The sequence below is a fragment of the Actinacidiphila sp. bgisy160 genome, from assembly GCF_965342435.1.
Taxonomy (GTDB): Bacteria; Actinomycetota; Actinomycetes; order Streptomycetales; family Streptomycetaceae; genus Actinacidiphila.
In genome coordinates, this window is sequence record NZ_CBDRCM010000014.1 from 57,672 (window position 1) to 139,326 (window position 81,655).

Genomic DNA, 81,655 nt, shown 5'->3' on the forward strand with positions numbered 1-81,655 from the left:
TGGCGGGGCGGAGGGTACGGCAGAGACCGGGCACGAGGGCTCCGCCACGGACGGCCCCGCCGGTCGGCGCACACTGTGAACGGAATATTCACGCCATACGACAGCGCTGGTCAGGGATGCCCCACCAGCGCGGGCCTCCACTGAGTCCGCGAACCCTGTTCAGCCCTGGAAGAAGAGAAAAGGTATCCATGTACCAGCGCATCCTGGTTGCCGTCGACTCGAGCCCCTCCCGCCAGACCGTCCTGCGCACGGCCGGGGACATGGCCCGGCTTACCGGCGCCGCGGTGCACGTCGTGCACGTGCTCGCCTCGACGGTCGCCTTCGACACCGTCATGGACCTGGAGGAGGACTCGGCCGCCGGCGCGGTGGTCGACGAGGCCGTCGCCACGCTGCGCGGCATGGGCGTCGAGGAGGCCGACGGTGAGCTCGTCCGCGACGTGACCACGCAGGAGGTCGCCCGTGCGATCTCCGCCGCGGCGGAGCAGTTCAAGGCAGACCTCCTGGTCCTCAGCCCCCACCACCGGGGTTCGTTCGCGGCCCTCTTCAACCCCCGTGTCAGCGACGCCGTCGCCCACACCAGCCGCATCGCGGTGCTGCTCGTCCCCGAGGAGCGGGCCGAGGGCGACGGCTCAGCCGCCTGACCAGCCGGGTCGCCCCGTCCGGCTCCGGCGGGCCGGACGGGTGGGCCCGGGTCAGCGGCGGCCGCGCCGCCGGGTGCCGCGGATGAGCCGCCGCGCGGCGAGGTGTCCCGAGCCGCCGAGGCCGGGGCCGGGTGGGCGGAGGCGCGGATGTGCCACAGCCGGGGGACGGGTGTGGCGTGCCGGGAGGCGCCGGGCAGCGGGCGCCGCAGGAGGCTCTGGTCGATTTCAGCGGAGCCTCCGCAGGGGTCGCCTGACACCGCGTCGGGGTTGTGGCCCACAAGGTCGGCGGGAGTGACGGTGTCCCAGGCGAGCACCTTCCCGGGCAGGTCGGAGGCGTGGCGGGCGACCCGGGCCAGGACCCGGTCCGCGTAACCCTCGGTCAGCGCCTTGGTCCAGCCGCCGGGGTGCGCGCGGGCCTGGACAGCCGCGATGTCGAACACGCCGCGGCGCGGGGTGGCCGGCGCGCGCCGTCGGGGCTCACAACCAGCCGCGCCGGGCCGCCGCGAGTCCGGTCTGGAAGCGGGTGGCCGCGCCGAGTTCGGTCGTGAGCCGGTGAATGCGGCGCTGGGTGGTGCGTGTGCTCCAGCCCCGGGTACGGGCTATCGCCGTGTCCGTGAGCCCCGAGGCCGGCAGGGTCAGCAGGGTCCGTTCGGCGGGCACGGCGACGAGTTGGTCCACGGAAGGCTGATGAACTCCGTCCAGCTGGACCCGGCGACCCGCTGAGCGGGGGTCCGGGGCGGGAGGCGACGGGTACCGCCTCCCGCCCCGGCCACGGCGCCCGCGCCGGTCCTCAGGCCGGCGCGGGCTCCGGGCCCGCGGCGCGGCACCTGCGGGCCGGGCCGCGGGCCGCCCACTCGTGGACCGGCCCTACGACCGGCCAGGCGAACGTCCAGGCAAACGTCCGGACGACCGTCCAGGGCGCGCGCACGCAGGCCAGGAGCCCGCTCGGGCGCGCCCGGCGGCGAGGGTGGGCGCGCCGGTGCGTGTGGTGTGCGCCGTACGGCAGTGCGGGGTCGGGGTTCATGGGGATCACCTCGTCGTGGCCGGGCCGTCGTCTCGGGTGTTGCCTGGCCCCAGCACACAGGGGACGGACGGTGCTGTCATGCCCCGCGATCGCGTGGCTTGATGGGCCTCCGCCGGCCTGGTAAGCCCTGTCGTCCTGGCCCCGCCTCACGGGGAGGTGCCCGCCCCCGTCCGCGGAGCGTCGCACGTTCGACAACTCTCCCGGTGAGGACCGGTAGGGTGCGTGCCCCGGCGCACCTCACGGATGGCTCAGTGCGGCCAGCGGGCGGCGCCGCCACCGCTCACCCCGGGTCACTCCGGTGCGGCGTCAGGCCTTGCGCATGTCCCGGTAGGTCTCCAGCACACGCAGCCAGACCTCGCTGATCGTCGGGAACGCCGGGACGGCGTGCCACAGCCGGTCCACCGGGATCTCCCCGGCGACGGCGACGGTCGCCGAGTAGAGCAACTCCTGCACTCCCGGGCCGACGAAGGTGACGCCGACCACCGTGCCGCGGTCCGGGTCGATGAGGACGCGGGCCTTGCCCCGGTAGTCCTCGGCGTACTGGACGGCCCCGGCGAGCCGGCCGATGTCGTAGTCCACGACGTCCACGCGGCGTCCCGCCGCCTGTGCCTCGCGGGTCGTCAGGCCGACGGAGGCGATCTCGGGGTCGGTGAAGACGACCTGCGGCACGGCATCGGTGTCGGCGGTCGCGACGTGCGCGCCCCACCTGCGGTCGTCGACGGGCTCACCCTTGGCCCGCGCGCCGATCACCGCACCCGCGATGCGCGCCTGGTATTTCCCCTGGTGCGTCATCAGGGCGCGGTGGTTGACGTCGCCCGCCGCGTACAGCCAGCCCTCGGCGACGGCCGTCACCTGGAACGTGTCGTCCACGGTCAGCCAGTCGCCGGGGGTCAGGCCGACCGTCTCCAGGCCGAGGTCCGTGGTGCGCGGGGCGCGGCCGGTCGCGAGGAGTATCTCGTCGGCGAGCACCGTCCCGCCGTCCGCCAGCGTGACGCGCACCGGGCCGTCCGGGCCGTCCTCGCGCGCCACGGAGGCCACGGAGGCACCGAGGCGTACGTCCACACCGGCCTCGCGCAGGGCGTCGGCGACCATCTCCCCGGCGAACGGCTCCATCCGGGCCAGCAGTCCGCCGCTCCCCCGGACCAGCATGGTCACCTCGGAGCCCAGCGCCCGCCACGCGGTGGCCATCTCGACGGCGACGACGCCTCCCCCGACCACGACCAGCCGGCCCGGCACCGCGTGGGCGCTCGTCGCCTCGCGGTTGGTCCACGGACGGACGTCGGCGAGCCCCGGCAGATCCGGGAGCAGCGTCGTCGTCCCGGTGGCGACGACGACGGCGTGCCGCGCGGTCAGCCGGACCGCACCGCCGTCCGGCGTGTCCACCACCACCTGCCGGGGGCCGTCCAGGCGGCCGTGACCGCGCACCAGGTCGACGGATACGGAGTCCAGCCACTCGACCTGGTCGTCGTCCTTCCAGTTCGCGGAGAGCCGGTCGCGGTGGGCGAGGACCTCGGCCACGTCCAGCGGTCCGGCGACCGCGTTCCTCAGGCCGGGTATGCGGCGGGCGTCGGCCCGTGCCACCACGGGCCGCAGCAGTGCCTTGCTGGGCTCGCACGCCCAGAACGAGCACTCGCCGCCGAGCAGTTCGCCCTCCACGAGCACCGTGGCCAGTCCGGCGGCACTCGTCCGGTCGGCGACGTTCTCGCCGACCGGGCCGCCGCCGATGACGACGACGTCGTATTCCCGGGAAGTGCCGCTCATCGCTTGACCCGTCATTTCGTCGGACTTCATGGCCTGCTTCCAAAGGGGCGGGAGGAGACCCGGTCACGGCCCGCGGTGCCGCGTAGGGGGATCCGCGGCACCGCGGGGGACCGGGGGGAGGGTCGGTCGTCGGGGGGAGGCGGGGAGGGCGGGCGGGGTCAGCGACCCGGCAGGCGCTCCGTGACCTCCTGGAGCGCCCAGCCGTTGCCGTCCGGGTCCGTGAAGGTCGCGAAGGAGCCGTAGCTGGCGCGCTTCGGGTGCGGGCCGGCGACCCGGGCGGTCTCACCGGCGTGGTGGAAGACGCCGCCCGCGTCGTGGAAGACCTCGCTGATGTCGACGCCGCGGGCGGCCAGCTCCGCGCGGGCCGCCACGATGTCCTCGACGATCAGGTGGAGGCCCTGCACGGAGCCAGGGGCGGCCGTGGTCACGCCGTCACCGAAGAGGATCGAGGCCCCGGATCCCTCCGGCGTGAAGTGGACGACGCGGTAGCCGTCGTCGCCGACGTAGTCGACGTCCAGCCGGAAGCCCAGCGCCGCGTAGAAGTCCTTCGCCCGGTCCACGTCGGACACGGGCAGCACCACAACCTCAAGCTTCAGATCCATCGAGTTCTCCCAGTTCTGCATAACGTCACCGCTTTGACTGGTGACGAGCATGGCCTAGCGATTCGTAACCTGTCAAGGCGGTGACGCCTCCCGGGCGTGCCGCCGCGTGCCCAGGTCCGAGGCGCGGGCGGCCGCGTGGCCGCACAGGCGGGTCCGGGTATCCTCCGGGGCGTGACCGAGATGATCAGCAGTGCCGCGGTGGACGCCCTGGACGGGGCCATGGAGCGGCTGACGGACTTCCTGCCCGGCGCGTTCACGCGGCAGGGCCCCAAGGGCGGGCGACTGGTGTGCACCGGCCTCCCGGTGGCCCTTCTCAACACGGTCCGCACCGGTCCGGGACAGGACCCCCGGGAGACCGGGTCCCTCGCCGAGGAGCTGTCCGCGACAGGGCTGCCCTGGAGCATGCAGGTCCGCGGCGAGGCCGACCCGGAGCTGACGACGCTGGCGGCCCGGTTCGGCCTCACGTCCACCACCAGGCTCCCCCTGCTGGCGTGGGACGCGGCATCGCTTCCCGGGCTGCCCGCCGCGCTGCCCGCGGACGGCACGGTGCGCAAGCTCAGCGGGGAGGACTCCGGACGGTACTCCGCCGCGCTCGCGGCGGGATTCGGCATGCCCGGGGAGATCGCGGACGCGTTCGCCCTGCCCGCGCTCCTCGACGCCCCCGGCATGACCGCGTTCACCCTCGACGTGGCCGGCGAAGCCGTCGCGACCGGGTTCAACGTCCTGGTCGGCGGCCACGTGGGGATGTTCAACGGCTCCGTGCCGCCCCGTCACCGGGGCAACGGTTACTACCGCGCGCTCGTCACGGCCCGGCTCCGGGACGCCGTCGCGTCCGGGGCCCGCCACGCGGTCACGCAGAACTCCCCCATGTCCCGCCCCCTCTACGAGTCCCTGGGCTTCCGGCTCGTGGAGACGTGGACGTACCTCACCCCCGCGGGCTGACCCCGCGCCCGGTGGCCCGGCGGGCGTCGCCGCCGCTCACAGGGGTCACGGTGACGGATCTTCACATGGCGCATCCACGACGACGGCGACAGCAACGGCGCATCAACCGAACGGCGGCCACGGGCACCGGGACGGGGCGCCCCCGCGCTCCCGGGCGCTTGCTGGTACGGGGGTACCCGGGAGGGCTGAGCCGATCGGCGGAGCTGTCGCGCGGGCGGGCCTGCCGCCGGTACGGCGCGGGCAGGCATGGAGCCGGAGGTGCGTGGTCCATGCCCAGCGGTGACGTGCTGGTTCTCGTCGGCGAGGACGGCCGGGTGGTCGAGTGGGGACGTCCGGCCGAGCGGCTGTTCGGGTGCTCCGCCGAGGAGGCCGTCGGCCGGCCCCTGGGCACGCTGCTGCACAGGATCGCCGCGGGCGCCGGAACCCACCGCGCGGAGTTTCCCGGCGAGGTCGCGGTACGGATCGAGCCGGTGCTGCGCGGCTCCTCGGTGCAGTGGCGCGTCCTCACGGCGGGGGACCCGGCCCTGTCGGAGCAGGACGTGGCGATCCTGAGGACCGTCTTCGCCCACACCCCCATGGAACTGCTCGTGCTCGACCGCGCATTGCGCGTGGTCCGCGCGAGCGCCGCCTTCGGCACGGCACGCGGCGCGCGGGCCGGGAGCCCGCTGGGGCGGCACTTCACCGAGGTGTACGACCTCCACGGCCCCGAGGAGGAGGCCGACGTGGCACGGCGGGTCCTGGAGAGTGGGGAACCGGTCCTGAACCGGCTCGTGCACGGCGCCGGGTCGCCGGACCGGCGCGCGTGCCGTGTCCGCTCCGTCTGCTATTTCCGCCTGGAGGACTCCCGGGGTGAGGTGCTCGGCCTGGTGGCGTCCGCGGTCGACGTGACCGACCGGGAGAAGGCGCAGGGCCGGCTGGACCTCATCGAGCGGGTCCGTACGCGGATGGGCCACGTACCCAACGTGGGCCTGGTCTGCCAGGAGCTGGTGGACGCGGTCGTGCCGGCCCTCGCCGACACGGCCGTGGTCGAGTTGGTCGACGACGTCGTCCGCGGGGAGGAACCGCCGAAGGTGCCCGTCCACCCCGACGTCCCCCTGCGGCGGGCCGCGTTCCGGGGCCGTCTGCCGGCGTACCCCGTGGGCGAGGTGCGCCCCCTGCCGCCCGGCACGCCGTTCTCGGCCGTCCTGTCCGAACCCAGGGCCCGCCTGGTGCCCATCGACGAGCACGCCCCGTGGCTGGCCGCCGACCCGGCCCGGGCGGACGCCATCCGGGGAAGCGGCGCCCACTCCCTGATCGTGGCCCCGCTGGCCCTGCGCGACCAGGCCCTCGGCGTGGTCCACTTCTACCGCCACCAGAACCGGGAGCCCTTCGACCAGGACGACGTCACGGCGGCCTCCGCCGTGTGCGCGCACGCCGCCCTCTGCATCGAGAACGCCCGGCGGTACATGCGCGAGTGGATCATCGCCTCGACCCTCCAGCGCAGGCTGCTCCCCGGGCAGCCGGGGGGACGGCCCACCGTGGAGGTCTCCCGGCTGCACCATCCCGGGCCGGAGGGCGGCGGGGCGTGGTCCGACGCGATCCCGCTGCCCGGCGCGCGGACCGCGCTGGTCGTGGGCGACGTGGCCGGGCAGGGGATCGTCGCGGCCATCACGATGGGGCTGGTACGCACGGCCCTCCACACCCTCGCCGCCCTGGACCTGCCCCCGGACGAATTGCTGGCCCGGCTGAGCGAGACGGCCGCCCGCCTCGCCGCCGCGTCCGCCGCGCTGCCGCAACTGGGCCGCGAGCCGCTCGACATCGGGTGCGCCATCGCGGTGTACGACCCGGTGGAACTCACCTGCACCGTCGCCCGGGCCGGTCTGCCGGAGCCGGTCGCGGTCCTCCCGGACGGCACCTCGGCCACCCTGTCCGTCCCCGCGGGTCCGCTGCTCAGCGGACAGGATGACGCCCCCTTCCCCACGACCACCGTCGAACTCCCCCCGGGGAGCACCCTGGCCATGGCGACGACCTCGTTCGCCGAGCGGTTCCTGGCACCGTCCGCTCCTCTGCGCCCGCTCCTGGACGGCGCGGGCACCCGGCCCCTGGCGGACGTGTCCGGCGCCATCGGGTCCGCGTTCGCCGGCCCGGAAGAAGGCGACGAATCGGCGATGCTCCTGGCCCGTACGAAGGCGCTGCCCTCGGACCAGGTGCTGACCTGCGCGCTTCCGCCCGGCGCCGAGGCCGCGCCGATCGCCCGCGCGGCGGCCCGACGGCAACTGGCGGCCTGGGGCGTGGCCGAGGAGACGGCGTTCACCACCGAGGTCATCGTCAGCGAGTTCGTCGGCAACGCGGTGCGTTACGGCGCTCCGCCCCTGCAACTGCGCCTGGTCCTGGAGCAGATGCTGACCTGCGAGGTCAGCGACACCGCGGCCGGCGCCCCGCACGTGAGACACGCGCGCACCGTCGACGAGAGCGGGCGGGGCCTGTTCATCGTCGCCCGCCTCGCGGACCAGTGGGGCGTCCGCTACCGGGCCCAGGGCAAGACGGTGTGGGCCCAGCAGCCCATCGAGCCCAGGGGCGGGCCCTGACCGGTCCCAGCGTCACCTCTGCCCGCGCTGCCCTTCCCCCGGGGGCGAGGGAGCCGTGGAGCGAGGAGGGGCGGGCCACTGCCCGGCCGCGGCGCACGTACCTCATGGGCCCCCGCCGGGTCCGAGGGTCTCGCGGATCCTGGGCTGCGACGCCTTCCACCTGGCCGAGGACCTTCTCACCCAGCCGGTACTGATGGGGGCAGGCGACGCGGCCGCGCGGTGGGCGACCACCGGGCTGCACACCCGGGGAGCTCGCGAGACCCGGGAACGGAGCAGGCCCGAGACCTCCCAGGACACCGAGATCGACGGCGTCGAGGTGCGCCGCCTGCGGCGGAAACCACTGGGGTCCACCTCGCCCGCCCCTGCGCCTGACGCACACGGGTGCCGACGGGGACGGGTCGGTGGCGCCTCCGGCACGACGGAAGGAGGCGCCGCCGAGTGGGCGAACGGCGCACCCGCGACGTACCGTCCGAGCGGGTGCGCCGTCAGCGTGGGATCAGCCCGCGAGGCCGCGGTTCAGCGCGGCGGTGAGCTTGATGACGCGCTCGGTCTGGATGCGGGCGGCGGTGCGGGTGGTCTCGTTGACCGGGTTGTTGCCCTGGGCGTCCACGTGGGAGGTGCCGTAGGGGTTGCCGTCGACGAACTTGGCGGGGTCGGTGTAACCGGGGGTCACGACGATGCCGCCGAAGTGGTGGATGGAGTTGTAGAGGGCGAGGAGGGTCGACTCCTGACCGCCGTGGTTGGTGGCGGTGGAGACGAAGCCGCTGTACACCTTGTCGGCCAGCCTGCCCTGCGCCCACAGGCCACCGAGGGTGTCGATGAACTGCTTGAGCTGCGAGGACATGTTGCCGAAGCGGGTGGGGGTGCCGAAGATGACCGCGTCCGCCCACTCGACGTCGCCCGGGGTGGCCACGGGGATGTCGGCGGTGGCGGCGTGGTTGGCGGCCCAGGCCGGGTTGGAGTCGATCGCGGCCTGCGGGGCGAGCTCCGCGGCCTTGAGCAGCCGCACCTCGGCGCCGGCCTTCTCCGCGGTCTCGGCCATCTCCTTCGCGATCTCGGTGATGGTGCCGGTGGAGGAGTAGTAGACGATCGCAAGCTTGATCGACAAGGTGGTTCCTTTCGAGGAGGACCTTCCCCACGCATCGAGGGTGCACGGTCCAGGGATCCCGCGGCCCGTGGGGCGGGCCGCGCTTCACTGGTTGAAGAATAAACAACATTGGGGCACCCCTGTCCACCGGCCGCGGTGCGAGGAATGTCACGCCGCCCACCCAGGGGACCCGTGAGCCCGAGGCCAGTGACCCCGAAGCTGTCCGCGGCGGCACGGCGAGCCGGACGGCCGTGGGATGCCCCGGAGGGCGGGACGCCCCGGGGCCGCGTCATCGCTCGCACGGTCGGCAGGCGACACGGAATCGCGCCGCGCCGGCCGCCGCCTCCGGCCAGGAACGGCGGGTTGTGCGGGTGCGTCGCCCTCGCCTGCCCGCGGGGCCCCGGCCCGGGGCGGCCGGCCGGCGCTTTGAAGTTGTCGCCCGTTCTTGGTTCGATCTCGTCGGCGGCGTGGTGGACGGCAGGAATGGATGCTCTCGTGGAGAATGACGCACCGCTCGCGTGGGTCGGGGTGGACGCGGTGGCGGAGCGGGCCTACCGCCTCCTGCTGGCCCGCGACAGCACGACCGTCGACGACGTGGTGGCCGCCCTCGGCGTGACGGCGGACGAAGGGCTGGCGGTGCTGGAACGGCTCCACCACGCGGGGCTGATGAGCCGTCGCTCCTCCGGGGAGTTCTTCACGGTCGACCCCCGGCACGCGCTGCGCGCCCTGGTCGAGTCGCGCGAGCGCCAGTTGGCCGCGGTGCGCAATGCGGCCGGCCCGCTCGGGGCACTCTTCGACGCGGCCAGGAGGGCACGGGACGGCGGCCCCGGCACCGGCGTGATCAGCGGCCTGGAGGCCGTCGGGGATCGCTACTACCGGCTGAAGCAGACCGCGCGGACCGAACTCTGCGCCCTCGACCGCCCGCCCTTTCTGCTTGCCCCGAACGAGCCGCTCGACGAGGCGGCGGTACGCCGCGGCGTACGGGTGCGCGCGGTCTACGCCGCCGCCAGCTTCGAGGCCGACGGCGGGTGGCAGGAACTGGGCAACCTGGTGTCGCGCGGGGAGGAGGCCAGGGTCGTGCCGGCCTTGCCGATCAAGCTGGCGATGGCCGACCGGTCGGCCGCGATGGTGTCGCTGAGCCTGTCGGTCGGGAGCGCCGAGTACCTCTACACCGAATCGCCGCCCCTGCTGGAGGCCCTGGGTGAATTCTTCGAGAACTACTGGTCGGTGGCCTCTCCCTTGACCGAGGGCACCGACTGCCGCACGCTGCCCGGTGAGACGGCGGCCGGCACCGACCGGGCACGTCAACCCACCGACGAAGAACGGACGTTGCTGGCACTCTTCGCCGCGGGAGTCAAGGACGAGGCGATCGCCCGTCAACTCGGCATCTCACCGCGGACGCTGCGCCGCAGGATCCAGGACCTGTTCGCCGAACTCGGCGCCACCAACCGCTTCGGAGCGGGGCTCGCCGCGGCCCGCCGCAACTGGATCTGAACGGCGTCACTGGCCCCTTCCGGCCACTGGCCGGTATCGGCAGCGCAAGTCCTTGGTCACCAAGGAATCACCCGGCTAGAACTGGTGTGCGCCCGCACGGCGTCCCCCTCGGCCGGGATGCCCGGCCACCCCGCACGAAGGAGCCTTGGTGGCACCACCTGCCCATCATCCCCCGCGCCGTCCGGCGATACCGCGGTCCCTGACGGCGCTCATCGCAGGCGTCGGCGTGACCCTTTCCACCGCCGCCGGCCTGACCCCGGCCGCCGCCGCGCCGCTTCCCACCCCGCCCGCCCTCGTGGCCCAGCACACGGGACAGGCACCGAAGTCCGGCGAAGCGCCCGCTGCCGGACGGTACATCGTCACCCTGCGCGAGCCGTCCGCGGCGACGTACACCGGAGGCGTGGTCGGCAAGGCCCGCACCGCGCCTCGCGACGGTGAGGGCCTGAAGGCCGGCTCGCCCGCCGTGAAGGCCTACCGCGGCTATCTGCGGGAGCGCCAGGCCGACACGGCCGGCGCGGTCGGCGCCCGGGTGATCTCGTCCTACTCCGCCGCTCTCAACGGCTTCACGGCCGAGCTGCGGCCGCGGCAGGTGGAGGAACTCCGCGCCGACCCCACGGTGGTGTCGGTGGTCAAGGACGACCTGCGCAAGCCGCTGGCCGCCGTCAACTCCACGGACTATCTGGGCCTCAGCGGCGAGAACGGGGTGTGGGCCGGCAACGGCGGCGTCGCCGGCGCCGGCAAGGGCGTGGTGGTCGGCGTCATCGACACCGGCATCGCCCCCGAGAACCCCTCGTTCGCCGGAGCCCGGCTCGGCACCGAGCCGGGTCCGGAACCATACCTGGACGGCTCCGCCATCACCTTCCGCAAGGCGGACGGCGGCACCTTCACCGGCACCTGCACCGCGGGTGTCCAGTTCACCGCCGCGGACTGCTCCACCAAAATCGTCTCCGCGCGCTACTTCGTCGACAACTTCGGCGCCACCCACATCGGCGGCGCCGAGATCGGCGAGTACCTGTCGCCTCGTGACGGCGAGTCGCACGGATCGCACACCGCCAGCACGGCGGCGGGCGCCAACGGCGTCGAGGCCGAGGTCGCCGGGAAGCCGCAGGGCACGATTTCCGGTGTCGCGCCGGCCGCCAAGGTCGCGGCCTACAAGGCTTGCTGGAACGGTCCCGACCCGAGCGAGACCAGCGACGACGGTTGCGCCACCGGTGACCTGCTGGCCGCGATCGACGCGGCCGTCGCCGACAACGTCGACGTCATCAACTACTCGATCGGCGTCGCCGACGGCGCCGGCAGCACCGACTCCGTCGTGGACGAGGCGTTCCGCAACGCCGCCGTGAGCGGCATCTTCGTCGCGACGGCCGGCGGCAACTCCGGCCCTTCGGAGAGCACCGTCGACAACGCCTCGCCGTGGATCACCACCGCGGCGGCGAGCACCACCCCGACCCGCGAGGCCACGGTGGAGCTCGGCGACGGGCAGAACGTGCTCGGCGCGTCCATCTCGCTCCCGGCGAACGGCGCCAAGGTGACCGGCCCGCTGGTGGCCGCCTCGGCCGCCGGGACCGCGATCGCCACCCGTCCGCGGTTGTGCGGTCCCGGCAACCTGGACGGCGCCAAGGTCAAGGGCGCCATCGTGTTGTGCGAGCGCGGCACCTACGACCGGATGGCCAAGTCGGCTGAGGTCAAGCGCGCGGGCGGCATCGGGATGATCCTGGTGAACCCCTCGCCGGATTCGACGGACCTCGACGCCCACGCCGTCCCGACCATCGCCGTCGACGCGGACGGCTACGACGCGCTGCTCTCGTACGCCGGCACCGAGGCGCCCAAGGCGACCCTGGTGGACGGCAACCCGCACCACCTGACGTCGGCCGCGGTGCCGCAGATCGCCGGCTTCTCCTCCCGCGGCCCGCTCCGCGCCGACGGCGGCGACCTGATCAAGCCCGACCTCGCGGCGCCGGGCGTGGGCGTCCTCGCCGACGGCGCCAACGCCGCCGGCCAGAAACCCACCTTCACCTTCATGTCGGGCACCTCGATGGCGTCCCCGCACGTGGCCGGTCTCGGCGCGCTCTACCTGGGCCTGCACCCGCGGGCGACGCCGGCCGAGATCAAGTCCGCCCTGATGACCACCACCCGGCCCACCCTGACCGGGACGGGCGAGGCGTCCGGCGACGTCTTCGCGCAGGGCAACGGCCAGGTGGACGCCACCCGTTATCTGCACCCCGGGCTGCTGTACCTCAACGGCCCCGAGGACTGGACGCGGTACGTCGCCGCGATCAAGGGTGACACCACGGCACCGGCTCCCACCGACCTCAACCTGGCGTCGATCGGCGTCGGCACGCTCGCCGGCCGGCAGACCGTGACCCGCACCGTGACCTCCACCGGGCCCGGCACCTACACCGCCGACCCGGTACGGATCCCCGGCGTGGACACCGTCGTCGAGCCGAAGTCGCTGACGTTCACCAAGGCGGGCCAGTCCGCGACCTTCAAGGTGAGCTTCACCCGCACCACCGCCCCGCTGGGCGAGTACGCCACGGGGTACCTGACCTGGCGCGACGGTGCGCAGAGCGTGCGCAGCGCGGTCGCGGTGCGACCGGTGGCGCTGGCCGTGCCGACGACCGCCGCCGCTTCCGGCAGCACGGGCCGGACGACCGTGAACATCAGCGGCGGTGAGGACCGCGACGTGCCGCTGAAGCTCACCGGGCTCGCCCGGGGCCTGCGGGAGCAGGGCTCGGGCACGGTCGGCGGACCCGCGCGGACGCACGTCGTCGAGGTTCCGGCGGGAGCGGATTATGCCCGGTTCACCCTCGACTCCGCCGACGACACGGCCGACTTGGACCTGTCGGTGTACAAGCTGAACGAGTACGGCGACACGGCCCTGGTCGGGCGGTCCGCCACCGACTCCGCCGACGAGCAGGTCGAACTGGGGAGCCCCGAACCCGGCTTGTACGAGGTCGAGGTGACCTTCTTCGGCGGGTCGGGACCGCTCGACTTCACCGTGTCCAGCTTCACGCTGGGCGGCAAGGGCGCCGAAGGCTCGTTCACCGCGCAGCCCACCACGGCGCACCTGAAGGCCGGAAGCACCACCCCGGTCGCCCTGTCCTGGAAGGGCCTGCGGGACGGGTCCGTCTACCTCGGGCGCGTCGCGTACGGGGACACCGGGCGCACCACGTACCTGACCGTGACCGCCGACCCGCGCACCGGGCCGCCCCGCGCTCCGGGGGGCCGTGCCACGGTCACCGTCAAGCCCGCCTACGCGGTGCCGGGTCAGTCCGCCGTCGTCTGGGCGACGGGTCTGACCCCGGCCGTGGACTTCCAGATCCGGGTGAAGGGCTCCGGCAAGGTCCTGGCGAGCGGCCGCACCACCGACGACGGCGGAGTGGGCCGTCTGGTGACCCTGCCGTCCGACATCGCCACCGGGAGGCAGACGCTGGAGGTGAGGTACGGCAGCCGCCGCACCGGCGGCTCCTTCACCGTCAGCAAGCTGGTCGTGGGTGACGTCGGTCACGGCGACGCCCACGCGTTCGACGGCAACCCGCTCGCCTCGATGACCGGCGCCATCAGGGGCAAGGGCACAGTGCGCGTCACGGTCCGCGGGACCTCCGGCACCTACCTGGACCGGACCCTGCCCATCGACGCGAGCGCGCTGAACTGGTACGGCTGGGCGTCCGACCCGGTGGAGACCAGGGCGGAGAAGCTCACCGCCACGCTCACCGTGGTCGCTGACCACGGCCGCCCCGGGCAGAGCACGTCGGTGACCTGGACGCCCGCGGCGATCAAGGCGAGCACCGCGTCGATCACCGAGGACCGCGCGGCGAAGCACACCGCGAAGGTGACCTACACCAACAACTCCGAGGTGGTGGTCTTCCCGACCCTGCGCTACAAGCTGACCAACGGCGACCTGGTCTTCGCCACCCTGCCGACCGATCCGCAGGACACGCTCACCCGCTCCTATGACACGACCGGGGTCGACCGCCTCGACCTCGTGCTCGACGGGGCGACCGTGGCGACGTACCTCAACAAGGACAGCGCCCGGAAGAGCGGCAAGCCCGCGATGGCGGAGCCGTTCTACGCGACCTTCCCGCACGGCGGCACGGGCAGGCACCACGGCGGGCCCGCGCAGCTGGAGATGACGGTGACCAACCGCCCGGCCGCGTACAGCGCCGGCTTCGGCCTGACGGTGGGTGAGGGCCCGGAGGTCTACGCGGGCACGTCGCTCCTGCTCAACGAGCCCATCCCCACGCCGGTCAGCGACAAGGAAGGGGCGCCGGTCTCCCGGACCGTCACGGTGCCCGCCGGGCAGCCGCTGTGGGCCACCGCCTACTTCGAGATCAACGGCCCGATCTTCCAGGCCCTGGTCGAGCGGCGGCTCCTCGTGCCGGCGGTCGACGCGGACGACCTCGAACCGGTGCGCGGCTCCGGGTCGCGACCGGCCTTCGTCGTCGACGCGATGCCGAGGGAGGCCACCGTCCGTTCCACCGTCTCGGTCACCGCGGCGGGCCTGTCACCGCGGGAACGCTTCACGGTGCGGCTCGACGGACGGGTCGTCGGCTCCGGCCGGGCGACGGAGGAGGGCTTCGCCCACGCGTTCGTCACCGTCCCGAACGGCCACGCGAAGAGCCTGACGGTCCGGGTGACCGGCACCGGCGAGGGCCGTACGGGCGAGACCGTGCTCGGAGTCTCGCACTAGCCGGAAGACGGCTGAGACTCTTGTTGTGGGGCCGCCCCGGCCGGAGGCCGGGGCGGCCCTTACGAGCTGTTCCGCCGCCGGCAGCGGGACGGCACCTGGCATCGGATCCTCACCGCCCTGCGGGCGGCGACGGCCCCGCTCCCGGCCGGCCCGTGCTCTTCTTCCCCGCTCATCTGACGGCCCGGCACCCGGGCGCTCAGCGCCCGTGTTCGGACACCTCCTGCTCCGGCGGCCGCAGAGCGCCCCGGTTGGCGAGCCGGAAGAGGAGCGCGAGGGAGGGGAAGATCAGGAGTCCGGCCACGACCGCGACGCCGATCGTCACCGCCAGCGTGGCCTCGGGGGCCGCCGCCGCGCCGATCTCGACGTGGGTGCCGAGCAGGTACGGGTACTGGGCGACGCCCCAGCCGAGCACGACCAGGGCGACGGCGGCCGCGGCGAGCCCGCGCAGGAACCTGGTCCGCTCACGCCACATCATGACCATGGTCGCGACCCCGCAGAGGGCGGCCAGCAGCACCAGCGGCAGGGCGCCGTGGCTGAGCCGGCGGAACAGGTGCGGGGAGTCCTGGCGCAGGACGAACACGCCTGCGATGCTGACGACTCCGGTCAGCGCGGCGGCGAGCAGGGCCCTGCCGCGGAAGTACCTCTGCAGGGTGTGGTCCCGCTGCTGACGGGCCGCCACGTACAGGTAGGCGGCGGCGAGGTAGGCGCAGACCAGGACGGCCAGCACGCCGCCGAGCACGGATGTGGGGTTCAGCCAGCTGGTGACGGGGTCCCCGTTGCCCGCGGTGGGCACGCGTCCGGAGGCGATGCCTCCGGCGATCGACCCGAAGCAGTACGGGGTCAGGACCGATGACGCGGCGAACGCCACACCGTACAGGCGCTGCTCGGGGGTGCGCAGCGAGGCCTTGCGGAAGGCGAAACCTGCGCCGCGCAGCACGATGCCGAGCACGGCGATGCCCAGCGGGATGTAGAGGGTCGTGGTGATGGCGGTGAACGCGCTCGGGAAGCCCGTCCAGAGGAAGACCAGGCAGTAGATGAGCCAGGTGTGGTTGGCCTCCCACACCGGGCTGAGCGAGGTGTCGATCAGGTGCCGGGGGCGCCTGCCCCGCTCGGCCCCGCCCGCCGTCAGGTCCCAGAACCCGGCGCCGAAGTCCGCCCCGCCGAACAGGCAGTACGCGATGACCCCGAGGAAGAGGAAGGCGGCGACGGCCTGCGGCATCATTCCTCCGTCCCGGCGCGCGCGCCGACGGGTTCCGGTCCGGTGCGGGGTCCGTAGGGGACGTCCACGCTGTCGTCGCCCTCGGCCTGCCAGCGCCGCTTCATCGACAGCAGCACCGTCACCGCGCCGACGCCCACGGCCGCGTAGATGACGATGACCGACCCGAAGAACGGCCACAGGTTGCCCTGGGTGGTCACCGCGTCGCGGGTGAGGAGGTGCCCGACGACGGTCCAGGGCTGGCGGCCGACCTCGGTGACGACCCAGCCGCTCTCCAGGCAGGCCACGGCGGCGAGTCCGCTGACCGCACAGCACCGCAGGAACCAGCGCTGCCGTTCCCAGGAGCGCCTGCGCCACCACAGCCAGGCGAACCACACGGCGAGCGCCAGCAGGGCGAAGGTGAGCCCGACCATGACGTCGAAGGCGAGGTGGACGGTGCTGACGGCCTGGTCGGAGGGGCGCACCTGCGCGGGGATCGCATCGAGCCCCTTGATCTCGGTGGAGGGGCGGAAACCGGCCAGCAGCGAGGCCATGTCGGGGACGGGGAGCCCGTATCTGACCTGTCCGTCGATCAGCACGCCGCCGAGTGTCTCGGGGACGTGCGTGCCGGTGTCCGGCAGCAGCTCGATCGCGGCGAACTTGGCGGGCTCGGAGTCGTAGACGTAGCGGGCGATGGTGTCCCCCACCACGATCTGCAGGGGCAGCGCGACGGCGGCGGTCACGAACCCGATGAGGAACCCGGTGCGGTGGTAACGCGAGGTGCGGCCGCGCAGCATGCCCACCGCGTAGACGCTCGCCACCGCGAATCCGGCGACGATGTAGGCGGCCAGCAGCATGTGCAGGAACTCCCATCCGAAGGCCCCGTTGAAGAAGACCTCCGCCGGCCGGACGGCCACGATCCTGCCGTCGCGCATCGTGAAACCGCCGGGCTGGTTCATCCAGCTGTTGGCCGCGATGACGGCGCCCGCGCCCCCGATGCTCGACAGCGCCACCGGTACGCCCGTCCAGAAGTGCGCCCAGGGGGACAGGCGGTCCCAGCCGTAGATGTAGATCGAGACGAAGATCGCCTCGAGGAAGAAGAACAGCCCCTCGATCGCGAACGGGAAGCCGAACGCCGGGCCGTATCCGCGCATCAGGCCCGGCCAGAGGATGCCGAGCTCGAAGGAGAGGACGGTGCCGGTGATCGCCCCCACGGCGAACAGCACCGCGGCCACCTTGGACCAGCGCCGCGCGAGCCGCATGGCGTCGGCGTCCCCGCGGCGCAGACCACGGTGGTTCGCGATGAGCATCAGTGTCGTGAGGGCGACGCCGAACGGCACCAGGATGATGTGGAAGCCCAGGGTGAAGGCCATCTGCTGACGGGCCGGGAGCAACTGGGCGGGATCTCCCGCCGCCGCGAGGCCCTGAGCCAGCGCGTTCCAGCCCCCCGTCACCCTCCGTACCGCCCGTCAGCGCGCGGCCGACGATCCGCACCACCCGTCCACGCCATCGCCATCACATCGACCACGACCCTTTCGCGACAGAACGATCACGTTAGGCCACGACGATCGGTATAGGTGGGAATGCGCACTGCGGGCGGGAGGCAATGACCCGTTCGGTGGTCGCGCGCCTTGCCGTCGACGAACAGCGGGAGGGCGGACCGGTCCGGCCGGTTCCGCGTCGCGGTGGCGGGCCCCGCCGCGGCCTGCCGCCGAACTGAGGTGGCGGGACCCATGGTGATCAGCGAATGCGTCCGCTGCCATGGCTGGGGACCGGTCCGTCCGCTGGGCAGCTGCCAGACCTGCCTCAACTGGACGCCCCGCGGCGGTTACAAGGGCCGCTGCCATCGGTGCCGGCACGAGGGCAAGGTCAACCGCGACGGGCTGTGCCGGCTCTGCATGCTGGAGATCCGCATGGTCCCCGATCATGAGTGGGCCGACGCGGCAGCCAGGCGGAAGCTGGGCCCCGTCCGGGATTTGCAGCTGCCGCTGCTGCTGGAGGGTGTCCGGCCTCCCGTGGTCCTTGCGCGCCACCATGACCGGCCGCTGGTGCGCGAGCGGCTGCGGACCGAGCGCTCGGCAGGCCCCTGGTCCTGGGCCAAGAAGGGCGATGACCTGCAGGTCTGCCCTCCGCAAGTCACCGGCCAGCTTCCGCTGCTGCCCCGCCTGCCCAGGACGTTCACCCGCCAGCACGGCTACCGGATCGCCGCCCACGACTTCCCCGAGTGGGCGGACGTCCTGCAGGCCGCCGAGCGGGTCCGCGTCCGGCGCGATCTGTCCGCAGGGTGGAGCGAGAGCGTGGTGCAGATGATGCGCCTGGCGCTGGCCTCCCGGGAGGCCAGCGAGCAGCTGGTCGACGAGTACGTCGTCGCCGAGCTGCCCCGGATGAGGCCTGCCGTCGCCGAGGTCCTGCGGGAGGCCGGGCTGCTGCTGCGTCGACTCGGCTCCGGACTCGCTCAGAACGGCTACCGGCGTGAGCGCCGGCGCATGGTCTCCTGCGAGCACTGCCTGGCCTGGAGCGGGGATGCCAGGCCGCTGTGTGACTCGTGCCGGGAGTGGGCTCGTCAACCGGACCGGGCGATCGGCCCCTGCCTGCGGTGCGGCAGCACCTGGCCGCTGAAGGACGGACAGTGCCGGTTCTGCCACCTGGTGCTGAACGAACACGTCGGAGACGGCCCGGCGGTCGAGCAACTCTGGTTCGGAGCCGGCCTAGGCCACGGCCTCTACACGAAGCAGCCCGGCGACTACAGCCAGGGCGGCCGAAGAGCCACCGGCGGGAACTGGATCGTCGGGAAAGGCAGACCCGGCAGGCCGACCGCAGACTGTCCCCGCACTTGATCAACCCACACCAGCTGGAGCTGTTCCCGCCCCCGGCGCGTGTCTGGAAGCGGGCACGGTACATCCAGCTGCCCACGATGACACCAGAGGCCGAACAACTCGTCGCCGATTTTTGGCAGTTCACAGCCGACCAGCACTGGACCACCCCCTCCCGGGACATCAACGTCAAAGTCCTGCGGCTTCTCGTCGCCTGGCTCGGTATCGACGCCCCCCTCCTCGAGGCCGACGTGCGCGCCGTCACCAGACTCGGCCCGAACTGGTCAGGACGTCGCGTCGCAGCCTTCCTCGGCCAGCGCGGCCTACTCGTTCCCCTGGAGCGGACGGTCCCGGATCAGGCCGCGCTCGAACGGCTCCTGCAGGGTGTTCCCGATCACCTGCGGGACGAGGCGGACGCCTGGGTCCGCGTGCTCCGCGGAGAAGGCCGCAAGCCCTCCCTCACGATGAACTGGGTCACCATCCGACGCTATGCGCACTACAAGGTCCCGGCCCTGCAGCAGTGGGGCCAGTGGGTCAGCAGTCTCCGTGAGATCACCCAGAAGGACATCGAGGACATACTCAGCAGCCGCACGGGAGAACAAGCCCGTTCGCTCCACGCAAGCCTGCGATCGCTCTTCCGCGCATTGAAGCGCGAGCGCGTGATCTTCCGTGATCCAGCCCGCGGTGTCTCCGTGGCCTCCACCGTCAACGCACCCCGGCGCATCGCGTCGGACCGGCTCGTGGGTCTGCTGGACAAGGCACCGACCGCGACGGCGAAGGTCGTCGTTGCTTTGGTGGCCATCCACGCGCTGGGGCCACAGGAGATCCGCCATCAGCTCCTGACCGGCCTCGACCGTCCGGCAGGGCGCTTGGTCGTCCGCCGCCGCTTCGGTGATCACGTCGTCTATCTCGACGAACTGACCATGAAGCTCCTGAGCGACTGGCTTCGCGCACGGGCTGAGCGCTGGCCCCGCAGCACCAATCCGCGCCTGATCGTCACGCAGGTCACCGCGGTCGACCCCAACGGCCCTCCGGTGTCCAAGGACGGGCTGCGGTTGGTGTTCAGAAAGCTCGGTATCCAGCCCCGGAGGCTCCGCATCGACCGGCTGCTCGATGAGGCACACGAAACTGCCGACCCCGTGCACCTGATGCGCGTCTTCGGGATCTCCGACACGACCGCACTGAAGTACGTCAGAGCAGCCCACCCACCGATTCGGGCCAGAGCCCACCCAAGCCTGATCGGCAGTCCCGAACCCGGGTACAGCCGAGATACGCACCAAAGGGGCAATCAGTTGATCTTGATGCGACTTCGCGCGTGGTCAGCACAGTGAAGCCGCAGTAAATGAGGATCAGCCGAGGTACGGCCGAAAGGGATAGCAGGACCCCGGCGGTGTGATTGTTGGGGTCCTCGTCTTGGGTCGAGTAGGAACCACACAGACCGGTTGAGTCGACTTCACGGTTGGGTTCGTCGCTCGGCGGCCTCGAACGCGGGCGCGAGCGGGGCCAGCGCCACGCGAAGCTGGTCGGGCAGTGAGCCGGAGGGCACGACCAATCCTCCGGCGCCGAAACTCTCGATGGCCCCTGTGTTCCCAGTCGGCCGGAGCCAGCTTTCCAACGCGATGCGAACCGCCGCGGCCACGCTCGCCGCGAGAACGCGGGCTGTGTGCGCCCCGGCATCGCCCAGGCGTTCGGCGATCACCGACGTGAGAGGGGGCTCGATACCGGCGGTGGTATCGAGGAACGCGTCGCGCAGCGTGGTGCGGGTGGTGATCAGCAGCAGCGCCTCGTGTTCACGCTCACTGGTGTTCGTGTACTGCTCGACCACTGCTTCGGTGACGGCGTCAGCCAGGCGTACTCCTGCGGGCCGGGCTGCGACCGCTGCCGCGATCCGCGCCTCCCGGTCCGCCGTAACAGCGGAGACAATCGCCTGCTCACGGCTGGCGAAGTAGTTGTTATAGGTACGCGGCGAGACCCCGGCCGCGTCGGCGATGTCCTCGACCCGCACCTGGTCCGGTCCCCGCTCCACGGCCAGACGCAGGGCCGCCTCGCGTAGCGCCTCGCGCGTGGCCTGCTTCTTCCGCTCCCGCAGCCCTGGTGGTGGTGTCGTCACGGTGTCAGCATTCCACAGAAGAATGCGCGCACGCAAACTTGCGTACGCGCACTTTTACTGTCAGCCTCGACCCGAACCGAGACCGACAGAGAGGCGTCACCGTGCGAGCAAGAGGCATGACCTACGACACCGGATTCGTCGTGCATGGCCAGACATCCCGCGAGCACTTCGACCTCGCGGTGGTCCGGCGCGAGCTCGCCATCATCCGCGACGACCTGCACTGCAACGCGGTCCAGATCATCGGCGGCGACCCGGACCGACTGGAGGTAGCCGCCGGTGCCGCCGCCGAGCTCGGCCTGGAGGTCTGGTTCTCGCCCTATCCGCTAGAGCTGGATCCGGAGCAGATCCTCACGCTCTTCCGCGACTGCGCCGAGCGAGCGGAACGGCTCCGGCAGCAGGGGGCCACAGTCGTGTTCGTCGCAGGGGTCGAGCTGAGCGTGATGAACCGCGGGTTCCTGCCCGGAGAGAGCCCCGAGGAGCGGGTCGAGCAGCTGATGAGCCAACCCGAGCGCCGGGCCGAAGCGATGCGCGAGCTCGGCGTGCGCATCAACACATTCCTCCGCGACGCCGCGGCCACGGTCCGCGAGCGCTTCCAGGGCAAGCTCACCTACGCATCCATCCAGTTCGAGCAGGTCGACTGGACTCCTTTCGACATGGTGACGTTCGAGCTGATCCGCTCCGCCGGCGTCGCCGACCGATTCCGGGACGCGGTGCACACCCTGGCCCAAGGTCCCAAGCCGCTCGCTATCACCGGGTTCGGCACCGCGGCCTACCGCGGCGCGGGAGACCGAGGTGGGCGGGTGCTGGAAGTGGTCGAGCACGATCCAGAGACCAAGGCCCCTGTACGGCTCAACGGCATATACGAGCGCGACGAGGCCGGCCAGGCCGCATATCTGAGCGAACTGCTGGAGATCTTCGAGGCAGAGGGCGTGGACAGCGCGTTTGTGTTCTTGTTCTCCTTGCCCGGCTACCCGCACCGCCCGGACGGCGACCCCAGGGACGATCTGGACCGGGCCGGCCTGGGCATCGTCAAACTCCTCGAAGGGCGCCGGGGGCAGACCTACCCCGACATGGAATGGGAACCCAAGGCCGCCTTCGCGGCAGTGGCGCAGCGGTATCGGAGGTGACAGGCCCCGCGCACGGTGACCACGGTTCGGGATCTGCACTGTGGCGCAGCGCAGATCCCGAGCAAATGGAAGAGGTATTCGCCGAACCCGGCCCAGACCCCTACGACCAGGAGCGGGCGCGGAGGATGCGTACACCTCGCCCTGGCGGCCGAAACGGACCGCCGCAGATCGCGACGATCATGGCAGGGGCTCCGTCGCAGTAAATCCGTTATTTACTGCGGCAGTTGCGAACGCTTCTCTGTGATCGAGCATCCGCTCGAATGTGGTTCTGCTGTGCGGACTTGAAGGGAGGGGACTGTCAGTGCACGACGCGAGCCAGGCCTGGCGCCAGGCTGGTTGCCTGGGTCATGCCCGCAGATCTTCCGTCACGGGCAGGCACTCGGCGAGCAGGTCGACGACGTCGCGCCAGGCTCGCTGCGCGTGCTGTGGGTGGTAGCCGACGGCGGCGATCCGATCGGGGTCGGTCCGGGGCTCGGTGCGCAACTCGTTGAGTGCCGCGTGGCCGATGCGCCGCATCCGGTCGGGATCAGCGAGCAGTGGCATGCACCGGGCCAGCATCTCCTCGGGGTCGCCCAAATAGCGCCTGCCGTGAAGGTCGAAGGCCAGCGCTACGCATCCCAGCTCGGCGAGAGCATCGGCCCGGCGGCGCTCGACGTCGCTGAGTCCCATGCCCTCTGGTCCGAGCAGCACCGCGGGCCGGCGGTCGATAGCTGCCGGGAGCGCGAGGTGCCCGATCATCGTCAAACCGTCCGCCGGGTACTCGACCGTACGCGTCGTGGCTTGGCAGTGCGAGGACCGCGAGTACGCCGCGGGCATCGCCTGGACCGGCCGCTTCGGTTCCTCCCGTACCCCGGACGCGCTGTACTGCCGGTCGCTTCCGTAGGGACGGTCCGTGCCGCCGCCCACCGCGCCCCTGTGGCGGTGGGCGGCGGCACGGGGCCCGGTCAGCCGCCCGGGACGGTGTCGGTGAAGACGGTCCCCGCGCTGCGGTAGGCGGCCACCTTGGCCGCCACCTGTGCGGGGGTCAGCACCTGGTCCTTGACGAAGTAGACGTAGTCCACCTGCTGGTCGTACGAGCGCGTGGTGCCGCCCGTCTGGCCGGTGAGGTCGATCAGCCAGTGGTTGAAGTCGATCCACTGGCTGGTCTCGGGCAGGTAGGGCTCGCCGTGGGTGCCGAAGACCTGGCCGTCGATGGAGTAGGTGATGGCGCTGTCGTCGACGGTGATCTGCAGGTCGTGCCACCCCTCGTAGCTCTGGCGGTTCTCGGAGTGGGTGTTGACCGCGTTCCACGGGTCCGGGTTGTAGGTCTCCCAGGACGTCGTGTACATGATGTTGCTCGGCTCGCCCCAGCCGCCGTTGGGCAGGTACTCGAAGTCCTGCTCGCTGTAGTTCGGGTCCATCGGCGCGTTGAGCGGCGTGAAGGCGAAGAAGGTCTGGACGACGTGGTCGCCGTCGGGACCGCCGGTGGGGGTGTCGTTGAAGCGCACCCGGGCGGCGTAGGTGCCGTTGCGGAACTTGCGGGCGGTGGTCTGGATCTCGCTCTCCTTGGTGCCGGCGGCGGTGCCGTCGGTGGTGAGGCGGAGGTTCATGACCTTGTCGCTGCCCGTGCCCGCCACGAAGGTGACGTCCTGCGGGGACCAGGTGGCGCCCGGCACGCCGGGACCGCCCTGGCCGGACTTCACGGTCCAGCCGTGGCTCTGCAGCGCGGGGTCGCTGCTCGAGGTGTAGTCGAAGTCGTCGAAGAGCGCGGGCGCGTTGGGGTCGGCCGGCGGATCCGTGGGCGGGTCGGTGGGGTCGTTGCCGGCGGGCGCGGTGCCCCAGACGACCGAGCCGCCGCGCTGCACGGTGACCTTGTCCCAGTCGGTGTAAGAGGTCTGGGAGCCGTTGAAGGAGTAGTCGTCGGACTGCGTCAGGCGCTGCCAGTCCGCGCGGTGGAAGCGCAACTGCATGTCGCCTGTGTTCTGCCCGGGGGCGAGCGAGCCCGCGCCGGAGGTGAAACCGATCTCCAGGTAACGGTCGGCGGTGGCGGTGGGGTTGGCGAGGTTGCCGAACGTGCCGGTGATGTTGGCGCACCCCTTGACCGCCCAGGAGCACGCGAAGCGGTACGCGGTGGTGGGGCTGTCGGCCTCGAAGTAATAGCGCAGGGTCACCTCGCTGAGCGGGACGGACGAGGTGCCCCGGTTGGTGATCTCGAGCCAGGGCTCGACCTGGTCCGCGGTGGCCCCGGACGCGCTCGTCCGGTACTGCGCGGTGAGCGTGGCCGCCGCGGCGGACGCGGGCGGCGCGACGAGCCCGGCACAGGCGAGACCCGCCGTCACACAGGCGGCCATCGCGGTGCGGACCCGGGCGGTGGTGCGGAACGGTCCTGACATGGGGACCCCTTCCAGTCGGGTGGAGCGCGTGGGGGAGGGCTTACCACTTGGCAACTGGTCTTCCACTGGTAAGGCAAGGTGGCATAGCCCGGATGAGGGGTCAAGTCCGCGAACTAGAAGGGAATTCAGGGCGTCGGAGCCTCTTGTGATACCTGAAACTCTGGAGAACTGGTCAGCAACTGGATAGCCTCATGGACACGGCACTGCACGGCCATGGAGAGGGGCGAGGCGCATGACGGGGGAAGCACCGCGGTCGCCACTGAAGCGCGAACGGGTCCGCGACCACCTCCTGGAACTCGTCGAGTCACAGGCACCGGGCACCCCGATCCCGTCGGAGCGCGCCCTGTGCGAGCAACTCGACGTCTCCCGTCCCACTGTGCGCTCGGCCGTCGACGAGCTGGTCACCACCGGTCTGCTCGTCCGGCGCCACGGGAGCGGCATGTTCGTCGCCCCCGCGAAGATCACCCAGGAACTCGCCCAGGGGGAGAACGCCTTCAGTCTGCCGCAGGCCTCCGGCCACTGGCTCAGCCGCGTCCTGGAGTTCGCCACGGTGCGGGCCGGCGCCCGCGTCGGCCGCAAGCTCCGGGTGTCGCCCGCCGCCGAGATCGTCTACATCGCCCGGCTCCGCCTCGTCGACGGCGAGCCGATGGCCGTCGAGTATCTGCACGTCCCGGCGGAGCTGGTGCCGGGCCTGCGCGCGGCCGACATGGAGTCCGGGGACTTCTACGACCGGCTGCGCGAGCGGTACGGCATCCGGGTCCACGAGGCCGTGCAGTCCATCGAACCGACGGTGGCCAACGAGGAGGAGGCCAGGCTGCTGGGCGTGCCCGTGCTCTCCCCCGCGCTCCTCTTCGACCGGCTCACCAGCGACGCCGCCGGGCGCCCCGTGGAGTACGTGCACTCCCTCTACCGCGGCGACCGCTACCGCATCGTCTCCCGCTTGTCCCTCGCCGGCTCCGCGTCCGCGGGGCTGCCCGTGACGGCGGGCCACCACCCCGGCATGCCCCCCGACGAACGCGCCGCCCCGGCCGGCACGCTCGCCCACGTGGTGGGGGACGTACAGCCCCGAGGATGAGGACCCGTAACCCGTACACACGTGCGCCCCTCAACCCCTATGATCACTCCGCTCCCGTGTCCACCGGAGCCGCGCACGACCCGAGACAGGCCATCCACCATGTCCAGCAAGCCCCCCACATCCCCCTTGCCGCTTGCCCGCTGCGCGCAGGCGGCGACAGCCGCGGCCGCACTCCTGGTGGCCACGCACGTGGACCCCTGGTCGCCGGCCTTCCTCGTCGCCGCGGAGACGTGCATGCTCGCCGCGGCCGGCCTGGCGGCCGTCGTCATCGAGCGCATCACCCCGCTCCGGAGCGCGGCGCTGGGTGCCTCGCTTCCCCTCTCCCCCGTCGCGCAGTCATGAGGCAGGCTGCGGCCATGACCGGCTACGACATAGTGCGGGTCTTCTGCGGACCCGACGGCGACCACGGCGACCGGCTGGCCGTGGTGCGTGACGGAAGCGCCGTCACCGACGAGCAGGACCGCGTGACGTTCGCGCGTCGATCGGGCTTCACCGAGACCGTGTTCGTCGACGACCCCGAGCGGGGCATCATCGACATCCGCTCCGCGGACGGTCGGCTGCCCTTCGCCGGCTCCCCCTGCATGGGCGCCGCCTGGCTGCTGGACGCCCCAGAACTGATCACCCCCGCCGGCGTCGTGGGCGTCCGCCTGGACGGCGAGTTCACCTGGCTCGAGGCCAGCCCCGCCTGGGCCCCGCCCCGCACGCTCCGGCAGTACGACTCCCCCGAGGAGGTCGACGCGCTGCCCGTACCGCCCCCCGGCGAGTGGGTCTACGCCTGGGCCTGGGAGGACGAGCCCGCCGGACGCGTGCGCGCCCGCGGCTTCCCCGGCCGCGGCGACGGCGTCGACGAGGTCGAGGCCACCGGCTCGGCGGCGCTCCTGCTCACCGACCGCCTCGATCGCGCCCTCAACATCGCCCAGGGCCGCGGCTCCCAGATCCTCACCGCCCCCGCTCCGGACGGCCTGGTCGAACTCGGCGGCCGCGTCCACCTCGAGCGTGCCGTCCCCGGCGCCCCCACCAGAACCCGCCCCGCGATCACCCTCGGCAGCCCCTCGTCCCGCCGCCGCATCCATCTGCTCGACCTGTGACACAAATGTCTCCCCTTCCGGGTGCTGGGGCGGCACATGCCCGGTGTGCTGCCCCGGCACGACTTCCTGGACGCCGGGATCACCGTGACGAACGCGTTCGTCCGGGGCCGCCTGGAACCGTGCCTCGACCCGGACGACCTGGACGCGTGATCCGGGGCTGTGGCCGCGCTCGCCGTCGGCGACGACGCCCGCTGGATGGACGAGGGACGCAACCCCGGGAGCGGATTCCGTCACGCCCGGGTTCGTCCGTAGGATCACGCCATGCCCGCTGACGCACGCGTGACCAGGTCCACGTTCTCCCGCCGCATCCATCCGATATCGGCTCCTCATCCGTTGCCACAACTGCCCCAGCGGATCTGGTCGGACGAGGACTGGGAGCGGATCCAGCGCGGCTACGCAGCGCGGGACATGGACGAGAAGTGGAACGTCTTCACGGAGGGCGAGGTCGCCTTCCTGCATCGAAGCTGGACCGGTCGCGGAGTCTTCGCGGCCACCTTCACGCCGGTCGACGGCGGCGGACGGCGAATCACCCATGCCGTGGTCGAACGTGATCCCGATCGCTATCGAGGCACGAACGACGACTACGACTGCCTGATGCTCGAGTTGGTGATCAGTGCCATCGTGCTCGGGGAACCGGCGACTGACCTCCGTTCGCGGCTGGTGGAGTTGACGCGTGCGCGGCCGGGCTCCGCTGACGCGCCCGCCGGGGTCATCCAGCACAGCGCCTTGGGGCTGCGCTCCGACTCCTAGTCGATCATGCGGGGGCGGCCGGGCCGCCCGTCCGGTGCCGACCTCCGGCACGCGCCGGAAATTCCCTGGCCCATGCATGGCCGAACGGTGACGGAAAGCCCAGGCGCGAACTCGGCATCCCGCTTCCGGACGAGGAGACCGCCGGCAGGCACGTGCTGCTCGACGCTGCGCAGCGGCTCGGGCCGGCTACGACCGGCGGGTGTACAGCGCGTGGCCCAGCGCCAGGACGCTCAGGCCGAACATCAGGACGCCCAGGGGGACGTGGACAGACGGCTTGTGGGCGATGCCCAGCACCACCTGTACCGAGGCGAGGGCCAGGAAGCCGGAGGCGTACAGGATGGGGCGGGGCGATCCGCCGCCCGGTCGCCACGCGAGGATCGCCGCGAGCACGTACAGCATCGAGGCCCCGTACATCACGCGCGCTCCGGCGCTGTGCAGCACCTCGCCGTGGGACGAGGACAGCAGCAGCCCGGCGGTGGCCGCCTGGAAGAAGATCGCCGAGGTCTGCAGGGCGACCGCTGTCCGAAGGAACGTGAGGCTGCGGTGTTCTGCCGTTACCCGTGTGGCCATGGTGTGAGGTCCCTCTTCTGTCTCGCGGCGGCGGATCGGTACTGTCCCGTCACTCCGACGAGACGGGCCCGTGAACTGTCAGGCGATGCGCCGGCTGACGAACGGCGGCCGTGTTCCGTCGAAGTGGCGAGAGCGCAAGCGGACGGGACGAACGACGAACCAGGGAGCGGTCGCGACCATGAGCACCCCATTGCAGCCGGCGCACGACGAGGCCGAACCGGAGCTGAGCGCGGTCATCGGCGAGCGGCGCCATCTGATCAATCTCGCCTACCGGCTGCTCGGTTCGCTGGCCGAGGCCGAGGACGCCGTGCAGGAGACCTACGCCCGCTGGTACGCGATGTCGCGGCCGCAGCAGGAGGCCATCGAGTCGCCTGGTGCCTGGCTGACGACGGTGGCCAGCCGCATCTGCCTCGACCTGCTCGGCTCGGCACGGGTCCGGCACGAGCGCTACGTCGGCTCGTGGATACCCGAGCCGCTGCCGGACCGCTCGGAGTGGACCGTCGGGCCCACCGCCGACGGTGGGGCCGAGTCGGCCGACCCCGCCGACCGGGTCACCCTGGACGAGTCGGTGACCATGGCCTTCCTCGTCGTGCTGGAGTCGATGACACCTGCCGAGCGCGTGGCGTTCGTCCTGCACGACGTCTTCCGGTTCCCCTTCCCCGAGGTGGCCGAAATCGTCGGCCGTACGCCGGCGGCCTGCCGGCAACTGGCGTACTCGGCCCGCCGGCGCATTCGCGACGCGCAGAACCCGGCGGTGCCGGCGGCCGGGCAGGCCGGTGTGGTGCGGCACTTCAAGGAGGCGTGGGAGGCCAGGGACATCAAGGCCCTCGTCGGCCTCCTCGACCCCGGTGCCACGATGATCGCCGACGGCGGGGGGCTGGTCGGTGCCGTCCTCCGTCCGGTGGAAGGCAGCGAGCGCATCGCCCAGTATTTGATCCAGATGGCCGGCAGGACTCCGGGCCTGACGCTGCTGGAGCGGAAGGTCAACGGCCGGCCCGGCCTGGTCGCCCGGCACGCCGGGACGACGGTGACGGTGGCGGCGTTCGGCATCACCGGCGGCCGCGTCTCCCGCATCTGGGCGATCCGCAACCCGGACAAGCTCCGGCCGTGGACGGAGCGCGGTTCGTCCTGACGCCGCCGCTCAGGCCACGTCCGCGCTGCCCTCCCGGTAGACCTTCGCAGAGGCGATGCGCCCGTCCCTGAGCAGGTAGAACGCGGCGATGGGGCAGGTGCGGCGCTCACCGCGGTAGGTGAGGGTCTCGGTCATCTGGCAGGCCGCGCGGTCGCCTTCGGTGACGAGGTCGTGGACCTCCAGCGTGGGGAGCAGCCCGCGCATCGCCTCGTCGAAGAGTTCGGTCAGCGCGGCGCGGCCGCGCACCGTGGTGGTGCCGGTGATCCATACGGCGTCGTCGGTGAAACCGGTCAGGAGCGCGTCCAGGTCGCGGGCGTTGAAGGCCCGTACGTGCGCGTGTATCGCCGCCGACGCGTCGGTTGTGGTCACGGGGACCAGTATGGCAGGGGCCCGTGGGACCGGCCTGGCGGTGGCCGGTCCCACGGGTCCAGGGATCCGCCCGGGTGTCAGTTGACGCTGACGGCGGACCAGGCGGCGGCCACGGCGGCGTACTCGGCGCCGGTGGAGCCGTAGAGGTCGGTGGCGGCCTTGAGGGTGGCGGTGCGGGCGCCCGCGTAGTTCGTGCCGGAGGTCATGTAGACCGTGAGGGCGCGGTACCAGATCTTGCCGAGCTTGTCGCGGCCGATGCCGCTCACGGTGGAGCCGTCGCAGGTGGGGCTGTTGTAGCTGACACCGCCCACCGTCTTGGCGCCGCTGCCCTCGGCGAGCAGGTAGGCGAAGTGGTTGGCGACGCCGGAGGAGTAGTGGACGTCGAGGTTGCCGACGCCTGAGCTCCAGCAGTCGACCGAGCTGCCGTCCTTGGAGGGCTTGTCCATGAAGCGCAGGGCGGGCTCGCCGAATCCGGACTTCACGATGCGCTCGCCGATGAGGTAGTCGCCGGTGTCGGAGGAGTTGCCGGCGTACCACTCCACGAGGGTGCCGAAGATGTCCGAGGTGGCCTCGTTGAGGCCGCCGGACTCCCCGGAGTAGGTGAGCGCCGCGGTGCGCGAGGTGACACCGTGCGACATCTCGTGCCCGGCGACGTCGAGAGCGACCAGCGGCCCGAAGGTGGTGCCGTCGCCGTCGCCGTAGGTCATGCAGAAGCAGCTGTCGTCCCAGAAGGCGTTGTTGTAGTTGCTGCCGTAGTGGACGCGGTTGTACGAGCCCTTGCCGTCGCCGGCGATGCCGTTGCGGCCGTGGACGGTCTTGTAGTAGTCCCAGGTCTCGTTGGTGCCGTACTGGGCGTCGACGGCGGCCGTCGCGCGGTCGGCGGTGGTGCCGGTGCCCCAGTGGTTGTCGGCGTCGGTGAACAGGACCGCGGGGGCCCGGGAGAAGCAGATGCCGAAGATGCACAGGTCGGTCTTGTTCTGCGCGTCGCCGGTGTAGGTGTTGCCGCGGGTGGGGTCCTTCAGTTGGTAGGTGCCGGCGCTGAGGGTGGTCTCCAGGGACACGGTGCCGCCGTACAGGGACTTGCCGTCGCCGGTGGCGGTCTCCAGGGCGTCCCAGGCGTCGATGCGGGCACCGGTGCGGGCGTCGGTGAGGACGACGCGGGCGGCGGGGTTGCCCAGCCTGTCGAGGCCGACGGCGGTGGTGCGCCAGGCCAGGCGGGGCGTGCCGTGCAGTGCGTCGACGACGAGCTGCGGCTTGGCCTTGGCCTGCCGGAATACGGTCCCGCGGTGGGCGGAACGCAGCGCCGCCAGGCCCTGGTCGGCGGCGCCGGCGGCCTTGACGGCGGGGGTGGTGCTCGGCACGGCCAGGTCGGAGCGGGTCGCCCGCTCGGCGCCCTCGTAGGCCCCGCCCGGCGCGAGGTGGACGACGAGGTCGCCGCCGAGGACGGGCAGTCCGCGGTAGGTCCGGTCGTAGCGGATGTGCTGGGCGCCGTCCGCGTCGGTGACGACGTCGCGGACGGTACGGCCCTGCGCGGAGGTGACGGAGAGCCTGGTGGCGTTGGCGGTGACGGCGGCGTCGGCGCGGGCGACGCCGGTGGCCCGGGTGGGCAGCTGGCGACCGGACCCGGACGCCGCGGACGCCGCGGACGGCGTCAGGAGGGCGGCGGTGACGGCGGTGGCGGCCAGCGCCGCGGATATCGCGGTCGCGGCACGTCTGGTGCTGGGCTGCATCGTGCTCCTCTGGTGGGGGGCGTGCGCGGTCCCCGCATCTGCGTCCGGCCACGGTGGGGCGGGCCCGGGTGCGGAGGTGAGGCGGTGCCAGATTTAAGTGCCCATGACATACGGATGTCCAGAGCGCGTCCGTGGTCCACACACGGGAATCCGCCGAAGCACACACGACAGGCACGTGATGGGCGCGGGTCGGCAGCCGGGTGACCGGCGCGGATCGGCCCCCGTCGGTCGTTCCGCGCCGGTCAGCTCCCGTCGAACGCGCCATGCCTACCGGCCCCCGCCGAGAAGCGCGCCGCACCCTCCCCCGCTTCCGCGAGGGACACCCGGCCGTGCCGCAACTCCGCCTCGAGCGCGGCCGTTTCCTCCAGTCCCCCGGCCTCCAGCACCGCGAGCCGGTCGTGCCGCAGGCAGGTCTGCGGGAAGGCCGCGATCTCCGCGGCGAGCCTTTCCGCCGCGTCCCGCGCCCCGCCGGGCGGGACGACCCGGTTGACCAGACCCATGGCGTACGCCTCCGCCGCGTCGACCGGACGCCCCGTCAGGATCAGGTCCATCGCCCGGGAGGTGCCGATCAGCCGCGGCAGCCGTACCGTCCCGCCGTCGATCAGTGGCACGCCCCAGCGCCGGCAGAACACCCCGAGCACCGCGTCCTCCTCCGCGACCCGCAGATCGCACCAGAGGGCCAGTTCCAGGCCGCCGGCCACCGCGTGGCCCGAGATCGCAGCGATGACCGGCTTGCCCAGCCGCAGGCGGGTGGGCCCCATGGGGCCGTCCCCGCCTTCCGCCACATCGGTCACCTCGTTGCCGCGAGGGGTGCCGATGGCCTTGAGGTCGGCACCCGCGCAGAAGGTGCCGCCCTCGCCCCACAGCACGGCGACGGATGCGCCGGCGTCGGCATCGAACTCACGGAAGGCGTCGGCCAGTTCCCGCGCCGTCGGGCCGTCCACGGCGTTGCGCGCCTCAGGGCGCGAGAGCACCACCGTGGTGACGGGTCCGCTGCGCTCGACACGTACGGGCATGGCCTGTTCCCTCCGTCGCCGCTCACCTCTGCAGGATCAGGAGAGGTTATCGCCGTGGGTCAGGGTCTCCCAGGCGACGAAGAGGTTGTTGCTGCCGGCCGGGCGCTGGGACTCGGTGAGCGCCTGGGTGTTGGTCATGGCGTAGCCGAGCCGGTTGTGCATCGCGTTGTAGCCGACCTCGGTGACCGGCCCGAGCCCCAGGTTGAGGTGCCCGCCGCAGAGCCAGGAGGGCACGGCCGCGCCCCGCTGGTACTTGGACTGGAAGCCGAGCGCCTGCCGCAGCCGCTCGCCCACCTGCGGGTAAAGGTCCTCGCCCTGGATGCGGCTGGTCTCCGCGACGTGCGAGATCGACGAGATCCCGTAGCCGGTGTGCGTGAAGTCGCGGCAGGTCTCCTGGGTCAGGCCGGTCACGAAGGTGGACTGACCCTGCCAGTAGCCGACGATCTCGTCCCGGGTGTCGAGCCCGCTGCCGGGCACGGTCTTGGGCAGCGCACCGTCGGTGTCCAGGTAGACGTACGCGGCGACGCGGTTGAGGTAGCGCGTGACAGCCTTGTCGTAGGAGGCGCGGTCGTCGAGGAAGACGGAGATGCCGACGGCGGCCTCCATCATGCTGAGCTCCCAGTTGCCGTTGCTCTTGGACCCGTTGATGACCTCCGGGAGGTAGACGTTGCGCAGCATGGTGGCGAAGCGGTTCACGTTCGGCCAGCTGGTGTAGGTGTAGCGGATGATCTCCGCCGCACGCGGCCACACCGAGCCCGCCCAGCCGGTCTGCAGCGGGGCGTTGCTGTTGGTGTGGTCGGTGATGGTGGCCGACCAGGCGTCCATCAGCTGGATCGCCTTCTGTGCGTACTTGGCGTCCCGGGTGATGTACCAGGCCAGCGCGTTGGTGTAGGCCGCGATCGCGTCCTCGCGCTCGTCGGTGCAGCCGTAGTTGGGGTTGGAGTAGGAACCGCACTCGACGACCGCGCGCGGCTTGGGGGTTCGCGACTGCGAGGCGTAGTTCGACGCCATCATCTGGTCGTACGCGCTCTTCCAGGGCTGCGCCCCGGCCTGCACCTTGCCGCGTACGAAGTCGAGTTGGGTCCGGCTGACCAGGACGCCGGGGTGGCTGAAGGCAGCCGGCGCGGCGGCGGCACGACCGCTGCCGGGCAGCGCGGCCAGGAGGGCGGCGACCAGCGCCGCGACGAGGGCCAAGATTCCCTTGGTGAGGAGGGCTTGTGATCTGTGGGACATGGGGGGACGCCTTCCCAGGAGACGGCATGTTCACATGGATGAACCATGGATGCACCCGTGAACATTGCGATGGACGCATGACGGTAGGACTAGACCAATGCCCCGTCAAGTCCCCTGCCGCACACGGTCGATACCGCTACCGCACACCGCACGGCGCTCCGGCGCCAACAGGGCGTCAGGACACGTATCCGACCCCACCCTCACACCCCGCACCCACCCGGCGGCGCTCCGATGGCGACTCCGCCAGCCGTCCCCCAGGCTCGGTACCCACCCGCCCATCCCGAAGGGGACCCCATGGAACTGCAACTCCAGGACAAGGTCGCGGTCGTCACCGGGGCCGGCAGGGGCATCGGCCTGACGGTGACCCGGACGCTGGCACGTGAGGGCGTCCGCGTCGTCGCGGGCAGCCGCAGCGTCACCCCAGAGGCGGAAGCCCTTCGGGACTCCTACGAGGTGACCCCCGTGGCGGTCGACCTCTCCACCCCGGACGGCCCCGCCGAACTCGTGCGGCAGGCCGCGGAGCGTCACGGGACCGTCGACATCCTGGTGAACAACGTGGGTTCCGGGAAGCCCCGCAGCGGCTTCCTCGAGGTGGACGACGAGGAGTGGGCGCGCGTCTTCGAGATCTCCTTCTTCAGCGCGGTCCGCGCCACCCGCGCCGCGCTCCCCCACATGGTGGAGGCGGGCGGCGGCGCGATCGTGAACGTCACGTCCATCAACGCGCGCCTCCCCTTCCCCATGGTCGTGGACTACTCGGCCGCCAAGGCCGCGCTGGCGAACCTGACGAAGTCGCTGTCCGAGGAGTTCGCCCCGCGGGGCGTCCGCGTCAACGCGGTCGCCCCCGGCCCCGTCCGCACGCCCTTCTGGACCGCCCCGGGGGCCTTCGCCGACCAGACGGCCGCGGCCGCGGGAACCACCGCCCAGGAGGCCCTGGACGAGGTCGTGCCGCGCAGCATGGGCATCTCCACCGGCCGCATCACCGAACCGGAGGAAGTCGCCGCCCTGATCGCGTTCCTCGTCTCCCCCGTCGCCGGCAACGTGACGGGCGCCGAGTTCACCATCGACGGCGGCCAGATCAAGACGACCTGACGCCGGACGGCGCACACGAAACAGGGGCGGCCGACCCCGTCCCACGAGTCGGCCGCCCCCTCACAGGGCTCTCCCCCACGGTGAACCCCGTGGCCTTGGTTCACGGCATCAACGTCAGAAGGCGAAGACGCCGGCCGCGTCGCTGCCGCGCAGCATGCACGGGTTGCCGAAGGTCCGCGCGAAGGTGACGCGCCGGCCTTCCCACACCCCGTCGGCGGTGACCACCACCGGGTCCCAGATCCGGGTACAGGCCGCACCCTCCGCGTCGGCGGTCATGGCCGCGAGGTCCCCGCCCCCGGCCGCGAGTTCCGCGCAGGCGGCCACCGGGTCGGGGTGGTCGCCGTACGGGGTGGGCCTGCAGCGCAGCACCACCGCGCGCTGTATCGTCGCTGTCGCGGGGTCTTCTCCCTTCCCCACGGACAGGACGAGCGCGGACGGCGCGTACAGGCTCGTCGCCCCGGTCGGCCGGGCCTCCGCCGAGCCGGCCGCGACCCCCGCCGAACACACCGCCGCCATCAGGGCCAGGCAGGTCCCCACCGCACTGATCCGCATAGCGAACACTCCTTCGGCACTAGATCCGGATATCGGACGTCGAGGAGTCTTGTGCATCGAACGCCCGCTCGTCACATCGCTCCGCGACTTTCGGTCACCGGTTGTTCACGATGTGTACTATCCGTTGTGTCGCACTTGCGGTGAGCTGGGCGTCCGGGTGAATGGACTCAGTGGAACCGCGGCCTCCGTGAAAGCGCCTTCACGGATCGACGACATCGTCTCCACATCGGCCGGAAAGCAGCGGGCCGCCGCCGCGTTCCGCACACGACGACGGCCCGTGGGGACCGCCCCGGGGACCCCCGGGGGAGGCGCTATCCGGTGTAGCCCGCGAAGATCCGCGAGAACTCGTACGGGGACTGGGGGATGTTGGTGCACATGTAGAGCGCGCCGCTGCAGGCGTTGCGGTCCCGGGTCGTCTCCCAGAAGGCGAGCAGGCCGAGGTGCTTGCCCTGGGCGAAGCTCACCAGCTGACGGGCGTCGGCCTGGTCGTAGATCCGGCCGTCGTCGTTCTGGCCGAGCATCGGCGTGACGCCCACCATCGCCCACACCTGGGCGTCGGACTTGCCGGGGTAGAGGGACTTGAGCTGGGCGAAGGTGCTGTTGGCGGCCTGGATCGCCGCGTCGCCGTAGTCGGCGCTGCGGTAGTAGTCCATCGCCATGATGTTGATGACGTCGAGGTTCACCCCGGCGTCCCGGGCCGACCGCACGACGCCCAGGCCGTCCTCCGTGAGCCCCTCCGGCAGGACGGGCAGGGTGAGCGAGATCCGCAGTCCCGGGTGGGCCTGCTGGAGCCGGGCCAGCGCCTGGGAACGGCGGACGACGGACGCCGGGTCGGCGGTGGCGGCGCCCTCGATGTCGAAGTCCGCGTACGTCAGGCCGTAGGCGTTGACCACCGCGTCATACTCGGCGTACAGCGCGTCGACCGAGCCGCAGGCCTGTGCGAGTTCGATGCCGGAGGCGCCGCCGAAGGAGATCTTGACGTCACCGCCGGCCGCGCGGATCGCGTCGATCTGGTCCTTGTTCCAGGCGTCGCGCGGGTCGTAGGCGTTGAACCACATCGCCTTGCAGGACGAGGCGGTGATGAAGGCCATGGTGAAGCTCTTCAGGCCGCTCGCCGAGGAGAGCGTGGTGAGGCCGGGCGTCGGCCAGGCGCCCATGTCGACGTACGGCGCGGTGCGCACGCCGCCCGGGGGCGGGTTGGTGCCGCCGGAGGTGGTGGTCCCGGTGACGGCGCCGCTGTAGGCGGAGGTGTTGCCGGCCGCGTCCTTGGCGCGGACCCGGAAGGAGTAGCCGGTGCTCGCCTGCAGCCCGGTGGCGGTGTACGAGGTGCCGGTCACGGCGACGGGCGCGCCGCCGTCCCGGGAGACCTCGTAGCCGGCGACGCTGCCGGAGTCGTCGGTGGAGGCCGTCCAGCGGACGGTGAGGGAGGAGGAGGTGGCCGAGCCGACGGTCACCCCGCCGGGGACGCCGGGCGCGGTGGTGTCCGGGCCGCCGCCGGAGCCGGTGCAGGAACCGCCGTTGAGCCTGCAGTCCTCGGGCACGCCCGTGCCCGAGGAGACCCACCCGAATACGGCGCTCGCGCCGGGCGCGAGGGTGCCGTTGTACTCGCGGTTCTTGAAGGTGTAGTGGCTGCCGTTCCGGGTCATCAGGGTGTCCCAGTACGAGCCGACGCTCGTCCCCGAGGGCAGGTCGAACTCGACGGTCCATCCACTGAGTGTCGTGGTACCACCGTTGGTGATCGTGTACTGCCCCTGGTATCCGGTGTCCCAGGTGGCCGTCTTGACGAAGGCCGCGCTCGGGGCGGCCGCCGCGGCGGGCGGGGCGAGGAGCAGGACGAGCGCTCCGACGAGCGCCGTGACCAGGGCCAGAGTTCTTCGCATCCGGGCCTCCCGTGGGGGGAACGCGCAAATGGTCTGCACCAAATGCATCTGGTATAGACCTATCGAGTTGATGCGTTCGCGTCAATACGTGAGACGGCCCGGGACAGCGCGGCGGCCCGGCCCGGCGGCGGGCCGCCCGGGGGCGATCGGGTGAACCGGCGGCCGGGCGCACCCGCAGGCGCCCGCGGGGCAGGCATCATCGCTGAAGGCCGGGGCCGGTGCTCCCCCCTCCCCGACGTGCCGGGCGGCCCGGGAGGTCGTCATGCACATCCTGCTCATGGCGTCGGCGTTCAACAGCCTGACGCAGCGCGTGTACGCGGAACTCGGCGAGCTGGGCCACACCCTCGCCGTGGAGGTGACACCCGACGGCGACGCCATGCGCGCGGCGATCGCCCGCCATGAGCCGGAACTCGTCATCGCGCCCATGCTGAAGACGGCGATCCCCGCGGACGTCCGGACCGCCCGCACCTGCCTGATCGTGCACCCCGGGCCGCCCGGGGACCGCGGCCCCGCCTCCCTGGACCGCGCCGTGCAGGAAGGCGTCGCCGCATGGGGCGTGACGGTCCTGCAGGCCGAGGAGGAGATGGACGCGGGCCCGGTCTGGGCCTCGGTGGACTGCGAGGTACCGCCGGTCGGCAAGAGCGACCTGTACCGGGGCGAGATCTCGGACGCGGCGATGGAGGCCGTCCTGCTGGCCGTCGACCGGTTCGCGTCGGGTGCGTACGCCCCCCGGCGGCAGAGCGACCCGGCCCTCGGGGCGCTCGTCCGCGTCCGCCCCGCCCTCCGCCAGGACGAGCGGCGCATCGACTGGGCCGCCGACCCGACCGCCACCGTGCTGCGCAAGCTGCGCGCCGCCGACTCGCGGCCCGGCGTCCTGGACGAACTCCTGGGCGCCCAGTGGTTCCTGCACGGCGGCCACCCCGAGGACCGGCTGCGCGGCGAGCCGGGCCGGCTGCTGGCCACCCGCGCGGGCGCGGTGTGCCGGGCCACCCGCGACGGCGCCGTGTGGATCCCGCGGCTGCGGCCCCGTCCCGCCCCCGGCGGCCCGCCCACCTTCGCGCTGCCCGCCGTCACCGCCCTCGGCGGCCTCCTGTCGGCGCTGCCGGAGGACCCGCTGCCCCCGGAGCTCGCGGGCGACCGTGACACCTGGGCCGACATCCGCTACCGCGAGGACGGCGCGGCGGGCGTCCTGTCGTTCACCTTCGCCGGCGGTGCCATGTCCGCCGCCGACTGCCGCCGGCTCCTCGCGGCGTACCGCCACGCCTGCACGCGCCCCACCTCGGTGCTGGTGCTGGGCGGCGCCCGGGACGTCTTCTCCAACGGCATCGACCTGAAGGCCATCGAGGCGGCAGCGGACCCCGGCGCCGAGTCCTGGGCCAACATCACCGCCATCGACGACCTGGTCGAGGCGGTCCTCACCACCGGCGACCGCCTGGTGGTCGCCGCCCTCGGCGGCAACGCGGGCGCGGGTGGCGTGATGCTCGCCCTCGCCGCCGACGAGGTCTGGTGCCGCCAGGGCGCGGTGCTCAACCCGCACTACCGCCTGATGGGCCTGTACGGCTCGGAGTACTGGACGTACACCCTGCCCCGCCGGGTCGGCCCCGCCATGGCCGCACGCCTGATGGAGCGGGCGCTCCCGGTCGGCGCGGCCGCCGCACTGCGCATCGGGCTGGTGGACCGGCTGCTGATGTGCGGCCCGCAGGAGTTCGGCGCCGACGTCGCCCGCCTCGCGGCCCGCCTGGCCCGCACGGCGGGGACGCGGCCCAGGATCGCCGCCAAGAAGGCGGAGGCCGAGCGCCGCGAGGCGGAGCGTGTCCTGGCGTCCCACCGCGCCGAGGAGCTGTCCCGGATGCGTGAGGCCTTCTTCGACCCCCGGTCCCCGTATCACGCCCTCCGTTCCGCCTTCGTCCACCGCCGCACCCCCGCCGGCACCCCGCCGCACCTGCGGGTGGCCACGCCGGCGGCCGCCTGCCCGTAAGGCCCGCCCAGCGACAGCCGCGCGGCATACAGACGCGCACAGCCGCCTCCGCCACGCCACCGTGCGCGCCGGCCGCCTTGGCCATGGTTCGGGGCGGGGCCCACGGATCGCGGGGCGGTCACCGTGTTGGCCCTCTTCGACGTCCCCTCCCGGCGAGCCAGTCGCTATCAAGGGGATAGATGCCTTTATGTGGCATTTGTCGCTCGATGAGGAGGCATCCCGATGGATGCGACTGCTTCGACCAGGAACGACGTCGCGCGGACCCCGGCAGCCGGGGACGGGCAGGCCCCGATCCACATTCTCTGGATCAACGCGGGGCTCAGTTGCGACGGCGACTCGGTGTCGCTGACCGCCGCGACGTTGCCGAGCATCGAGGAGATCGCCCTCGGCGGCCTTCCCGGACTCCCCGAGATCCAGGTGCACTGGCCGCTGATCGACTTCGAGTGCGGTCCGGTGGGGGGCGCCGACACCTTCATCGAGTGGTTCTTCAAGGCGGAGCGCGGCGAGATCGATCCGTTCGTCCTGGTCGTCGAGGGGTCCATCCCCAATGAGGCGATCAAGGCCGAGGGTTACTGGTGCGGCTTCGGAGACAACCCCGAGACGGGCCAGCCGATCACCACCAGTGAGTGGATCGACCGTCTCGCGCCCAAGGCCCTGGCCGTGGTCGCCATCGGCACGTGTGCCACCTACGGCGGCATCCATGCCATGGAGGGCAACCCGACCGGCGCCATGGGCGTGCCGGACTACCTGGGCTGGGAGTGGAAGTCGAAGGCGGGCATCCCGATCGTCTGCGTGCCCGGCTGCCCGATCCAGCCGGACAACTTCGCCGAGACGCTGACGTACCTGCTCTACCAGGCGGCCGGCTCCGCGCCGATGATCCCGCTGGACGACAAGCTGCGCCCGGCGTGGCTGTTCGGCGCGACCGTGCACGAGGGCTGCGACCGCGCGGGCTACTACGAGCAGGGCCAGTTCGCCGACCGCTACGACTCGCCGCAGTGCCTGGTGAAGATCGGCTGCTGGGGCCCGGTCGTCAAGTGCAACGTCCCCAAGCGCGGCTGGATGGACGGCATCGGCGGCTGTCCCAACGTCGGCGGCATCTGCATCGCCTGCACCATGCCCGGCTTCCCGGACATGTTCATGCCGTTCATGGACGAGCCGCCCGGCGCACGGCTGTCCAGTACCGCCAGCGGCGCGTACGGCGCGGCGATCCGGCGGCTGCGCTCCATCACGGCCAGGACCGTGGACAAGGAGCCCAAGTGGCGTCACACCGGCCGGAAGCTCACCACGGGCTACAAGGCGCCCTGGTGACCTCACGGCACCGGCCCGGCCACTGACCCCCACCTCCCCGCTTGACGAAGGGCACGCACACACCATGGCTCCGAAGACGAAGACGGCCGGAGACGGCAGTGGCCTGATGGAGATGTCCTGGGATCCGATCACCCGGATCGTGGGCAGCCTCGGCATCCACACGAAGATCGACTTCAAGCAGAAGCGCGTCGCGGAGTGCTACAGCACCTCGTCGGTCTTCCGCGGCTACAGCGTCTTCATGCGGGGCAAGGACCCCCGCGACGCGCACTTCATCACCAGCCGGATCTGCGGCATCTGCGGCGACAACCACGCCACCTGCTCGGTCTACACGCAGAACATGGCGTACGGGGTGAAGCCGCCGCACCTCGGGGAGTGGATCATCAACCTCGGCGAGGCCGCGGAGTTCATGTTCGACCACAACATCTTCCAGGAGAACCTGGTCGGGGTCGACTACTGCGAGAAGATGGTCCGCGAGACCAACCCGGGCGTCATGGACCAGGCCGACCGCACCGAGGCCCCGCACGCCGCCGAGCACGGCTACCGCACCATCGGCGACATCATGCGCTCGCTCAACCCGCTCGAGGGTGAGTTCTACCGCGAGGCGCTGCAGGTCAGCCGGTACACCCGGGAGATGTTCTGCCTGATGGAGGGCCGGCACGTCCACCCCTCCACCCTTTACGCGGGCGGTGTCGGCACCATCGCGTCGGTGCAGTTGTTCACCGACTACCTCACCCGGCTGATGCGCTACGTGGAGTTCATGAAGCGCGTCGTGCCGCTCCACGACGACCTCTTCGACTTCTTCTACCAGGCCATGCCCGGCTACGAGGAGGTCGGCCGCCGCCGCGTCATGCTCGGCTGCTGGGGCGCGTTCAACGACCCGGAGCACTGCGACTTCACGTACGCCAACATGACCGACTGGGGACGCAAGATGTTCGTCTCCCCCGGCATCGTCGTGGACGGGAAGCTGGTCACCAACGACCTGACGCAGATCAACCTGGGCATCCGCATCCTCCTGGGCAGCTCCTACTACCAGGACTGGGAGGGCCTGCAGCAGTTCGTCACGCACGACCCGCTCGGCAACCCCGTCGACCCGCGCCACCCGTGGAACCAGCACACCATCCCCGCGCCCCAGAAGCGTGACTTCGGCGACAAGTACAGCTGGGTGATGTCCCCGCGCTGGTTCGACGGCAAGGACCACCTGGCGCTGGACACCGGTGGCGGCCCGCTCGCCCGTCTGTGGTCCACCGCGCTCAACGGCCTGGTCGACCTGGGCTATGTGAAGGCCACCGGGCACAGCGTGGTGATCAACCTGCCCAAGACGCTCACCAAGCCGGAGACCACCCTCGAGTGGAAGATCCCGCAGTGGAGCAACGCCCTGGAGCGCAACCGGGCCCGCACCTACTTCCAGGCCTACGCCGCCGCCTGCGCCCTGCACTTCGCCGAGATGGGGCTGGAGGAGGTGCGCGCGGGCCGCACCCAGACATGGGAGAAGTTCGAGGTGCCGGACGAGAGCATCGGCGTGGGCTTCACCGAGGCGGTGCGCGGCGTGCTCTCGCACCACATGGTCATCCGCGACGGCAAGATCGCCAACTACCACCCGTACCCGCCGACCCCGTGGAACGCCAGCGTGCGCGACACCTACGGCACCCCGGGCCCGTACGAGGACGCGGTGCAGAACACCCCGATCTTCGAGGAGAACTCCCCGGAGAACTTCAAGGGCATCGACATCATGCGGGCCGTGCGCAGCTTCGACCCCTGTCTGCCGTGCGGCGTGCACATGTACGTCGGCGGCGGGCGCACCGTGGAGAAGCTGCACGTGCCCACCGGCCTGAGCGGAATGGCGGGATGAGCGCCGAGCAGACGGCGCGGCGCGTCGAGGAGATCCTCGACGCGTTCGCGGCCTCAGGCGACGGCGAGACGGCGCGCGCGGCCGAGGAACTGGTGCGCACCCTCATGGAGTTCTACGGCGCGGGCCTGACCCGCGCGGTCACTTTGCTGAAGAACAGCTCGACCGACCCGCTCGCCGTGCTGATGGCCGACGAGATGGTGGCGGGCCTGCTGACCCTCCACGACCTGCACCCCGAGGACACCCTGACCCGGGTCGGGCGCGCCGTGGAGGCGGCACGCGCCGGGGCGACGGTGGGCATCGAGCACTTCGACCCCGAGACCGGCACGCTGCGGCTGAGCGCCCGCGAGGACGGCGGCTGCGGCTGCCCCAGCACCATGGACGCCACCCGGGAGCGCATCGAGGCCGCGCTGTCCTGCTTCGCCCCGGAGGTGGCGGTGGTCGAGATGCCGCGCTCGGGTCCGGCCGCGGGCGAGCCCGCGCTGCTGCAGATCGGCAACCGCCCGCCGGAGGCGCCGTGAGCCCGCAGACCGCCGGGGGCGGACTGCGCCGTTTCGTGGCGCCCCGCCAGCCCGCGGTCGAACGCTGCGAGCTGTGCGGAGTGGACCTGACGGGCCCCCACCGGCACCTGGTCGACACCGGCAAGCGCGCGCTGACCTGCGCCTGCGTGCCGTGCGCGCTGCTCTTCGAACGGCCCGGCGCGGGCGGCGGACGCTTCGCCTCGGTGCCCGACCGGGTGCTGAGCGACCCGGGCTCGGTGCCCGACGCGGCCTCCTGGCAAAGGCTGCGCATCCCCGTCTCGGTCGCCTTCTTCTTCCACAACTCGGCGCTCGACCGGCCCGTGGTCCTCTACCCGAGCCCGGCCGGCGCCACCGAGAGCGAGGTCGATCCCGGCACCTGGCGGACCGTGTTCGGCCACTCGCCCCTGGCCGGCGTGCTGCGGCCGGACGTGGAGGCGCTGCTGGTCCGCAGGGACGGCGCTGGGGGCGCCGGCGGCGAGTGCTTCCTCCTCCCGGTCGACCGCGCCTACGAACTGGTGGGCCGGCTGCGCCTGAACTGGCAGGGATTCGACGGCGGTTCCGGCGCCCGCGCCGAACTGGCCGCCTTCTTCGACGACGTACGACAGCGGGCCGCACCGGCGCCGCGGGAGGGGTTGCCGACGTGACCGAGCTGGACTTCGGCTGCACGGGCGTACGGGCCGATCCGTACGCCGCAGGACCGACGCTGGTCTTCCGGCTGCGGATCACCGCCCCCGGCGGGGAGCGGGTGCACGCCCTCGCGCTGCGCTGCCAGTTGCGCATCGAGCCGGCGCAGCGGACGTACGGCGACGGGGAGGCGCGGGGCCTTCGCGACCTGTTCGGCGAGCGCGCGCGGTGGGGCACCACCCTGCAGCCGCTGCAGTTCGCGCAGGTGTCGTTGATGGTGCCGGGCTTCACCGACGAGACCGAGGTGGATCTGCCGGTGCCGTGCACCTACGACATGGACGTCGCCTCGACGAAGTACTTCGAGGCCCTGGCGGACGGTGAGGCGCCGCTGCTGCTGCTCTTCTCCGGCACCGCCTTCGTCGGCCCCGGCGGCTTCCAGGTGCGGCCGGTGCCCTGGGACAAGGAGGCCGTGTGCCGCATGCCGATGGCGGTGTGGCGCGAGACCATCGACGCCCACTTCCCGGGCTGCGGCTGGATCCGGCTGCCGCGTACGGCGCTGGAGTCGCTGCGGTCCTTCCGCAGCGCGCACGCGCTGCCCTCGTGGGAGGCGACCGTCGAGGCCCTGCTCGCCGGCGCCGGCGCACCGGCCGGGGGTGCCCGGTGACGGCCGCCACGGAACGTTTCGCGACCGCGCGTCAGGCCGCCGACGCCGTCCTGTTCGAGGGCTACGTGCTCTATCCGTACCGGGCGTCCTCGGCGAAGAACCGGATGCGCTGGCAGTTCGGGGTGCTCGTGCCCCCGATGTGGGCGGCCACGTCCGGCGAACCCTTCCTGCAGCGCACCGAGATCCTCATGGAGCCGCGCGCGGACGCCGCGCTCCACGCGGAGCTGCGCTTCCTGCACGCCCAGCGGCGCACGGTGGAACGGGCCCTGAGCGACGGCGGGTTCGAACCCACCGACGAACTCCGGCTGCCGGACCGGGTGCTGGTTCCGTGGGACGAGGGCGTGGAGGAACGCGTCGAGGTGTCCGTCGACGTCGCGGCGCTGACCGCCGAGGACGTCGTCCTGCCGTTCACCGTCCCCGCGACGGAGGAGACGGAGATCGTCCCGGGGGAGGACGGCGCCACCGTCGGGCGCGTGACGCGCCGCCGGGCCCGCGTCGAAGGCGTCCTGCGCCTGTCCGCGGAGGAACTGCCGGGGCCCTACCGGGTGCTGAGGCTCACCGCCGTCGCGGAGAACACCGGGTGCGCCCTGGTCTCGGACCGGGAGGAGGCGCTGCCGCACGCGCTGGTCTCGGCCCACCTCATGCTCGGCCTGACCGCCGGCTATTTCGTGTCGATGACGGACCCGCCGGAGTGGGCGAAGGCCGCCGTCGCCGAGTGCCGCAACGAGAACACCTGGCCGGTGCTGGCGGGCGACCACGCCGCGGCGAACGTGGTGCTCTCCTCCCCCATCATCCTGGAGGACCATCCGCGGATCGCCCCGGAGAGCCCGGGCGCGCTCTACGACGCCACCGAGATCGACGAGATCCTGGCACTGCGCACCGCCGCCCTCACCGACGAGGAGAAGCGGCAGGCACGCGGCACGGACGACCGGGCCGCCGCGGTGATCGACCTGGCCGATTCCATGCCGCCGGAGGTGATGGAGCGACTGCACGGCGCGGTGCGCGCGCTGCGCGAGGTCACCGGGCCGCGGGCCGAGCCCGCCGCGGTCCCCGGGACCCCCTGGTGGGACCCGGGCGCCGACGCCTGCGTCGACCCGGTCCGGGACCGCGTCCTGGTCTGCGGCACCTGGGTGGCCGCCGGCAGCCGGGTCGTCCTGCGCCCGGGATCGCGGCGCACCGACGCGCAGGACCTGTTCCTGCACGGGCGCAGCGCCCAGGTGGAGGCGGTGCTGCACGACGTGGACGGCGGAGTGCACCTCGCGGTCACCGTCGACGGCGACCCCGGCGCGGACATCCGCCGCGAACAGGGCCGCTTCCTGTACTTCCAGCCCGACGAGCTCGCCCCTGTGGAGGACGCGTGAGCACCGGAGGCGTGCTGGTCGCCGGCATCGGCAACATCTTCCTGGGCGACGACGGCTTCGGCGTCGAGGTGGTGCGGCGGCTGTCCGGGCACCAGCTGCCCGACGGCGTCCACGTCACCGACACCGGCGTACGGGGCGTGCACCTGGCGTACCAGCTCCTCGACGGGTACCGCAGCGTGGTCCTCGTGGACGCCGTCGCACGCGGTGGCCCCCCCGGCACGCTGCACCTCATCGAGGCGCCGCCACCCGGCACCGACGGCCCCGGCGAGTCCCTCGTCGACGGGCACCGGATGACCCCGGACAGCGTGCTGGCACTGCTCGACACCCTCAGCGCCGGAACGGGATCCCCCAAACCCTCCCGGGTCCTGGTGGTCGGCTGCGAGCCGGCCTGCCTGGAGGAGGGCATCGGTCTGAGCGCTCCCGTGGCCGCCGCCGTGGACAAGGCCGTGCGCCTGGTGCTGCGGGTCGTCGGCGAGGAGTGCGACCGGCCCTCGGACCCGCACGCGGTGGCCTGACGGCCCGCCGCCGCCGCACAGCGCAGCAACGAGCAGAAAGGAGCACCCCGCCATGTGGAAGATCGCCCTCAGCGCGGTGGGCGCGGCCGTGGCCGCCCTCGCCATGTCCCGCGTCCTGCCCGACGTGAAGCGCTACATGCACATCCGGTCCATGTGAGGCCGAACGGGTAGGCCGTCACGGGCCCGGCGGCGTGGCGGGCCGCCCGCCCCGGGCGCCGGGCCTTCAATGGAGCCGCGTGAGCCGCCGGCACCGCCCACCGGGCTCACCGGGCTCACCGGGCTCACCGGCAGCCGGGTCCGGCCGGCACCCGCACACCGGAGAAGAGACCGATGCACGAGATGTCCATCGCAATGGCGGTGGTGGAGCAGGTCGAGGAGGCCGCCGCCCGGCTCGCGGACGGCACCGAGGCGGCGCCCTCGGCGCAGTCCGTCCACCTGGAGGTCGGCGAACTCGCCGGTGTCGTGGCGGACGCCCTCGCCTTCAGCTTCGACCTCGCCTGCGCCGGCACCGTACTGGAGGGCGCGGCCCTCATCACCGAGACCGTCCCGGGCCGGGCCCGCTGCGCGCGCTGCGTGCGGGACTGGCCCACCGGCATGCCACCGCGGCTGAGCTGTCCCGGCTGTGACAGCGCGGCGACGGAGCTGCTGTCCGGACGTGAGCTGCGGATCACCGAGGTGCGGTGGGCCGAGCAGCGCCGGCCGGCCGCCACATTCCCCGAGGAGCGCTGAGCGCCATGTGCAAAGTGACCGATCTGCGACAGTCCGTACTCGCCAGGAACGACCGCGGCGCACAGGACCTGCGGGAGGAGCTCGTCGCGCGCGGAACCGTCATGGTGAACCTGCTGTCGAGCCCGGGCAGCGGCAAGACCGCGCTGCTCGAGTCGGAACTGGGGCTGGCCCGGCTGCGCGGGGTGCCGGTGGCGGCGCTCACCGCCGACCTGGCCACCGAGAACGACGCGACCCGGCTGGCCCGCTCCGGTGCCCCGGTGCGGCAGGTGCTCACCGACGGGCTGTGCCATCTGGAGTCTGCGATGGTGCGCTCGCACGTCGACTCGTGGCTGCCGGAGGGCACGCACCTGCTGTTCGTGGAGAACGTCGGCAACCTCGTCTGCCCCGCCTCGTACGACCTCGGCGAGTCGCTCCGCGTGGTGTTGGCCTCGGTCACCGAGGGCGAGGACAAACCGCTGAAGTACCCTACGGCCTTCGGCCTGGCGCATCTGGTGGTCGTGACCAAGCACGACATCGCCCAGGCGGTCGGTTTCGACGAGCCGGCCTTCCTCGCGGCCGTCGCCCAGGTCAACCCGGGTGTGGAGGTGGTCGTCACGTCCTCGCGGGACGGTGAGGGCGCGGGTGTGCTGCTCGAGCGGGCGCTGGCCGTGCACGCGGGCGCCGCGGTGCACCGCCCGGTGATGGCGCGCACCGCCGTGGACCACGGAAACCCGCACCCACACGGGCACGGACATACGCACCCGCACCCGGACCCGCGCGAGGACGGCGCCGGGGACACCCACTCCGTGGGCCACACACACTGATGCCGGGTCAGCCGGGGCCCGCGGCCCGGACCGCGCAGCGCCGCCAGGTGCTGGTCCGGGGGGTCGTGCAGGGGGTCGGCTTCCGGCCGTTCGTGTTCGGCCTGGCCCGTGAGCTGGGGCTCGCGGGCCATGTCGGCAACACCGGCGACGGGGTGGTCGCCGAGGTCGAGGGCGCTCCCGGCGCGGTCGCGGCCTTCTGTGACCGGATCGGCTCCGAGGCGCCGCCGCTGGCGGTGGTGGAGTCGGTGTCCCACCGTCCCGTCCCCCTCGCGGGCGGCACGGACTTCACCATCAGCCCCTCGCGTCCCGGCGGCGCGGCCTCCCGCACCCTGGTCTCCCCCGACACGGCCACCTGCGAGGCGTGCCTGGCCGAGCTGCGCGACCCCGCGGACCGCCGCCACCGGCACCCGTTCATCACCTGCACGCACTGCGGGCCGCGCTTCACCATCGTCACCGGCCTGCCGTACGACCGCCCCAACACCACGATGGCCGGCTTCCCGATGTGCGCGAAGTGCCGGGCCGAGTACGAGGATCCCGCCGACCGCCGCTTCCACGCGCAGCCGGTCTCCTGCCACGACTGCGGTCCCCGGCTGCGGCTGGTCCTGCCCGGCGCGGACGGGGTCGGCGGCGCGGGGCAGGAGGGCGAACCGGTCGCGCTGGCACGGCGGCTGCTGGCGGCGGGCGCGGTCGTCGCGGTGAAGGGCCTGGGCGGCTACCACCTGGCCTGCGACGCGGGCAACGAGGAGAGCGTACGACTGCTGCGCACCCGCAAGGACCGCGGCGACAAGCCGTTCGCCCTGATGGCGCGGGACCTCGCGGACGTCGAACGGCTGGCCCACCTCGGCCGAGCGGAGCGGGCGTTGCTCACCGGCACCCGCCGGCCGATCGTGCTGCTGCGGCGGCGGCCGGGGGTGCGTGAGGTGGCGGAGGCGGTGGCACCGCGGGTGGCCGACCTCGGGGTGATGCTGCCGTACACGCCGCTCCACCATCTGCTGCTGGGGCTGCCGTGCGATCCCCCGGGACCGCGGCTGCTGGTGATGACCAGCGGCAACCTGGGCGGTGAGCCCATCGTCACCGACGACGAGCAGGCGCTGGAGCGGCTGGCGGGCCTGGCCGACGCGTGGCTGACGCACGACCGGCCCATCCATGTGCCGTGCGACGACTCGGTGGTGCGGATCTGCGACGGCGAGGAACTGCCCGTGCGGCGCTCGCGCGGCTACGCGCCGTTCCCGGTGCCGCTGCCCGTGCCGGTGGCGCCGGCACTGGCCGTGGGAGGCGACCTGAAGAACACCTTCTGCGTGGGCGAGGGCCGGCACGCCTGGCTGTCGGCCCACGTCGGCGACATGGACGACCTGGCGACCCTGACGGCCTTCACCGACGCCGAACGGCAGTTGGAGGCGATCACCGGGGTCAGGCCCGTGCTGCTGGCCGCGGACCGGCACCCCGGCTACCGCTCGGTCGGCTGGGCGCGGCGATCCGCGGGCGACCGGCCGCTGCGGCAGGTGCAGCACCACCACGCCCACGTCGCGGCGGCGATGGCCGAGGCGGGGCTGGACGGGACGCGCCCGGTGATCGGCGTCGCCTTCGACGGCACCGGCCACGGCGACGACGGCGCGGTGTGGGGCGGCGAGTTCCTGCTCGCCGGCTACGACGGCTTCCGGCGGCCCGCGCATCTGGCGTACGTGCCGCTGCCCGGCGGGGACGCGGCCGTGCGCCGCCCGTACCGGATGGCGCTCGCGCACCTGTGGGCGGCCGGACTTCCCTGGGCGCCGGACCTGCCGTGCACGGCCGCCTGCCCGGAGGACGAACGGGTCGTGCTGGCCACCCAGCTGGAGCGCGGGCTGCACTGCGTCCCGACCTCCAGCATGGGCCGGCTCTTCGACGCCGTCGCCTCGCTGACCGGGGTGTGCCACGAGGCGGGGTACGAGGCACAGGCCGCCGTCGAGTTGGAGGCCGCGGCCGTGGCGGCGGGCGGTCTGCCCGCCGAGGGCTACTCCTTCGCGCTGCGCGCCGGCGCCGGCGGGGCGACCGCCTGCGACCCGGCCCCGGTGCTGGCGGCCGTCGTCGCCGACCTGGGCGCGGGCGTGCCCGCCGGGGTGATCTCGGGGCGCTTCCACCGGGCGGTGGCCGACCTCGTGCGGCGGGTGTGCGCCGCCGTGCGGGAACACGACGGCATCACGACGGTGGCGCTGAGCGGTGGCGTCTTCGCCAACGCGCTGCTGTCCTCAGCCTGCGCACGGGACCTGCGCACGGACGGGTTCACGGTGCTGCGCCACCGGCTCGTACCGCCCAACGACGGAGGCCTGGCGCTCGGCCAGCTGGTCGTCGCCGCCCGTGGCCTCCCCCACCATCCACAGCGAGGAGACAGCTGATGTGCCTGGCGGTACCCGGCAAGGTGCTGGAGATCGAGGAACGTGACGGCACCAAGATGGCGACCGTCGACTTCGGCGGCGTGGTGAAGGACGTGTGCCTGGAGTACCTGCCCGACCTGCGGGTCGGCGAGTACGCCATCGTCCACGTCGGCTTCGCGCTGCAACGGCTCGACGAGGAGTCGGCGCGGCAGACGCTCGCCCTCTTCGGGAACCTCGGGCTGCTGGAGGAGGAGTTCGGCGACCCCTGGAAGCAGGCGGCCGCCGAGGTGGCAACGACGGCGGAGGCGGACAACAGGTGAAGTACATCGACGAGTTCCAGGACCCGGAGCTGGCCCGGAGACTGCTGGACGACATCCACGCGACGGTGACCAGGCCGTGGGCGCTGATGGAGGTGTGCGGCGGCCAGACCCACACCATCATCCGGCACGGCATCGACCAGCTCCTGCCGAAGGCGGTGGAACTCATCCACGGCCCCGGCTGCCCGGTCTGCGTGACCCCGCTGGAGGTCATCGACAAGGCACTGGAGATCGCCTCCCGCCCCGGGGTGATCTTCTGCTCCTTCGGTGACATGCTGCGCGTCCCCGGCACCGGGCGCGACCTCTTCGGCGTCCGCGGCGAGGGCGGTGACGTACGCGTCGTCTACTCCCCGCTGGACGCGCTGCGGATCGCCCGGGAGAACCCTGACCGCGAGGTCGTCTTCTTCGGCATCGGCTTCGAGACCACCGCCCCGCCCAACGCGATGACCGTCCACCAGGCGCGGAAGCTCGGCATCGCCAACTTCAGCCTGCTGGTGTCCCACGTCCGCGTCCCCCCGGCCATCGAGGCGATCATGCGCTCCTCCGACTGCCGTGTGCAGGGGTTCCTGGCGGCCGGTCACGTGTGCAGCGTGATGGGGACGGAGGAGTACCCGGAACTGGCGGAGGGCTTCGGCGTGCCCATCGTCGTCACCGGCTTCGAGCCGCTGGACATCCTGGAGGGTGTGCGCCGCGCGGTGCACCAACTGGAGCGCGGTGAGTACCGGGTGGAGAACGCCTACCCGCGCGCCGTGCGCCCCGAGGGCAACCCGGCGGCCAAGGCGATGCTCGCGGACGTCTTCGAGGTCACCGACCGCTCCTGGCGGGGCATCGGCGTCATCCCCGCAAGCGGCTGGCGGCTGTCGGAACGCTACCGGGAGTACGACGCGGAGCACCGGTTCTCCGTGACCGGCATCACCACGAAGGAGCCGGCCGCCTGCCGCAGCGGCGAGGTGCTGCAGGGCCTGATCAAGCCGCACGAGTGCGAGGCGTTCGGCGGTGTCTGCACGCCCCGCACCCCGCTCGGCGCCACGATGGTCTCCAGCGAGGGGGCCTGTGCCGCGTACTACCTCTACCGCCGGCTCGGCGGGACCAGCGCACCCCTGGAGGCGAGCCCCGTTGGCTGACATCGCCAAGACCCTCGCCGCGCCGGACTTCTCCGGCTGGACCTGTCCGGCGCCACTGCGCGACCAGCCGCGGGTGGTGATGGGCCACGGCGGCGGAGGCACGCTGTCGTCGGAACTCGTCCGGCACGTCTTCGCCCCCGCCTTCGGCGGCGAGGTGCTGGCCGGTCTCGCCGACTCCGCGGCCGTGACGCTGGGCGGGGCCCGGCTGGCGTTCTCCACCGACTCCTACGTGGTGCGGCCGCTGTTCTTCCCCGGCGGCAGCATCGGCGACCTCGCCGTCAACGGCACGGTCAATGACCTGGCGATGAGCGGGGCCAGGGCGGCCTATCTCTCCTGCGGCTTCATCCTGGAGGAGGGCGTGGAGATGCCGCTGGTGGCGCGGGTCGCCGAGGCGCTCGGCGCGGCCGCGCGCACCGCGGCGGTAGAGGTCGTCACCGGCGACACCAAGGTCGTCGAGGCCGGTCACGGCGACGGGCTGTACGTCAACACCGCGGGCATCGGGCTGATCCCGGACGGCGTCGACATCCGCCCGCAGCGTGCCGCACCGGGCGACGTGGTCATCGTCAGCGGGGAGATCGGCGCGCACGGCGTCGCGGTGATGAGCGTGCGCGAGGGCCTGGAGTTCGGGGTCGAGATCGAAAGCGACACGGCGGCACTCGGCGGGCTCGTCGAGGCCGTGCTGCGCGTCACGACGGACGTGCACGTGCTGCGCGACCCCACTCGCGGCGGTCTGGCGGCCGCCCTCAACGAGATCGCAGCCGCCTCGGGGGTCGGTGTCGTCCTCCAGGAGCGGGCGGTGCCCGTGCCGCCCGCGGTGGCCAACGCCTGCGCGGTGCTCGGGCTGGACCCGATGTACGTCGCCAACGAGGGCAGGCTCGTCGCCTTCGTGCCCCGCGCGGTCGCCGAGGAGGTGCTGGCCGCGATGCGCGCCCATCCGCTGGGCGCGAGCGCGGCCGTCATCGGCGAGTGCGTTCAGGACCACGCGGGCATGGTCGTCGCCCGTACGGGCCTGGGCGGGACGCGCGTGGTGGACCTGCCGCTGGGCGAGCAGCTGCCGCGCATCTGCTGACCGCCCCGGCTCCGGCCGGCCCGCGGACGCGGACCGGCCGGGCACGGCCCGCGCACCGCACCGCCGCATCTCGGCGAGCACCCCGGGAGCACGGCGTGGCATTCCGGCATCCCGCCGAGCGGAGCGGCGACAAAGACGAACGGGGCCGGTTCGAGCGGCTCGCCGACGCCGCGTCCAACTTCACCGCGTCGCCGCTCTTCTGCGGCGTCTGCCTGCTCCCGGCGGCCGGCTTCCTCGTCGTCCACGCCCTCCAGCCGCCCTTGAACTGGCAGCTGTCCGCCGCGGATCTGACGACGGCGGTCACCCTGCCGCTGCTCGCCCTCCTCAAGAACGCCGAAAGCCGCGCTGCGTGAGGCGACCGGGCTCCACAAGGACGCGTGATCGCCCCGGGCTTTTTGATTGTCCGTCAATAATCCTGTTGCACAAGAGATCTGTCGTTCCATCACCTGTTTGCGGGTAGGCCGGGACACTTTCGCGGTTGACTGGGCACATGGCGTGTGACCTGCGGTGACCGGCCGGCCCCGGCCCGCGTGGGGCCGCGTTCGGCGCTGTGTGCGCCGCCTTCGAGTGGCAGGCCCCACGGGGTCCTGTTTTGCTCCGCGTGGAGCCGACCGCCCTGGAACCGCTCCTCTCCCTGTCCGTTCGACCTGGAGCTGCCTCATGCCTACATCACGCGTACTTGGCGGCGTCGCCATGGCCGCGGCCGTCTTCGGTCTCACTGTTCCCACAGGCTCTGCCTCCGCCAGCGACTTCTCCGATGCGTGGGTCGCCCCCTACTACGCCGTCCCCGGAATGCGGCTGACGGTCATGACCACGGCCTGCGGCCGTGACGCCAACTACTCCAAGGGCCAGTCCGAAGCCGGCGGCCAGGTCAACCTGCTGCCCCTGGGCGGGGGCGGCCTGCTGGCCGGCAGCTTCCGGGTGCCGAAGCACACCCGGCCGGGCTGGTACACCGTGACGCTGCGGTGCCCGCCGCGCATCCAGGTCAAGGCCTCCTTCCGGGTGGTCCGCGGATTCGCTCACGGGTTCTCCGGCCTGGACTGCGACGACTTCGGTCCCGTCGGCCGGCGGTCCGCCAAACGCTGACCCCCGGTGCACGAATCTTCGGATCGCCGCCCCGGCCGCCGGGAGGGATGACGGTGGCGCGGCCGGGGCGGCGGGGGGCACCGGCACCGGACCGCGGGTGAAGGTCCGGGAGACGCTCTCGCACCGATCTTTTTCACGCTTCCGGGTGGCGGTCGGCGTCCGGACGGAAGAGTGTGGAGAAAAGAGGGGGCGCGCGGCCCGCGAGGCGGCGCCGAGGCGGTGGCGGCGCGTGAGCGAGGAGACGGACATGCGAGAGAACGAGATGGGTGACGCGGTCTACCAGCCGGACGGGTCAGAGGTGCAGGACGACGCCGGGCTGCTGGAGCCTGAGGACACTCTGGACTACCACGGCGTCGACCAGATACTCGACGAGGGCTACTCACCGCCGGAGCGGCCCTGGGCGGTGAACAAGCCCGCCACCACCGCGGCGGGCCGCCTGCGGGGCGAGACGCTCGACGAACGCCTGGCCGAGGAGCTCCCGGACCTGCCGATCCCCGAGGGGGACGGCATCGGTGACGCCTGGGACACCGACGGGGAGCTGATCGACGGCGAGGTGGGCGGGCCGCGCGCCGGGCGGCTGGTCGCCCCCGACGAGGGCGCGCACTACGACATCGATGGCATGGTCGCCCAGGACATCGGCATCGACGGGGCGGCCGCCTCCGCCGAAGAGGCCGCGATGCATCTCGTTCCCGAGTCCGAGGAGTACTGACCCCGCCCACCGCTCGCGCGGCTCACACCGCCGGGGGGCGTTCCTTGCGCGTGCCGGGCCCACCGCCGGCCGCCGTCCCGGGCGCGGGCCGCACACCGCACTGCAGGGGCGGGCCGCCGATGGCGCAGTAGTGCTTGCACGGCGGGGCCGGCTTGACCGGCTCTTCCAGGGTCTCGCGGAGCACATCGGAGCGGATGCCGAGCCAGGCCAGGAGCGAGCCCACCGCCAGCATCCCGGCGCAGATCACGACGGCGATGCGGAAGCCCTGCCCGAAGGCGGCCGGGTCCTCGTAGTCGTCGCCGGAGAGCCCGGCCATCAGCGGCAGGGCCGCCACCGCGAGCAGGCCCGCCGCACGCGCCACGGCGTTGTTCACGCCGGAGGCGGTGCCCGCGAGCCGTACGTCGGCGGCGCCCAGGACGGTGGCGGTGAGCGGGGCGACCGTGGTCGCCAGGCCCAGGGCGAAGACGCACACCGCGGGCAGGACGTCCGCGACGTACGAGGCGTCCGCGCCGATCCGCAGCATCAGCAGCAGGCCGACGGCGGAGATCGCCGGGCCCACCGTCATGGGGATGCGCGGCCCGATGCGCTCGGCGAGCCGGCCCGCGCGCTCCGATAGCGCCAGCATGATGACGGTGACGGGCAGCAGCGCCGTCCCGGAGGCCAGGGGGGAGTACCCGGACTCGGTCTGCAGCTCCAGTACGAGGAAGAAGAACACGCCGCCGAGCGCCGCGTAGACCGCGAAGGTGACCAGGTTCGCGGCGGTGAACTGGCGGTTCGAGAAGAGCCGCGGCGGCAGCATCGGGTGTGCGCTGCGCCGCTCGGTCACCACGAACCCGGCGAAGGCGGCCAGGCCCACGACGCCCGAAACGCAGACGGCCGCGATGTCCGGGTGACTTCCCCCGGCGGCGATCAGGGCGTAGGTGACCCCGGCGAGGCCGACCGCGCCGAGCACCGCGCCCGCGACGTCGAAGCCTCCGGTGACGCTCTCGTCGCGGCTCTCCGGGACGTGCCGGGCGGCGACGGCGATGACCAGGGCGGCGAGCGGGAGGTTGATGAAGAACACCCAGCGCCAGCTGACGGCGTCGACCAGCCAGCCGCCGAGCAGCGGCCCAAGCGCCCCCGCGATGCCACCGAGGCCCGACCACACGCCGATCGCCCGGGCCCGGTCCTGGGACGCGAAGGACGCCTGGATCAGGGCCAGCGAGCCGGGGGTGAGCAGCGCCCCACCGACGCCCTGCAGGGCGCGGGCGCCGATCAGCAGCTCGATACCGGGGGCGATGCCGCACAGCAGGGAGGCCAGCGCGAACCAGACCGTGCCGATCATGAAGATCTTGCGCCGCCCGAAGCGGTCGCCGAGCGAGCCTCCCAGCAGGATGAGCGCGGCAAGAGTGAGGGTGTAGGCGTTGATCGTCCACTGGAGGCCGGCGAGCGTGGCGTCGAGGTCCTTGCCGATCGTCGGGAGGGCGACGTTGACGACGGTGCCGTCGAGAAGGGTCATGCCCGATCCCAGGACCACCGCCGAGAGGACCCATCGCCCGCTCGCCCCGCCCAGCGTCAGCGTCCCGGCCCGGTCCGTCGCGCTCGCGGCTTCCGTCATCGCAGCCTCCGCCATCCCCCGCCGTCCCCCGCGGGTCCTCACCGAATCTACTCCGGGGGGCGGGGCGCCGCGTGACAGCCGGGCGCGTCCGCACGCCGTGCCCCGTCGGCGCACACCCGGACCGAGGGGTACGGGCGCGGGCCAACGTGTTCCCCCTGACCCGCGCCCCCGGCGTGCCGCGGCCGGGCCGGCAGATGCGTACGGCGTCCTCGCTTCGAAGGTGCCCTCTCCGCGCCGGCGCCAGGGCGGCCGGTGCGGCACCGGTGCCGGTGCTCCCGGCCGGGTGAGCGTAGTGGGAAAGGGTCGGGTGATGTGACGAAGGGGCCCGCCGGCGCCGTGAGGAAGCACCATGGCACACAGCCCCCGGCCGAAGCGGGGCCGGGGCCAGGCCGGGGGCGGCGTGGCCGTGCGGTCGCCGCAGCGCGCTCTGGACCGGCACCGGCTGCGGCACCTGCTGGACGCGGTCGGCGCGGTCAGTGCCGACCTGGACACCCGGAGTGCCGCGGCGCATCGTGGCGGCGGCCGCCGACCTCGCCGCCGCGCGCCACCAGCCTGCGCCCGCCGGGCGACTCACGTGATCCCGGCGGGACACCGCGACCGAGACGAGAGTCGCCCGGCGGCGGGGACCCTGGCGGGCAGTCGCCCTCAGGCGGCCTGCCGCGGCGGAAGGAAGGCGCCCGCGCTCTCCGGTGCGGGCCACGGGGTCACGGTCTCTCCGGCGACGAGCCAGCCGTGGGCACCGCCCCGCTTCAGGCGCAACTCGTAGAGGAAGGGCGCGGCGGTGTCGCTCATGCGACGGTAGAGCAGCGCCGTCGCGTACTCGCCCTGGTCCTCGGCGTGCAGGATCTCGTACTCGGTGGACAGGGGCGCCTCGCCCGCCTCACCGCGGGCGGCGAACTCCGCGAAGACCTCTTTGCGAGGGGCGGCCGCGATGGTGCCCTCCCGGGTCGGGAACAGGATCGCCATGTCGTCCGTGTAGAGCTCCTCCATGGCGTCCATGCGGTAGTTGCTTCCGTCGTGCACGACGCGCGAGATGAACTCCCGCATGTCATCGGTGATGGCACTCATAGCCGTTCCTCAGCTTCGTGTTGGGTTCCGCGGCAGCTCACGGGGGCGGACAGCCTGCGGAGCGCGGTGTGGTGACAGGGCAGGGCCGGAAAGGACTCCGAGCTGTGTTCCCGACGGGGTCGGGCCCTGCCCGGTACGACGAGCAGCGAATGTTCGACGTACGGCGAACAAGCTAACACGGCGGGCTCCGGTGCCGGCGTTTCACGAGAGCGTGACGGTGCTCTCACCGTGGAGAAACACACGGTGTCACGCGAATTCCGAATCCGATGCGTGACTCTTGCCACCCGCACACCTTTTCCGGCCACTGTTATGCGGGGGTATGGTCGCAGACAAAGTTCGACGACTGCCGAACGACCCGGAGGCCGCGCTCGCCTTCGCAGGTGAAGTGCTCATGCGCCGCCGGGCCTCGCGGCACCGGGTCCAGCAGTCTCGATTCCGGAGATCGCGGTCCGCCGGGCCGCGTCCGCACCTTTTCCCGGCGCGGGCGCCGGGAGCGAGGCACAGCGTCCCGTTGGCACTTGGGGGCAGGCAAGCGATCGGCTGGGCTGCTCCACGTTTTCTGAAATCGGGAGAAAAGAGCGGAGTGAGTGACGCATGACTGACCAACCGAACAAACTCAGCCGTCGACGGCTGCTGCACGCCATGGGTGCGCTGGGTGCGGGGACCGCCGCGGCGGCCATGGCATCCGGGGTCGCCGGTGCCGCTGAGGCCGTCACGACAACGGATGCCTCGGCCGCGCGCCTGTCCATGCCGTCGGCAGGCCACGGGGCGGTCGTCCCCATGCGATTGCACGTGCCGGAGCGCATGCTGCAGGACCTGCGGCGGCGGCTGGACATGACGCGCTGGCCGGCCGAAGAACTCGTGGACGACTGGACGCAGGGGGCACCGCTGTGGCGGGTCAAGCGACTTGTGGACCACTGGCAGCGGCATTACGACTGGCGCAGGGTGGAAGCGCTGCTCAACCGATTCGGCCAGTACCGCACCGTGATCGACGGCGTCAGCATCCATCTCCTGCACGCCAGGTCACCTCATCGCGACGCGATGCCCCTCATGCTCACGCACGGCTGGCCCGGCTCGATCCTGGAATTCCGCAAGGTGATCCGGCGCCTCACGCATCCCACGGAGTTCGGTGGATCCCCCCGGGACGCCTTTCATGTGGTCACCCCCTCCCTCCCGGGGTTCGGTTTCTCCGACGAACCGGACGAGCTGGGCTGGGGCCGTGTGAGGACGGCGAAGGCCTGGGCCGAGATCATGCCCCGCCTCGGCTACGACCACTACCTCTCCCAGGGCGGGGACTGGGGCGCGGCGGTCAATGTGCAATTGGGGGTGCTACGTCCCAAGGGGCTGCTGGGTATTCACCTGAACTTCCCTCAGATCGTCCCTCCTGACCTCGACCTGAACCATCTGACCCCCGAGGAACGGGTGGCGATGAGCCAACTGGAGGCCCAGCAGAAGAACGAGATCGGATATCAGCTCGAAATGATGACCAGGCCCCAGACCGTGTCCTACTCCCTGGCCGACTCCCCGGTCGGGCAGGCTGCCTGGATCTACGAGAAGTTCGGGGTCTGGACCGACAGCAACAGGAATCCCGAGTCGATTCTGACCATGGACGAGATGCTGGACGACATCACCTTGTACTGGCTGACGAATACAGCGGAGTCGGCCGCGCGCTTCTACTGGGAGAACTCGGACATCACCATGAACGCCGTCAGGATCGACGTGCCCATGGGTGTCACACTGTTCCCCAAGGAGTTCTACACGCCGCCCCGCGCCTGGGCCGAGAAGGCGTTCCCCAACCTCGTCTACTGGAACAAGGCGAGCAAGGGCGGTCACTTCGCCGCCTTCGAACAGCCGCAGATCTTCGCGGAGGAAGTGCGCAGGTTCGGCAGGCTGTTCCGCTGAGGCCGCGGCGCCCGCACGGTCCGGGTCGGCGCCGGGGTGGTGCCGGGGTGGTGCCGGGGTGGCGCCGGTGGCGAGGTGGTCTACCTGCTGCTGGCCGCGCGCTGTTAGAGGAATGCGGTTACCGGGCGGGTGGGCCCGGTTGACCGCCGCCCTCGGTTCGCCCCGTAACTTCACGGCCCTGGCCTTGAGGACCGTGAGGCCACATCGGTCGGCTCACGTCCCGGACGCGAGCGTCCATGGGCGCCTCCGCTCGGCAGCCGGTGACCGGGATGCCGGTCGTCGGCCCGGGCGGAGCACGTCGTCCATACCGCCGGGAAGTCCGGGGCGGAAGATTTCGGGCGAAGGACGTCGGGGGCGTCGCCGTCCGGCAGCGACGCCCGGCCGTCCGTCGCCGACGGCGCGGCGCGAAGGTCGGACAGCAGGGCACGGCGGTACGCCGGGCCGCGCCGTCGGATGCCGTCCCATGCCGTCTCCGGGCGATCCCTCCGCGCGGCAGCGCGGAACCGCCCTCCTCCTCGACCGGCTGTGAACGGCCGGCCCCAGGCGGCGGCGACCGGGCATCCGGTGCGTCGCCGGAAGCGCTACCGCTTCCGGCGCCCGCCGGATGTCACGGTGTGGGGCCCTCGTACACGTCGTCATTGCGGCCCTCGGCGAACTCCCACCACGACAGCGGCAGCCAGTCGCCGTCCACGAAGGCGTCGACGGAGGAGCCCATCCCGCTGATGGCCACGCGCGTGCCGACCGGGTACACCGTGCCGGACAGGCCGGGTATGGGGACGAGCAGCGTTCCTGAGCGCTGGGCCATTCTTCCCGCCTTTCCTCGCGGCCAATCCGCAAATAGCCATATTTAGGTGAAGAATAGCTGGCTTGTCTCGTACTGCCCAAGGGGGGAGCATGAGAAATAGGTCACGTAAGCCATGAATCAGACACCAATCGGAGGTGTCCACGTGAAGGCCGTCGTCTACAAAGGACCGTTCGAGGTAGCCGTCGAGGAAGTTGACAATCCGCGCCTGCAGCACCCCAACGACGTGGTGGTCAGGGTGACGTCCACCGCGATCTGCGGCTCCGACCTGCACATGTACGAGGGCCGGACCGCCGCGGAACCCGGCATCGTCTTCGGCCACGAGAACCTGGGAATCATCGACCAGGTCGGCGAGGGGGTCACCACCCTCAAGCAGGGCGACCGTGTGGTCATGCCCTTCAACGTCGCCTGCGGATTCTGCAAGAACTGCTCGGCGGGTTTCACCGGCTACTGCCTGACGGTCAATCCGGGGTTCGCCGGAGGCGCTTACGGCTATGTGGCCATGGGCCCCTGGCCGGGCGGTCAGGCGGAATACGTGCGCGTACCGTACGCGGACTTCAACTGCCTGAAACTGCCGGAGGGCACCGCCAGCGAGAACGACTTCGTGCTCCTGGCCGACATCTTCCCCACCGGTTACCACGGCTGCGAGCTCGCCCAGGTCTCCCCCGGCGAGAGCGTCTCGGTGTACGGCGGCGGCCCCGTCGGGCTGATGGCCGCGTACTCGGCGATGCTGCGCGGGGCGGCCAAGGTGTTCGTCGTGGACCGCGTGCCGGAGCGGCTGCAGAAGGCCGAGGAGATCGGCGCGGTCCCGATCGACTTCACCAAGGGCAGCCCGGTGGACCAGATCAAGGAGCACACGAAGGGCGAGGGCACCGACAAGGGCGTCGACGCGGTCGGCTACCAGGCCCAGGCCGGCGGCGCGGGCCGCGAGGAGCCCGCGGCGGTGCTGAACTCCCTGATCGACACCGTGCGCCCCACCGGCGCCCTCGGCATCCCCGGCCTGTACGTGCCCTCCGACCCCGGCGGGCCGGACGAGCAGGCCAAGAGCGGGCGGCTGCTGGTCGCCGTCGGCCGGCTCTTCGAGAAGGGCCTGCGGCTGGGCACCGGGCAGTGCAACGTCAAGCGCTACAACCGGCAGCTGCGCGACATGATCATCGAGGGTCGCGCCCGTCCGAGCTTCGTGGTCTCCCACGAACTGCCCCTGACGGACGCGCCGTCGGCGTACGAGAAGTTCGACAAGCGGATCGAGGGCTACACCAAGGTCGTCCTCCACCCCGGTCAGGGCTGACCGGATCCGACGGACCGCGCCCGGGGCCCTAGCGGCTCTGCGGGTCCTGGGCGTCGTACGGCCCGGAGGGGCTGACCTCTTCCAGGGTGTACGTGTACAGGTCGAACTCCACCAGCCCGTCCGCGTGCGTGGTGACCCGCGGCGGACGGGTCCCGGAATACCGTGAGGCGATGACGTCGGCGACCCTGTGGGCGGTCGCCGCGTCCGCCGCGGCGATGCGCACGTAGGCCACCCCCGGTTCGTACAGCGGTCCGAGTTGTCCGGTCATGCTGCTCCCCTTGTCCCGTCCGTCCGGCGGATTACCGCTGGAGACAGCCCGTCGGTCGTCGCGGTTGCCCGCGCGGGCTGGGTTCACTCGAAGATGTCAATCCGGGGGCTCACGAGAGCAGGAAGTCGGCCTTCCCGTCCTTGGCGCCCTCGATGAACATCCTGATCTCCTGGTCCGTGTAGATGAGGGCCGGCCCGTCGGGGTCGGTGGACTGCCGCAGCGCGACTCTGCCGTCGGCCAGTTTCATGGCTTCCACGCAACTTCCCCCGTTGCCGCCGCTCCACGGCTTGTGCCAGCCCTCGGTGCCGAGGTCGAGGGCGCGCATGCCGTTGTATATGCGGTCGTCCATGTGTGTCAGATCTCCTTGCGGATGCCATCGAGGATGGCTGCGGTGCTGTGTGCGGGCGCGGCTTGCGCGCACATCCGGTCCAGGGCCTGGAGGAACGCCGAGACGTCGTCCACGTCGTCCAGGTAGGCGGCGCCCACCAGGCTCTCGGTGAACACGACGTCCGGCAGCTCGCGGATCTGGAACCGGAAGATGTGGAATGGCCCGTACATCGCCGGGTGCGGCCCGGCGTCGAAGGGCATGATCTGCAGTCGCACCCGCGGTGTCTCGCACGCCTCGGCCAGCCGGTCCAGCTGGGCACGCATGACGCCGGGACTGCCGATGGGGCGGCGCAGCACGGTCTCGTCCATCACCACCCACAGCAGGGGGGCGTCCGGCCGGGCGATCAGCGCCTGCCGCTCCTGCCGGAGCGCGACCAGGCGGTCGATTTCCTCCGTGGACGCTCCGGGGCGGCCCGCCCTCAGCACGGCGCGCGCGTAGTCCTCGGTCTGGAGCAGCCCGGGGACGTAGTGCGGCTCGTAGGCGCGGATGATCGCGGCCTCGCCCTCGAGGCTGACGAAGGCACTGAACCAGGACGGAAGAACGTCGCGGTAACGGTGCCACCAGCCGGGGCGGTTGCCCTGCCGGGCGAGGTCGACGAAGGTCGCCGCCTCGGCGGCGTCGACGCCGTACAGCGCCAGCAACTTCTCCACGTACGGGATGCGCAGGCCGACCTCGGCCTTCTCCATGCGGCGCACCGTGGCATGAGTGACATCCAGCTCGCGCGCGGCTTGCTCGTACGAGTAGCCCGCCTTCTCCCGCAGGTCATGGAGGCGTTTGCCGAGAATCACGCGGAGAACGGTCGGCGCCCCGCTCGCCCTCGCCTCACCCACGCTGCAACTCCCGCATGGCAGCAGTGTGCCATGTCACGAATGGAACCCACACCCTGCTACTGGCGATTGTGCAATTTGCAGAATGACCCTTGCCTTCTGTGTAAGCAGTGGCCATAGTTACCGGTGTGCTCTTTGCCATCAGCGCCCGGGACACCTTCCGGCTCCGACTGCCGGCGCAGGCTTCCTCCGTCGGCGTCGCACGGCGTCAGGTGCGCTCCGCGCTGAGCAGATGGGGCCTGGTGGGGCTGGGCGACGACGCCGGCCTCGTGGTGAGCGAACTCTTCACCAACGCCGTGGTGCACAGCGGCAGCGACCACGTCGCGTGCCTGCTCTGGACGGCGGCCGGCAAGCTGCACATCGAGGTCGTCGATGAAGGGCGCGGGCCCGCCGGCCCCCTGGCGCGCACGGCCGCCGACGGCGACGAGAACGGCCGCGGGCTCGCCCTCGTCGCCCATTTGGCCGAAGGCTGGGGTGTCCGGCCACCGGCTCACGGAACCGGTCGCGCGGTGTGGGCGACCCTCTCCTGCGCCCGTCCCGAGGCGGTCCGGCGCAGCGGTTGAACGCCGGGCGACCTCCGGTCGGCGCCCGCGGGAAGGGTGGCCTTCGTCGCGGCTCGCCGTATTGGGATGGTGGCACCCCGCGTCCGGGCATAGGCTTCTCCCGACGGAAAGGCCCCGGGGGAGCACCAACACCCCCTGCCTCCGCCCCGGGAGGAACCGCCCACCGCGATTCCCGCCCGGTTCCGCAACCGGCGCCACCGCGTCCGCTCAGCCATCAGCCCGACCGGGCGGTCGGCGTCCGGCAGCGGCCGGGCCGGCGTCCGGCTCACCCGACACGAAGGAGTGCGCGGTGACACCCGAGAAGTCAAAGCGGAACCAGCTCAGCAAGGAGCCCGACGATCAGCCCGCGCAACAGCGGGAGGTGCGGAACCTGGACGTCTGGGCCAGGTCGGCACCGATCCGACTGGCCGGCTACGAGGACGATCTGAACGAACCGCACATCCTGCGCGGCATCGACTGACCCTCCGGCACGGCCGGTTCACGGGCCGTACGGGCAATGAAGCCCGTGCGGCCCCTGCCGTGTCCCGCCGCCTGACCCGCCGCGTCCGCCGCGCCCATGACGCGGCCGCCCGGCGGCTCGATGGCGTACAGGTCCAGCACGTCGGGCGGCACGGCACGGCCCGGTCCCCCGGCGCGCACCCAGGCGACGATGTCGTCCACGGCTCCGGGGTCGTTGACCAGGCCCAGCCAGACCGGGCGGCCGCCGGCCGCACGTCCCTCCGGGGAGGGCTGCACGACCACGACGTTCGCCTGCCCGCACACGTCGAGGCACTCGGTGACGCGCACCCGGCAGACCCCGGCGAGTTCCCGCCGGAGCCGGTCGAGTTGCGCGTCGTGGTCGACGCCGGGGACCTTCTCGGTACCGCAGCAGCAGTCGCGGCAGACGCTCACCGTGCAGGCGCCCCGCCGCAACACACCGACGCTCACGTGAAGGTGATCCGCACGCCCACGGTGCCTTCACGACCGCGGCGCAGCCGGCTGCCGAACAGGGTCAGCCGGCCGAGCAGCCCGTACTTGCGGGCGACCAGGGAGCGGTAGCGCTCGGTCTCCTGCGGTCCGAGGATCTCGGCCCGGGCCGGCACCTGCTCCCCGGTGGGGTTGCCGCGTACGTCGCAGGGGCCGACCAGCACGTCGGAGCGGTTGCGGATCCGCTTGACCTTGCCGGAGCCCGCCGCGGTCCACACGCCGAGCGCCGCTCCGTCGCGGACCACCCACACCGGGGTGGGCACGGTACGGCCGTCCCGCCGATACGTGGTGACCAGTAGGTACTTGCCCGCCGCGAGCCGGGCGGACGCGCTGTCCTCGATCATGCACCAAGGCTACGCGGGAACGGCCTCCAGGGCCGGTGCGGGAAGCGTTTTACCCAGGCACACACTGAGCGGACTGTCCTTGTAGTGGCCGAACTTGGCCACCGGCGTGTAGCCGCAGGAGGCGTAGAGGGCGATCGCCTCCGGCTGCATCCGCCCGGTCTCCAGCACCATCCGGGTGCGGCCCGCCGCGGCGGCGCCGGCCTCCAGCGCGGCGAGCATCCGGCGCGCGAAGCCCCGGCCGCGGGCCTGCGGCACCACGTACATCCGCTTGACCTCCGCATCCCCGTCCTCGAAGCCCTCGGGGGAGGCGTCCTGGCCGCGCCAGCCGCCGGTCACCACGGGAGCGCCGTCGAGGTAGCCGACCAGGAACTCGCCCCGCGGGCCGTCGAAGTGGTCGGCGTCCATCGCGGTCTCGTCGGGGCCGCCGTACCGCTCGACGTACTCCTGCTGCACCTGCTCGGTCAGCAGCACGGCGTCGGGGTGGTCATAGCGCGTCTTACGGATCTCCACCCGCACATCGTACGGGTGTGCGGCCTACGACCCGGTACGGGCACCCTCCGGCGGCCCGGTATCGTCCCCGTCATGCTCACCGTGACCACCGTGAACGTGAACGGGCTGCGCGCCGCGGCCAAGAAGGGCTTCCTCCCCTGGCTGGAGTCGACCGCGGCCGACGTGGTGTGCCTGCAGGAGGTCCGCGCCGAGGCCGCGCAACTGCCCGAGGAGGTCCGTGCCCCCGTGGGCTGGCACGTGCTCCACGCCCCGGCGGCCGCGAAGGGCCGGGCGGGGGTGTCCCTCTACTCGCGGCGGGAACCGTCCGCGAGCCGGATCGGGTTCGGCTCGCAGGAGTTCGACGGCTCCGGGCGCTACGCGGAGATCGACCTGCCCGGCGTGACGGTCGCCAGCCTCTACCTCCCCTCCGGCGAGGTCGGCACGGAGCGGCAGGAGGAGAAGGAGCGCTTCATGGCGGCGTTCTTCGAGCACATGGTCAAGCTGCGGGAGAAGGCGGCCGCCGACGGGCGCGAGGTCCTGATCTGCGGCGACTGGAACATCGCGCACACCGAGCGCGACCTGAGGAACTGGCGGGCCAACCAGAAGAAGGCCGGCTTCCTCCCCGAGGAGCGGGCGTGGCTCTCCCGCATCTACGACGAGGCCGGGTACACCGACGTCGTGCGCCACCTCACCCCGGAGGGCGAGGGCCCCTACACGTGGTGGTCGTACCGCGGCCGCGCCTTCGACAACGACTCCGGCTGGCGCATCGACCTAGTTTGCACGACGCCTCGTATCGCAGCTACGGCAGTCAGTGCGGTCGTGGAGAGGGCAGCAAGCCATGCCGAACGCTGGTCCGACCACGCTCCGGTGACGGTCACCTTCGACTTCTGAGCCTGCAGGGGGTCAGCGGTAGGGCCCCCTGAAGTACACAGACAAGAGCCCCAACTTCCCTGTCCAGCTTGGAAAGTTGGGGCTCTCTTGCGTGCCTACTGCTCCCGCCGGTGCTCGTGATCACGCGGGCATGTGGCCGTGCACGGAAGCGCGTCCTTTGGGAACCGGAGGACACCGGACACAGGATCGCGATGCCCCCCGTAGCGCGTCCACCAACCCACTCCCCCGTCCCGGTACGTCTCCGGGAGCGGGTGCTCCTCTTCACTCACTCGAACCCCCTCGCGGCCACGACGACCACGCGGTCGAGCGCGTCCGACAGCAGTGGCACGAAGGCCGCCAACTCCTCGACGGTCGGTTCCCCTTCCAGCACCGCCCGCACGACGGCAGACAGTGTGTGGGCAGCCTCAATGTCCCGCATGTCAGCGAGTGCTTCGAGGTGGCCGCCGGGGGCCGCGATCACGTAAACGGCCTTGCCATTGCTCTCCCCGACGTAGCGGGGCTCATCGTCGCCGTGGATCACGCGGCACCCCCAGAAAGCCAACAGCTAAAGTTCGCCATAGCCGAACCTCCGATGTTCGGTCAGGCCCCGAGATGCGCCATTGCCCGGCGCGCTCGGGGTCGTCTTGTTGCGGACCCCGGTCTATGTCCACCTATAGACACATCAAGACAGGCGTGCGTGTGTGCGGGTGCCTAACGTTGATCATATGACCGAGGAAGCCGGGCCGACCTGGGACCCGAAGCGCCCGCGATGGCAGCAGATCGCCGACGTGATCCGGGCGCGTATCGCCGACGGCACATATCCGCCGGACACGATGGTGAGTGAGTCGGCGATCATGCAGGAATTCGGCGTTGTCAAAATGACCGCCCGCAAGGCAGTGGCCGCTCTGCGCACCGAAGGGTTGTTGGTAACCACTCCCGGTATGGGGAGTTTTGTTACGGAAGCCCCCGATAAGAGCGAATGAATTTGTTCCGGAAACAAACAAATAGCCCCACAGGCTGCATCTAGGGAACGGTTACATGCTGGAATTTATTGCATTCGCTCTATTTGCCTTCCTTGCCGGTGGCTTGACCAGGGCAATCCACGCGAGGCGGTCAAAAGGGCGCACGGCAGAATTTGAACAAGGTGTGAATCCGGCTGTTTCTTGTCGTGTCTCGTGGAAGCGCGGATTGGGGCGCCGGGCTTTCGTGTATGGAAAGCTCAAAAGTGACGCAGGTGGTGCGATTTTCACGCGTCCAGCGAGGCAGTCGGTGCGTCTACCGGTAGGTGGACGTGCCACGCGGAGCGCTAGCTGGCGACCTGGTATGGAAATTCTCGAGTACGAGGCTCGGGAAGGTGATCAACTTCGGATTCTCGCATACGAAGGAGATGTGGACCTCGTGGCGCGCTACCTTCGATCCACTGATCCGGACGGGCGCTAATTAAGCTTACTGGTTATTTTGCGTTCTCCTTGTCAGCGGCGCGCAACGTTACGCGGTGATCGGCGAGTCACCATTTGATTGGTGGGAATGGCGTCACGTTTAGTGAGCGCGGGGATGGCTCATCGAGATGACTACCCGTACTGAATCCGGGTTGCTAAACGACACGGTGTGGAAAGGTCCAGAAACCGGGTCCCCCCCCTCCCCCTTTCGGTCATTTTCCGCTACCCCCTGCCCCTCTTCAATCGCATAACCAACTCCTCCCGAGGCGTGGTCGTCACGAGACGGCAGGCATTCGGGCGGAGTCGATGGAGAGCCCGCCGGAGCCTCGCACCGGATACCGCGCGCCGATGCCCGACACACGTAGTCGGCAAGTCCGTTGGCGCGCACGGCCCGGTACAGATTCCCGCCACACCCGGCGCACTTGGCCACACCGAGGAGCAGTGCCGTCGTATCGCTGCGGGTGCGCTTCTCGTGGGGCGTACGCACGTTCAGGGCGTCCTGTAGGGCGTCGAACTCGTCCCGCGTTAGCACGGGGTCACCGATCATCACGGGCGCTCCCTCGGCATCGCGGACGGTCTTCCCCTGGTGGATTCGGTGGCCCATCAGCGCCGGGGTGCGGAGCACCTTGGACAGCGTGCCGGACGTCCACATGAACCGCTCGTGGTGGCGTCCGCCCCGCATGCCTCCCGTCGGCTTCCCGGCGCGAATCTTGGCGTAGTCGCGGGGCACCGGGATGCCTTCTTCATTGAGCTTGATCGAGATCGACTGCAACGAAGCGCCGTCGAGGACATCCCGGATTATGCGGGTGATCACAGCCACGGCCTCAGGGTCCGGTGCCAGCTTGAATCCCGCACCGTCCGGGTTCTTCACTTTCTGGTATCCGTACGGCGGAAGACCGCCCGAATACCGGCCCTGAGTGCGGAGCGCCGCCATGGCACCCGTGACGCGTTCCCGGATGGCGGTTGCCTCCATCTGAGCGGCGAAAGCCATCATGGTGGCGATCATGTCCGTCATCGGGTTCGGCACGCTGAAATCAAAGTCCATCGCGCCTTCGGCAAAGACCAGTCGCTTGCCGTGCTCCCGTGCCCACTTGACGAGTTCGTTCATGTCGGCCATGGAGCGAACTGCGCGGTCAAGACGCCACCAGATGACAGCGTCGAAGTCGTCGGCGCGATCGCGGAACCATACGCCCAAGTCGGGGCGGTCGAAGGGGCTGGTCTTGGTGGCCGACACGTCCAGGTCTTCCGCCTCGCCGATGATCACCATGCCCCGGCGTTCGGCGGCAGTGCGGTTGGCGTCCCGTTGGCGTTCCGGGGACGTGGTGGCGTCGGTCCGGACGCTGAGCCTGATGGCGCTGAGTGCGCGTAGCTGAGTCACGAGGTCAAAGCTGCAATATGGGTCGACCGGATGGCGCATCGACCTCCATGGCCACCCGCGGCCTGGCGGCCCGGGCCGCGGAGCCCCGGGTCGAGCGTGCGGACACCCACCCCGAACGCTGGTCCGACCACGCGCCGGTGACGGTCACCTACGACCTCGGCTAGGTGAACGGTCCCGGCGGCTACCCGGGCCGCACCGCGGACGGCCTGGCCGACCGCCTCCGCGGCGGCTTCGGGGGCACCACACCGTTCACCCTGGGGTGGCGGGGTTCCGCCGTCGCCCGGCGCGCGCTGGGCGCGACGCCGGACGCCTCCGGGGAGCCGGACAGCCACTTCGGCCTGGTCCTGGAGGTGCTCGCGGAAGGCGATGTGGAGCTCGTCCTCGGCTGAGGTCACCGCGACACCCGGTGCCGCCGTCCGCGACCGCCGGGGGCGCCGCCGCCGTATCGTCTAGTCAGCTGCCGTTTTCCGGAGGAGTACCCATGGCGCCGCCCGTCGTCCGCTCTCTGCGTGAGCAGATCCGCGAGTTCATCGTGGACGGCATCGTCAGCGGGCGGTGGAAGCCCGGGGAGCGGATCGTCGAGCGGGGCATCGCCACCGAGCTGAAGGTCAGCCAGACGCCCGTGCGGGAAGCGCTGCGGGAGCTGGAGGTCATGCGGCTCATCGAGTCGGCGCCGAACAAGGGCGTGCGGGTGCGCAGGCTGACCGCCGCGGACCTGGAGGAGATCTACCCGGTACGGGCCGGCCTGGAGCAGATTGCCGCGGAGCTGGCCGCGCCCCGCCTGCGGCAGGACCTGTCGGGGCTGGAGGCCGAGGTCGCGCTGCTGCGGAAGGCGGACGCGGTGGGCGACGCCGGGGCGCAGGTGCGGCACACCGTCGCGTTCCACCGCGAGCTGGTGCGGGCCTCGGGCAACAGCGTGCTGCTGCACACCTGGGAGTCGCTGGGCATCGAGGTGTGGACGGCGCTGTCGATCCGCTGGCTGGGCACCCGGCAGCGGTTGTACGCCGAGGAGCACCAGGCGGTCGTGGAGGCCTTCCGCAGGGACGATCCGCGGGTCGGCGAACTGGTCAAGGAGCACGTGCTGGGCTGCGCCCCGCAGGGCGAGTGACGCCGCCCGGAGGAACCGGAGTTCTCCGACGTGTGACTCTCGTCACAGGGTATTTGATCGATCATCGATCAGAATTATGGTGTGGGAGACGGGGACACCCTGCCCGCACGGAACCATCTGGAAGGCGTTCACCATGACCGACGCCACGCTGAGCGCACTCGATCACCTGCCGGACCCGGACCCGGAGGAAACCGGTGAATGGGCCGCCTCTCTCGACGCGGTCACCCGTGCCGCCGGCCCGGACCGCGCGGCCTACCTGATGCGCCGCACCTTCGACCACGCGCGGGCGTCGGGTCTCTCGGTGCCGTCGGTGCTGGAGACCGAGCACATCAACACCATCCCGACCGCCGCGGAGCCCGAGCTGCCCGGCGACGAGGAGATGGAGCGGCGCATCGCGGGATGGAACCGCTGGAACGCCGCCGCCATGGTGACCCGCGGCAGCCGCTACGGCCTGGGCGGTCACATCGCCACCTTCGCCTCCGCGGCCTGGCTGTACGAGACCGGCTTCAACCACTTCTTCCACGGCAAGGAGTGGGGGTCCTCCCGGGCCGACGGCTCCGGGGGAGGCTCCGGCGACCAGCTGTACATCCAGGGCCACGCCTCCCCCGGCATCTACGCCCGCGCCTTCCTCGACGGCCGTCTCACCGAGCGGCACCTGGACAACTTCCGCCAGGAGGCGGGCGGCGACGGCCTGCCCTCCTACCCGCACCCGCGCCGGCTGCCCTGGCTGTGGGAGTTCCCGACCGTGTCGATGGGCCTCGGCCCGCTCGCCGCGATCCAGCAGGCCCGCTTCAACCGCTACCTGACGCACCGCGGCATCAAGGACACCTCCGGCTCGCACGTGTGGGCCTTCCTGGGCGACGGCGAGATGGACGAGCCGGAGTCGACCGCCGCCCTCGGCCTCGCCGGCCGTGAGGGGCTGGACAACCTCACCTTCGTGATCAACTGCAACCTGCAGCGTCTCGACGGCCCGGTCCGCGCCAACTTCAAGATCGTCCAGGAGCTGGAGGCGAAGTTCCGCGCCGCAGGATGGAACGTCGTCAAGTCGTTGTGGGGTTCCGCCTGGGACGAGCTGTTCGCCCTCGACACCACCGGCGCTCTCGTCCGGCGGCTGCGCGAGGTCCCCGACGGGCAGTTCCAGACCTACGCCACCCGCGACGCCGCCTACATCCGGGAGCACTTCTTCGGTGCCGACCCGGCCCTGGCCGAGATGGCGAAGCTGCTGACCGACGCCAAGATCGCCGAGTGCTTCCACACCTCCCGCGGCGGTCACGAGCCGCGCAAGGTGTACGCGGCCTACCGTGCGGCCACGACGCACAAGGGCGCGCCGACGGTGATCCTCGCGCAGACCGTCAAGGGCTGGACGCTGGGCCGCGGTTTCGAGTCGCGCAACGCGAACCACCAGATGAAGAAGCTCACCGTCCCCGAGTTCCGTACCATGCGCGACCTGCTCGAACTCCCCATCCCGGACAGCGCGCTCTCCGGCGACCTGGTGCCGTACGCCCACCCGGGCGCCGACTCCCCCGAGGTGCGCTACCTGCAGGAGCGCCGTGCCGAACTCGGCGGCCCCGCGCCGGCCCGCCGGGTGCACCCGGTGGCGCTGCCCGAGCCGTCCGCGAAGCCCTTCGAGGCCCTGGCCAAGGGCTCCGGCGGCCAGGAGATCGCGACGACGATGGCCCTGGTCCGGCTGATGAAGGACCTGATGCGGGAGAAGGAGAGCGGACGCCGCTGGGTACCGATCGTGCCCGACGAGGCGCGGACCTTCGGCATGGAGTCGCTCTTCCCGAGCGCCGGCATCTACTCGCCGCTCGGCCAGACCTACGACCCGGTCGACCGCGACATGCTCCTGTACTACAAGGAGGCGGAGAGCGGCCAGATCCTCAACGAGGGGATCACCGAGGCCGGTTCGATGGCCTCCTTCACCGCCGCGGCGACCTCGTACGCCACGCACGGCGAGCCGATGATCCCGCTCTACATCTTCTACTCGATGTTCGGCTGGCAGCGGACCGCCGACCAGATGTGGGCCCTGGCCGACCAGCTCGGCCGCGGCTTCCTGGTCGGGGCGACCGCGGGCCGCACGACGATGACGGGCGAGGGCCTGCAGCACGCCGACGGGCACTCGCACCTGATCGCGTCCACGAACCCGGCGGCGATCTCGTACGACCCGGCGTTCGCCTACGAGATCGGTGTGATCGTCCGCGAGGGCCTGCGCCGCATGTACGGCCCCGACGCGGAGGACGTCTTCTACTACCTGACGGTCTACAACGAGCCCAAGACCCAGCCGGCCATGCCGGCGGAGCCCGGGGTCGAGGAAGGCATCGTCAAGGGCCTGTACCGCTTCCGCGCCGCCGACACCGCCGGGCTCCCGGCCGACGCGCCGCGGCTGCAGCTGATGGCCTCCGGCACGGCGATCCACTGGGCCCTGGAGGCGCAGCGACTGCTGGCCGCGGAGTGGGGCGTGGCGGCGGACGTGTGGTCGGCGACCTCGTGGAGCGAGCTGCGGCGCGGCGGTCTGGCGTACGACGCGGCCCGGCTGCGCGGCGAGGACGCCCCGCTCCCCCACGTCACGCGCGTGCTGGAGGGCGCGCCGGGCCCGGTGGTGGCGGTGAGCGACTGGATGCGCGCGGTGCCGGACCAGATCAGCCAGTGGGTGCCGCAGGAATGGCACTCGATCGGCACCGACGGCTTCGGCCTGTCGGACACGCGCGAGGCGGCCCGCCGCCACTTCGGCGTGGACCCGCAGTCGGTGGTCGTCGCGGCGCTGGCCGCGCTCGCCGGGCGCGGCGAGGTGAAGCGGGAGACCGTCCAGGAGGCCCGTGAGCGTTACGGGCTCTGAGAGCCGGCTTCCCCACCCCGCCCCGGGTGGGGACACGAGGGCCGGGTACGCCGTCAGGCGTACCCGGCCCTCATCCATGTCCGCGCGCGCCCGACCGGTGCCCGCTCGTGCGCCCTCTCACGTCCCGTGTGCCCACTGCCCCCTGGAGACCTCTCCCCGGATACATAAGGCGGTGATATAAATTCCTTATGCATCTTCCCGACGACGACCTGGACCACAGCCACGCCGTCGACGTGGCGCGGGCCCTGGAGCGGCTGTACCGCATGCTGCGCAGGCTCAGCCAGCCGAGCGAGCTGTCACTGACCACCGTGGCGACGCTGTCCACGCTGGAGCAGTCCGGCCCGCTCCGGCTGACCGAGCTGGCGGCCCTGGAGGGCGTCACGCAGCCGGCGATGACCCAGGTCGTGTCACGGCTGACGGAGGCGGGACTGGCCGGTCGCGCGGCGGAACCCGCGGACGGGCGCGTGGTGCTCGTCGACATCACCGACGCGGGCCGGGAGGCCATCGCCCGGCGGCGCGCCATGCGTGCCGAGCGGCTCGGGGAGTTGCTGGAACAGCTGAGCCCGGACGAGCGGTCGGCGCTGGTGGCCGCGCTGCCGGCCGTGGAGGCACTGACCCGGCTGGGGCCGCCCCCGGCCTCGTCGCGCCTCGCCCAGCGGAGCAATTGATCAGGCATCGGTTCTACGTCGGAGCAGCTTCATGACCGCGCATGCGCGATCGTCCCGTTCCGTGAATCCGTTCAAACAGCCGAAGGCCGTGTTCGCGGTCGCCTTCGCCTGTGTGGTCTCGTTCATGGGGATCGGACTCGTCGACCCGATCCTGCCCGCGATATCGGAGCAACTGGACGCCACTCCCAGCCAGGTGGCGCTGCTGTTCACCAGCTACCTGGTGGTGACCGCGGTCGCCATGCTCATCACCAACTGGGTCTCCAGCCGGATCGGCGCCAAGCGGACGCTGATCGCGGGCCTCGCCCTGATCGTGGTGTTCGCGGCCCTGGCCGGCACCTCGGGGAGCATCGGCGGCATCGTCGGCTTCCGCGCGGGCTGGGGCATCGGCAACGCCCTGTTCATCGCCACCTCGCTGGCGGTGATCGTGGCCTCCGCGAGCGGCGGCTTCGTGGGCGCGATCATCCTCTACGAGACCGCGCTGGGCGTCGGCATCGCGGTGGGCCCGCTGCTCGGCGGGCTGCTGGGCAACGTGAGCTGGCGCGGCCCGTTCTACGGCGTCGCCGTCCTGATGGCCATCGCGCTGGTCGCCACGGTCGTCCTGGTGGAGCCGATCCCGCTGCCGGCCCGCAAGACCGGGCTGAGCGAGCCGCTGCGCGCGCTGCGCCACCGCGGCCTGCTGACGATGTCGCTCACGGCCCTCTGCTACAACTGGGCGTTCTTCACCGTGCTCGGCTACGCGCCCTTCCCGATGGGGCTCGGCGCGATCCAGCTCGGCCTGGTCTTCACCGGCTGGGGCGCCCTGGTCGCGGTCTTTGCCGTCTTCGGCGCGCCGCGGCTGCAGGCCCGGCTGGGCATCGCGCGGACGCTCTACGCCAGCCTCGCGCTGTTCGCCCTCACCGTGCTGGCCATCGCCATCTGGACGAACAACCGGACCGTGCTGATCGTCTGCGTGATCGTCGCCGGTGTCTTCATCGGCGTGAACAACACGGTCACCACACAGGCGGTCATGACCGTCGCGCCCGTCGACCGCGCCGTCGCCTCCGCCGCGTACGGCTTCGTCCGCTTCATCGGCGGCGGTCTGGCGCCGTTCGCGGCGGGCAAGCTGGTCGAGGCGTTCGGGATCCACGTGCCGTTCTACATCGGCGCCGGGGCACTCGTGCTGGGCATCGTGATCCTCTCCACCGCCCACGGGCTGCTGAAGGAGGCCGAGAAGGTCCAGGCCGAACAGGTCGACCCCACCGCGAACCCCGCCCCGGAACCCGTCCCCTGGGCCGACGCCGCCGCGTCGCTGGTGCCGGTCGAGCACGACGCCGTGGTGCCCGGTGACGCGGGCCGCGGTGCCATCGTCGCCGCCGTGGACGGCTCCCCGAACGCCGAGCGCGTCACCGAGGCCGCCGGCCGCCTCGCGACGATCAACGGCCGTACGGTGCACGTCGTCCACGCCGAGGAGTCCGCCGTCGCGGGTGACGCGGCCACCGGCGCCGACGACCTGGAGTCCGCCCGGATCGCCGTCCGCAAGCACCTGGACCGGCTCGCCGCCCTCGGCATCCCGGCCGTCGGCCATGTGCTGCGGAACGCCACCGGCCACGGTGAGGTGGGCCGTCTGGTCGCCGAGCACGCGGAGCGCACCGGCGCCCGCGCCATCGTCGTCGGGGCGCCCACCCACGGCGGGCTGTCCGCGCTGATGGACGCGAGCGCCGGGCAGGCCCTGATGCGGCACGCGACCTGCGACGTCGTACTGATCAACCCGCGCTCGGCGGACCTGGGGGCCGCGGCCTGAGCCCATCGCGGAGAATCACGGTGGCCGCGCCATCGAAATACCGGCAAACCCGACGTATGGTGGCCTGACGATGCCACGTGCCGGGGGACGTGGTCACCGTGACTCCCCATGATCGTGACGGCGGCGCCGGAGGCGGCCATGGCCGATCCCAAGGGCTTTCTCACCACCCCCCGCCGTACCCCCGCGCGGCGCCCCGTCTGCGAGCGCGTCGAGGACTGGCACGAGGTCTACACTGGCCAGAGCCTGCTGCCGATCATCTCCGCGCAGGCCGGCCGGTGCATGGACTGCGGCATCCCGTTCTGCCACGACGCCTGCCCGCTGGGCAACATGATCCCCGACTGGAACGACCTGGTGTACCGCGAGGACTGGGCCACCGCCTCGGAGCGGCTGCACGCCACCAACAACTTCCCCGAGTTCACCGGCCGGCTGTGCCCGGCGCCCTGCGAGAGCGCCTGCGTCCTGACCATCAACGCCGACCCCGTCACGATCAAGAACGTCGAGGTGGCCATCGCCGACCGCGCGTGGCAGGAGGGCTTCGTCCTCCCCCGACCGCCCGAACGGCACTCCGGGCGCACGGTCGCCGTGGTCGGCTCCGGACCCGCCGGGCTCGCCGCCGCCCAGCAGCTCACCCGGGTCGGCCACACGGTGACGGTCTACGAGCGGGCGGACCGGCTCGGCGGGCTCCTGCGCTACGGCATACCGGAGTTCAAGATGGAGAAGCACCATCTGGACCGGCGCCTGACGCAGATGCGCGCCGAGGGCACGCTCTTCCGCACCGGGGTCGAGGTGGGCGCGGACCTCGACGCGGGGCGGGTCGTCGCCGAGCACGACGCGGTGCTCCTCGCGGTGGGCGCCACGGCCTGGCGCGAGCTGCCGGTGCCCGGACGGGAACTGGCGGGCATCCACCAGGCGATGGAGTACCTGCCGCTGGCGAACCGGGTGCAGGAGGGCGACCTGGCCGAGTCACCGGTCAGCGCGGAAGGCAAGGACGTCGTCATCGTGGGCGGCGGCGACACCGGCGCCGACTGCCTGGGCACCGTGCTGCGGCAGCACGCGGCCTCCGTCGTGCAGCTCGACATCAACCCCCTGCCGGGCGAGCTCCGCTCCGAGCACGAGCCGTGGCCGGTGTACCCGCGGGTCTACCGGGTCTCCCCCGCCCACGAGGAGGCCCGTGAGGTGGCCCGGCGCGGGGGCTGGGACCCGGCGGAGCACGGTGGTGTGCCGCTGCCGGGACCGGACGGCGACATACGGGTGTTCTCCGCGTCGACCTTCCGCTTCGAGGGCGACGACACGGGGCACGTGCGGTCGCTCCACCTGGTCGGCGTCGAGCCGCGGCACCGGCGCCCGCAGCAGGGCACCGAACGCGTCATCCCCGCGCAGCTGGTGCTGCTGGCGCTCGGGTTCTCCGGGGCCGAGCGCGACTGCGCTCTGGTGACCCAGCTCGGCCTGGAAATCGACCGGCGCGGCCACGTCGTCCGCGACGCCGGCTTCGCCACCGGGGTGGAGAAGGTCTTCGTCGCGGGCGACGCGGGCCGCGGTCAGTCGCTGATCGTCTGGGCGATCGCCGAGGGCCGGTCGGCCGCGGCGTCGGTCGACCGATGGCTCAACGGCACTACCTGCCTGTCGGCGCCGATCACACCGACGACCCGGCCACTGGTGGCGTGACGGCGGCGGAACGCGGGCGCGGCTCGAAGCCGCATCCGGTGGCCCAGCGCGGCCTGGAAATCGGCCGGCGCGGCCACGTCGTCCGCGACGCCGGCTTCGCCACCGGGGTGGAGAAGGTCTTCGTCGCGGGCGACGCGGGCCGCGGTCAGTCGCTGATCGTCTGGGCGATCGCCGAGGGCCGGTCGGCCGCGGCGTCGGTCGACCGATGGCTCAACGGCACTACCTGCCTGCCGGCGCCGATCACACCGACGACCCGGCCACTGGTGGCGTGACGGCGGCGGAACGCGGGCGCGGCTGGAAGCCCGCGGCGCGGTAGCAGGCATCGATCATGCGCATCGACTCCACGGCGTCGTCGGCGTCCGTGAGCAGCGGGGCGCCGTCGCGAAGCGTCGCCGCGAAGGCCTCCAGCTGGTAGGTGTACGAAGAACGCCTGCCGAGCTCCTCGACCCGCTCGCCGTCCGGAGTGCGGACCACGACGCGGTCGTCCGTGTGCGGCAGCACGAAGCACGGCGCCGTGGCCTCGCCCCGGCTGCCGACGATGCGGAAGCTCATCTCGAGGGCCTCGGCGTCCATGTGGCAGCGGGCCGAGGCGGTGGCGCCGCCGGGGTACTCCAGATCGGCGTCCAGCCAGGCGTCGACGCCGGGCGCGGTGGCGCGCTCCCCGCCGCGGGCCTCGACCAGGCGCGGGGCGCCGCCGGCCCAGGGGGCCAGGGACCGCGCCGCGTGCAGGGAGTAGCAGCCCAGGTCCATCATGGCGCCGCCGGCCAGCGGCAGGGACCAGCGGGGATCCTCGTCAGCCGGCGCGGGGATGTCGACCACGGTCTCCACGTGCCGCAGCTCACCGAGCTCGCCGGACTCCAGCAGCTCGTGCAGGCGCCGGGTGACCGGGTGGTAGAGGTAGTGGAACGCCTCCATGACGACCACGCCCGCCTTGGCGGCCGCGTCGCGCACCTCGATGGCCTCCTCGAGGTTGCTCGCGGAGGGCTTCTCGCTGAGCACGTGCTTGCCCGCGGCGATGGCGGCCAGGTTCCAGGGGCCGTGCAGGCCGTTGGCGAGCGGGTTGTAGACGGCCTCGACCTCGGCGTCGGCGATGACGTCGGCGTACGAGTCCAGCACGCGCTCGACGCCGTGCTCGGCCGCGAAGTCCGCAGCCCGCGAGCGGTCGCGGGCGGCTACGGCGACGAGCCGGTGCCCGGTCGTGCGGGCGGGGGCCGCGAGGGCGGCCCCGGCGATGCGGGCGGCGCCGAGCACGCCGATGCGCAACGGTTCGGTGGTCATGCGGTGCGTACCTCTTCCATACGTACGGGTCCGTGGTCCCCTGGGGACAACGTGCAGGCCTCGGCGATCCATCCGGCCTCGACCCCGTCGGCGACGGTACACGGCACGGGCGAACGGGCCGTGACGGCCTCGGGCTGAACCGGCCGGGCCGGGAAGAAGCGGTGCGGCGGCCCGAGTGGCGTTCCCGCCTCCCCGGGAGGGTCCGTGGTTAGGGTGGACGGAGGGCCGGTATCGCCCGTACCACCGCCCGTGCCGCTTCTGCGCCGCTCCCACGATCGTCGCCACGACCGCGACCGTGTCCAGCCGACAAGGTGTCCGCCATGAGCCTGAGCATCCACAACCAGTTCCCGGCCACCGTCGTCTCCGTCACCTCCGGCAAGGCGATGACCACTGTCAAGGCCCGGCTGGCGGGCGACCAGGAGGTCACGGCGGCCGTGGCGACCGACACCGTCGCGGAACTCGGCATCGCGGCCGGATCCCCGGTGACCGTCCTCGTCAAGGCCACCCAGGTCGCGCTCGCCACGGGTGACGTCCGGGGGGTGAGCGTCCGCAACCGGCTGGCCGGCACGGTCACCTCGGTCACGCTCGGTGCCGCGATGGCGAACGTCGGCGTCGCGGCCGAGGGCGGCACCCTGACGGCGGCGGTCACCAAGGAGGCCGTGGACGAGCTGGGCATCACCGCCGGTACGCCGGTCGTGGCCCTGGTGAAGTCCACCGAGGTCGCGCTCGCGACCGCCTGACGGCGGCCCGGACCCGTGCGCGCCGCGCTCGTCGACATCGACGGCGTCCTCACCGTCTCCTGGCAGCCCCTGCCGGGCGCGGTCGAGGCACTGGCACGGCTGCGGGCGGCAGGCGTCCCGCTCGTGCTGCTGACCAACACCACCTCCCGCACCCGCGCGGCCATCGCGTCCACCCTCGCGGACACCGGCTTCCCGGTGCGGGCGGAGGACATCCTGACCGCGCCCGCCGTCACCGGGCGTTATCTGGCCGCGCAGCACCCCGGGGCCCGGTGCCTGCTGCTCAACAGCGGGGCCATTGCCGAGGACCTCGGGGACGTCCGGCTGGTCGCCCCCGGCGAGGACGCGGACGTGGTCGTCGTGGGCGGCGCGGGCCCGGAGTTCGGGTACGAGGCGCTCGACGCGGTGTTCCGGCAACTGCGGCGCGGGGCCCGGCTGGTGGCCGTGCACCGCAACCTGTACTGGCGGACCCGGGACGGCCTCCGACTGGACACCGGCGCCTTCCTGCTCGGCCTGGAGCGCGCCGCGCGCGTGGAGGCGGTCGTCGTGGGCAAGCCGTCGGCGGCCTTCTTCGCCATCGCGCTGGACCGGCTCGGGGTTCCCGCCGGCGACGCGGTGATGATCGGCGACGACATCGACTCCGACGTACTCGCGGCGCAGCGCCACGGCGTGACCGGCGTGCTGGTGCGGACGGGCAAGTACCTGCCGGAGACCCACCGTGCCGCCGACCCGCAGCCCGACCACGTCCTGGACTCCTTCGCGGACGTCCCGCGGCTGTTCGGGCTGGACGACTGACACCGCGCGACGCTGGCGCTTGGCGATGTCCCGCATCTGGGATATCGTCCCGGATATGAGAGAGCCCGATCCCGGGTCGGTCGACGCCCGCCTGGCCGCGCGCCTCGCCGAACTGCGCGACGAACGCGGCTGGTCCCTCGACGAGCTCGCCACGCGCACCGGCATCAGCCGCTCGACGCTCTCCCGCCTCGAACGCGCCGAGATCAGCCCCACGGCCGCCCTCCTCGGGCGCCTGTGCACGACGTACGAACGCACCATGTCCCGGCTGCTCGCCGAGGTCGAGAGCGGCAGCGACCCCGCACAGCTCGTACGCGCCGCCGACCAGCGCGTCTGGACCGACACCCCGTCCGGCTTCGAACGGCGCTCCGTCTCACCTCCGCATCCGGGACTGCGCGCCGAGATCGTCGAGGGCGTGCTGCGCCCCGGCGCGGACATCGCGTACGACGGGCCTCCCGTCGCCGGGCTCGAGCACCACGTGTGGCTGCGCGAGGGCGTCCTCGAGGTCACCGTCCAGGGCCACTCCCAGCGGCTCGCCCCCGGCGACTGCCTCCGCTACCGCCTGTGGGGCCCCTCCCGCTTCCGCTGCCCAGGCCCGGACCCCGCCCGCTACTCCGTCGTGGTCGTACTGCCGTGAAGGACACCCCCGCCCCCGTGCACACCATCGCCCCGCTGTCCGCCGAAGCCCTGCTGGACTGCGCCGACGACCTCGCCGCCCTCCTCGTGGACGCCGTCGAGGGCGGCGCGTCCCTCGGCTTCGTGGCCCCCTTCACGCAGGCCGAGGCCGCCGCCTGGTGGCGCACCCGGGCCCGCGCCGTCGCGGCTGGCGACCTCACCGTCTGGGCCGCGCGCGACGCCTCCGGCGTCGCCGGCACCGTCAGCCTCGCCCACGAGGCCAAGCCCAACGGCCGCCACCGCGCCGAGGTCCTCAAGCTCATGGTCCACCGCCGCGCCCGCGGCCACGGCCTCGGCCGCACCCTCCTCACCGCCGCCGAACACGCCGCGGCGGCCGCGGGCGCGGCCCTCCTCCTGCTCGACACCGAGACCGGCAGCCCCGCCGAACACCTCTACCGCACCGCCGGCTGGACCCCCTACGGCACCGTCCCCGCCCACGCCGCGAACCCGAACGGCGTGCTGCGGCCGACGACCTTCTACTTCAAGGCGCTGAGGTCTGCGTGACGCGTGGCGTCGGCCCCGCGTGGCGGCCGGCGGGCGTCTTCCACGTGCTCGCGGAGGAGCGCGTCGGCCGAGGATCGGCCGTGGTGATCCGGGACTTGCCGGGCGGGTGGCGCGGCCCCGTAGGCTGAACGCCCGTCGTCGCACTGCTTGGGGGAGTAATGACCAGTAGGTTCACCGAGTTGGCTGTCGACTGCCACGATCCGGAGCGCCTCGCGGCCTTCTGGTGCGCGGTACTGGACTTCAAGGTGATCGACCGGAGCGAGGGCAAGGTCGAGATCGGCTCCTGGGAGCCCACCGTCGAGGAGGTCCTGGCCCGCCAGATGCCGCCGACCCTGGTATTCGTCCGGGTGCCCGAGGGCAAGACCCGCAAGAACCGGCTCCACTTGGACGTAAGCCCGATCGACGGCAGTACCGAGGACGAGGTGGCCAGGCTGCTCGACCTCGGCGCCACGAGAGTGGACGTGGGCCAGGGCCCCGGCCGGAGTTGGGTGGTCATGGCCGACCCCGAGGGCAACGAGTTCGACGTCCTGCGCACCCTGGCGCCGTCCGGCTCCCTGACCGGCCAGGGTTAGTGGCACCTGCGTCGGTCACGGCGGCCGGTCAGGCGGGCAGCGTGAAGAGGCGGTACTCGGAGACCGTGGTGAACCCGGAGCGGCGGTAGAGGGGTTCGCCGGCCGGGCTGGCCAGGAGGGCGGCCTGGTGGGTGCCGCGGTCGTGGGCGAGGCGGAGGGCGGCCGCGGTCAGCGCGGCGCCGATGCCGCGGCGGCGGTGGGGCTCGGCGACGTGGACGAGGAAGATGCCGGCCACGCCGTGCGCCGTGATCACCACCGTGGTGCCGACGACGTCACCGTCCAGCACGGCGGCGAGGCGGACGACGTCCGCGTTGTCCGCGCGCCGGGCCTCGAAGCGTACGAGGTCGCGCTGAAGCCCGGGCGCGATGCCCATGGAGGTGCGGTACGTGCGGACCAGGCCGGCCAGCCGGTCCGGGGTCTCGACCGCCTCGACGCGCAGCCCCGCCGGCGGGTCCTCGGGGTCCGGGGCGCGGTCGAGGGGCCGCACCATCAGGGGCAGGGCGCCCAGCGGGACCGCGCCGTGCCGGGTCAGGGCGGCGGCGGTGCCTTCGGGACTGTCCGGGCCGGCCCACCACCACCAGGGGACGCCCGCGAGTTCGGTGCGCGCGGTGGCCACGGCCCGGCCGAGCGCGTCCAGGGACCTTATCCGGACCACGCCGTTGAACTGCGGCGTGGCGAGACCGCTGCGGTAGCGGTCGAGGCCGCCGTCGCCGCCCTGCGTCCGGCCCCAGCCCATCAGATACTGACGGAAGTTGGCGGTGACCTCCGCCAGTGCCTCCGTGCTCGCCGTGCCCAACACGTCTCCTTTCGCCCGCTGACTCGCGCGATCACGATGTCACACGTGTCGCACGCCCAGGACACCCGCACCACGACCATGAAAGCCCTTCCTCGCAGGCGGGGACCCCCCCATTATGCTGACCGGCATGAATGAGGGACT

The 81,655-nt window shown here is 72.1% G+C and carries 79 protein-coding genes and 4 pseudogenes (1 of these 83 running past the window's edge); 52 read left to right on the plus strand and 31 right to left on the minus strand.

Translation table 11 applies throughout. The features are described from left to right. Positions 1-48, minus strand: partial view of an SGNH hydrolase domain-containing protein gene (locus ACRWNP_RS14385; RefSeq protein ID WP_431961590.1) — the 5' end (the start) only. It extends 729 nt beyond the left edge of the window; only the first 48 of its 777 coding nucleotides appear in the window; the start codon lies at positions 46-48; its stop codon lies off the left edge, out of view. A gap of 140 nt (positions 49-188) precedes the next feature. Here ACRWNP_RS14385 and ACRWNP_RS14390 point away from each other — a divergent pair, with 140 nt between their 5' ends. Continuing rightward, the gene (locus tag ACRWNP_RS14390) at positions 189-641 is read left to right on the plus strand and encodes a universal stress protein (protein WP_431961591.1); all 453 of its coding nucleotides are present in this window, start codon (positions 189-191) and stop codon (positions 639-641) included. Between the two features lie 477 nt (positions 642-1,118). On the opposite strand, the gene ACRWNP_RS14395 is transcribed toward ACRWNP_RS14390, so the two are convergent. The 3 genes from ACRWNP_RS14395 to ACRWNP_RS14405 form a co-directional block, all read right to left on the minus strand. After that, positions 1,119-1,319, minus strand: coding sequence for a hypothetical protein (locus ACRWNP_RS14395; RefSeq protein WP_431961592.1), 201 nt, complete (start codon positions 1,317-1,319; stop codon positions 1,119-1,121). Positions 1,320-1,971: 652 nt separating this feature from the next. Beyond that, positions 1,972-3,426 (minus strand): dihydrolipoyl dehydrogenase family protein, encoded by a 1,455-nt coding sequence (locus ACRWNP_RS14400; RefSeq protein ID WP_431961593.1) that lies wholly within the window; start codon positions 3,424-3,426, stop codon positions 1,972-1,974. A gap of 158 nt (positions 3,427-3,584) precedes the next feature. Next, entirely contained in the window at positions 3,585-4,028 is a 444-nt protein-coding gene (locus ACRWNP_RS14405; protein WP_431961594.1) for a VOC family protein, read from the minus strand. A gap of 180 nt (positions 4,029-4,208) precedes the next feature. Between ACRWNP_RS14405 and ACRWNP_RS14410 the strand changes: the two genes are divergently transcribed. Next, entirely contained in the window at positions 4,209-4,970 is a 762-nt protein-coding gene (locus ACRWNP_RS14410) for a GNAT family N-acetyltransferase (RefSeq protein WP_431961665.1), read from the plus strand. 269 nt (positions 4,971-5,239) lie between these two features. Continuing rightward, the gene (locus ACRWNP_RS14415; protein ID WP_431961595.1) at positions 5,240-7,537 is read left to right on the plus strand and encodes a SpoIIE family protein phosphatase; all 2,298 of its coding nucleotides are present in this window, start codon (positions 5,240-5,242) and stop codon (positions 7,535-7,537) included. A gap of 496 nt (positions 7,538-8,033) precedes the next feature. Here the strand turns inward: ACRWNP_RS14415 and wrbA are convergent, their stop codons facing one another. Beyond that, positions 8,034-8,645, minus strand: a complete 612-nt coding sequence (gene wrbA, locus ACRWNP_RS14420) for an NAD(P)H:quinone oxidoreductase (protein ID WP_431961596.1) — start codon at positions 8,643-8,645, stop codon at positions 8,034-8,036. Between the two features lie 474 nt (positions 8,646-9,119). Between wrbA and ACRWNP_RS14425 the strand changes: the two genes are divergently transcribed. Together ACRWNP_RS14425 and ACRWNP_RS14430 are read left to right on the plus strand one after the other, a co-directional pair. Next, a complete protein-coding gene (locus tag ACRWNP_RS14425) occupies positions 9,120-10,118 on the plus strand; it encodes a helix-turn-helix transcriptional regulator (RefSeq protein ID WP_431961597.1) in 999 nt (332 codons plus the stop codon). A gap of 226 nt (positions 10,119-10,344) precedes the next feature. Beyond that, positions 10,345-14,808 (plus strand): S8 family serine peptidase, encoded by a 4,464-nt coding sequence (locus tag ACRWNP_RS14430; protein WP_431961598.1) that lies wholly within the window; start codon positions 10,345-10,347, stop codon positions 14,806-14,808. Between the two features lie 196 nt (positions 14,809-15,004). Here ACRWNP_RS14430 and ACRWNP_RS14435 read toward each other — a convergent pair whose 3' ends face one another. Both ACRWNP_RS14435 and ACRWNP_RS14440 read right to left on the minus strand, forming a co-directional pair. Then, on the minus strand, positions 15,005-16,030 hold the full coding sequence (locus tag ACRWNP_RS14435) for a cytochrome d ubiquinol oxidase subunit II (RefSeq protein ID WP_431961599.1): 1,026 nt from the start codon (positions 16,028-16,030) through the stop codon (positions 15,005-15,007). After that, entirely contained in the window at positions 16,027-17,457 is a 1,431-nt protein-coding gene (locus ACRWNP_RS14440) for a cytochrome ubiquinol oxidase subunit I (protein ID WP_431961600.1), read from the minus strand. The genes ACRWNP_RS14435 and ACRWNP_RS14440 overlap by 4 nt, the downstream gene beginning before the upstream one ends. Before the next feature lie 279 nt (positions 17,458-17,736). On the opposite strand from ACRWNP_RS14440, the gene ACRWNP_RS14445 reads away from it, so the two are divergent. Both ACRWNP_RS14445 and ACRWNP_RS14450 read left to right on the plus strand, forming a co-directional pair. Beyond that, the gene (locus tag ACRWNP_RS14445) at positions 17,737-18,840 is read left to right on the plus strand and encodes a hypothetical protein (protein ID WP_431961601.1); all 1,104 of its coding nucleotides are present in this window, start codon (positions 17,737-17,739) and stop codon (positions 18,838-18,840) included. After that, a complete protein-coding gene (locus ACRWNP_RS14450) occupies positions 18,837-20,147 on the plus strand; it encodes a hypothetical protein (protein ID WP_431961602.1) in 1,311 nt (436 codons plus the stop codon). Before ACRWNP_RS14445 ends, ACRWNP_RS14450 begins: the two co-directional genes overlap by 4 nt. Before the next feature lie 122 nt (positions 20,148-20,269). On the opposite strand, the gene ACRWNP_RS14455 is transcribed toward ACRWNP_RS14450, so the two are convergent. After that, entirely contained in the window at positions 20,270-20,926 is a 657-nt protein-coding gene (locus ACRWNP_RS14455) for a TetR/AcrR family transcriptional regulator (protein WP_431961603.1), read from the minus strand. Positions 20,927-21,042: 116 nt separating this feature from the next. On the opposite strand from ACRWNP_RS14455, the gene ACRWNP_RS14460 reads away from it, so the two are divergent. Then, entirely contained in the window at positions 21,043-22,053 is a 1,011-nt protein-coding gene (locus ACRWNP_RS14460; protein WP_431961604.1) for a hypothetical protein, read from the plus strand. 345 nt (positions 22,054-22,398) lie between these two features. Here the strand turns inward: ACRWNP_RS14460 and ACRWNP_RS14465 are convergent, their stop codons facing one another. Continuing rightward, the gene (locus ACRWNP_RS14465) at positions 22,399-22,791 is read right to left on the minus strand and encodes a dienelactone hydrolase family protein (RefSeq protein ID WP_431961605.1); all 393 of its coding nucleotides are present in this window, start codon (positions 22,789-22,791) and stop codon (positions 22,399-22,401) included. Positions 22,792-22,997: 206 nt separating this feature from the next. After that, positions 22,998-24,425, minus strand: coding sequence for a cellulose binding domain-containing protein (locus ACRWNP_RS14470; RefSeq protein WP_431961606.1), 1,428 nt, complete (start codon positions 24,423-24,425; stop codon positions 22,998-23,000). A gap of 232 nt (positions 24,426-24,657) precedes the next feature. Between ACRWNP_RS14470 and ACRWNP_RS14475 the strand changes: the two genes are divergently transcribed. The 5 genes from ACRWNP_RS14475 to ACRWNP_RS14495 all read left to right on the plus strand — a co-directional run bounded on the left by ACRWNP_RS14475 (position 24,658) and on the right by ACRWNP_RS14495 (position 27,338). Beyond that, the gene (locus ACRWNP_RS14475) at positions 24,658-25,500 is read left to right on the plus strand and encodes a GntR family transcriptional regulator (RefSeq protein ID WP_431961607.1); all 843 of its coding nucleotides are present in this window, start codon (positions 24,658-24,660) and stop codon (positions 25,498-25,500) included. Positions 25,501-25,599: 99 nt separating this feature from the next. Beyond that, entirely contained in the window at positions 25,600-25,842 is a 243-nt protein-coding gene (locus tag ACRWNP_RS14480; protein WP_431961608.1) for a hypothetical protein, read from the plus strand. Between the two features lie 14 nt (positions 25,843-25,856). Beyond that, entirely contained in the window at positions 25,857-26,588 is a 732-nt protein-coding gene (locus tag ACRWNP_RS14485) for a PhzF family phenazine biosynthesis protein (protein ID WP_431961609.1), read from the plus strand. Between the two features lie 21 nt (positions 26,589-26,609). Beyond that, the gene (locus tag ACRWNP_RS14490) at positions 26,610-26,738 is read left to right on the plus strand and encodes a DUF5959 family protein (protein ID WP_431961610.1); all 129 of its coding nucleotides are present in this window, start codon (positions 26,610-26,612) and stop codon (positions 26,736-26,738) included. 183 nt (positions 26,739-26,921) lie between these two features. Further along, a complete protein-coding gene (locus ACRWNP_RS14495; protein ID WP_431961666.1) occupies positions 26,922-27,338 on the plus strand; it encodes a hypothetical protein in 417 nt (138 codons plus the stop codon). 186 nt (positions 27,339-27,524) lie between these two features. On the opposite strand, the gene ACRWNP_RS14500 is transcribed toward ACRWNP_RS14495, so the two are convergent. Beyond that, a complete protein-coding gene (locus tag ACRWNP_RS14500) occupies positions 27,525-27,908 on the minus strand; it encodes a hypothetical protein (protein WP_431961611.1) in 384 nt (127 codons plus the stop codon). Positions 27,909-28,086: 178 nt separating this feature from the next. Here ACRWNP_RS14500 and sigJ point away from each other — a divergent pair, with 178 nt between their 5' ends. Continuing rightward, entirely contained in the window at positions 28,087-29,040 is a 954-nt protein-coding gene (gene sigJ / locus ACRWNP_RS14505; protein ID WP_431961612.1) for an RNA polymerase sigma factor SigJ, read from the plus strand. 9 nt (positions 29,041-29,049) lie between these two features. Here the strand turns inward: sigJ and ACRWNP_RS14510 are convergent, their stop codons facing one another. The 4 genes from ACRWNP_RS14510 to ACRWNP_RS14525 all read right to left on the minus strand — a co-directional run bounded on the left by ACRWNP_RS14510 (position 29,050) and on the right by ACRWNP_RS14525 (position 33,388). Next, positions 29,050-29,409 carry a nuclear transport factor 2 family protein gene (locus ACRWNP_RS14510; protein ID WP_431961613.1) on the minus strand — a complete coding sequence of 120 codons (360 nt, stop codon included), beginning with the start codon at positions 29,407-29,409 and terminating at the stop codon, positions 29,050-29,052. Positions 29,410-29,486: 77 nt separating this feature from the next. Continuing rightward, a complete protein-coding gene (locus ACRWNP_RS14515; RefSeq protein ID WP_431961614.1) occupies positions 29,487-31,139 on the minus strand; it encodes a M4 family metallopeptidase in 1,653 nt (550 codons plus the stop codon). Between the two features lie 242 nt (positions 31,140-31,381). Next, on the minus strand, positions 31,382-32,155 hold the full coding sequence (locus ACRWNP_RS14520) for a crotonase/enoyl-CoA hydratase family protein (RefSeq protein WP_431961615.1): 774 nt from the start codon (positions 32,153-32,155) through the stop codon (positions 31,382-31,384). A 36-nt stretch (positions 32,156-32,191) separates the two neighbouring features. Next, positions 32,192-33,388: an alginate lyase family protein gene (locus ACRWNP_RS14525; RefSeq protein ID WP_431961616.1), complete on the minus strand. Its 1,197-nt coding sequence runs from the start codon at positions 33,386-33,388 to the stop codon at positions 32,192-32,194. A 294-nt stretch (positions 33,389-33,682) separates the two neighbouring features. On the opposite strand from ACRWNP_RS14525, the gene ACRWNP_RS14530 reads away from it, so the two are divergent. Further along, positions 33,683-34,477 carry an SDR family NAD(P)-dependent oxidoreductase gene (locus ACRWNP_RS14530; RefSeq protein ID WP_431961617.1) on the plus strand — a complete coding sequence of 265 codons (795 nt, stop codon included), beginning with the start codon at positions 33,683-33,685 and terminating at the stop codon, positions 34,475-34,477. Positions 34,478-34,591: 114 nt separating this feature from the next. Here ACRWNP_RS14530 and ACRWNP_RS14535 read toward each other — a convergent pair whose 3' ends face one another. Together ACRWNP_RS14535 and ACRWNP_RS14540 are read right to left on the minus strand one after the other, a co-directional pair. Next, on the minus strand, positions 34,592-35,029 hold the full coding sequence (locus ACRWNP_RS14535; protein WP_431961618.1) for a subtilase-type protease inhibitor: 438 nt from the start codon (positions 35,027-35,029) through the stop codon (positions 34,592-34,594). Positions 35,030-35,340: 311 nt separating this feature from the next. Beyond that, complete coding sequence (locus ACRWNP_RS14540; RefSeq protein WP_431961619.1) at positions 35,341-36,909, minus strand: cellulose binding domain-containing protein; 1,569 nt, start codon at positions 36,907-36,909, stop codon at positions 35,341-35,343. Between the two features lie 262 nt (positions 36,910-37,171). Between ACRWNP_RS14540 and ACRWNP_RS14545 the strand changes: the two genes are divergently transcribed. The 18 genes from ACRWNP_RS14545 to ACRWNP_RS14630 all read left to right on the plus strand — a co-directional run bounded on the left by ACRWNP_RS14545 (position 37,172) and on the right by ACRWNP_RS14630 (position 53,914). Then, positions 37,172-38,887 (plus strand): hydrogenase maturation protein, encoded by a 1,716-nt coding sequence (locus ACRWNP_RS14545; protein WP_431961620.1) that lies wholly within the window; start codon positions 37,172-37,174, stop codon positions 38,885-38,887. Positions 38,888-39,109: 222 nt separating this feature from the next. Then, positions 39,110-40,195, plus strand: coding sequence for a hydrogenase expression protein HypE (locus ACRWNP_RS14550; protein WP_431961621.1), 1,086 nt, complete (start codon positions 39,110-39,112; stop codon positions 40,193-40,195). Between the two features lie 64 nt (positions 40,196-40,259). Continuing rightward, positions 40,260-42,044 (plus strand): nickel-dependent hydrogenase large subunit, encoded by a 1,785-nt coding sequence (locus tag ACRWNP_RS14555; RefSeq protein ID WP_431961622.1) that lies wholly within the window; start codon positions 40,260-40,262, stop codon positions 42,042-42,044. Next, a complete protein-coding gene (locus ACRWNP_RS14560) occupies positions 42,041-42,562 on the plus strand; it encodes a hypothetical protein (RefSeq protein WP_431961623.1) in 522 nt (173 codons plus the stop codon). The genes ACRWNP_RS14555 and ACRWNP_RS14560 overlap by 4 nt, the downstream gene beginning before the upstream one ends. Further along, the gene (locus tag ACRWNP_RS14565; protein WP_431961624.1) at positions 42,559-43,206 is read left to right on the plus strand and encodes a DUF5947 family protein; all 648 of its coding nucleotides are present in this window, start codon (positions 42,559-42,561) and stop codon (positions 43,204-43,206) included. The genes ACRWNP_RS14560 and ACRWNP_RS14565 overlap by 4 nt, the downstream gene beginning before the upstream one ends. Beyond that, complete coding sequence (locus ACRWNP_RS14570; RefSeq protein ID WP_431961625.1) at positions 43,203-43,850, plus strand: DUF6084 family protein; 648 nt, start codon at positions 43,203-43,205, stop codon at positions 43,848-43,850. The genes ACRWNP_RS14565 and ACRWNP_RS14570 overlap by 4 nt, the downstream gene beginning before the upstream one ends. Beyond that, positions 43,847-45,211, plus strand: coding sequence for a hypothetical protein (locus ACRWNP_RS14575; protein ID WP_431961626.1), 1,365 nt, complete (start codon positions 43,847-43,849; stop codon positions 45,209-45,211). The genes ACRWNP_RS14570 and ACRWNP_RS14575 overlap by 4 nt, the downstream gene beginning before the upstream one ends. Continuing rightward, positions 45,208-45,726 carry a hydrogenase maturation protease gene (locus ACRWNP_RS14580; RefSeq protein ID WP_431961627.1) on the plus strand — a complete coding sequence of 173 codons (519 nt, stop codon included), beginning with the start codon at positions 45,208-45,210 and terminating at the stop codon, positions 45,724-45,726. The genes ACRWNP_RS14575 and ACRWNP_RS14580 overlap by 4 nt, the downstream gene beginning before the upstream one ends. 52 nt (positions 45,727-45,778) lie before the next feature. Next, positions 45,779-45,883: a DUF6893 family small protein gene (locus ACRWNP_RS14585; protein ID WP_431961628.1), complete on the plus strand. Its 105-nt coding sequence runs from the start codon at positions 45,779-45,781 to the stop codon at positions 45,881-45,883. A 173-nt stretch (positions 45,884-46,056) separates the two neighbouring features. Beyond that, a complete protein-coding gene (locus ACRWNP_RS14590) occupies positions 46,057-46,455 on the plus strand; it encodes a hydrogenase maturation nickel metallochaperone HypA (protein ID WP_431961629.1) in 399 nt (132 codons plus the stop codon). Positions 46,456-46,460: 5 nt separating this feature from the next. Then, positions 46,461-47,258 (plus strand): hydrogenase nickel incorporation protein HypB, encoded by a 798-nt coding sequence (gene hypB, locus ACRWNP_RS14595; RefSeq protein WP_431961630.1) that lies wholly within the window; start codon positions 46,461-46,463, stop codon positions 47,256-47,258. Continuing rightward, complete coding sequence (gene hypF, locus ACRWNP_RS14600) at positions 47,258-49,630, plus strand: carbamoyltransferase HypF (RefSeq protein ID WP_431961631.1); 2,373 nt, start codon at positions 47,258-47,260, stop codon at positions 49,628-49,630. Before hypB ends, hypF begins: the two co-directional genes overlap by 1 nt. Beyond that, positions 49,630-49,929, plus strand: a complete 300-nt coding sequence (locus tag ACRWNP_RS14605; protein ID WP_431961632.1) for a HypC/HybG/HupF family hydrogenase formation chaperone — start codon at positions 49,630-49,632, stop codon at positions 49,927-49,929. Before hypF ends, ACRWNP_RS14605 begins: the two co-directional genes overlap by 1 nt. Continuing rightward, on the plus strand, positions 49,926-51,050 hold the full coding sequence (gene hypD / locus ACRWNP_RS14610) for a hydrogenase formation protein HypD (RefSeq protein WP_431961633.1): 1,125 nt from the start codon (positions 49,926-49,928) through the stop codon (positions 51,048-51,050). The genes ACRWNP_RS14605 and hypD overlap by 4 nt, the downstream gene beginning before the upstream one ends. A gap of 79 nt (positions 51,051-51,129) precedes the next feature. After that, on the plus strand, positions 51,130-52,119 hold the full coding sequence (gene hypE, locus ACRWNP_RS14615; protein WP_431961667.1) for a hydrogenase expression/formation protein HypE: 990 nt from the start codon (positions 51,130-51,132) through the stop codon (positions 52,117-52,119). A gap of 95 nt (positions 52,120-52,214) precedes the next feature. Then, complete coding sequence (locus ACRWNP_RS14620) at positions 52,215-52,472, plus strand: hypothetical protein (protein WP_431961634.1); 258 nt, start codon at positions 52,215-52,217, stop codon at positions 52,470-52,472. A 307-nt stretch (positions 52,473-52,779) separates the two neighbouring features. Beyond that, positions 52,780-53,205 (plus strand): hypothetical protein, encoded by a 426-nt coding sequence (locus ACRWNP_RS14625; RefSeq protein WP_431961635.1) that lies wholly within the window; start codon positions 52,780-52,782, stop codon positions 53,203-53,205. Positions 53,206-53,452: 247 nt separating this feature from the next. Beyond that, positions 53,453-53,914 carry a DUF5709 domain-containing protein gene (locus ACRWNP_RS14630; RefSeq protein WP_431961636.1) on the plus strand — a complete coding sequence of 154 codons (462 nt, stop codon included), beginning with the start codon at positions 53,453-53,455 and terminating at the stop codon, positions 53,912-53,914. A 22-nt stretch (positions 53,915-53,936) separates the two neighbouring features. Here ACRWNP_RS14630 and ACRWNP_RS14635 read toward each other — a convergent pair whose 3' ends face one another. Then, positions 53,937-55,511, minus strand: coding sequence for an MFS transporter (locus ACRWNP_RS14635; protein ID WP_431961637.1), 1,575 nt, complete (start codon positions 55,509-55,511; stop codon positions 53,937-53,939). Positions 55,512-56,156: 645 nt separating this feature from the next. After that, positions 56,157-56,579, minus strand: coding sequence for a hypothetical protein (locus tag ACRWNP_RS14640; RefSeq protein WP_431961638.1), 423 nt, complete (start codon positions 56,577-56,579; stop codon positions 56,157-56,159). 594 nt (positions 56,580-57,173) lie between these two features. On the opposite strand from ACRWNP_RS14640, the gene ACRWNP_RS14645 reads away from it, so the two are divergent. Further along, entirely contained in the window at positions 57,174-58,481 is a 1,308-nt protein-coding gene (locus ACRWNP_RS14645; RefSeq protein ID WP_431961639.1) for an epoxide hydrolase family protein, read from the plus strand. Between the two features lie 607 nt (positions 58,482-59,088). Here ACRWNP_RS14645 and ACRWNP_RS14650 read toward each other — a convergent pair. Then, the gene (locus ACRWNP_RS14650; RefSeq protein ID WP_431961640.1) at positions 59,089-59,286 is read right to left on the minus strand and encodes a hypothetical protein; all 198 of its coding nucleotides are present in this window, start codon (positions 59,284-59,286) and stop codon (positions 59,089-59,091) included. Positions 59,287-59,428: 142 nt separating this feature from the next. Between ACRWNP_RS14650 and ACRWNP_RS14655 the strand changes: the two genes are divergently transcribed. Beyond that, a complete protein-coding gene (locus tag ACRWNP_RS14655) occupies positions 59,429-60,571 on the plus strand; it encodes a glutathione-independent formaldehyde dehydrogenase (protein ID WP_431961668.1) in 1,143 nt (380 codons plus the stop codon). Positions 60,572-60,599: 28 nt separating this feature from the next. Here ACRWNP_RS14655 and ACRWNP_RS14660 read toward each other — a convergent pair whose 3' ends face one another. The 3 genes from ACRWNP_RS14660 to ACRWNP_RS14670 form a co-directional block, all read right to left on the minus strand. Further along, positions 60,600-60,839, minus strand: coding sequence for a hypothetical protein (locus ACRWNP_RS14660; RefSeq protein ID WP_431961641.1), 240 nt, complete (start codon positions 60,837-60,839; stop codon positions 60,600-60,602). A 109-nt stretch (positions 60,840-60,948) separates the two neighbouring features. After that, on the minus strand, positions 60,949-61,188 hold the full coding sequence (locus ACRWNP_RS14665; protein ID WP_431961642.1) for a DUF397 domain-containing protein: 240 nt from the start codon (positions 61,186-61,188) through the stop codon (positions 60,949-60,951). Between the two features lie 5 nt (positions 61,189-61,193). Further along, positions 61,194-62,015, minus strand: coding sequence for a helix-turn-helix domain-containing protein (locus ACRWNP_RS14670; RefSeq protein ID WP_431961643.1), 822 nt, complete (start codon positions 62,013-62,015; stop codon positions 61,194-61,196). Positions 62,016-62,182: 167 nt separating this feature from the next. Here ACRWNP_RS14670 and ACRWNP_RS14675 point away from each other — a divergent pair, with 167 nt between their 5' ends. Then, positions 62,183-62,617 (plus strand): ATP-binding protein, encoded by a 435-nt coding sequence (locus tag ACRWNP_RS14675; RefSeq protein WP_431961644.1) that lies wholly within the window; start codon positions 62,183-62,185, stop codon positions 62,615-62,617. Positions 62,618-62,906: 289 nt separating this feature from the next. Beyond that, a complete protein-coding gene (locus ACRWNP_RS14680) occupies positions 62,907-63,077 on the plus strand; it encodes a hypothetical protein (RefSeq protein WP_431961645.1) in 171 nt (56 codons plus the stop codon). A 113-nt stretch (positions 63,078-63,190) separates the two neighbouring features. On the opposite strand, the pseudogene ACRWNP_RS14685 reads toward ACRWNP_RS14680, so the two are convergent. From ACRWNP_RS14685 to ACRWNP_RS14695, 3 genes and pseudogenes are all read right to left on the minus strand, one after another. Further along, a pseudogene (locus ACRWNP_RS14685) lies at positions 63,191-63,544 on the minus strand ((2Fe-2S) ferredoxin domain-containing protein); the annotation flags it as partial. Next, positions 63,541-63,927, minus strand: a complete 387-nt coding sequence (locus ACRWNP_RS14690) for a PPOX class F420-dependent oxidoreductase (protein WP_431961646.1) — start codon at positions 63,925-63,927, stop codon at positions 63,541-63,543. The gene ACRWNP_RS14690 and the pseudogene ACRWNP_RS14685, both read right to left, overlap by 4 nt. A gap of 9 nt (positions 63,928-63,936) precedes the next feature. Further along, entirely contained in the window at positions 63,937-64,437 is a 501-nt protein-coding gene (locus ACRWNP_RS14695) for a GNAT family N-acetyltransferase (protein WP_431961647.1), read from the minus strand. A gap of 72 nt (positions 64,438-64,509) precedes the next feature. Between ACRWNP_RS14695 and ACRWNP_RS14700 the strand changes: the two genes are divergently transcribed. Next, on the plus strand, positions 64,510-65,307 hold the full coding sequence (locus tag ACRWNP_RS14700) for an exodeoxyribonuclease III (RefSeq protein ID WP_431961648.1): 798 nt from the start codon (positions 64,510-64,512) through the stop codon (positions 65,305-65,307). Between the two features lie 265 nt (positions 65,308-65,572). Here the strand turns inward: ACRWNP_RS14700 and ACRWNP_RS14705 are convergent, their stop codons facing one another. Further along, positions 65,573-65,827, minus strand: a complete 255-nt coding sequence (locus ACRWNP_RS14705) for a hypothetical protein (RefSeq protein WP_431961649.1) — start codon at positions 65,825-65,827, stop codon at positions 65,573-65,575. A 184-nt stretch (positions 65,828-66,011) separates the two neighbouring features. Between ACRWNP_RS14705 and ACRWNP_RS14710 the strand changes: the two genes are divergently transcribed. Next, a complete protein-coding gene (locus ACRWNP_RS14710; RefSeq protein WP_431961650.1) occupies positions 66,012-66,269 on the plus strand; it encodes a GntR family transcriptional regulator in 258 nt (85 codons plus the stop codon). Between the two features lie 556 nt (positions 66,270-66,825). Here ACRWNP_RS14710 and ACRWNP_RS14715 read toward each other — a convergent pair. Beyond that, on the minus strand, positions 66,826-68,142 hold the full coding sequence (locus ACRWNP_RS14715; RefSeq protein ID WP_431961651.1) for a recombinase family protein: 1,317 nt from the start codon (positions 68,140-68,142) through the stop codon (positions 66,826-66,828). On the opposite strand from ACRWNP_RS14715, the pseudogene ACRWNP_RS14720 reads away from it, so the two are divergent. The 8 genes and pseudogenes from ACRWNP_RS14720 to gltD all read left to right on the plus strand — a co-directional run. Continuing rightward, positions 68,132-68,267, plus strand: a pseudogene (locus tag ACRWNP_RS14720) (exodeoxyribonuclease III); the annotation flags it as partial. The gene ACRWNP_RS14715 and the pseudogene ACRWNP_RS14720 overlap by 11 nt on opposite strands. Continuing rightward, a complete protein-coding gene (locus tag ACRWNP_RS14725) occupies positions 68,268-68,492 on the plus strand; it encodes a hypothetical protein (protein ID WP_431961652.1) in 225 nt (74 codons plus the stop codon). 92 nt (positions 68,493-68,584) lie between these two features. Next, on the plus strand, positions 68,585-69,211 hold the full coding sequence (locus ACRWNP_RS14730) for a GntR family transcriptional regulator (RefSeq protein WP_431961653.1): 627 nt from the start codon (positions 68,585-68,587) through the stop codon (positions 69,209-69,211). Positions 69,212-69,344: 133 nt separating this feature from the next. Continuing rightward, positions 69,345-72,047 (plus strand): pyruvate dehydrogenase (acetyl-transferring), homodimeric type, encoded by a 2,703-nt coding sequence (gene aceE / locus ACRWNP_RS14735; protein WP_431961654.1) that lies wholly within the window; start codon positions 69,345-69,347, stop codon positions 72,045-72,047. Between the two features lie 188 nt (positions 72,048-72,235). Continuing rightward, positions 72,236-72,715, plus strand: a complete 480-nt coding sequence (locus tag ACRWNP_RS14740) for a MarR family winged helix-turn-helix transcriptional regulator (protein ID WP_431961655.1) — start codon at positions 72,236-72,238, stop codon at positions 72,713-72,715. Between the two features lie 31 nt (positions 72,716-72,746). Next, a complete protein-coding gene (locus ACRWNP_RS14745; RefSeq protein ID WP_431961656.1) occupies positions 72,747-74,495 on the plus strand; it encodes an MFS transporter in 1,749 nt (582 codons plus the stop codon). Positions 74,496-74,633: 138 nt separating this feature from the next. Beyond that, positions 74,634-76,160 (plus strand): glutamate synthase subunit beta, encoded by a 1,527-nt coding sequence (locus tag ACRWNP_RS14750; RefSeq protein ID WP_431961669.1) that lies wholly within the window; start codon positions 74,634-74,636, stop codon positions 76,158-76,160. After that, positions 76,154-76,432 (plus strand): annotated as a pseudogene (gene gltD, locus ACRWNP_RS14755) (glutamate synthase); the annotation flags it as partial. The gene ACRWNP_RS14750 and the pseudogene gltD, both read left to right, overlap by 7 nt. Here the strand turns inward: gltD and ACRWNP_RS14760 are convergent. Continuing rightward, entirely contained in the window at positions 76,401-77,438 is a 1,038-nt protein-coding gene (locus ACRWNP_RS14760; RefSeq protein WP_431961657.1) for a Gfo/Idh/MocA family protein, read from the minus strand. The pseudogene gltD and the gene ACRWNP_RS14760 sit on opposite strands and share 32 nt — an antisense overlap. Continuing rightward, positions 77,435-77,548: pseudogene (locus ACRWNP_RS14765) on the minus strand (dehydrogenase); the annotation flags it as partial. The pseudogene ACRWNP_RS14765 and the gene ACRWNP_RS14760, both read right to left, overlap by 4 nt. A gap of 210 nt (positions 77,549-77,758) precedes the next feature. On the opposite strand from ACRWNP_RS14765, the gene ACRWNP_RS14770 reads away from it, so the two are divergent. The 5 genes from ACRWNP_RS14770 (at position 77,759) to ACRWNP_RS14790 (ending at position 80,718) form a co-directional block, all read left to right on the plus strand. Next, positions 77,759-78,178 carry a TOBE domain-containing protein gene (locus ACRWNP_RS14770; RefSeq protein WP_431961658.1) on the plus strand — a complete coding sequence of 140 codons (420 nt, stop codon included), beginning with the start codon at positions 77,759-77,761 and terminating at the stop codon, positions 78,176-78,178. 15 nt (positions 78,179-78,193) lie between these two features. Continuing rightward, positions 78,194-78,970 carry an HAD-IIA family hydrolase gene (locus ACRWNP_RS14775; protein WP_431961659.1) on the plus strand — a complete coding sequence of 259 codons (777 nt, stop codon included), beginning with the start codon at positions 78,194-78,196 and terminating at the stop codon, positions 78,968-78,970. A gap of 55 nt (positions 78,971-79,025) precedes the next feature. Next, positions 79,026-79,604, plus strand: coding sequence for a helix-turn-helix domain-containing protein (locus tag ACRWNP_RS14780; RefSeq protein ID WP_431961660.1), 579 nt, complete (start codon positions 79,026-79,028; stop codon positions 79,602-79,604). 17 nt (positions 79,605-79,621) lie between these two features. Then, positions 79,622-80,146: a GNAT family N-acetyltransferase gene (locus ACRWNP_RS14785; protein ID WP_431961670.1), complete on the plus strand. Its 525-nt coding sequence runs from the start codon at positions 79,622-79,624 to the stop codon at positions 80,144-80,146. A gap of 158 nt (positions 80,147-80,304) precedes the next feature. After that, entirely contained in the window at positions 80,305-80,718 is a 414-nt protein-coding gene (locus ACRWNP_RS14790; RefSeq protein ID WP_431961661.1) for a VOC family protein, read from the plus strand. Positions 80,719-80,746: 28 nt separating this feature from the next. On the opposite strand, the gene ACRWNP_RS14795 is transcribed toward ACRWNP_RS14790, so the two are convergent. Further along, positions 80,747-81,514: a GNAT family N-acetyltransferase gene (locus ACRWNP_RS14795; RefSeq protein ID WP_431961662.1), complete on the minus strand. Its 768-nt coding sequence runs from the start codon at positions 81,512-81,514 to the stop codon at positions 80,747-80,749. Between the last annotated feature and the right edge of the window lie 141 nt (positions 81,515-81,655).

Excerpts from the sequence above, each read along its gene's own strand:
- ACRWNP_RS14690 (WP_431961646.1), bottom strand. The coding sequence starts at position 63,927 with ATGATCGAGGACAGCGCGTCCGCCCGGCTCGCGGCGGGCAAGTACCTA.
- ACRWNP_RS14555 (WP_431961622.1), top strand. The coding sequence starts at position 40,260 with ATGGCTCCGAAGACGAAGACGGCCGGAGACGGCAGTGGCCTGATGGAG.
- ACRWNP_RS14645 (WP_431961639.1), top strand. The coding sequence starts at position 57,174 with ATGACTGACCAACCGAACAAACTCAGCCGTCGACGGCTGCTGCACGCC.
- ACRWNP_RS14540 (WP_431961619.1), bottom strand. The coding sequence starts at position 36,909 with ATGCGAAGAACTCTGGCCCTGGTCACGGCGCTCGTCGGAGCGCTCGTC.
- ACRWNP_RS14460 (WP_431961604.1), top strand. The coding sequence starts at position 21,043 with ATGACCTACGACACCGGATTCGTCGTGCATGGCCAGACATCCCGCGAG.
- ACRWNP_RS14605 (WP_431961632.1), top strand. The coding sequence starts at position 49,630 with ATGTGCCTGGCGGTACCCGGCAAGGTGCTGGAGATCGAGGAACGTGAC.
- ACRWNP_RS14435 (WP_431961599.1), bottom strand. The coding sequence starts at position 16,030 with ATGATGCCGCAGGCCGTCGCCGCCTTCCTCTTCCTCGGGGTCATCGCG.
- ACRWNP_RS14730 (WP_431961653.1), top strand. The coding sequence starts at position 68,585 with ATGGCGCCGCCCGTCGTCCGCTCTCTGCGTGAGCAGATCCGCGAGTTC.
- ACRWNP_RS14710 (WP_431961650.1), top strand. The coding sequence starts at position 66,012 with ATGACCGAGGAAGCCGGGCCGACCTGGGACCCGAAGCGCCCGCGATGG.
- hypB (WP_431961630.1), top strand. The coding sequence starts at position 46,461 with ATGTGCAAAGTGACCGATCTGCGACAGTCCGTACTCGCCAGGAACGAC.
- ACRWNP_RS14545 (WP_431961620.1), top strand. The coding sequence starts at position 37,172 with ATGCACATCCTGCTCATGGCGTCGGCGTTCAACAGCCTGACGCAGCGC.
- ACRWNP_RS14790 (WP_431961661.1), top strand. The coding sequence starts at position 80,305 with ATGACCAGTAGGTTCACCGAGTTGGCTGTCGACTGCCACGATCCGGAG.
- ACRWNP_RS14400 (WP_431961593.1), bottom strand. The coding sequence starts at position 3,426 with ATGAGCGGCACTTCCCGGGAATACGACGTCGTCGTCATCGGCGGCGGC.
- ACRWNP_RS14535 (WP_431961618.1), bottom strand. The coding sequence starts at position 35,029 with ATGCGGATCAGTGCGGTGGGGACCTGCCTGGCCCTGATGGCGGCGGTG.
- ACRWNP_RS14480 (WP_431961608.1), top strand. The coding sequence starts at position 25,600 with ATGTCCAGCAAGCCCCCCACATCCCCCTTGCCGCTTGCCCGCTGCGCG.
- ACRWNP_RS14700 (WP_431961648.1), top strand. The coding sequence starts at position 64,510 with ATGCTCACCGTGACCACCGTGAACGTGAACGGGCTGCGCGCCGCGGCC.
- ACRWNP_RS14445 (WP_431961601.1), top strand. The coding sequence starts at position 17,737 with ATGGTGATCAGCGAATGCGTCCGCTGCCATGGCTGGGGACCGGTCCGT.
- ACRWNP_RS14630 (WP_431961636.1), top strand. The coding sequence starts at position 53,453 with ATGCGAGAGAACGAGATGGGTGACGCGGTCTACCAGCCGGACGGGTCA.
- ACRWNP_RS14470 (WP_431961606.1), bottom strand. The coding sequence starts at position 24,425 with ATGTCAGGACCGTTCCGCACCACCGCCCGGGTCCGCACCGCGATGGCC.
- ACRWNP_RS14665 (WP_431961642.1), bottom strand. The coding sequence starts at position 61,188 with ATGGACGACCGCATATACAACGGCATGCGCGCCCTCGACCTCGGCACC.
- ACRWNP_RS14475 (WP_431961607.1), top strand. The coding sequence starts at position 24,658 with ATGACGGGGGAAGCACCGCGGTCGCCACTGAAGCGCGAACGGGTCCGC.
- sigJ (WP_431961612.1), top strand. The coding sequence starts at position 28,087 with ATGAGCACCCCATTGCAGCCGGCGCACGACGAGGCCGAACCGGAGCTG.
- hypF (WP_431961631.1), top strand. The coding sequence starts at position 47,258 with ATGCCGGGTCAGCCGGGGCCCGCGGCCCGGACCGCGCAGCGCCGCCAG.
- ACRWNP_RS14485 (WP_431961609.1), top strand. The coding sequence starts at position 25,857 with ATGACCGGCTACGACATAGTGCGGGTCTTCTGCGGACCCGACGGCGAC.
- ACRWNP_RS14585 (WP_431961628.1), top strand. The coding sequence starts at position 45,779 with ATGTGGAAGATCGCCCTCAGCGCGGTGGGCGCGGCCGTGGCCGCCCTC.
- ACRWNP_RS14650 (WP_431961640.1), bottom strand. The coding sequence starts at position 59,286 with ATGGCCCAGCGCTCAGGAACGCTGCTCGTCCCCATACCCGGCCTGTCC.
- ACRWNP_RS14660 (WP_431961641.1), bottom strand. The coding sequence starts at position 60,839 with ATGACCGGACAACTCGGACCGCTGTACGAACCGGGGGTGGCCTACGTG.
- ACRWNP_RS14465 (WP_431961605.1), bottom strand. The coding sequence starts at position 22,791 with ATGATCGGGCACCTCGCGCTCCCGGCAGCTATCGACCGCCGGCCCGCG.
- ACRWNP_RS14640 (WP_431961638.1), bottom strand. The coding sequence starts at position 56,579 with ATGAGTGCCATCACCGATGACATGCGGGAGTTCATCTCGCGCGTCGTG.
- ACRWNP_RS14770 (WP_431961658.1), top strand. The coding sequence starts at position 77,759 with ATGAGCCTGAGCATCCACAACCAGTTCCCGGCCACCGTCGTCTCCGTC.
- ACRWNP_RS14550 (WP_431961621.1), top strand. The coding sequence starts at position 39,110 with ATGGATGCGACTGCTTCGACCAGGAACGACGTCGCGCGGACCCCGGCA.
- ACRWNP_RS14780 (WP_431961660.1), top strand. The coding sequence starts at position 79,026 with ATGAGAGAGCCCGATCCCGGGTCGGTCGACGCCCGCCTGGCCGCGCGC.
- ACRWNP_RS14515 (WP_431961614.1), bottom strand. The coding sequence starts at position 31,139 with ATGCAGCCCAGCACCAGACGTGCCGCGACCGCGATATCCGCGGCGCTG.
- ACRWNP_RS14405 (WP_431961594.1), bottom strand. The coding sequence starts at position 4,028 with ATGGATCTGAAGCTTGAGGTTGTGGTGCTGCCCGTGTCCGACGTGGAC.
- ACRWNP_RS14525 (WP_431961616.1), bottom strand. The coding sequence starts at position 33,388 with ATGTCCCACAGATCACAAGCCCTCCTCACCAAGGGAATCTTGGCCCTC.
- ACRWNP_RS14635 (WP_431961637.1), bottom strand. The coding sequence starts at position 55,511 with ATGACGGAAGCCGCGAGCGCGACGGACCGGGCCGGGACGCTGACGCTG.
- ACRWNP_RS14715 (WP_431961651.1), bottom strand. The coding sequence starts at position 68,142 with ATGCGCCATCCGGTCGACCCATATTGCAGCTTTGACCTCGTGACTCAG.
- ACRWNP_RS14530 (WP_431961617.1), top strand. The coding sequence starts at position 33,683 with ATGGAACTGCAACTCCAGGACAAGGTCGCGGTCGTCACCGGGGCCGGC.
- hypE (WP_431961667.1), top strand. The coding sequence starts at position 51,130 with ATGGGCCACGGCGGCGGAGGCACGCTGTCGTCGGAACTCGTCCGGCAC.
- ACRWNP_RS14520 (WP_431961615.1), bottom strand. The coding sequence starts at position 32,155 with ATGCCCGTACGTGTCGAGCGCAGCGGACCCGTCACCACGGTGGTGCTC.
- ACRWNP_RS14625 (WP_431961635.1), top strand. The coding sequence starts at position 52,780 with ATGCCTACATCACGCGTACTTGGCGGCGTCGCCATGGCCGCGGCCGTC.
- ACRWNP_RS14415 (WP_431961595.1), top strand. The coding sequence starts at position 5,240 with ATGCCCAGCGGTGACGTGCTGGTTCTCGTCGGCGAGGACGGCCGGGTG.
- ACRWNP_RS14590 (WP_431961629.1), top strand. The coding sequence starts at position 46,057 with ATGCACGAGATGTCCATCGCAATGGCGGTGGTGGAGCAGGTCGAGGAG.
- ACRWNP_RS14745 (WP_431961656.1), top strand. The coding sequence starts at position 72,747 with ATGACCGCGCATGCGCGATCGTCCCGTTCCGTGAATCCGTTCAAACAG.
- ACRWNP_RS14500 (WP_431961611.1), bottom strand. The coding sequence starts at position 27,908 with ATGGCCACACGGGTAACGGCAGAACACCGCAGCCTCACGTTCCTTCGG.
- ACRWNP_RS14410 (WP_431961665.1), top strand. The coding sequence starts at position 4,209 with ATGATCAGCAGTGCCGCGGTGGACGCCCTGGACGGGGCCATGGAGCGG.
- ACRWNP_RS14750 (WP_431961669.1), top strand. The coding sequence starts at position 74,634 with ATGGCCGATCCCAAGGGCTTTCTCACCACCCCCCGCCGTACCCCCGCG.
- ACRWNP_RS14740 (WP_431961655.1), top strand. The coding sequence starts at position 72,236 with ATGCATCTTCCCGACGACGACCTGGACCACAGCCACGCCGTCGACGTG.
- ACRWNP_RS14760 (WP_431961657.1), bottom strand. The coding sequence starts at position 77,438 with ATGACCACCGAACCGTTGCGCATCGGCGTGCTCGGCGCCGCCCGCATC.
- ACRWNP_RS14390 (WP_431961591.1), top strand. The coding sequence starts at position 189 with ATGTACCAGCGCATCCTGGTTGCCGTCGACTCGAGCCCCTCCCGCCAG.
- aceE (WP_431961654.1), top strand. The coding sequence starts at position 69,345 with ATGACCGACGCCACGCTGAGCGCACTCGATCACCTGCCGGACCCGGAC.
- ACRWNP_RS14560 (WP_431961623.1), top strand. The coding sequence starts at position 42,041 with ATGAGCGCCGAGCAGACGGCGCGGCGCGTCGAGGAGATCCTCGACGCG.